Origin of the sequence: [Mycobacterium] stephanolepidis (assembly GCF_002356335.1) — a bacterium.
Classification (GTDB): domain Bacteria; phylum Actinomycetota; class Actinomycetes; order Mycobacteriales; family Mycobacteriaceae; genus Mycobacterium; species Mycobacterium stephanolepidis.
Genome location: NZ_AP018165.1, coordinates 2,346,035 through 2,459,239, shown reverse-complemented (window position 1 = coordinate 2,459,239; position 113,205 = coordinate 2,346,035). Strand labels below are relative to the sequence as shown.

The window sequence follows — 113,205 nt, the reverse complement described above, 5'->3', positions numbered from 1 at the left end:
GAGGTGGTGACTTGCAAATAGTTGGCGCTCAACGCCTTTCGATGAACAGGATTGACAATCGGCCAATGCTGTCGGCGAATACGCGCCACGGCCGGCCGCACGCGGTGAGACGGTCACGGAATGCTCTCAATTAGACGAGTAATCGCTGTACATACCTGTGAGCCGTCAAGACATGCTAGATTTCTGTAACTGCTGGATACGGGTACTGCTAGTTGCGGTTTCTGTCTGGCCCCCCACTATGAGGACGTATCCATGCAGAAGGCTTTCACCGACCTGGAGCTGCTCCATGAGCTTGAGCCCGTGGTCGAGGAGAATGTCCATCGCCACCTCGGCGTCACTAAGGACTGGAACCCGCATGACTATGTCCCCTGGTCAGAGGGCAAGAACTACAAGGCTCTAGGCGGACAGGACTGGGATCCCGAGCAGTCCAAGCTCTCCGAGCTGGCCAAGGTCGCCATGATCACCAACCTGCTGACCGAGGACAACCTGCCCTCGTATCACCGCGAGATCGCCATGAACTTCACCATGGACGGACCCTGGGGTACCTGGGTGAACAGGTGGACCGCCGAGGAGAATCGCCACGGCATCGCCATCCGTGACTACCTCGTGGTGACCCGCTCGGTGGACCCGATCGAACTCGAGAAGCTGCGCATCGCACAGATGACCAGCGGGTTCTCCCCCGGCCAGAACCGCCAGAACATACCGTTCTCCGAGAGCCTGTTCGACTCGGTGGTGTACGTGACGTTCCAGGAGCTGGCCACCCGTGTCTCGCACCGCAACACCGGCAAGGCCTGCGCCGAGCCCATCGCCGATGAGCTGCTCAAGCGCATCTCCACCGATGAGAACCTGCACATGATCTTCTACCGCAACATGGTGACCGCCGGCCTGGAGATCGCCCCGAACCAAGCGGTCAAGGCTGTCCACAAGGTGCTCGACAACTTCACGATGCCCGGCTACACGATCCCCGGCTTCCGCCGTAACGCGGTCACCATCGCCACCGGCGGTGTCTACGACCCGCAATCCCACCTCGATGAGGTGGTGCTGCCGGTGCTGCGCAAGTGGCGCATCTTCGAGCGTGACGACATCAACGGCGAAGCCGAGTGGTACCGCGAGGACCTGGCCCGCATCGTCGGCGATCTCAGGAAGACCTCCGAAGACTTCGAAGAAGTCAAAGCCAAGTACCTGGAGCGCCAGGCCAAACGCGCCGAACGCAACGCCGCCAAAGTGCTCGTATAGACGGGATTACGCGTTCGCCACCGCGCTGCCCTGTGTGGTCGACGGAGCGTTGCGCTTCGGCGCCGTGCGATAGTGCGTCAGATAGATCATTACGCCGGTGAAGAACAGCCCGCCGACCAAATTGCCTAGCGCGGTGGGAAATTCGTTCCACAAGAAGTAGTCTGCCCAGGTGAAATCGGCGCCCAGCAGAATGCCGATCGGAAACAGGAACATGTTCACCACGGAATGCTCGAATCCCATCGCGAAGAACAGCATGATCGGCATCCACATCACCAGAACCTTGCCGACGACGTCCTTGGCCAGCAGCGCGCCCACCACACCCGTGGAGACCATCCAGTTGCACAGCATGCCCCGGACGAAAACGGTGAGCCATCCGGCGACGCCGTGATCGGCATACCCGAGCGTGCGGTCGGATCCTATGTGCGCGAGTTTTTGTCCATACGCGGCGAACTGATTGCCCGCATCATTGATCGACACATCGAAGCCGTACGTGATGTACACCGCCATGAGTACCGCGACCGTCAACGCCCCCGCGAAGTTTCCCAGAAACACCAGCCCCCAGTTCCGCAGAACCCCAACGGTTGTCACGCCCGGCCGCCTGGCAAGGTAGGCCAACGGCGCCAGCACGAACACCCCGGTCAGCAGGTCGTAGCCCAGGAGATACAGCAGACAGAAACCAACCGGGAACAGTGCCGCGCCCAGAATCGGAGACCCGGTGTCGACGGTCACTTTGACCGCGAAGGCAGCGGCGAGTGTGAGCATCGCACCGGCCATGTACGCACGAATCAGCGTGTCCCGGGTCGACATGAAGATCTTCGACTCGCCGGCATCGATAAGCGCTTGGGCCAGCTCGGGCGGTTTCACGTACGTCAACGGTGGCTCCTTCAACTTTGGCGGCAGCGCGAGGCGATCTGAGCACCGTACAAATCCGGTGTTTCATTGACCGGCTCTCACTTGTCGTCGGGATGACAAGGTTCTCTCCGCCGTCTGTATCGTCACCGTGAGAAGTGCTGTATACCTACGATTCTCGGCACGATATGTCAAGTCGCGTCTAGTAGACGTCTCGCAGATACCGCTTACTGGCGACCAGTTCGCGCTTGTAATCGTGAGCACCCTCGGCCGAGAGCCGCCCATGTTTTTCAATGATTGAGGTCAGAGCGGTGTCGACGTCCTTGGCCATCCGGGATGCGTCCCCGCATACGTAGAGGTGGGCACCGTCCTGCAGCCATGCCCATAGCTCGGCACCGTTGTCCATCATCTTGTGCTGCACATAGACCCTGTCCTTCTGGTCACGAGAGAAGGCGACATCAAGCTTGGACAGAAAGCCGTCATCGGCCATGGTGGACAGGTCGTCTCGATAGTAAAAGTGTTGGGCAGCATGCTGATCGCCGAAGAAGAGCCAGTTACGGCCGGTGTGGCCGAGCGCTCGACGCTCGTGTAGGAATCCCCGAAACGGTGCGATTCCGGTTCCCGGGCCAATCATGATCATCGGAGTCCGCGACTCCTCCGGGGGTCGGAAATGCGGGGACTTCTGCAGAAACACGGGAACCGGCGTGTGATCGGCGCGGTCGGCAAGGAATGTCGAGCACACGCCCCCTCGTTCGGCGCCGCCAGTCCCCCGGTATCGGACGACGGAGACCGTCAACTGGACTTCGTGCGGGCTGACCAGCGGGCTGGAGGAAATCGAATAGCAGCGGGGGGTCAACCGCACCAATACGTCCTGCCACTGCTCGGCGGTGGCTCGGACGGGAAATTCTTGCACGGCATCCACGCCGTTGCGGCCAATCACCCATGATGCAAGGTTCTTTCGTGCCTCATGGAGGTCCTTGGCCGCTGCCGTGTTGGTGGTGTTGTCGGCGAGGAAGCTCAGCAGATTCGGGGTTATCCGCCCGATGTCGTAGGAGTAGGTGAGCGCATCGCGCAGGGTCCGTTCTGCACCGTCGACCTCGACGATTTCGTCGGCACGCAGCCCCGTGCCGGAGAGCCAGGCGTCCACGGCGCTGTCGCAGTTGGTCGGGCAGACCCCGAGTGCATCGCCAACACTGTAGGCGACGCCATGCTCGGAGATGTCAAACCCGAAATGTCGCACCTCTTTTGAGGAGGAACGCGGTGTCAGCACAGTGTTACGAGTCAAACGGGCCGCGACGGGACTGTTGCGGGTGAACGGTTCGGGTGCGCCTGTGCTCGAAGGTCGGGGGCTTGCGGCGGGGACCGCCACCGGGGCGACCGGCTCCTCCTGGGTCGTGATCAGATCCGTCACCTGACGTGCCCATTGCGCCAGGGGCTCGTCATCGTAGATCTCGCAATCGAGCCGGTCCATCAAACGGACCGCGCCCAGACTTGCCAATCGTTCATCGATGGATTTGGCGTGCCCGCAGAAGTTCTCGTAGGCACGATCACCAATTCCCAAGACCGCAAAACGGATCCCGGTCAACTGCGTATCCGATGCATGCAGGCGGTCCCAGAAGTCGGCACCGTTATCAGGAGGGCCGCCGTCTCCGAACGTGCTCGTGACGACCAGGACGTCGGTGGCGGAGGCGAGATCGGCTATCCCGCAGTCATCCATGTTGACGATCCGCGGCGGCGCACCCGTGGAACTCAGCTGTGCCGCAAGGTTGGTGGCGTAGTCCTCGGCATTGCCCGTCTGGGATGCCCACAGCACCAATGGCGTCGGCCGTGAGGCGGGTAGCGGTGCGCCGACCGGCCGTGGCGCCGAATCGCCGGTGCGGGAGTACATGCCCGCCAACGCTCCGTCGACCCAGAGCCGGACCAGATCACTAACGGGCGCCCCCGCGGGCAAGACGGGAACTCCCTCCCCTCCCCGCTCCAGAGTGGTGAAAAACCCAGCCAGGTAGACCTGTTCGCTCTCGACCAGATTGGGCACGGGCTGCGATGCCAGGCCGAGCGCTTCTGCGACGGGGTGCATGGATGTTGCCTCCGGTCGATCGGGTTGCTGGACGACCGCGATGGGTCGCATCCTGACCGCACACACTTTCAGCTCGGGCTGCAGCGAGTCGGGGTCCACGGCATCGCTCGTGAGTGCGTTGATAGCGAGGTACTCGCCGTGCTCATCGTTCCAATGAAAGGGCACAAAGCAGTTGCCCGGCCGCACACGGTCCGTGACGAGCGCGGGCAGCACAGCGCGCCCGCGCCGCGAGTGCAATTCGACCGGTTGTCCGTCGGCGATGCCCATTTCGGCGGCGTCTTCGGGATGGATTTCGACGAAGGGGTCACTGTTGAGCTTGTTGAGCTTGGCCACCTGCCCCGTTTTGGTCATGGTGTGCCATTGATGTTGCAGGCGGCCCGTGTTCAAGATGAACGGGTAGTCGTCGTCGGGCAGCTCGCGCGCATCCATGTGCGGGCGTGGGTGAAAGACCGCACGGCGCGACGGGGTCGCGAACGCCAACCGCGGTTGATGCCCGGCAGCGTCGACGAAAAGACTCTGGCTGACGCCGTCGTTCAGGTAGCGAATCGGGTGGCGATCGTTCGCATCGTCTGGAGGACACGGCCACTGCAACGGAGTGTCGCGCAGGCGCTCGTAGCTGGCGCCGCGAAGGTCGTAGCCCGTCTTCGGATTCCAAAACCGGCGAATCTCGTCGAACACCTCCTCACTGGACGAATAGCTGAACTGCTCACCAAATCCCATCGCGGTGGCGACTTGGCAGATCAACTGCCAATCGGGTCGGGATTCACCGATCGGGGCGATGGACTGCTGGAGCAAGGTGAGGTTGCGCTCCGAATTGATCATCACCGCGTCGGCTTCTGCCCACAAAGTGGCAGGCAGGACGATGTCCGCGTAGCGGTTCGTGGCGGTGGCCGCGTAGGTGTCCTGGGTAATGACCAGTTCCGCGGTCTCCAGCCCGGTGATCGTGGTGCCCCGATTCGCCACTGTGGCAACAGGATTAGTGCAGATGACCCAGCACGCCTTGATATTGCCCGCCGCCATGCTGTCGAACATCGCGATGGTTCCCGGGCCCACCTCGGTTCGGATGGTCTGTGGCGCCAGGCTCCACTCCTGTTCCACAAACACTCGGTCATCGGCGCTGACCACGGATCGCTGGCCGGGCAGGCCCGGACCCATGTAGCCCATCTCCCGTCCACCCATGGCGTTGGGTTGACCGGTCAGTGACATGGGGCCGCTACCGGTACGGCAAATCGCACCGGTGGCGAGATGAAGATTGCAAATCGCGTTGGTGTTCCAGGTGCCATGCGTGCTCTGGTTCAATCCCATGGTCCAGCACGTCATCCACTCGCCGGCCTGTCCGATCATGGTGGCGGCGGCGCGGATATCGGCTTCGGGGATACCGGTGATTTCGGCTACCACCTCGGGCGGATAGTCGGCCAGGAACTCGGGCATCGCCGCCCAGCCCTCGGTGTGCTCGGCGATGAACTCCTCGTCGATATCGCCGGACTTCACCAGAAGATGAAGCAACCCATTGAGAAGCGCCAGATCGGTGCCCGGGTTGATCTGTAGAAACAAGTCGGCTTTGTCGGCGGTCGCGGTACGCCTCGGGTCCACGACGATGAGTTTCGCGCCGGCCTTCAACCGGTCCGCCATCCGGAGAAACAGAATGGGGTGACAATCAGCCATGTTTGCGCCGATGACGAAGAACACATCAGCGCTATCGAAGTCCGTGTACGAACCCGGTGGGCCGTCTGCCCCGAGCGACTGTTTGTATCCGGTCCCGGCGCTGGCCATGCAAAGTCGTGAATTGGACTCGATGTGTACGGTGCGGATGAATCCCTTGGCCAGCTTGTTGGCCAGGTACTGCGCTTCGATCGACATCTGACCCGATACGTACAGCGCGATCGCATCGGGCCCGTGCTCATCGAGTATCGAACGCAGCCTCTGCCCGGCCTCGGTCACTGCGACATCCACGGGCGTCTCGACAAGCTCCGCACCACGAGAGGGCCGGACCAGCGCGGTCTTCAGACGGCCGTCGACGGCCTCCATCAACTCGGCGTGGGTGGCCCCCTTGGTGCACAGGCGGCCGAAATTGGTCGGGTGAAGCTTGTCGCCCGATACCCGTGCGATAACCGGGCCCCTAGGGCCGGGCTTCGTCTGGACCTCGATACCGCAGCCCACACCGCAGTACGAGCACGCGGTGCGCGTCGACGTACTCATCTCGCCTGGTGCGGCCATGTCACCACAGTGACCGGGATGTGTTTCCCCATCGTTTCCGTGGACATTATGGAAAAGAAAAACCCACCTCACAGTGCGGCCAGCGCTCCTGTAAGCCCCGGCCGACTGCATGTGCCCGCTCGCGCCGGGTGCGATCGACCGCCGTCTGCGACAGAATCGGGATGAACCGGCCGATGAGAGGACAACGAATGACGGATTGGGATGTGGTCGGCCGGGCGAACTACGTGTCGTTGACGAGCTACCGAAAAGACGGTGCGGCGGTATCCACGCCGGTCTGGATTGCTCCCGCCGATGGCAAGCTCTACTTCTTCTCAGAAGTCGCGGCGTACAAGATCAGACGCGTTCGGCGCAACTCATCGGTGACGTTGCAGCCCTGCGGTGTTCGCGGTCAGCTCATCCCCGGAGCACCGGTAGTGACCGGCACCGCGCGGGTCCTGGACTTCGATGACACTCCCAAGGTCCGCAAGATCGTCAACCAGAAGTACTGGCTGTTGGGGCCGTTGAGTGAATTTGGGGTCTGGATTACCCGTCGTCAGCAGGCCTCGGTGGCCATCGAGATCTCTCCTGGCCCCGCGGCGTCGTAACCGAACTGCCCGTTTATCTGAACTTCGGTTTGTCCGCAGCGTGCGGATAAGCAACGTGGAGCAGCTTCTCCACGCAAATCTGTTTCGCGAATAACTATTGCCACGGTCCCCGCTCGCAAGCAAATTCAGTCGCCGCGGCGTATCACTGGCGTCCCGGTCTTCCGGACACTGCTTTACAGCAGCACAGCAGCAATGAATCAATGAGTGCCGCGAAATTCTTCCCGCCTGCTTTCACCCTTGTGAACCCAACCGGGCATATCTGCTGTCCATGGCTGTGACCTTTACTTATACGTCACTACCGGCCATAGTCGACCTCCGCGGGCGGAAGCGGGTAAAGCGCGACGTGGAACCAACAGAATTCGCTCGTTCGACCTCAGAGAAGCTCGAGCAATTCGCAAATAACTTGAGCACTTGAGGTCTGAAGATTCCTCAAGCGAGGTAGGTCGGGTGCAGGTGGGGATTGTGCAGTATGTTCATTCGCAAGAGTAAACACACAGCATCGGCGCCTCGGGGAATTATGAAGCTTGAGCAGGTATTTGATCGACAGCACAATGCGCTGACTCTGTGGCGTCTCATTCTTGCGATCGGCGTGGTCTTCTATCATTCATGGCCCCTTACCGGCCGCGAGATTGGCTACGAACCAATCGTGCGGCTGCTCAGCAATATTTTTGCCGACGGATTCTTCGCCATCTCAGGTTTCCTCATCACTGCCGCGTGGATGCGTCGCCCGTACCTTAAGGAGTATTGGGCCTCGCGAGTTTTGCGTATTTTCCCGGCACTATGGGTGTGTTTGCTTGTGATCGCCTTCGTGATCGCTCCGATCACAGCCAAGGTCCAGAACACGCCGATTTCGTTATCGGCAGAGCTCGGATATGTGATCAACAACGCCCTACTCAACGTGGCCTACATCGGCATCGACGGCACTCCCGCCGATGTGCCGTTTCCGGGGGTGTGGAACGGATCTATCTGGACCCTTTTCTTCGTTCTGCTCTGTGACGTCATGGTCTCCGTCCTTGGCGTCTTAGGACTTCTGAAGCGCCGCTGGGTTATTCCAGCTCTGTTCGTCTTGGCGACAATCTGGGCGGCTTACGTCTCCTACACCCCACCGATGTTCAGCTGGCCACAGATGCTGGCCCGGTTCTTCGTCGTGTTCCTCGCGGGTGCAATGTTCTATCAGTACCAAGACCGGATACCGGCCCGCTGGTCGTTGGTCATGCTCAGCGCCGCCATTGTGATGGCGTCCGGATTCACCCAAAACTACCGAGTCATAGGTGCGCTGCCCCTGGCCTACGCCATCATCGTTTCGGGCGCCCTGGTCCGTAGAGCGCGGCTGCGCAACGATCTTTCGTACGGCGTGTACATCTACGCATTCCCTATCCAACAGATGCTTGCCACCTTCTGGCTTGTCCGGTTGAATCCCGTGTTGTTCTTCGCCATCGCCACGGCGGCCACCTTGCCGGTAGCCGCATCGAGTTGGTTCGTGGTGGAAAAGCGGGCAACCGAGCTCAAAACCCGGATCTTCCGGAGGTCTACTACGCCGGCTGCGGTACGACGGCCGGCCACGCCGTAACAGCGCGGCCAGTTGCATTGGGGTTCAATGGCGTTGCCAGCCGGATCGAAGTGTTCATGTGAATGGCAGACCACCGCGCGATCTTGGTGCTAGCTTCTGCTCTTGTGTCCCCCTTCGCGCCTCGCCTGATCGTCGAGCCGGACGACGGCCTGGAACCGGTTCGTCAGTTCATTGAGAGCGCAGAAACATCGCTTCTCATCAAACAATTCACCTTCACCGAGGAAGGCTTGATCGACGCGGTCATCGCGCGCCGCAAGGCTGGTGTCGACATTCGAGTGATGCTCAACCCGCAGCGGTCCGGAGGCAATCGCGCCAACGACGACACCTTCGAGAGGCTCACCACTGCCGGGGTGAACGTCGCTTGGTCTAGTCCGAAATTCTATGTGACGCATGAGAAATCGATAGTCGTCGACGGCAAGGCCGCATTGGTGGCGACCTTCAACCTCTGCGAGAAGTACTTCACGCGAACACGTGACTATGGCGTCGTCACGGTCGTGCCCAGTCATGTCAAGCAGATCGTCGAAGTATTCGAGGCCGACTGGGAGCACCGTGACTGGGCACCTTCACTCTTCGACGGCCTGTTATGGAGCAATGCGAACTCCCGCTATCACATGGCGGAGTTCATCGACGCGGCTGAGCAGCGGCTCGACATTCAACATCCGAAGTATGTGGATGCTGTCATCTTGGACCGTGTCGCCGCGGCAGTGGACCGCGGTGTCAGGGTGCGTGTGCTGTGCGGGGGCAGGCACGGCATCAGTGAATGGGACATTCTGGACACGTTCGCGTCGCTACGGACATTGCGTCGCATTGGAGTGAAGGTGCACAAGCAGAAGAACCTCAGGGTGCACGCCAAGTTACTCATCATCGACAACTCCCAGGCGCTGGTGGGCTCGATGAACATCGATCGCAGCGCCTTCGACCTGCGTCGCGAACTTGGGATCACCATCACCGACCCCCTTGTGGTTGCCCGCTTGAAAGACGTCTTCGACACCGACTGGGATCTTTCCCATCAGTACGATCCGCCCGATCCGCTGGATTCACGTCAACACTATGAGGACGACTTCCCACACGATCCGGAACTCATGCATGAGTAGCGGTGACAGCGATCCCCCACTGCCGCGAGTGTCCCTGTTTCGCTTGGCGTGGACGTTCAACCACATCGCACTGGCCTCATTCGGGGGTGGCTTGTCGGCATGGTCGCGCGAGGTGCTCGTCGTCGAGAGGAAGTGGCTCGGCGAGGAGGAATTCCTATCCGCGATGACGATGTGCCGGATTCTGCCGGGGGCCAATCAGATCAACATGGCCGTCTTCGTCGGCACCAAGATGCGCGGTGTCCTGGGCGCCATCGCGGCCGTCGTCGGTCTCTGCCTGATACCGCTGGTTCTGGTGTTGGCGGTGTCGTACTTCTACTTTCGCTTCAAAGAAGTACCCGCCGTCAAGGGCGTATTGCACGGCGCTTCCGCGGCCGCCGTGGCGCTCACGCTGGCGATGGTGATCAAGACCGGACAGAAGTGCCTCACCAGCCTGATCCCGGTGCTCTTGTTCGCCGCCAGCTTCGCGCTCAACGGGTTGATGCGCTGGCCCCTACTGGCGACGCTGGCGCTCCTCGCCCCGTTGGCGCTCTTCTGGGCGTGGCCCAGGAAGGTGTCCACGTGAGCACCTATTGGCAGCTGGTGGTGTTGTTCGGATCACTGTCGCTGATGTCCATCGGCGGTGGCAATGCGGTGCTACCGGAGATGCACCTTCGATCAGTGCGCGACGAACACTGGTTGACCAATTCGCAATTCGCCGACATCTTTTCGATCTCCCAGACCACGCCGGGTCCCAGCATTCTGATCGTGGCGATGGTCGGATATGCCGCAGGCCTTCCCGTCGGTGGCGTCGCGGGGGGAATCCTCGGCGGAGTCATCGCGACGGTCGCCATGGTGTTTCCCGCCGCGTCCCTGGTGTATGCGGTAACCCGATTCTGGCAGCGGGCGCAGAAATCGAAATGGCGCATCGCGGTCGAGAGAGGTTTGGCACCGCTGACGGTCGGGCTCATCCTGGCAACCTCCCTGGTGATGAGCCGAGCCGCCGACCACGATTGGCGCGCATACGCCGTCACCGGCGTATGCACCCTGATCTTCGTCTTTACGAAGGTGAATCCCCTGATCGTGGTCGCCACGGCGGGAGTCTTCGGCTATTTAGGTTTTGTCTAGTACCAGATCAGCGCCAGCCGTACCCGGGTCCGCCAAAACCGACTCCGAATCCGTCGTCGCCCGGCCACATCCACGGGGATGTGAGGTCATCGTCATCGGTGCTCTGTGTGCAAGCGGCATCAGGGCCCAGGCCGCCGGAGAACTGGCAATCAGGCTCACCTCGAGCCGGCGTGGCAAGAATCAGCATGGCCGCCAATACTGCTGTGGCACACGCGCTGTAACGCATTTCCATCCCCCTCCTTCGTCGCAATAACGTGCCGGGTTGGCATGAGATTAGCACCGCATTCGCAGATCAGAGGGTGGTCGAGTCAGGTATTCGCGTGCCCTGATCTGTAACGCCACCGTCGCTTGCGACAATGGCTGCATGGTTGAGCAGAGCCTCTGGATGCAGAAAGTCGCGGCCAATCCGAACCATTCGCATTGGTACATCGAGCGCTTTCGCGCTATGGCGCGTGAGGGTGCGGATTTGGCGGGTGAAGCTCGCTTTGTGGACGCGATGGTTCCTCGTGGCGCCCGCATCCTCGATGCCGGGTGTGGCTCCGGCCGAGTGGGCGGATTTCTGGCGGACGCCGGTCACCACGTGGTCGGCGTCGACGTCGACCCGGTGCTCATCGCGGCAGCCGAGCAGGACCATCCCGGGTCACGGTGGATTGTCAGCGATCTCGCCGACCTCGACCTGCCCTCGGCCGGTGTCGCCGAACCCTTTGACCTCATCGTGTCAGCGGGCAATGTGATGGCGTTTCTCGCTCCGAGCACCCGAATTCAGGTGTTGAGGCGCCTACGCGGACACCTCGCGGAAGACGGCCGCGCGGTGATCGGCTTTGGCGCCGGCCGTGACTACGAGTTCGCTCGATTCCTTGACGACGCCGCCGAGGCCGGCCTCACCCCGGACCTCCTACTGTCCACCTGGGACCTACGCCCCTTCGCCGATGACTCGGACTTTCTCGTCGCGCTGTTGCGAAGGGACAACAGCCCTCATGAGCTCTGAGGCCATCGTCCGAGGCAAGTCACAATCGTTGGTGCTCGTCGGCGTCGCCTATGTCATCGCCGTAGGCGTAGCCGCCGGTTGGCTTGTCTGGGGTCCGGGTACCGGCCGGATGTGGCTGGATACTTTGATCGCCGATGTGCTGGCCACGGTGGTGATATTCGTGTTCAGCAGGATGTACCGCAATTCGAGTTTCTACGACGCCTATTGGAGTGTGATACCCCCGCTGCTGCTGCTCTACTGGTGGAGTCAGTCCGGGGTACATGAGCTGCGTTGTTGGCTCATCGCAATAGTGGTCGTGCTATGGGCAGTGCGCCTCACCGCCAACTGGGTGTATTCGTTTCCTGGTCTGCACCATGAGGATTGGCGCTACCCGATGCTGCGCGCCAGTGCCGGCCGATGGAGCTTCCTGGCCGATCTGGTCGCCATCCATCTCATCCCCACACTGCTGGTCTTTCTCGGGATGGTGCCGGTGTATGTCGCTGTAACGCGCCCCGGGGGCGACTTGGGCTGGCTGACGGCGATCGCGTGTCTTGTCGGCCTCGCGGCGGTAGCTCTGGAGCTGGTCGCCGATGGGCAGATGCACCGCTTCACCGGCAACCGTCGCCCCGGTGAGGTGATGGACCGCGGACTGTGGTCATGGTCTCGGCATCCAAACTATTTCGGAGAGTTCAGTTTCTGGCTCTCCCTGGCGCTCTTCGGTGTTGCGGTCTCCCCCGCGGATGCGTGGTGGCTGTGCCTCGGCGCCGCGGGCATGTTGGGGATGTTCCTGGGCTCGAGCATCCCGATGATGGAGCAGCGCAGCCTGCAGCGGCGGCCCGAGTATCGAGAGGTCATCGCACGGGTCTCCCGATTTGTGCCGCGCCCGCCACGGAAATCGGCGTGAGCCGCAGACGGGTCGTTATCGCCGGGCTCGGCGACAGCGGCCTGCTCACGGCGATTCGCCTCGCCCGTCACAGCGATGTCGTCGGAATCTCCGCCAAACCCGGGTTGCTCAGTGGCCAAGAGTTAGGGGCACGGCTCTCGCGACCCGACGAATGGGCACGGAACTACTGGGTGCCATTTGACCGGTTTCACAGGCTGGACCGCGTGCGTACCGTGCATGCCCGGCTCACCGGCGTCGACTTGAGCACCCGAACTGTTTTCACCCAGAACAGCGACGGAGTATCGCTTGCGGAACCATACGACACGCTGATCATCTCGACTGGTGTCAGTAACGGCTTCTGGCGACAGCCGACACTGCAATTCAACGTGGAGGTCGCCGCAGAGCTGCGTGCGGCGCACCTGCGACTGGCCTCGGCAGGCACGGTAATCGTCATCGGTGGAGGGGCAGCCGCCGTAAGTAGTGCGGCCAACATCGCGATGACATGGCCCAACCTGCGTGTCGATCTGTATTTCCCCGGCGAGCGTGCGCTGACACAGCACTCGCCACGAGTGTGGCATCGGATTCGACAGCGGCTCAACGAACTCCGTGTTGGGTTGCACCCCGGGCACCGTGCACTCATCCCCGACGGATTCACCGGTAACCGAATCACCAGCGAGCCGGTTGAATGGAGTTCCGGGCAGCCGCCGGTCTTCTCCGATGCTGTGCTGTGGGCTATCGGTCGCGTCCAGCCCAATACGGACTGGCTGCCCGCCGAGATACTCGACCACCATGGATTTGTCCGTGTGACATCACAACTGCAGGTTCCCGGTTACCCCGACGTCTTCGCCGTCGGAGACGTCGCGGCCACCGATGCACTGCGCACCTCGGCCCGCAATCGAGCCGACCGGCTTGTGGCTCAAAATGTTCGCGCCGGAGTATCCGGGCGGCCTTTGCGTACCTACCACCCACCCAGGTACCGATGGGGCTCGGTTCTCGGTGTACAGCCCGATGGGCTGGAAGTCTTCGCGCCCTCCGGCCACGCGTTCCGCTTCCCAGCGTGGTCGATCGACCGCGTACTGCAACCCTGGATCATCAAACGCGGTATCTACCACGGCATCCGGGACAACGCGGCGCCTCCGTCCGGTATCGACACTCTCAAACCTCCACGGAAGGACTGACCGCATGAACATCGGCAGCAAGATCGTGCTGGGCGCATGTGCCGGACTGGCAACACTTGCCGCGGCGTGCGGGTCATCTCCCCCTGTGTCCGAACGTGAGCCGGTGAGCCGCACAGACTTACAGCGCCATGATCTGAGCATCCCGGGCCGCGAGGCACTGCAGACACGTGTCGATTTTCGGCCGGGAGCCACCGCTGCCCGCCACAAACATCCCGGCGAGGAGATCATCTACGTGCTCAAGGGCACGCTGGTCTATGACATCGACGGTCAGGGCTCACAGAGTGTCACCGCCGGAGACGTCCTGTTCGTCCCCGCCGAGACTTTCCATTCCGTCCGCAATATCGGTGATGACGAGGGTTCGGAACTGGCAACCTACGTCGTCGACAAGGACAAGCCGCTCGTGGTGTTGGCCAAGTAACCCGGTCAACGCGTGATCTCGTGACGGATCTGACCGTTCATCATCGTCATCGTGACCGCCGCCTCGTGGATATCGTGTGGGTCGCCCTCAAGGATGTTGCGGTCGAGCACGATGAGATCGGCGAGCTTTCCGACCTCCACCGAGCCGACCTTGTTCTCCATCCGGATCTGGTGCGCGGCACCCAGCGTGTTGGCGTGCACCGCCTGCGCCGCCGACAACTTCTGGGCAGTTGGGCCGAGCACCTCGACATTCGGGTCACCGACCAGCTGGCGGGTAACACCGATCTGGATCGATTCGAGTGGCTTGTAGGTGGAGAAGTAGCCCGCCGCAGGCCAATCCGTTCCCAGCGACACTCTCCCACCGGCACGCAGTATGTCCTGGATCCGGTAGAAGTTGTCCTTCCGAGGCGCGCCATATCGGGTCGCCAGGTTGACCACGGTGTCTGGATCGGCGGAGAACCAGTTCGCGGAGAACTGGGCGCCGACCCCAAGCCTTGCGAACCGCGCGTTGTCCGCGTCATCGACATAAATCAAGTGCGCGATCGAGTGCCGGCGATCACGGGCGGGGTTCTTGGCGATCGCCGCCTCAAACGCATCCAGCGCCACCCGAACCGTGCGCTCCCCGCACGCGTGCACATGCATGTCTATACCGGCGGAATCAATCTGGCCGACCAGCTGCCCCCACTGCTGCTCTGTGAACGGTGACGTGCCGATCGAATCGGGTTTGTCCGCATAGGGATCGAGCAGCCAGGCGGTATAACCGCCCTGGGTGCCGTCGCCCATGATCTTGATCATCCCCACCTGAACGAGGTCGCTCGCGATCTCGTCACGAGTCTGGGTGAACATCGCCACCGCATCATCGACCGGGGGCGCCTTCACAACATAGGACGCCACCACGCGGAACGGCAGCGCGCCCCTGCGCTCAATGTCGTTGTACAGCCCAAGCAGTGCAGCCTGAATCCCTACCGGAGGAACACCGGCGTCGAACACCGACGTAATGCCGGCCGCGGCCGCTTTGGGCAACCAGTCTTCAAGCGCACGCTGCATGCTCTCGGCGGTAACCGGTTCGATGGCATCGATCAGGTCGAGCATCGCGCTGATCTCCAAGATGTACCCGCTTGGCTCACCCTTGCTGTCTTTTGCGTAGTAGCTGAAGCCGGGGACTGGGTCGGGCGTATCTCGATGTACTCCAGCGAGTTCCAGGGCTTTACTGTTGGCCCACATACTGTGCGCGTCGACGGCGAAGAAGAACCCGGGCCGATCCTTCAGCACGCTGTCCAACTCCTGACGAGTCGGCCCCTCCGGCCCGAACATGTCGATACGCCAACCAAATCCGCGTATCGGCCCATCCGGATTCTCCTTGGCGTACTTGGCAATAGCTGCCAGCGCCTCTTGCTTGGTCGAAACTTGTAGATTCACGCCACTGCTGAGGAAGGCACCGAAGAACGGATGGATATGCCCTTCCACAAATCCGGGCATGAGCAGCTTGCCACCCAAATCGATGACGCGGGTGCTCGGGCCCACCATTGCCATCGCACCCGCCTCGCCACCGACATGTCTGATGGTATTGCCTTTCACGGCAACCGCTTCGGCCCATTCCTGATGCTCGGACACTGTGTAGACGCGACCATTTCGGAAAACGAAATCCGCCTCGATACTGTCCGAGTTGGCACCACCTGTCGCGGACGACGAATCAGTGCCGGTAGAGCATGCGGCGACGGCGCCCGCCCCGAGCGCCACCGCGGCCGCGGCGCGCAGCGCCGTCCGACGCGTGGCCTTGGTACTCAACGACGAGAAATGCGGGGCCCACTCGCACGCGATGCACATATCTGCACAATACCAGTCTTGACTGAATTTTCAGTTTGTTCTACCGTCCTGTTATCCACCCAGGAGGTACGCAATGCCCGAATCGGGATTCATCGTCACAACTGCGCTCACACCGCCACCCTCACCGGCCCGGGTACACACCCCCCAGCGCGCGCCGTTACGCGTGGCTCTGGTGCAGCACCGTTGGCTCAGCGATCCAGACCACCTGCGCGATCATCTCTTCAGGGGTATTCACTTGGCCGCCGCACAGGGCGCGAAGGCGGTGTTCCTGCCGGAGCTGACACTGTCGCGCTACCCCGCGGACGTACGGGCAGACGCGAACCCCGGCGCCAACGCCGAGGAACTGCTGTCCGGGCCGACATTCTCCTTCGCCACACAGGCCGCCAAGGAGAACGGCGTGCTGGTGCACGCGTCCTTGTACGAACGCGCCGATGCGGCCGACGGGCTCGGATACAACACCGCCATCTTGGTATCCCCTGGCGGTGAACTCGTCGGGCGCACTCGGAAACTCCATATACCCATCACCGAGGGTTACTACGAGGACACGTACTTTCGAACTGGCCCTGCGGAAGACGCGTATCCGCTGTACCGCGTGGCCGAACTCGATAATGCCGCCGTCGGCATGCCCACCTGCTGGGACGAATGGTTCCCGGAGGTCTCGCGGATGTACTCGCTGGCCGGTGCGGAGATCCTGGTCTATCCCACGGCGATCGGTTCCGAACCGGCGTTCCCGGCCTTTGATACCCAGCCGCTCTGGCAGCACGTGATTGTGGGAAACGGCATTACCGCAGGGACATTCATGGTGGTGCCCAACCGTTTCGGAAATGAGGGAGGCGTCAACTTCTATGGTTCCTCGTTCATTTCCGATCCATATGGCCGAATTCTGGTGCAGGCCCCTCGTGATGCGGCAGCGGTGTTGGTGGCGGATATCGATCTTCAGCAGCGCCAGGATTGGCTGGATCTGTTCCCGTTCAACACAACCCGCCGGCCCGACACCTATGGCCGCCTCACCGCACCTGTCGACACGGCCAGCCCCTACGGGTCGCAGGCGTCATGACCTGGCTCATGCCGCCGGAATCGGCACCGCAGCAGCGCGTCTGGATGGCATTTCCGCCACGTGGGGCCGCCGTCTTCGAGAACGCGGAATCCGCGCACGAGGCACGCACCGCCTGGGCCGCGGTCGCGCACGCCATCCTCGACTTCGCGCCGGTCTCGATGATTGTTGACCCCGCCGATCGCTCTGCGGCGCGCACATATCTATCCCAGGAAATCGAGACATTCGAGGCGCCGCTCGATGACGCCTGGATGAGAGATATCGGCCCCACCTTTGTGCACTCCGCGGATGGGCGCCAAGGTGCGGTGGACTGGGTGTTCAACGGATGGGGCGGCGCCGGCGATTGGGCGCGCTGGGACAACGACGCGCGTATCGGCGAAATTGTCGGCGGGCTCGCCGGGGCGGAGGTCATCTCCTCCCCCTTGGTCAATGAGGGCGGCGGCATCCAGGTCGACGGCGAGGGCACAGTGCTAGTCACCGATACTGTGCAGCTCGATCCCGCCCGCAATCCGGGGCTGGACAAGGCCGCGGTCGAAGCCGAGTTGGCGCGCACGATCGGCGCTCGTCATGTGATCTGGCTGCCGCGTGGCCTGACTCGCGACTATGAACGCTTCGGCACACGCGGCCACGTCGACATGGTGGCCACGATTCCGTCTCCGGGACGGCTGCTGGTACACGCACAGAACGATGCCGCGCACCCCGATTACGACGTCACCCGGGCGATCGCCGACCTGCTGGCACAGAGTCACGATGCCCAGGGAAAGCCTTGGGAGATAACGCATGTTCCTGCACCGCAGGTGCTTCGTGACAGCGAAGGCTGGGTGGACTACAGCTACATCAACCATCTGGTCGTCAATGATGGCGTGATCGCCTGCCAGTTCGGTGATTCAGCCGACGATACCGCTGAAGCCATTCTTGCCGAGGAGTATCCGGGCCGCCGGGTGGTAACCGTCGATGCGCGCGAGATCTTCGCGCGTGGCGGTGGTATCCACTGCATCACCCAACAACAGCCCGCCCTGTCCTTCCCTAACATGTAGCGAGCTGTCCGCCGCGGAAGGGAGTGTGTCAGGTGACCAGTCGACAGGATGCGATCCTGCAGGCCAGCGCCGCCGCTATCGCCGAGAACGGCGTCCGCGGCCTGCGCGTCAGCGACGTCGCGCAAGTGGCTGGGGTGTCATCAGGCCTGCTCTACTACCACTTCAAAGACCGTGACGGTCTGCTCGCGGCAGCTCTCACCTACATCAACGACCAGGCGCGCGCATATCGGCAGGCCGCCAGCGGCTCCGGAGTGTCGCGAGCCCAGCTCATCGAGCATCTCCTCGCCGAAATCCAAGACTCCCCGGAGGTGGTGGAGAACTCTCTGGTTTGGAACGAGTTGCGCGCATCCGCCGTCTACGAGGAACCGATACGCGCACCTCTGGCACGAACGTCCCACGAGTGGACGCGCGAAACCGCTGCCGCCATCCGTGCCACTCAGGAGATCGGTGAGGTGTCCGAAACCGTCGACGCCGACCGCGTCGCCTTGCTCCTCAACGCGCTCACCGAGGGCCTGGCCTCCCGGTGGCTTTCCCACGAACTCAGTGCTGCCGAGGCCCGTGCCCATCTGCGCGCCAGTGCCGAGCTGATGCTTCCCGCCCATGACACGCGCTCGAAGCGAGCAGCCAAGGTCGCGAAGTAGCGGTGCACATCGCGGGCTATCCCCGCGTGGGATTGGAGTAGACGCGGCCGGGTGCGATCAGAACTGCGGCGCGTCGTTCCTCGGCCATCACCCTGTCGTAGGTGTCCCAGTCATCATGGGTACCGCCGGCCGCCTGGAAGATGTTGCGCAACAAAAGTCTTAACGTTTCCTCGTCGACACCGGCTTGTTGGTCGTCCGGGCCGATGATCTCCGCGGTTCCCTCCACGGTCACCCACTGCCATCCGGCGCGCACCACGATGGTGGCGCGCGGGTCTGCCCGCAGATGTTCGAGCTTCCGGGTGCCCCCAGCGGCCACCAGTGCAACCACCGGCTCACCGGTTCGCGGGTGGCGCATCACGCCGGCATTGATCACCGATGACTGGACGCTGCCGTCGCGTCGAATCGTGCTGAGCACGCACAGCCCATGCTCACGATCGACTAGCTCGGCGAATGCGGATATGTCTGTCACGACGGGAATCCCTTCCGTGTGCTTGCCACGAGCGGCGCAATCCCAACTGTGCGCCGATCGTGCCGAGGCCGCGAAATATTTGAATCTGATTCAGAAAGATCTTGACGCACACCTCCTCAATCGTTATTTTCTGAATCAGATTCAAATACCGGAGGTGAGATGGTCGGCAACAAACGTGGTGTCGCGTCACGCGCCGCCCTGCTGGAGGCCGGCCGCGCCGCCTTCAGCACGCAGCGGTACGACGAGGTCTCGATCGTGGACCTTGCTCGCACCCTTGGCGTGGCCGCGGGGTCGATCAGTTATCACTTCGGTGGTAAGCGAGGCTTCTACCTGGCGGTAGTCGAGCAGGCCGCCGATGAATTCTGGGGCGAACTCGTCCAGATGCGCGGTCCGGCGCTGGAGCGACTGTCCGAGGGTGTCGGCAAGTTTCTGGATCGGGCACAGCAGGAGCCCGGCGCCTTCGAAGCGCTCCTGGCCGACGTCTCCGATGCCGAGGTGCGGCGTGTTCGTGAACAGCATCGCCAACGTCTGGCGCACGCGTTGGCCGTGGAGATCACCGGAACCGAATCGACGCCGGTGCTGCGCGCAGCGATCAGTGGCTGCCTCTCATTCATCGAGGGCATCGTGCTGCATTGGATGCATACCGACGAGATCTCCCGCGATGCGGTACGCGATCTGATCATGGCCAACTTCTTCGGCACTGTCCTGAGCGCGGTGCAATCGGACCCCGATATCGAACTCAGCCAACGTGTGGTCGAGGCAGTGGTGTCCGATGCGCAGCTACGAACGGTGCTCACCGGTCTCGCCTCGATAAGTCCTTCAACTGACAACACCAAGTAGCCGAAAGCGCCGAGATGTCAATGATTCTGCCCACTGGGCCCTCCCCCGTCGTGCACCATCCGATCGCACGCGCGGCCGCTTATCTGATCGGCCCGCGCGGTTTACGGGACATCGATCGTCTCCGCAGCGAGGTTGCGGGAAAGGTCGTCGTCATCACCGGTGCCTCGTACGGGCTCGGCGCCGCCACCGCTGAAGTCTTCGCGCAGGCCGGCGCCCGCGTGGTGCTGGCCGCACGGTCCATGGATCAGCTCCGGCAGGTTGCCTCCGGTATCGCCGAAAGTGGCGGCGATGCAGCGGTTTACCCGCTCGACTTAACATCCGAGACCTCGATCACGGAGTTCGCCGAGGCTGTTCTCCATGATTTCGGTGCGGTCGACTATCTCATCCACAACGCCGGTAAATCGCTACGCCGGTCGATACACCTCTCCTACGACAGGCCCAAAGACGTCAACGCGACATCGGGGGCCAACTACGTGGGTCCCATGAGACTCACCCTGGCACTGCTACCCGCTATGCGTGCCCGGGGAACCGGCCACATCGTCAACGTGTCAACGGTGGGCGTGATGTTCGGGGTGGTACCCAAGTGGGGCTTCTACCTGTCGTCCAAGGCCGCGTTCGATATCTGGATGCGGGCTGTCGGAATGGAAGCCCGTGGCGATGGGGTGACCCTGACAACTTTTTACGCGGGTCTGATGCACACCCGGATGAGCGCACCGAGCCGGTGGATGCGGCTGCTTCCGGGACAGACCCCACTCGACGCGGCGCGTGTGATTGCCCGCGCCGTCGTGGACAAGCCCAGAACGCTGACCCCGGTGTATGGGCATCCTTTCGCGATATTGGCTCCGGTGCTGCGCTTTCCGATGGATCAGCGGCGAACCGAGCGCCGCGTGCGCCTGCTGGACGCATCGTTGGAAGTTGTGGGCTCACAGGGCTACAACAGCCTCTCGGTCTCGGGTTTGTGCCAGGCCACGGGGCTGAATGACCGGTACTTCTATGAGCACTTCGAGAATCGCCACGCGATCTTCGTGGCGCTGGTCGATGAACTGGCGACGCAGACATTGACGGCCATGACCGATGCCATCGCCGCATCCGGGACCGATGAGCGTCAGGTCGTGCGTGCCGGGTTGGGCGCCTGTATTGATCTGCTCACCGGGGATCGGCGCAAGGCGCGCGTGGTTTTTGTCGAAGCCCCGGCGCACAGCTCACACCAACACCGCACCCAGGTACGCGACATGTTCATCGCGTTGATGCGTGCCCAGGCGAGCCGCATGTCTGCCGGCGTCCTATCACAGGATTTGGACCATAGAGTCACCCTGGCAGGCGTCCAGTTGTTCGGCGCGCTCATGGAGAGCGTGACGAGTTGGCTTGCCGGTGATCTTGCCATCGGTAAGGAGCAGCTGATCGATCTCAGTGCGGATCTCCTGCTCACGGTCGCCAATCACGCGCTGGCCGTTGACAACATCTGACGTTGCCGCGGCTACTTGCCCGTGCGCTCGCGGTGCTTGCACCCGGGCCAGCAGCAGGGCCGCCGCTTTCCTTCTTCAAGTTCTTCCTGGGTACGCCGTATGCGACGTTCCCGGGTGGCTTCCTGCTTGGCATCCTCGACCCAGCAGATGAACTCATTGCGCCCCAGCGGGGTGATGTCCTGCCATAGCGCCAGGGCCGTGGGATTCCCGATCAGTGCGGTGCGTAAGTCTGCGGGCAGCGTATGCACGACCCCACCGGGCACCTGCTTACTCACGGCGTAGGGCTGCCCTGGGCAGGAGCCGCGGGTTCATAGCCGGGCGGCGCAGGATCCTTCAGCGACGTATATCCGGGTGGCAGCGGTGGACCCGAGGGTGCCGGCGCATAGGGGTCCCTGATCCTTCCGGGATTCGAGGACTCCGGAGCGTTCGTCGAGATGTATCCCGGCGGCAGCTGCGGAGCGGGTCCCGCACCGGCAGGCCGGCCGGTGACACCTTCGGGCGTATCGAGTGGACCGTCGTGGGCCTGATGCCAAAGGTCGCGGATGGTCCCCAACGGGCCGCTCGAGCCCGAGCCGTACGTGGGGTTCGCGATCTCGGGAACCGCGGGCTGAGCTGGTGGCGGAGGCGGTGGGCCCAGGGGTCCGATGGCAGGTGCGGCCGCGTCCGGAGTCGAGGGTCCCGGCGCAGGTCCGGGCACCCCGGGCTCCGCCCAGGCCGGGAGCGACAGGGATAGCGAGGCACCGGCGACGAGTGCGCCAGCGACAAACAGCTTGGCTGCGTCCATCGGCTCATCGTCGCATAGTCGTTCTGCAGCCGCTGGTCGGTGATGCCGGATGATTAGGCTCCCCGACATGATCAGCAGACGCGGATTTTCCACAGTGGTGCTCGCTGCGGCGGTCGGTGCTACCACCCTCGGGGCGTGCTCGAACGGTGCCCGTGTCGACGTGGCGCGTCCGCGTACACAGTTCCCTCCGGTCAAACAGGTCGACGCGGGTCTGCTCGACGTCGGGTATGTCGATGAGGGCCCACTCGATGGACCACCGGTGATTCTGCTGCATGGGTGGCCCTATGACATTCACAGTTATCTGGACGTGGTGCCGCTTCTGACCGCCAGGGGGTTTCGAGTTCTGGTGCCCTATCTGCGTGGATACGGCAGTACCCGATTCAGGTCCGCGGACACCTTTCGCAACGGTCAACAAGCCGCGCTTGCCGGCGATGTCATCGACTTCATGGACGCGCTGAAGATCCCGTCGGCCATTCTCGGCGGGTTCGACTGGGGCGCCCGCAACGCCGACATTGTGGCCGCGATCTGGCCCGAGCGTGTCAAAGCGCTTGCGGCGGTCAGCGGTTACATCATCGTGAACCTAGAAGCCAACCAGCAGCCGCTGTCACCACAAGCGGAACTGGGCTGGTGGTACCAGTACTACTTCTCCACCGACCGTGGGTTACGGGGATACCGGCAAAATACCCACGACTTCAACAAGCTCATCTGGCACAACGCCTCACCGACGTGGACCTTCGACGACACCACCTATGACCGATCGGCCGGCGCCTTCGACAACCCCGACCATGTCGACATCGTGATACACAACTATCGGTGGCGGCTCGGGCTGGCCAAGGGCGAGCCGCGCTACGACGCCGTCGAGGCCAAGTTGGCGACCAAGCCAACCATCAGCGTGCCAACCATCACGATCGGTAGCGATTTCGACGGGCCGGCCAAGGACGGGGCTACCTATCGGAAGATGTTCACGGGCAAGTACTCCCACCGAATCCTCGACGGTGTCGGACACAACGTCCCGCAGGAGGCGCCCAAGGAGTTCGCCTCCGCGATTATCGATGCGAACGCCCTTTAGGTCCTCCCTTAAGGTCACCCACCTAGAATCACAATCGAACAGGCGAACAGGTAGGGAATGAACTCACTCGGAATGTCGATCGGGGCTACACAGCTGGTCGCCACCGACGGCAACCCTGACGGCGTTCCCGTCGTGCGGACGTCGATGCTCACCCTGCATGACGATCGGCCCTCGGAGGTCGGCATCCCGAAGGAGCCTGGTCTGGGCCTCACCGGATTTGTCGATCGCGTCGGAGATCCCGTCGGAATCGTAGGAGCCGACGGATCGGTGCACAGCGCCGATTGGGTCATGGCAGAAGCCATCCGGGTCATGGTCGCCGACGCGGCGGTTGTGGCGAGTCTCCAGACTCCTCCGGCACTCGCGGCTGCCATACCCGCCCACTGGAGCGCGCAGTCCATCACCGCGTTGCGCGCCGCCATCGACAAAGTGCCCGCCCTGGCGCCCGGCGGAAAGCCGATGAAGCTGGTGCCCGACGCACGCGCGGCATTGGTGAGCGTGCGCGATCGCCTCCCCGATCACGGAGTCGTCGTCGTCTGCGATCTCGGCGGAACCGGCACAAGCATCACGTTGGCCCATGCCGCAACCAATTTCGAGCCCATCGGCGAGACTGTTCGCCATCGCGACTTCTCCGGGCAACGCATTGACCAGGAACTGTTGACGCAGGTCCTCACCGGCCTCGACCAGGATCCGGACGGCACAGCATCCTTGGGGGCGTTGACGCGCCTGCGTGATCGGTGCCGCGCGGCCAAGGAACATCTGTCGACCGACACGACGACCGTGGTTCCGGTCGAGCTGCCCGGCATCACCGCCGATGTGCGGCTCACCCGAAGCGAGCTGGAAGACCGGATCCGAGGCCCGCTTGCCGCGTTGATCACAACCATCCAAGAAACCCTGGAACGCAACAACATTCCTTCCGCTGGCGTCAGCGCTGTCCTCACCATCGGAGGCGGCGCCGCCATTCCTCTTGTGACCCAGCAGCTTTCCGAACGATTGCGATGCCCGATCATCGCCGCACCACAGCCCCAGCTCGCCGCCGCATTCGGGGCCGCCGTCATGGCCGGTCAACCAGACGAGACACCATCGCTCGAAGCGACCATGATGCGGCCGGTGCCGACGGGCGAGGAAACCGCCAAAAGCCCGGCATCCAAGCCCATCGACACCGTCGAATCCGATAGCTTTGCCTGGTCCCAAGCCGATACTTCCCCGGAACTGCAGGAGTATCAGGACTACTCGACGCCGGTCACGGCCGCTCGCCCGGAGGTGACCTTCAGCCCCGGACCGGGCGACTACCATGACACCGACCGGATGCGCTGGTTCCAGCGACCGTTCCTGTGGTTTCTTGCCGCAGCGGTGTTCTCGGCGGCCATATTCACTGCACTATTCATCGCGTGGCAGGACCGCGACGATGCTCCGTCGCCAAGTAATCGCACGTCGACCACGACGACGGCGACCAGCACACCCCATCCCTAGCGGCGAATGTTGGCTTAGGCCAGGCGGTCGAGCTAGACGATACGAGCGGGAGGGTCCATGACCGGCACCAGACGATTCTGGATCGCACTCGTGGTGGGGTTGGCGGCCGGCATCCTGACGTGGACGCTGTTGCAGCGCTGGCAGGTTGCCCTGCTCGCGGTGGTAATCGTCGCCGCGGCCATCAGTGTCGTATGGGCGCTGATTGTCTTGTGGCCAATGGATCCGGACCAGACACGTGCCCGCGCGAGCAGCGAGGACATGGACGACGAGCTCGGCGATGTGGCAATGCTGCTGGTCCTGGTCGCCAGCCTGTCCGCGATCGGAATACTTCTGATCTCCGCCAATGACGAGGACAAGGGTATTTACGCGGGCCTGTGCATCGGAGCGATCCTGACCGTGTGGGCGATGCTGCACACGATTTACGCCGCTCGATACGCGCGGATCTATTACCAGGACATCCCCGGTGGAATCGACTTCAATTCCACCGTGCCGCCGCGCTACGTCGACTTCTACTACTTCTCCTTCAATCTCGGCATGACGTACCAGGTGTCTGACACCGCCGTCACCGAGTCGCATATCCGCGATGTGGTCTTGAAACACTGTCTATTCAGCTACGTCTACGGCACCGTGATCATTGCGTGCACGATCAATCTGGTGATCAATCTCGTCGGATAGATCTAGTCGCGCGCGTGCTGATACCGCGTGGTGTGGAAGTCTCGGTTCCCGAATTCCGACTCAATCACGGTGAGACGCTTGAAGTAATGTCCGATGGCGAGCTCCTCGGTCATGCCCATGCCGCCGTGCAACTGAACGGCCTCCTGCCCCACCAGCCTGGCCGCACGCGCGATAGTCGCCTTGGCGGCCGACACCGCCCGGGTGCGGCGCGCGCCGTCGAGATTGAGCGAGGCCAGATAGGAGGCCGCGACCGCCTGCTCGACCTCGATATGCATATTCACCATGCGGTGTTGCAGCGCTTGGAAATTGGAGATGGCTACGCCAAACTGTTGACGCTGCTTGGTGTATTCCACCGTGTCGGCTAGGACCTTGCGCAACATCCCCACCGCCTCGGCCACGGTGGCGGCTGTGGCCTCGTCGAGTGCGGCATCGATCAGCGGCCACGCCTCGTCCACCTCCGAGATACGCGCCGAATCCGGCACGCGCAGGCCGGCTATCACCAGATCGCTGGCGTGATGGTCATCGATCGTCCGGTAGTGGTGTGCGTCTACCCCCGGCGGCGGATCAACGGGATCGAACGGTATCGCGAATAGCGTGAGACCCGCGGTGTCTGCGTCAGCACCGGAGGTCCGTGCGGTGATAATCAGATGGGTGGCGAGCGGTGCGTCACTGACCACGATCTTCTCGCCGTCGAGTACCCAGTCCTGTCCTTCACGGCGCGCGGTGGTCCGCACGGAATGAAACGACTGGCCGGAAGTCGGCTCCAGGGCCGCAAATCCGGTGACAACATCGCCGGCCGCAATACCGCCGACGAGTTCTGCGGCAAGGTCGCTGCTCGAGCGCCGTAGCAGCCCGCCGCCGAGAACCACGGTGCCGATGAATGGCTCGACCACCAGATGCTGCCCGAGCACTTCGGCGATGACAAGAACTTCCTCTGCGCCCCCACCCAGACCACCGCGGTCCTCGGGCAGTGGTGCGCCGAGAATGCCGAGCTCCTCGGCGAAGGATTTCCATACCTGCGGCTGCCAGCCGACACTCGAGCGCGCCGCGCGTCGACTGGTATCCAGGGCGTAGCGGTGAGACAGGAAGTCCGAGACAGAATTCTTGAGGAGTTGCTGTTCGTCGGTGAGGTTGAAATCCATGGTGATATTCGCTCTTGTCTGTCAGAGACCCAGTTGGGCCTTGGCGAGGATGTTGCGTTGAATCTCGTTGGAACCGGCGTAAATTGATCCAGCTCGATCGTTGAAGTAATGCAGCGGTGCCACCGCCTGCCACAACTCACCGCTGTGGTAACCGTCGGCGGGCGGGGTGTACTCGACCACCGGACCACCCGGCTTCGTGACATGGGGCTGATACACACGACCGCGCGGACCGGCGGCCTCCAGCGTGAGCGTGGTCAATGCTTGAGAAAGTTCGGTGCCAAGGATTTTCAGCATCGAGGATGCGGTGCCGGGGTTACCGCCACCGGCAACAACCGCCAGCACTCGATGCTCAAGAACTTCCAACACGTCGACACGAATCGCGAGATCGGCGAGCTTGGCGCGGAACAGGGGATCTGCTGCCAGGGTGCCATTTTCGGTGGGTACTGATTGGGCTGCGGTGCTCAACTGATCGAGACCCACCTGCAGCATGGGCGCCACTGCCCCACCGCCACGCTCGAACTCGAGAAGGTACTTCGCGACAGTCCACCCCTCGTCGACCTCACCGAGGACATTCGCTTTGGGCACTCGCACGTTGTCGAAGAAGACGACGTTCTGCACCTCCTCTCCCGAGCTCATCACCAGTGGCTTCACATCGATTCCGGGCGAGGTGAAGTCGATGAGGATGAAGGTGATACCGAGCTGCTTCTTCAGGCCCTTGGTGGTACGAACGAGGGCGAACATCCAATTCGCTTCGCGGGCATGGGTTGTCCAGATCTTAGAACCATTGAGAATGAAGTCATCGCCGTCGGCGACCGCCGACATCTGCAATGACGCCAGGTCGGAGCCGGATTCCGGTTCGCTGTATCCCTGGCAGAAAAACACCTCGCCGGTCAGGATGCGGGGCAGGAAGAAGTCTTTCTGCTCCTGGGTGCCGAACTTGACGATAGCGTGCGCAACCATCCGAATACCCATGGGCGACAGGGCGGGCGCCCCGGCAATCATGGACTCGACCGCGAAGATGTAGTGCTGCGCGACAGTCCAGGGCTGCCCACCGTACTTCACCGGCCACGCCGGCGCGGCCCATCCCTTCTCATGCAGGATCGCCTGCCATTGCAGGCTCGCCTCATGGTCGCTGTACACACTCGTTTGCAGACGCCCGGCCGAACGCAGGTCCTCCGTGAGGTTCTCTTCCAGGAACTCCCGAACCTCCGTGCGGAATTGTTCTTCCTCTGCCGAGAAGGCCAGGTCCATGTGCACTCCGTTGCGTCGAGTCGGTGATGTGAAGGTGATGAATCGCATTAATCTGGATGCAAGCGCATTCAGATTAATGCCCGTTCGATTCCCGGGCAACACCGGCTCCTGCAAGACTGATCGGGTGCCATCCCCCGCCGGTCGCTCCTACAGCGGCCTTCCTGCAGACGAACGCCTGGCCCGGCGTCGACGGCAGCTACTGGAGGTCGGGTTGGACATCCTCGGCGCCCCGGACGGACCCGGCGACCTCACCCTGCGCGCCGTCTGTCAGCGCTCTGGCCTGGCGCAACGTTATTTCTACGAAAGCTTTGCCGACAAGGACGACTTCGCCGTCGCGATCTTCGATTGGGCAGTTGAGGGGCTTGCTTCGACCGTCGAGGCCGAGGTGGCCGCGGCACCACCCCGCCTGCAGGTGCGAGCCGGTATCACCAGCGTGGTGCGCGTCATCAACGCCGACCGGCGCATCGGACAGCTGCTGTACAGCCCCAGCCAGGTCAACCCGGTGCTGGTCCGCAAGAGATTCGAAGCCACCGCGATGTTCGTCTCGCTGTTCGCCCAGCACCTGCGCGACTGGTTCCGGCGGGACGATCAGGGCAATCTGCCCGTACTGGCCCATTTCATCATCGGGGGCGTGGGCCAGGCCGTCGCGGCGTGGCTGCACCAGGACGTAGCAGTCGGCGAGGACGAGTTGATCGAGCAGCTCGTCGAGATGCTGCTCGCCCATGGGCCCGAACGCTCTGCGCAACTCTGAAAGCCAGGCACATCTGCCCAATACCCATACCCGGCGCAGGTATTCTGAGTATTAACTGAAATCTCCATGAGAGCTTCCTGATTTCCCTCATGCCGATCTAGACATACGCCTTGAAAATCATATATGCATAGATAGACATGAATTGTGGCGGTCGCGAAGCGCGGCACAATCAGTTAGCTGAGTTTCAAAGTGCAGAGAGGCGTGGACATGCGCGTATTGACGGCAGTGAGTTCGGCAATGGCCCTCGGAATAGTGACACTGATTGGGGCGCCGGTCGCGGCGGCGGCACCGGAACCCCCACCGGTGTGTTACGCCAACCAGCCCAGTGTCAACGCCACCGAGTTTGACCCGTGCCTGGCGCCGGGTGACGTCGAGTACCAGCAAGGTGCCCATCAGCCGACCTACGACGGCGCCAACCCGTTGACACCGCCCGGGGTCAACCCGTTCGTGCCGGACGGCACCAACAAGAACAACGCCGGCTAGCGGGCTACCCGACGCGCCGGACACACCTGCCAGACACGCGGAAAAGCTCTTGAGAACAGCGGCTCCGCCAGCCAAGGATGTAGGCGTGAATTACGGTGAGGTGCTTGAGAAGTTGGTCGCATGGGCCGCTGAGACAGACGCCGTCCGGGCAGTCATTGTCACCGGATCCGCTGCCAACGGGGATGATCATCCACTATCAGATCGGGATATCGAGCTCTACGCGCCCGATCCCGATGACCTGGCGGACGACGATTCCTGGTGGTCAGACCTGGGTGAGGTCCTTGTGGTCGAGCGTCTGGAAGACGAAGACACCGGGTATCCCACCCGGCTGATCTACTACGCGGGCGGCAAGCTCGACTTCACCCTGGTACCTGCCGAAGACCTGGCCACCGCGCAGCACGATAGACCCTTTCTGGTCCTCCTCGACAAAGACGATCTCGCGCCCGCCCCAGAGTCGGTGGGTGCGCCCGAGGGTGAGCTACCGGACGAGGAGGAGTTCGAGGAGTGTCTGCACTGGGGTTACGCCGCGGCGTTGATGTGTGCGAAATCGGTGGTACGCGAGGAACTCTGGTCGGCCAAGCTACGTGACCAGGACCTCAAGGAAGAACTGCTGCGAGTCATCGAGTGGGACCACACCGTGCGGCATGGCATCGCCCATGACACCAGATACCTGGGCTCCCGGATGAACAGCTGGATGGACTCGGACATTCGCGAACAACTCAACGGATGCTGGGGTCATTTCGACGCCGTCGACACCGTCAACGCACTGCGACAGACCGTGGACCTGTTCGCGCGCCTGTCCGCACGGACCGCCGCCGCCCTCGACTTCCCACCGTTTCGTCACGAACGGCTGCAGCGCGAGATCGAGCAGATCCTGTCGCTGCGCGACCAGGAGGTTCTGGAAGTTTGACGCCCGGACACTTCATGATGGAGGACATGGAGTCGTCACGCGTCGATCGGTGGCTATGGGCGGTCCGGTTGACAAAAACCCGGCCGGACGCCGCCGCCGCATGCCGAGGCGGACATGTTCGAATCAACGATCGACCGGCGAAGCCGTCGACGACCGTGTCCCCCGGCGACGAGGTTCGCGCTCGGGTCGGTGACACCACGCGGATCGTGAAGGTGGTACGGGTGATCCAGAAACGGGTTGGTGCTGCCGATGCCGTGACCTGTTATCTCGATCGAACACCTGCGCAGCCCGCCCTTCCCCCGGTCCTGGTGGCAGCGCGTGATCGTGGTGCCGGTCGACCGACCAAACGAGACCGGCGAGTGCTGGACAAGTGGCTCGCGGGTCGGGAATGAACCGTCAGTAGACGTCGCGCACGTATCGATGGCTTTTGATGAGATCGTTGACGTACGCATGGGCACCAGCGGCGTCCATGCCGCCGTAGCGAGCAACGATCTCGTGCAAGGTGGCGTCTACGTCCTTGGCCATGTGGTCGGCGTCGCCGCAAACGTACACGTACGCACCGTCCTGTAACCAGGCGAACAACTCCGCCGCGTTCTCCGACATACGGTGCTGGACATACTGTTTCGGTTCGCTTTCAGCCCCGTCGCGGGAGAACGCGAGATCGAGCCGGGTCAGGACGCCCGAATCAACGAAACCCTGTAGCTCCTCCCCGTAGAGGAAGCTCGTCGCACGCCGCCGGTCCCCGAAGAACAGCCACGAACGTCCCGGAGCACCCGTGGCCTGACGCTCCTGCAGGAAACCGCGGAACGGAGCGATACCGGTTCCCGGCCCGATCATGATGATGGGTACGTCGGCCGCCGGAAGCCGGAAGGTGTGGTTGGGCCGCAGATGCACGCGCATCGTCTGTCCACGATCTGCCAGGAAGGTCGATGCCACCCCGCCATAGGTACGTTCGGCATCGGCGTACCGGATGGTCGCCACGGTCAGGTGCACAGTGTCGGGATGGACGACCGGACTCGATGCGATGGAGTAGTCGCGGAACTGCAGCGGTCGAAGATTGTCCACCAGCTCGTCAACGGTCAGCTCCCCCAACCTGATCAGGTCGAGGACATCCTTCCCGTACAACCAGGAACCCGGCGCGGGCACGACATCGCCACCCAACGCGGCGACCGCGTCCGTGTCGTCCGTTCGGGTAGCCACCACACTGCGAAGAGTGCGCGAGGGGGTACGGATCTCCAGGTGATCGGAGAGCAGTTCACCAAGGGGCTCATCGTGACCGGCCACCCGATGATCGGCGCCCACGCCCAGCTCGGCAAGTATCGCCGCGACAAGGGCGGGGTCGTTGCTCGCGTGCACTGCGATCGAATCACCTGCCTCATAGGTGATTCCGGAGTCGGTGAGGTCCACTTCATAGTGGCGCACTTCTTTATCGGATTCAGCGGTGGTGAGCAATCGGTTGACGAGCAATCGTGCCTCGACAGGTTCGTTGCGGTCGCGTTTGGGCTGTACGGGGGCCTCAGTCACGACTATCGGTGCCGAGACATTGGCCTGACCCGCGGACAAGCGCTTGACGAGGTCGGTGGTCCATTCCTTCGAAAGCTGCAGATACGGCCCATCCACATCGACGCGGTCGGCGAGCTTGACCGCGCCGAGGGCCTCCAGCCGTTGATCGAGGAGCAGACCCGCGTTGCAAAAGAACTCGTAACTACTGTCACCCAGTGCCAGTACCGCGTAACTCAGATTCTCCAGGCGGTCGGCCGCCTCGGAACTGATCGCCTCCCAGAACAGCAGCGCGTTGTCGGTGAACTCACCGTCGCCGAATGTCGAGACGACCGCAACGAAGTGCGAGGCCGACTGCAGGTCCGCCACATCAATCTGGTTGAGCTCGATCGCCTCGGATTTGATCCCGGTGGCCTCTTCCAGGGCCTCGCAGAACGACATCGCAGCGTCCTCGGCATTGCCCATATCGGTGCCATAGCCGACGATCAACGAAAAATCCGGCTGGGCGGTCACAGCACTCCCTCACTCGCGCGCGCGGGGCTGCTCCCAGCGCTGGGTGAGGGCGACCTTACTTTGACACGCAACGCCGTGGGGATCTCCCCCCTCTCTTTCCCTGTACCGCCCCTCTGACCGGCTAACATCCGAAGGTGGCCTGGCTAGATACCTGGTGGCAGTACGACGTGGTGGACGGCTACAAAGGTCCCCTACTACTCGGCTTCGTCGCATTCGTGGTGACCTTCGTGGTGACGCGCACCATCACCCGGCTCATTCGCGACGGACGGGGCCCGTTTCACAACATCTCCGGCGGTGGCGTTCACATCCACCATTCCGTGCCGGGCGTGATCCTGTTGATCGTCGGAGGGTTCACAGCGCTCGGCTCTCCACCGTTATCGGTGTGGACGTATCTCGCGGGCCTACTCGTGGGGATCGGCGCATCGCTGGTGCTCGACGAGTTCGCGATGATCTTCCATCTGGAGGACGTCTACTGGTCCAACGAAGGACAGCTGTCGGTCGATATGGTCACGCTTGCCAGCGCCTGCATAGGTCTGGCAGCGGTCGGCATCTCGCCGCTGAACGTGGATGGGCTGACCGGCGTCATCGCCATCGCTCGCGGAGTCGCGGTGATGCTGCTGCTGGTGCACCTCGGGCTGGTCGCGATCACCGCGCTCAAAGGCAAGTACCCCACCGCGATGATCGGGATTTTCATTGCCCCCATCGCCTGGTGGGCTGCGGTTCGACTGGCTCGCCCGACATCCCCCTGGGCGCGGTGGCGCTACTCGCCGGAGACGCTCGAACGAGCGCGGCAGCGGGCCCTGATGTTTGACCGTCGGTGGGGTCCGGTGCGTCGACGATGGCTCGACGCGATCGGTGGAACACCAACCCCCGAGCTCCCTCACGCACCTACGGAGTCGCGAACTCGCTGAGCGACCTCCGCGAGTGTTGATTCCGTATGCACCGGTGTGCCCCATCGCGGATCGACCTCCAGTTGCACCCAGCTGGTACAGCCGACGTGTCCGTCACCGCGCAGGATTCTCACGGGCGTGACCAACGGGTACGCACGTACCACCAACACCGTCAGTCGGTGCTTGGGCCGAAAATCCACGCGGTCCTCACGAATTGATTCGGTTGTCCAGATATGCAGCGCCGCAATCTCTTCGAGCGCCTCGGGCCGATTCACTTCGATTGCGGCGACGACCTCTGCCCCGGCCCGCACCACAACCTCGGTTTCGGTGCTATCGGCGGCGGCACGCTCGAGTAAATCGTGGTGTTCCGGTCGCACTCGTTCGGCATGGCCGTGCACGATTGTCGGGAAGAGCAGGAACCTGGAATCGGCAAGCGTGAAACGCTTCTCGTGAATTCCGCCCTTACGCAGGAGAACCTGCTGTCGGCCGTCGAGCAGAGCATGTACCGCTGCGCTCCATTCCTTCAGCGCGGTGCTCACATATCGAGACTACGGCCGCGGTGTCACCAGCACCGGGCAAGCAGCCTTGTGAATCAGCGCATGGCTGGTGGATCCGAGGAAGAATCCCGCGACGTCACCCCGGCCGCGGCTTCCCGTGACAATCAACTGCGCGCCCTCGGATGCGCGGAGCAGGACATCGGCGGGATGCCCGATCGCCAGAACGCGCCGAACCGGTACCTCCGGATGCTTCTCCTGCCATCCGGATAGACGCTCGGCAAGAATCTGTTCCTGACGGCGTTCCTCCGTGGTCGAATCGACGGCGCTCCACGCGGTGTAGGCGTAGACGTACCCCGGCGGAATGTTGTTCCAGACATGAACCGCCACCAGCTCGGCATGTCGCATCGAGGCCTCCTCGAACGCCCATGCAAGCGCGCCGTCGCTGGAATCGGAGTCGGCCACTCCCACGACAACCGGCCCTGCCGGCCCAGCCGCTTCCCTCACCACGACAACCGGACCGTGCCCCTTCGCGGTCAGCGATACCGATACCGAGCCGGCCATCATGCCGGTGAATCCGCCGAGCCCGCTGGATCCGAGCACCGTCATGACGGCATTTCGGGACAACTCGACGAGGATCGCGACGGGCTTACCCGCCGCCTTGACCGTGGACACTTCGACATTCGGGAACAGTGCGTAGACGTGGTCCTTGGCCTGACTGAGGAACTCGGCGCCGTCGGTGTCCAGGTGATCGAAGAAGCTCGCCGACGCTCCCAGGTTGTAACCCTGTCCGAAGCTGCTGTGATCGACGGCGTGAACCAACGTCAGCGACAGATTACGCCGCTGGGCCTCGGCGCCGGCCCACGTCAGGGCGTGGAGCGCCGACGTCGATCCGTCGACACCGACAAGAATGTGGGGGCTTGGTGTCGTGGTGGTCATGGCTCCTCCGATGCGATAGGGCGGCTCTGCTCCTCCTCCCCGACACTATTGACCGTCGGTCGCGGTGGCCATGGGCCAAAATCCCCACTGTCAGTGACTTTCGCCCGTACAGAAGTGTGCTTCATCACGTAATCGACGTGTCATTCGTGTTGGTAGAGCTTCCATTTGGAGCTCACCTGCCAGTAGATAGCATGACTAAGGACTCTGACGATCCTGCTAGCGTTGTGCGTAACGGAATCTCGCCGACTGTCGATATGGACGTCGGGGGAACTGGTGGAAGGTAGACGAGAATGTCCTTGACGGCGAAGTTGATTGTTGGTTCTGGCGCAATGGCATTGTCGCTGGTTGTAGGCGGTGGAATCGCATCCGCCGACCCGGATGTGACGGCCATCGTCAACACCACATGCACGTACCCGCAGATCATGGCGGCGCTGAACCAGCAGTCCCCCGCCGCAGCACAGCAGGTGAACGCGAATCCGATCGCCGGTGCCTGGCTGCAGCAGTTCGTGGCATCGCCGAAGGTGAAGCGCCAGCAGATGGTCAATGAGGTGCGGGGCATGCCCGCCGTTCAGGAGTACACCGTGCTGATCAACCAGGTCGCCAGCTCCTGCAATAACTACTGACCGGCGATTTTCGCGCCCCTGCCCCATAATGGGATGGGGCGGCCGGTCCATCGAAGCGTCGGCACGCTTGCTAAGTCTGATTCTCAGTGTGACGTATATCCCGCTGACTATCAGACCACACCGACTTAGGCTAGGCTTGGTTTAACTGACCCCAGGAAGCCGGGTTACCGGCGTCCGCCAGGTCGCGACCATGCGGAGCGCTGGTCAGGGCGGGTTCGCTCAACGAACGAGAAACCCAACGTCACACGCTGGATACGCCGTGCGCGGCGCTGGGTGAGGAGAATCGGCTGAACGGGCTGTATGACCAGAGCCAGGAGAAAAATAGCTGCGGTGTTGGCTTCCTGACCCGCAAGGACGGCATCCAGACACACGATGTCGTGCGCAAGCTCCACGAAGCGCTCTGCGCCGTGCCGCACCGAGGAGGAATGTCTTCCGAGGGCGTCGGTGACGGCGCCGGCGTAAACATGGACCTGTCCTTCCGTTTCTTCTCCGAGCTGACCGGCGATCCTGACTTGCAGCCGGGCAAGTTCGGGGTGGGTAACTTCTTCCTACCCACCGATCCGGCATTCCATCCCGAGGCCGAGGCGGTCATCGAACAGGCACTGCGGGCACAGGGATTCACGATCCTGCTCACCCGAGATGTGCCGGTGGACAACGAGGCGGTTCGCCCTGCCGCCGTGAAGTACCAGCTGCCGATTCGGCAATGGGTGTTCCGCTCCGATTCCGAACGCAAGACCCATGAGGCGCTCATGGCGATCGAGGCCGTGGCCTACACGCGCCCGGAACTGCTTGGGCTCTACCCACTCTCGCTCAGTACACACACGCAAGTCCTCAAGGGACGCCTGAACTCCAACGAGGTGGTGCCGTACTTCAGCGACTTGTCCGATCCTCGGATGGAAGTGCACTCGATGTTCTTCCACACCAGGTTCTCCACCAACACCGCACCGAATGCCACCATGGCCCAGCCGTTCCGGCTGATGGCGCACAACGGCGAACTCAATACGGACAAGAAGAATCGCTTGTCCGAGAACGCGATTGCGCTGGCCCGTAACCGGGCCATCATTCGCCCGGTGGGACAATCGGACAGTTGTCGACTTGATCAGACCCTGCAGAGCCGGGTGCTAGAGGATGATCTCGACCTCGTCACCGCCGTCGTCGCGATGATGCCGCCCGCATGGGAGAACGACACAACACTCTCGCCCGGGGTGACGGCGATGCTCGAATACTTCAGCCTCTACGAGGAGAAGAATGACGGCCCGGCCGCATTGATCTTCGGGGACGGCAACATCATCGGCGCGCGCCTGGACCGGCTTGGCCTCAGGCCACTACGCACCGTCGAGACCGCCGAGTACCTCGGAGTGATGTCCGAGGCCGGACAGATCTACTTCGACCCCGACACGGTGATCGAGCGAGGCCGCATCGAGGCCGGCGGCATGCGCTACTACGACCACGCCGAAGGCCGTTCCTACGGAACCATCGAGGCACTCGAAAAGCTTGCCGCGCGCCATGATTACCCCTCCATGCTGGCGCAGGCCCGCGTGAACATCGCGGACCTGCCCCATGTGCCCCCCGCAGGACAGGGCTCGCCGGCACGATACGACGGCGACCTCGACCGTCACCAGCGGTACGTGGCGTACTCACTCAACCAGGAAAGTTTCAAGTTCCTGATGGACCCGATGCTCGCGACCGGCCAGGAGAAGATCTCCGCGATGGGCTACGGCGCGGCCATCAACGCCCTCTCCAATCAGGAAGGCGGCGTTGCGAAATACTTCTCGCAGCGGTTCGCCCAGGTGACCAACCCACCGCTGGATTCCATCCGCGAGGCGGATGGCATGACCCTGCGTGTTGCGCTCGGCGCAAAGCCCAACAGCGGGGCACAGCCCGCACCTCAGATCGTGGTGCCCTCCCCCATCCTGACCCATCTCGACATGCTCAAGATCCGCGAGCAGCAGGGCACCCCGGTCCGACGTTTCGGGATGCGCTATCGCATCGAGCTCACCGACCCGGCATCCAACGCCGATCGAATCGTGCGGGCCATAGATGAACTATGCGATGCGGTGGAGCAATTCGCGCGGGAGTCCGGCGGCATTGCGGTGATCTCCGATCGCCACGTCTCCAGTGACCGTGCCGCAATGCCTCTCATCATCGTCATCTCCGCCATAAACCAGCGGCTGATCGAAGAGGGCCTACGGCTGCGCGTTTCGTTGATCGCCGAGAGTGGACAACTGTGTTCCTCGCACCACGTGGCCGCCGTGCTGGGATTCGGCGCGTCGGCGGTCTACCCGTTGGCGGTGCAGATGCGGGCCGAGGAGAAGTACGGGGCCGATGCCGACAAGGCGTTCAAACATTTCGCCAAGGCGGCCGAGAAGTCACTGATGAAGACGATGGGCCGCGTGGGCCTGTGTACCGTCGAGAGTTACATCGGCGGCGAGTTCTTCGAGCCGAACTACCTCGATACCTCTGATCCTGTGTTGCACAGGTACTTCCCCAATGTCGTGTCGCCGGTCGCCGGTGTCGGTTTCTCCACTCTCGCGACCGCGGTCGCCGACTGGCACGCGCGTGCGCTGGCGGTGAACGGCGAGAAAGACGTTCCGCTGCTGGGCCTGTTCAAGGAGCGAGCCGAGGGCGCGGGCCACTCGTATGGCACAACGGCGGTACGCGGGTTCGTCGACATGACCGAGGAAGCCATCTCGTTCGGCGACGAAGCGCGCCCGGAAAACCCTGATATGGCCGACCCGACCTACCTCAGGCTGCTGCCACTACACCAACTCGAGGGTGCGTTCGGGCTGGACGACGGCGCCTACCGCAACAACAGCTTCGATGAGCTGCCCACACGTGCAGTCGATAGTTTCGACATCACCCCGGGCTATCGCAGTTTTGTCCGGGCGATGAACACGGAACGCACGCGGCGCCCGGCGGCGCTTCGGGACGTGCTGGCACTGCCCGCCGATGTCAATTTCGTGCGTACCGCCAACGAGTTCCGCAGGGAAATGGGGCAATTCGCACGATTCGGGAACAACGACTTTCAGGTACGTGGCCTGTCCTGCCGAGAAGCCGACGGCGGGTTCGTGCTGCGGCTCTCGCACACCCACGAGCGGCTCGCGGCGCTGGCGGCCTCGCTTCGGGTTCGGTTCGGCGCTGATATCACCAGCCAGGAGATCGTCGGCGACGAGCTGCATCTGAGGGCGACCGGCCAAGCGGCGAGCTACCTGACGAAGATCAGGACCGCTCCGGATTCGATCCCACTGTCCGCCGTACAGCCGGCCAGTGAAATCACCCCCTCGCTGACATCGGGGGCGATGAGCCACGGCGCGTTGGTGGCCCCCGCACACGAGGCGGTGGCCCATGGAACCAACTTGGTCGGTGGACTCTCCAACTGTGGCGAGGGCGGCGAACACATCAGCCGTTACGGCACCATTCGCGGCTCCCGCATCAAGCAGTTCGCCTCCGGGCGGTTCGGGGTGTGGGCGGGGTACCTTGCCGACCCGATGCTGCAGGAGCTGGAGATCAAGATCGGGCAGGGAGCCAAACCCGGTGAAGGCGGTCAGCTTCCAGCGCCGAAGGTAACCGTCCAAATCGCCGCGGCACGCGGGGGCACCCCGGGTGTCGAACTCGTGTCTCCTCCGCCCCACCACGACACGTACTCCATCGAGGACCTCGCGCAGCTGATCCATGATTGCAAGGCAGCGCGTGTCCGGGTGATCGTGAAACTGGTTTCGTCGGAAGGCATTGGCACCATTGCCGTGGGCGTCGCCAAGGCCGGCGCCGACGTCATCAACGTCGCAGGCAACACCGGGGGCACCGGTGCGGCGGCCGTGACAAGCCTCAAGTATGCGGGCCGCTCGGCGGAAATCGGCGTGGCCGAGGTGCATCAGGCCCTGTGCGCCAACGGAATCCGACAGAAGGTTGTGCTTCGCTGCTCGGGTGCGCATCAGACCGCCAGCGACGTCATCAAGTCAGCGCTGTTGGGGGCGGACAGTTTCGAGTTCGGGACCACCGCCCTGATGATGCTCAAGTGTGTCATGGCCAAGAACTGCAACATCAAGTGTCCCGCCGGGCTCACAACCAACGCAGAGGTTTTCGAGGGTGACCCTCGGGCACTTGCCCAGTATCTACTGAACATCGCGCACGAAGTTCGGGAGCTTCTTGCGACGCTCGGCCTGCGGACGCTGCGTGACGCTCGCGGACGCAGCGACCTGCTACATCTGCTGGATCACCCGTCGAGCATCGGCACCCTCGATCTGCGCCGCATGCTCGCGGTGGCAGAGGAATTCGTAGTCCAGAATCCGGTCTACATGGAAAAGGACTACTCGGTGGACGATGCGTTCACCGAGCAGCTCGACCTCGACGGCACGGTACTGCCGCCCAGACAGCTGACCAACCAGAACAAGAGCGTCGGCGGTCAGCTCGCGATCGATATCGAGCGGATGCTGAACTATCGGGGGGCAGACGGATCGGCGGTCGCCGCCGACGAGCGCGGCCGTCGTTACCTGTTGCCCGAGAGCGTCTCGATCACCACAACGGGTTCGGCAGGCCAGAGCTACGGCGTGTTCTGCAACGACGGAATGATGCTGATGCACACGGGCACCTGCAACGACGGTGTCGGTAAGAGCGCCTGCGGCGGCACGATCACCGTGCGCTCGCCCGGCGGCGGATCGGAGGCGCCGGGCGGCAACGTCCTCATCGGCAACTTTGCCCTTTTCGGCGCTTCGGGCGGACGGCTGTTCGTGGAAGGCCAGGCCGGGGACCGATTCGCGGTTCGGAACTCGGGTGCAACGGCCGTGGTCGAGGGCGTCGGCGAATTCCTTTGTGAGTACATGACCAATGGCGCCGTGCTTAACATCGGTGGATTCGGCAAGGGCGTAGCGAACGGGATGAGCGGAGGCTTCCTGTATCAATACGACCCGCACGGCCAGCTGCCGTCGAAGGTCAGTAGCGACTCGGTGCTGGTACTGCCCGTGACCGATGCCCCATTCCACGAGGCCGCAGCGCGCATCCTGCTGCAATGGCATGTGGCGGCTACTGGGTCAGTCAGAGGCCAAGCCCTGCTTGATGATTGGCAGACAACCCGAGAGCACCTGGTCTACACGATGTCGCGGGCGCTGTTGCAGTACCAGGATTCCGACGCCATTCTGCATGGCAAGACACGCAAGGAACTGCTGGACGAACTCGCCGCCGCCCTGGCCGGCTATCAAGTACACAAGTTCAAGCTGTCCTACCGCAGCCAGCGCGATGTCCTCGAAGGATCGGTGCCCGCATATGGCGACACCGACACCGAGGGGATGTACGCGTTGCTGAACACCTACACGGTGCTGAACATGGCCCAGCAGCTCGCGCTATCCAGGATGCCGAACATCAACGACGTCACCGACCCCCGGATCGGCAAGGCGGTGCGCAATCTCGTACTCACCGAAGACTTCTTCTTGATCCAGAAGCTGCAGAAGTATGCACGGGAGGCGATAGACGGACATAGCGATGAGGACCTGGCCGTGCTCATCGCGGACAAGCGCCTCAACGATTACAAGGAGGCGCTGAGCCAACGCAACGTCTTGTCGGTGGACAGCCCGGGAACCTACGGCTGGATCCTGTACCAGAGCAACAAAAACCGAGACAAGATCGGCCGTCTGCCTTCCTTCGAAGAGCTGTTCGCACATCAGGCGTTACCTGTTGTCGCCCTGTCCGGACCGTCCCTCCAGACCACGTGAAGAAGCCATGAAGATCGCCTACATTCCCGAAGACGCCCCATTCAACGAGGACCAGCGCGCCTGGCTCTCCGGCTTCCTGGCGGGACTGCACTCCCGTCTCGCCATGAACCTGGCAGCGCCACCACCGGCGGCCTCCACGGACGTGGCGGCTCCCCGCCCGCCACTGCGCATCCTGTACGGCACCCAGACCGGCAATGCCGAGATCGTGGCAGGTGACGCTGCGGCCGCGGCCAAGGCTCAGGGGTTCGACGTGACGGTCAGCGGCCTCGAGGAGATAGCGCTCGATCAGTTCGCCGGGCTGAAATACGTCCTTATCGTCACCTCCACCTACGGCGAGGGCGAGATGCCCGATAACGCCGAACTGTTCTGGGAAGCACTGTCTTCAACACTGGCGCCCCGTCTCGAAGGGGTGTCCTACGGTGTGCTCGCCCTCGGCGACACCAGTTACGACGGCTTCTGCCAAGCAGGCAAGCTCATCGACACCCGGCTTGAACAACTCGGTGCGAGTCGCGTGGTCGGTCGTGCGGACTGCGACATCGACTATGAGGCGCAGGCCGCGGAATGGGTCCAGGGCGCGGTCGCGAGCCTGGTCACGCTGGCCGGGGCCAGCGGCACCCCCGGAACTCCCCCGCCGAGCACCGTGGTGCGCTCCGGATGGACGCGCAAGAATCCGTTCCCCGCAGAGGTACGCGTCAACCGGCTGCTCTCACGTGCGGGCTCCGACAAGGAGATTCGGCACTTCGAGTTCGCGCTCGCGGACAGTGGGATCACCTACGAGGCGGGCGACGCGCTCGCGGTCATCGCAGAGAACGATCCGACACTGGTAGCGGCGATCGCGGATCATTTCCGTGTCTCTACAGAGACCCTGGTCGACGGCGAGCCACTGGGCGAACTGCTGGGCACGCGCTACGAGATCAGTGCCCCATCGCGAGACTTGTTGAGCGAGGTGGAAAGCCGCGCGGAGAGCGAGGAGTTCTCGCATGCACTGCGGGGCGGGGTCAAGGAGGTGCTGGATGCCTGGCTGTACGGCAAGGACATTCTCGATATCCTGCGCATCGGCGGGGATGCGCTGAGCCTGGAGGAGTTCATGGGGCTGCTCAAACCGCTGCAGCACCGCGCCTACTCGATCTCTTCCAGCTCACTGGCTCACCCCGAGCGCATCCACTTGACCGTCGCCGGTGTGCGGTACCAAAGCTTGGGCCGTGAACGTGGCGGGGTGTGTTCCACCTTCTTGGCAGACCGTGGAAATAATGCCCGAATCTTCCTGCAGCCCAACAAGTCCTTCCGGGTTCCGAGTGATGACGATGCGCCGATGATCATGGTCGGCCCCGGCACCGGTGTGGCGCCGTTCCGGGCGTTCCTGCAGGAACGTGAGCAGCGCGGTGCCGGCGGCCGCAACTGGTTGTTCTTCGGTGACCAGCATCGGGAACACGACTACATCTACGAGCACGAGCTCGACGGCTGGCACACCTCCGGCCTTCTCGACCGACTCGATCTGGCCTTCTCGCGTGATCAGGCAGAGAAGATCTACGTGCAGACGCGGATGCGTGAGCACGGCCGGGATCTGTTCGCATGGCTCCAAGATGGCGGGCACTTCTATGTGTGTGGCGATGCCACGCGCATGGCCAAGGATGTGGACAAGGCACTGCACGAGATCGTTGGTGAGCACGGCGGATTCAGCCCCGATGAGGCATCCGAATACGTCAACACCCTCAAGCGGGAAAAGCGGTACGTCCGCGATGTGTACTGACGGCCAGCGCTGCGAACACTGCCCTGCACGACGAATCGTGGCGGGGCCCAATGCCATTGCCGAGGCACTCCCCGCCCTTGGCACGGTGGTGGCCGTGACCGCCAACGATGCCGCTCTGATCAGCCACACCGGCGAGTACCTGGAACCCGCCTTCCCCGGTGAGGCACTGTGCTGCGACGACGAGTACATCGCTCTGCGGCTCAACCCTGCGCTTGTCCGCGACGCCTTCCTGGCACCACGAGCACTGACGATGGTCGCCGAGACCGGCACACACCGCGCCTACCTGACCCCGCTTTCGGATCGCCTGACGATCAGCGCCCTAGAGCTGGCGCCGGCGGCGGCCCCCGAAGCGTTCCCCGTCACCGATTGGTCCGACGTCGATTGGCATGACACCGATCAGCTCACCCACCTCGACGCGCTCACCCCCGGGCGTTATCGGGTGCTCCCATTCACCGGCGCCCGCAAGATCGATTCGCAGGTCATCCCCCATCTGCTGGCTCACATCGTGGACGTGGACATGCCTTTCACGATCGCGGTCCCCGGCGGCGGCTGCGTGCAGCTGCACCGCGGCCACGCGGCAATGGTAGAACAGGCGGGCGCACATATAGCCGTCATCTTCGGGGCCTCGCGATACGCCATGGATCCGGTGTTCATCGCGGAGTCCTGGGTGACACATGCGCACGGCACCCAGGGCCTGACATCGTCGGTCGAGCTCTACGACCATAGCCATCGGTGCGTCACCACCATCACGCAAACCGGCCCGATCACGGCCCGGCTTCACCAGGCGTGGGAACACATGGTTGCTTCGTTGCCGGACGCCGCCTGACCTTCCCCCGGCGCGTGGTTTGGTACCCATCTCACAGTGGGCGGCCGGCGAAGTGTGAACAGATTGAGATGTCCCGGTGAATTGGGGGCAGCGTCTGGGAAATTGTGCGGCCCTAGCGTGTGCGCATGAAAGCGACACCTGGAGGGCAACATGGGCGGTGAACCGTGAGCAGCCTGATCAAGATCGTCGATCCGATCCTTCCGGGTCGGAGCGCGGATCTGCGTCAGGCGCAGTACTACCAGGATGTCCTCGGCGAGCTACGTGCGGTGGCTCTGCGGGAACTCGACGACCATGTGGCTTCCCTGGAGCGCAGAAGACAGAGCGGCAAGCCATCGAGCCTCTCGCGCCTGCACCGGCTCGTCGGTGCCAAACGCGCCGAGTTGGCCGCACTGGACCAGTTGCTTGTGGCGCTTAGTGATCGATTCGGAGATCACTCCACCTTGTCAGCCGGGTAGCTCTGCTCGACGATACGACCGGCCCGGATGTCCGTCAGACAGATAGGGCCCGCGGCCACCGAGATGCTCACGCAGGCTGAGCCTTTCCCGCTCATGTGGCACCCGGCCACGGCGGCGAAGCTCGGGCACCACGAAACGGGCGAAATCGACGAAGGTTCCCGGTGTCGTCACGTACGCGACGTTGAACCCGTCGACATCGGCGTCATCGACCCAGCGTTCCAGTTCGTCAGCGATGTCCGCGGCAGAACCGACGAGAACCGGCCCACGTCCGCCTATCCCGATCTCCTGCGCCAGCTCACCCACCGTCCAGGTCCGGCTCGGATCCTTCGTAAACGAGGCGAGCGCGGAACGGTTGGCGTCGGTCTGGACATGCCGCAGCGCCTCGTCCGCCCCGAGCCCGGCCAGATCGACACCCGTCCAGCCACCAAATAGTGCCAATGCACCTGCGGGGCTGACATATTGGCGATATTCATGCAGCTTGGCGACCGCCAGATCCCGCGTCTCGGCGACGATTGGCGTCACCATGGTGAAGACTTTGATGGATCGCGGGTCACGGCCGAACGCCGCTGCGGCCTCGCGCAGTGCCCGCACCGGTTCGCGCACGACCTGCGGAGTCGGACCCGATACGAACACCGCTTCGGCATGAGCGGCCGCGAATCGAACTCCCCTCGCCGACGCACCCGCCTGGAACAGCACCGGTGTGCGCTGTGGGGAGGGTTCGCACAGAAATGGCCCGGGAACGGTGAAATACCTTCCCTGGTGTGCGATGTCATGGACCTTGGCCGGGTCGGTGAAGACGCCCCGCGCCCTGTCGTGCACCACGGCGCCGTCCTCCCATGAACCTTCCCAGAGCTTGTAACAGACCTGGAGGTACTCGTCGGCGATGTCGTAGCGCCGGTCATGCGGTATTTGGGAGTCCAGACCCAAATTTATTGCCGCACTGTCCAAATAGGACGTGACAATGTTCCATGCCACTCGCCCCTCGGTGAGGTGATCAAGTGTCGAGAGGCGACGCGCCAAGGCATACGGCTGCTCATAGGTGAGTGAGAACGTGATCCCGAATCCCAATGTCTCTGTCACCGCCGCCATTGCCGATACGGCCAACGACGGGTCATTCACCGGGAATTGCGCCGCATCGAGCACAGCCGCATCGCGCGAAGCTCCGTACACGTCATACGCACCCAGCACATCGGCGAGGAACAACAGGTCAAAACCGCCGGTTTCAAGCGACCGGGCGAGTTCGGTCCAATAGCTCAGGGTCCGGTATCGGTGTCCCTGATCCTCGGGATGTCGCCACAAGCCCGGTGATTGATGGCCGACACATGCCATATCGAAGGCATTGAGGTAGATCCGGCTCATCGAGAGGCCCCGATCTTGTCGCGATAGGTCTCACGGGCGGCATGTGCGGAAGCGAAGGTGAGTGCGGCCAGCACCAGGTAGTAGACGACGATGAGCCATGGGTTGCCATGGTTGACAGCCAGCAGGGCCGCGGCGATCAGCGGGGCGAATCCACCGGATAGCACCGCACCGATCTGATAGCCCAGAGACGCCCCGCTGTATCGGACCCGGGTGTCGAACAGCTCGGCGAACCACGCGGCCTGAGGACCATACATGGCGTCGTGAACAATGTTGATCCCGAAGATAATTGAGAGCACCACAAGGACCGTTGACCCGCTTCCGGCGGCCAGGAAGAACAGCGTCAATGCCACCGGTCCGGCCGCCGCCCCGAACAGGTAAAGCGGACGTCGGCCGATCCTGTCCGAGAGTGCGGACCACGCCGGCGTACTCACGATGCCGATCGCCGAAGCGATCAACACGGCAGTCAACCCGACTTGGCTGTCCTTACCGAACACGTCTTGCAGGTAGGTCAGCGAGTACGTGGTAAGCAGTACGAACAAGGCGATCTGGGACAGCCGTAAGCCGGTGGTCAACAGCACATTACGGGGCTGCGCGCGCACGACTTCCACGATAGGCAGTCGCGCCAGCTCGCCTCGTTCACGTAGCCGCCGGAAGTCCGCCGAGTCACTCAGCCGCAATCTGATCGCCAGGCCGACGGCCACCAAGATGACGCTGCTCAAGAACGGGATGCGCCAGCCCCAAGCAAGAAACACGTCCGGCCCGGTGAGCATTCGAGTGAGACCGAATACCCCGGTAGCCAAGAGCATTCCCGCCGGCGAGCCCAACTGGGTGAAGCTGCCGAACAGACCTCGATGGCCGGGCGGGGCGTGTTCAACCGACAGCAGGGCGGCTCCGCCCCATTCCGCACCGGCGGCAAGGCCTTGCAACACGCGCAGCGTCGCCAGTGCGCTCGGTGCGAGGACGCCGGCCTCGGCATAGGTCGGCAGGGCGCCGATCAGTGCGGTGGCAATGCCCATGAGGAGCAGCGCCCCAACGAGAACAGCCTTGCGCCCGAGCCGGTCTCCCAAGTGTCCGGCGATAACGGCTCCCACTGGGCGCGCACCGAACCCAGCCGCGTAGGTGGCGAACGAGGCCAACGTGCCTGCCGTCGAGGAGACTGTCGGGAAGAACAAGGGCTTAAGGACAAGTGCCGCAGCCGTCGCGTAGAGGTAGAAGTCATACCACTCGATGGTGGTACCGACCATGCAGCTCAGCGCAACGGTGCGAGCCGTGGGACCGCCGCCCTGCGTCGGTCCACCCGCGTGGACGGCAGGCGCCGCGCTGGTGGTAGTCACGTGACACCACGGTGCATTACCGGATGGCTGGTGGGAACCTTTGCGCTCGGCGGGATTTCAGCCGTACGGTTAGTGGCTCCCGGACCGCATATCGGGCTGTGAATCCTCTAGCGGGGTAAGGATCGTCGCGAGCCAGGTGACCGTCAACGAGGCGGAGGCGAGCGCGGCGAGCAGCGTCCACATCAACGGATCGGACCCATCCGCCGTCTGATGCCACCACAGCGCGGCCAGACTTGTCACCGCGCTCAGCGCCGCGGTGTACGCCGCCGCGCAACACCACCGGAAGTGCCTCCGGCGCAGAGCTACGAGCGAAACAACGCATGCCACCAGAAACATGATGGACGTCCCCGGCACCACGGCGTCGACATGCAGCGACGGGCTGGCCTGTGCCCCGAGGTTTGACCAGCGACTTCCCGCGGCCACGCCCAGGACGATGGCCGCCACTAGCACGGTCCAGCGTCGCGGCCTGCTCATCCAGACGTCTTCAAGCACACCGCGCTCGATCGCGCGCAGCGTGTCCTCAAGCCCAACGTCGTCGTGGCGCTGCGTCCTCACTCAATGCCTCCCAAATTCGAACATCTCTGAGACTAGAGGTCGGATGCGGTGGCGCGGGAGTTCCGTACCACTTGTCGTGCTGCTACTTTCCGGCGGTGGACCTCTTCACCCACACCTGGGCGGCTCTGCGTGCCGCTGTCGCCGATCTGCCGGACCAGGCATTTACCCAACCGTCCGGCTGCGCGGGCTGGCTCGTGTGTCATCTGATCATCGATGCCCAGGACGTGCTGATAACCCTGGCAACCCCTAGTGAGGAACCACCGACGCGCGATGCGCTGATCTATTGGGAGGTCCTCGGTGCGCCCCCTGCCGGTGACGACGCTCGTGATGCGTTGATCGTCCGGCTGGCCGCTGCCTACCGGGAACCGGGCCTGCTCACCTTTCACCTGGATGACCTGGGCGCCGCGGCGGGACGCGCCGCGGTCCTCGCCCATCGCGATCAGTGCATCGCCACCAAGGGACAGGTTCTCACCGTGGGCGATTAACTGGATGCCTACGTACTGGAATGGACGTTGCATCATCTCGACCTTGTCGCGTATCTGCCCGACGTGGCAGATCCACCGGCCGCCGGGCTCTCGCGCGCGCGTCAGATGGTGGAGCAGATCGCCGAGTACAAGATTCCTGCGGCACTATCGGATACCGATGCCCTGTTGATCGGAACGGGGCGCCGCTCCCCAACCGCTGCGCAGGCCGCCGTATTGGGAGCCGACGGGAACAGAATTCCCATCTTTCTCGGCTGAGTCACGACCGTGCTTCGCTTACGCGCAGTTCAGCGTGACATAGGCGATCTTGTAGTCAGGGGCATCCTGATCGCGGGCGGGCGCCGGCCTGATATCGCTCGTGTGCTGGTGCTGCACCGGCGTTTGCGTCAGGATCGAGCGAACCGTGCAGTCCTCGACGTCCCGCCCGGTCCCGCCCGCCCATCTTCGTGACGATGACGCGGTACCCCTCGGAGGTCAGCATGTCGATGACCCCCTGGGCGCCACCGACGGCAGCTGGGCCTGCGGTGGCAAGCGCAGATTCCGTAAGGGTTACCGCCGTAATCACCGCCGCAGCGATGAGCCCGGTCGAGGACACCACCCGAACGAGCATTCTGGCCCTTTGAACTGTGCATGCGGTGATCATGTTGTGGTGCTCCTCTCACGCTGAGTCCACTGTAGGACACTCTGTGTCACTAAGTACACATCGTTTCATATGGCGTGGAGCACATCTAGACAGCCGGACCATTTCCCAGGCGTCGCGGCTAGCATTGGGACATGACAACGCAGTTTGACGCCGTCATCGTCGGAGCCGGCTTCGGCGGGATGGGCGCGGCGATCCAGCTCAAGGAGCTGGGCCTGACCAACCTCGCGATCCTGGATCGCGAGGACGATTTGGGCGGTACCTGGCACGTCAACCATTACCCCGGTCTGGCCGTCGACATCCCCTCGGCGACCTACTCGTACTCCTTCGAGCCGAATCCCTACTGGTCGCGGTTGTTCGCGCCGGGCTCCGAACTCAAGCAATACGCCGCCCACGTCGCCCACAAGCACGATCTGCGCAAGTACATGCGTTTCAACACCCCGGTATCGGGTGCACGCTGGGACGAAGAGGGACAACACTGGGTTGTGGCCACCGAGTCGGGCGAGACCCTCACCGGCAAGTACCTACTGACGGCCACCGGCTACCTGTCTCAGCCCAAGATGCCCGATATCGCCGGTATCGAGTCCTTCGCCGGCAAGGTCATCCACACCACCAAGTGGGACAACAGTTATCGCGCCGCAGGGCACAAGATCGGCCTGATCGGCACCGGCGCCACCGCCGTTCAGCTCATCCCTGAGCTGGCCAAGGATGCGCAGCACTTGACCGTGTACCAACGCACGCCGATCTGGGTAGTGCCCAAGGCCGACGCGAAGGTCCCCGGTGTGATCAAGAAGCTTTTCGCGAAGGTGCCACGTACCCAAAAGATCGCTCGCACGGTGGGTTCGGCAATCCTTGAGGTGATCATGGTGGGCGGAGTGCTGCATTTCCGCCAGTTCCGGCAGGCCAACAACGGTGCCGCGATGCTCGCCAAGGCGCATCTGTTCGCACAGGTGCGCGATCGCGAGCTGCGCCGCAAGCTGACACCCGATTACGACTTCGGCTGCAAGCGGCCGACATTCTCGAACACATACTTCCGAGCCTTCAGCAAGAAGAACGTCAGCCTTGAGACGGCATCGATCGAGCGGATCGAGCCCGACGGCATCGTCACTGCAGACGGTCGCAAGACAGTCATCGACACCCTGGTCCTGGCCACCGGTTTCAATCTGTGGGAATCAGCCTTTCCCGCGTTCGAGGTGGTCGGCCGCGAGGACTACAACCTCGGAAAGTTCTGGCGAGACAATCGTTTCCAGGCATTCGAGGGTATCGCGGTGCCCAAGTTCCCGAATCTGCTGACGCTCAACGGGCCCTACTCCTACAGCGGGTTGTCCTACTTCGACACCATCGAGTCCCAGATGCGGCATATCAAGCGGCTCTTCGGCGAGATGGCACGCACCGGCACCGAAACCTTCGAGGTCACCGACGAGGCCAACACCGAGTTCCTGAATCGCATGGTCGGCAACCTCAACAATTCGGTGTTCTATCTCGGCAGCTGCCAAACGGCACGAAGCTACTACTTCAACCAGCACGGTGAGGCCGCGCTGCTGCGTCCGACATCCACGGCCAGCGCGTACAAGGAGCAGGAGTCTTTCCCGCTGGAGGCCTATCAGTTGGCCTAGCCGTTTCTGTGTGGGTTAGCCGAGTACACAGTCACCGCATACCGCGGAACGGTCGTCGGTGAGCTGATAGATGAGACAGCAGCTGCGCCTCCGAAAGTCAGGTCCCGCGTGCAGGATGCCATCGTCGATGCGGGGGTCGCGCAGGTAGGTATCGGCGACTTCGCGGGCGGCATCGGCCAGCTCGGGTCGCGACGAAGCGATGAGACGCGCGGCACTGTTCACCGCCGACCCGACGTTTCCCCACAGGACGCGGTCGCTTACCCCGGCGTGTTCCATGACGCCCTCGGTGATCGATTCCACGGCCGACCCGGTGATGGCGTAGTCCTCCCCCGCCCGTGTGACCACGGAAAGCGGAAACGGGCCGCCGAGTTCGTCCTGCCACCACAGCTCGTGCGGCTGCTGCGAGATCCGCGGTTCATCGCATGCCACCGCGGCGACGGTTGGCGCCAGGATGCGGGCGACCAAACCGAGATGAGCAACCGAGCCTGCTACCCGCAGGTCGATGTCGGCGGGGCTCACCGCTATCCGCGCGGCGAGATTGCTTCGGACGCGCTCAACCCGACTCGCCAACGCCGGTGATCCGTCGGTCAACTCCGTCAAAGGCCGCCACGGTGACGTCGGCATATCGCCGGTGGCATGTGTCGCGACGGCGAAGAAGGGCCCAAAAGCCGACACCTCAACCGCGCTCACACGCCGATGATGCCATCAGCGCGATCAAGATCACGCGCGGGCGAGGCGTTGGGTTTAGGTTACTTGCGTCCGGTACATCCAGGGGCAGTGCGCACGGAAGGTGTCGTCGGTGGCTGAGCAGGTCGGGGACCTCACTACTGTCAATTTCGAATACCACTAAGTGTATCCGGCCCACCAGGTGTGGTCGATTCTTATTTCGCCCCAGTTGTTCGGGCAGTGGGTCAAAGATTTCGAGCCGACCAAGTACGAGACGGGGCTCGCATTCTCGTTTAGCGTCTTCCCGTTCGTGGGAAGCGGATTCGTCGGAGAGATCGACGGCCGATTCACCGATGTTGTCGACGACGAGCTGTTGGCCTACCGAATGACTACCCGCGACGGCTCGATCGCCATCGACTCACGCTGGACCCTGAACCCGGATGCAGACGGAACCCGACTATCGGTCGAAGCTACCGGATTCAACCCGAATGACCAGGATCAGATGCGGTTCAGACAGCTGTGTCTGGTGGGCTGGCCCGCTGTGCTCGAACGGATTGAGGACTTTCTGCGCGAGCGGTGATCGCACATAAAGCCGCTCCGTCGACGTGGCTACTCGATCACCCGAACCAGGTAGGGAGCCATGTCGTTGAAACGTACCTGCGACACCTGAACCGCGGGTTCGGATGCTTCCAGCATGAGGTTGTTCCCCAGGAACATCGTCACGCTCTGGCTGCCGTTGGGGCCGTAGAAGATGAGATCCCCCGGAAGTGCCTGGGACGGAGCGATTTTCCGGCCGACGTTGTACTGATCACCGGACCGGCGTGGAAGCTTGATGCCTGCGGCGGCATAGGAGTACACCATCAGTCCCGAGGCGTCGAAGCCGGGAACCTTGGGCGTGGGCGCTGCGACGGGAGCCGGAATCAATCCCAGCAGACTCGTGGTCGCCTCGGGTGCGGCGGGCGTGGTGTCGGTGCTGGTGGTCGGACCGTCGGCGTTACCGCCCCCATACGTGAACGGCACGCCGCGCTGCGACAGACCCCTGGCGATCGCCGCATTGACGAGCTTCTGGGCGTCGGCGGGACTTCTGTGAACGTCGGCCGAGGCCAAGCCCGGGGTGGCGAAGAGCAGGGCGATGCCGAGCATGACGGCGTATGTGCGTTTCATTCGATTGTCGCTTCTCTCCGGCCGCGAATTCTCCACGCGCGGGTGGTTCCCTCCGGCCGGCGATGACCACCAAGATCCTTTCTACCGCTACCACCCTGCCTAATCCCAATTAGGTTCTGCGACATGGCCAATGAGTTGTCGTAACGTGACCGAACGGTGATACAGGGCGGGGCTTGGGCGCACGTCAACCCTTAGAGCGTGTCTTGTGTGGTTTGTGGGGTGGTTGGGGCATGATGTGCTGGTGTGAAAGAGCTTTCGTTGAGGTTGGTTCCGGACGAGTTGTGGGCGTTGGTGGAGCCGTTGTTGCCGGTGCAGCGGGTGCGTCCCCAGGGCGGCGGGACGGCGTATGCCGATGAGCGTGCGGTATTCACCGCGGTGGTGTTTGTGCTGGTCAGTGGGTGTGCCTGGCGGCATTTGCCACCATGTTTCGCAGTGACGGTCCCTACCGCGCATCGCCGGTTCGCCGAGTGGACCGCCGTCGGGGTATGGCGGCGTCTACAAGAAGCGGTACTCGATCGGCTCGGTGCCGATGGGGCATTGGATTGGTCACGGGCCGTGGTGGATTCGGCGTACGTGCGGGCTAAAAAAGGGGCGCCATGACCGGGCCGAGCCCGGTAGACCGGGGCAAAGCGGGTACCAAGATTCACGTGCTCACCGACGCGACCGGTCTGCCGTTGCAGACCGCGGTCACCGCCGCCAACACCTGGGACGGGCATGCGGTCCCGCCGCTGGTACGGGCACTGCCCGCCATCAAATCCCCGCGCGGGCCACGCAGGCGGCGACCGGCAAAACTGCACGCAGACAAGGCATACGACGCGAACCAGCTGCGGCAATGGCTCACCAATCGACACATCACACCCCGGATCGCCCGCCGCGGAACCGAATCCGGCGACCGGCTCGGCACCAAACGCTGGAAAGTCGAACGCACCATGTCCTGGCTCTTCACCTACCGCCGCCTGGGCACCCGCTGGGAACGCCACGACCATCTCTACGCCGCATTCCTCACACTCGCCGCCACCCTGGTCTGCTTCAGAAAACTATCCACATGAGACACGCTCTTACGCTCAACGTTTCTTGAGCGCGGTTGGCCCGCCGGTCGTAGGCTGGCGCCATGACCGACCACGACCGCCTTGCCACCCGCCGCGAAATCGCCGACGCACTGACCAGTGCGTTCGAACGGCGTCACGAAGTGCTTGACCTGATTGTGGAAGCCGATGACCGAAAGAGCGCGATCGACGCGATAGCCGCATTGTTGGGAACCTCGCATCTGGGCGGCGAGGCGGTCATGGGGATGTCGTTCGATCATCTGACCAAGGATGAGCGCCGCAAGAACGCTGCCGAGCTCGAGGATCTCAACAGCCAGCTCACCTTCACACTCACGGAGCGCCCCGCGAGCTCGGGAGACAGCCTCGAGCTGCGCCCGTTCTCCGGGAACAACGATGCGGATATCTTCGCCGTACGTACTGAAGAGATCGGCCAGGCCGGCGATGGGTCCGGAGCACCGGCCGCAGGGGTCGACGATGAATTGAGGGCAGCGCTCGCGCGCATCGACGATGAGGAGGCGGCCTGGTTCGTCGCCGTCGAAGGCCCCAGCAAGGTGGGCATCGTCTTTGGTGAGCTGGTGGACGGTGAGGTGAACGTGCGTATCTGGGTCCATCCCGACCACCGCAAGAAGGGTTACGGCACGGCGGCTTTGCGAAAGTCCCGATCGGTGATGGCCGCCTACTTCCCCGCCGTGCCCATGGTGGTACGTGCGCCGGGCGCCTCCGCGTGATCGCGATGGGCGCCCGTCAGATTTAATGCTCATCAAGAGCATTGATCAATGTGCTTGATGCACTGATGAATTGGCGCGGATTTACCGGACGACACGCCGCCTGTCGGACCTCTACGGGCGGTTGAAAATTGGCGGAGTCCGCTAGTCTTAGCGCGGTATGAGCACACACGAGGAATCTCCGATGGGCATTCTGGTGTCTCAGATCTACCGTGTGCTGTGGTCACGCGCCTCGGTGATCGTGCGCGACTTCGGCGTCACTGTTCCGCAGATGGAATGCCTGGCCGTGCTTTCCGCGCAGCCGGGGATATCCAATGTCGAGATCGCCGCAGAGCTTCGGATCACGCCCCAAGCGGTAAGCCTGGTCCAGCGGTCGCTGGAGGAGGCAGGCCTGGTTCATCGTTCGCGACGACAGGCAGACGCCAGGGTGCTGACCACCGAGTTGACCGCCAAGGGACGAAAGCTCTTCGAGCGCGCCGACGCCACGCTGCGCGAGGATGACGACGAGATTCTGGCCAACATGACGGACAAGGATCGTGCCCAGCTTCGTAGGCTGCTCGGCGGAGTGATTGAGACGATGTCGGCGCGGTAGTTCGCCCGCCTCCGAATGCAAAAGTACTCAGTGTCAACACCATTGACGACGTTTGACCATCATTGATGGGGCGTTTGCGCTGGTTGAACGGGCTCTGAACTCTTTCCAACTCTTTTCCGGATTTCTTGGACTCATTCCAGATAATTCGGGCATACTGCCGTTGTGGCGTTCACACCAGACGAGTACGCGGCGCTGCTGCGGACCGCTGATCTGCGCGTGACCCGGCCCCGAGTCGCCGTGCTCGAGGCTGTCGAAGCGAATCCCCACGCCGATACCGAGACTGTCTTCAGCGCGGTGAGGGCGGGTCTGCCCGAGGTATCCCGACAGGCCGTTTACGACGTCTTGGCGGCGCTGACGTCAGCCGGCCTGGTGCGCAAGATTCAGCCTTCCGGCTCCGTGGCACGGTACGAATCTCGGGTCGGCGACAACCACCACCACGCCGTATGCCGCTCCTGCGGTGTCATCGCGGACATCGACTGCGCCATCGGTGCCGCACCCTGTCTCACCCCGTCCGACTACAACGGATTCGTCCTCGAGGAGGCCGAGGTCATCTATTGGGGTCTATGCCCCGACTGTGCAGCACACGCTGCGTCCGCCCAAATTTCGGGATCACACACGTGATCACAGCCCATATCACCCCCTCCCGAAAGGATCGCTGTGCCTGAAGAACACCCGCCCATCGCTGAGGCGAACAATCAGCCCTCGAACGGCTGCCCCGTTGCAGGTGGTCGCCTGAACTACCCCGTAGAGGGTGGTAACGCCAACCGCGAATGGTGGCCAACCCAGCTCAACCTGGGCATTCTCAAGAAGAATCCGCCCGCCGCGAACCCCCTTGGTGAGAGTTTCGATTACGCCAAGGCCGTACAGACAATTGATGTCGACGAGCTGAAAAAGGATGTCGAGACGGTCCTGACCGACTCGCAGGACTGGTGGCCGGCCGACTTCGGCAATTACGGTCCGATGTTCATCCGTATGGCGTGGCACGCCGCGGGCACCTACCGGGTGGGCGATGGCCGTGGCGGTGCGGGTGCCGGCATGCAGCGGTTCGCCCCGCTGAACAGCTGGCCCGACAACGTGCTGCTCGATCGTGCCCGTCGGCTGCTGTGGCCCGTGAAGAAGAAGTACGGGAACACGCTGTCGTGGGCAGACCTCATCGTCTTCGCGGGCAACCATGCCATGGACACCATGGGGTTCAAGACCTTTGGCTTCGCCTTTGGGCGCGAGGACCGCTGGGAGCCCGAGCAGGACGTCTATTGGGGTCCCGAGCACACCTGGCTCGGCGATGAGCGCTACACCGGAGACCGCGACCTGGAGAACCCGCTTGCCGCCGTGCAGATGGGTTTGATCTACGTCAATCCCGAAGGTCCCAACGGCAATCCGGATCCCCTGGCCGCGGCGATCGACATCCGTGAGACGTTCGGCCGGATGGCGATGAACGACGAGGAGACGGCCGCGCTCATTGTGGGTGGCCACACGTTCGGCAAGACGCACGGTGCCGGCGACGCCGGGCTGGTCGGACCCGATCCCGAAGATGCACCACTTGAGCAGATGGGCATCGGTTGGAAGAGCGCGTTCGGCTCCGGAAAGGGAAATGACGCGATCGGTAGTGGGTTGGAGGTCATCTGGACCCATACCCCGACCAAGTGGGACAACAGCTTCCTGGAGATTCTCTACGGCAACGACTGGGAGCTGACCAAGAGCCCGGCGGGCGCGCATCAGTGGAAGCCCAAGGACGGCGGCTGGGCCAACTCGGTACCCATGGCGCAGGGCGCGGGTAAGACGCATCCATCGATGCTCACCACCGATCTGTCGATGCGCTTCGATCCGATCTATGAGGCGATCACCAGGCGCTGGCTCGATCACCCCGAGGAACTGGCCGATGCCTACGCAAAGGCCTGGTACAAGCTGATCCACCGGGATCTCGGGCCGCTGTCCCGCTACCTCGGGCCGCTGGTGCCGAAGCAGACCCTGCTCTGGCAGGACGTCATCCCGGCCTCGGACACCAACATCGGTGACGCCGACATCGCCGAGCTGAAGGCGCAGCTTCTCGCCTCCGGCCTCACTGTGCCGCAGCTGGTGTCGACCGCGTGGAAGGCCGCGGCGTCGTATCGCAACAGCGATAAGCGCGGCGGCGCCAACGGTGGACGTATCCGGTTGCAACCGCAGGCCGGCTGGGAGTCCAACGAGCCCGACGAACTCGCCCAGGTGATCCGCACGCTGGAAGGCATCCAGGAGTCGTTCAACGCCGGCGGTAAGAAGGTCTCGTTCGCCGACCTCGTCGTGCTCGGCGGAGCTGCCGCTGTCGAGAAGGCGGCCAAGGACGCCGGATTCAACATCACCGTGCCGTTCACGCCCGGGCGTGGCGATGCGACTCAGGAACAGACCGACGTCGATTCGTTCTCCTACCTGGAGCCGACAGCCGATGGGTTCCGCAACTACCTGGGCAAGGGTGCGCAGATTCCGGCCGAGTACAAGCTGATCGACAAGGCCAACCTGCTGGCGCTGTCCCCGCCCGAACTGGCAGTCCTGGTGGGTGGCTTGCGCGTGCTGGGTGCGAACTACCAAGGTTCCGAACTCGGTGTGCTCACCGACAAGCCCGGGACATTGACCAATGACTTCTTTGTCAACCTGGTCGATATGGGAACCGAGTGGACGCCGTCATCGGCCGACGACGGCACATATGTGGGGACCGATCGCGGCACAGGTGCGGCGAAGTGGACTGCCAGCCGGGTGGATCTGGTGTTCGGCGCGAACTCCGAACTACGAGCTCTCGCAGAGGTTTACGCACAGGACGACGCCAAGGAGAAGTTCGTCAAGGACTTCGTCGCGGCATGGGTCAAGGTGTCGAACGCGGACCGCTTCGACGTCCGCTGATACTCGCCACACGTGGATGGCCGGCTCCTTCGGGGGCCGGCCATCGCGTTATCGCCGGAACTAGTCGGCGTCTTTCGTTCGCTTGGTCAGCGGCACGCCGGCTTCCTCGAAGATCTCCTCGATGGCGTCCCAATCCTTCTTCCCCACCGCGGACTTGATGCGTGTCGCGTCCTGCAGAACGAACCGGAACGGCTCGTCGTCAGGCGTGCCGAATCCACCCCGAAGGCAATCGACGAGAGCATCGAGATTGCTGCCGAAGTAGCCGCCCGGCCCATTCACCGCGCGCCCGAGTTCGGTGAAAAAATCCGCCCGGGAGCGGACGTGGGAGCCTTCGACGACATAGGTCTTCATGCGCCTTCAACCTCACAGAATGACTGGTAGTGATCGCCCGTGTAATAGACGTGTGGAGGATCGGTCAGTGGATTGCCGCCGGTGATGATGCGCCGAGTCCCACGCGTCTTGCTACCCGGGGTCCGGACCGTGTACTCGTGGTAGTACCCACGTGGCTCCGAGGGCAGAACCCTCTCGCGGTTCTGGAACACGACACCGTCATTACGGGGATACGGGAACGGTCCGCCGGCATGGATCAGGCCCACCGTTCCGGCAGCCTCAGACGGTAGTTCGGACAGGTTGCACTCGGCGATGGTGGCACGCGCCGGCGAAGGCTCAGTACAACCCATGAGCGCCAGCGCGAGGACCGCGGCACCCACGACACGCAAACGCGGCGACATGCTTCGACGGTACTGCATGCCCCGGCCGGAACTGCGGTCGACGACTCGGTTACCGCGATCTTCCGCGGAGCACCGCTAATTCGGCACGCGCCGATGCGTGTTCGGCCTCCATCAGAGCGGCTTGTTCGTCGGCGGGGTCGGCGAACAGGAACGAGCCGGTGCCGGGTGCTCCGGCCGATCCGAGCTTGTTCATGCGCTGTGGCTCCGCCGCACCCTGGTATTCCAGCGGGATGGCGTGGCCGTGCTCGTCGACACCGGCCAGTGGCTGGTGCAGCTCGATGTATTCACCGTGCGGCAGTCGCTTGATGATGCCGGTCTCGATGCCGTGTTCGAGTACGGCGCGGTCGCTGCGTTGCAGGCCGATGGCCCAGCGGTAGGCCAGGTAGTACACGACGATCGGCAAGATGACCATGCCGATACGGCCGATCCACGTCGTCGCGTTCAGCGAGATATGGAACTTCAACGCGATGATGTCGTTGATACATGACAGGGTGAGCAAGATGTAGAGCGAAAAGCCAGCTGCCCCAATGGCGGTGCGGACCGGTGCATCACGCGGACGCTGCAGCAGGTTGTGATGCGCATCGTCGCCGGTGAAGCGCCTCTCGATCCATGGCCAGGCCACGATCACCACGAACGCGAGCATGATGCCCAACACTCCCCACAGCACCGCGGGCACGGTATGGCCGAAGATGTACAGCTCCCAATCCGGGACGAGCCGCAGCAGACCGTCCGTCCACATCAGGTAGATGTCGGGCGGTGATCCGGCCGCCACCTGCGATGGCTTGTATGGGCCCAGCAGCCATACCGGGTTGATCTGCAGTAGGCCGCCCATGAGCGCGAGAACCGCCGTCACGATGGCGAAGAACGCGCAAGATTTCAAGGCGAACACCGGAACGATCCTTACCCCAACAACATTGGCCTCAGTGCGCCGCGGGCCCGGAAATTGCGTGTGCTTCTGGTACCACACAAGTGCCAGGTGCACACCGATAAGCGCGATCATGATGGCGGGAACAAGCAGCACATGCAGAACGTAAAGCCTTGGCAGCACGATGTTTCCGGGGAAGTCGCCACCGAACAACGCCCAATGCATCCAGGTACCGACGATCGGAAGCGACATCATGCCCTGCGTGACCACACGAAGTCCTGTGCCGGACAACAGATCATCGGGCAGCGAATAGCCCGCGAACCCCTCGGCCATGGCCAGGATCAACAGTAGTGAACCGATGACCCAGTTGGCCTCACGCGGGCGGCGGAATGCGCCCGTGAAGAAGATGCGGGCCAGGTGTACGACGATCGAGGCCGCGAACATCAAAGCCGCCCAATGATGGATCTGGCGCACGAACAGGCCGCCTCGAACCTCGAAGCTCAGATTCAACGAGCTTTCATAGGCCTTGGACATCTGCATTCCGCGTAGCGGTTGGTAGACGCCGTTGTAGGTGACCTCGGCCATCGATGGGTCGAAGAACAGCGCCAGGTAGATGCCCGAAATCAGGAGCACCACAAAGCTGTACAGCGCGATCTCCCCCAGCAGGAATGACCAGTGCGTCGGGATGACCTTGTTCATCTGTCTTCGTAGGCCCGGTGACGCGTGATAGCGCGAGTCGATCGCCTTGGCAAGCTCCGTTGCTTGACCCATAGCTGCTCCCTCGGGAAGAGACTTTGTGCCTACTACGGAGGGTAGTACGTAGTTACTACTTACGGTAGTACTTGAGCTGCATTCGTGGCGTGGGCACGTTCTTCTCGCGCCGCCCGGTGCCGGACGTACCACCCCGGAAGCGCCCCGTACCACAAGCTCCAGACCAGCATCGGCCCGCCGATTGCGATCGCCCCGTTGGCGGCATTCAGAGGACCGGAAACCGTGAACAGTCCCCCGATCGCACCGAGGTTCCCCACCACCGCCGCCGCGGCGATGACGACCAGGTAGGTGGGAAACATCGAGGTGGCGCGCTGCAGCGCAATGATGGCCACGAAGTAGGCCATCCCCGCGAACGCCACTGGCGCCGCGATCACGAACCCTGCCACATGAAGCACGTACAGCGCCTCATCACCGATCCGGTCGGCCAGTAGATGCGCGGTGGCCCAGACACCGATCTCCACATTGAAGACCGTCATGAACATCAGCTCTGCGCCGAAGGTGATCCATGTGTACGGCCCGATCCCCTCGACCCGCCGTATGGCCGCCGTCAGCCAGCCGAGGGACCAGATTTGCCCGAAGAAGAACACCGTCAACGCGACGAGACCGAACAACACCCACGCCGACCAATGGTTGTAGAAGTCGCGGACCGGATTGCGGGCGGAGGCGTCGGGAAAGACTGACAGTGCCAGGAGCGTCGCCACGATGACCATCGCAGCTCCTGCAACACCCATCGCATCGGCAAGCCTGGAGTTCCTCTGCAGGAGTCCGATAAGGCGACTGGACACTTTTATCCCTTCGTGCGGGTAGATGACTTCTGTTCCGGATGGTTTGGAATGGCGATGGCACGCACAACCTCGGTGAGATCTGAAGTGAGCATGGGTAATTCGCTGGGATCATGGTCCGCGAGAAATTCGGTGATGAGCTCAATACATGCCGCGACGATGAGGTGAGAGAGCCTGCGTCCGAGTGGCGGCAGGGTCGGGTCGGCGGAGCGGCGCAGCTCTTGCATGCCTGGAGCGATCGCAGCTGCGAACTCATCGATAGCGTCGTTACGTCGCGCTCGCACCCGCGGACCCGCGCCCAACGCCTCCAGGTAGAACATGCGGGTGGCGGCGCCGTTGGCCGCCATGGTCTCCAAGAGCGCCGCAATCGAAAGAGAAACCTGTTCAAGGCTTCCGGCGGGCGGCCGCTCTGCCGGGGTGTTCAATCCCAACTTTTTCAACAGCGCACCAAGTGTCTGGTAAGTGTCGAGGAAGACCGCCTCCTTGCTCGGATAAAGCTCATAGAACGTCTTGCGTGAGACTCCGGCCTTCTGCGCAACATGCAGAACCGTGGTTGCGGCATAACCGGCATCCGCGAACAGTTCCATTGCCGCCACTGAGATCCGGGCACGCTGCGCTTGCAGTACGTCGTCCCGGGACAGTTGATGGCGGTGCCGCGGTAAATGCTGCGGCGCCCCTCCCGCCAGGAGATCCAACACCTGCGCCGACGCATCCGGAATCATCTCGCCCATCTCGATGACATTAGATGGCCGACGGTCTTTCATCACGTGTCGAAGGATGGAAGTAGACCCGTGCCCCGCGACGCGGCACGAGCACCACAGAACGACGAACCGGCCTCTCCGGCCTCTTACTCACGGCCCGAAACATGCCGCCACGCAACATCGTATGCAGTACGGTCTGCAGTTCGAGCATGGAGAAGCTCGCACCAAGGCAACGTTTGATACCACCCCCGAACGGCAGCCAGGCATATGTCTGAGGTCTTGTGTCCAAGAATCGCTCGGGTCGGAATTGCCACGGATCACCATAGGTGCCGGGATCGTGGTTAATAGCGTTGATATGCACGATGATCCGGGTGCCGCGCGGCACGATGTAGTCACCGACACGGAACGGAGCCGCGGCATATCGGCCAGTGAATGGCACCGGGGGACGTAGCCGCAATGTCTCGTTGAGGACCGCTGTCGTGTATGTGGATTCGCCGGCCATCGCTTCAGCACGCACGCGCGCCAGGGATTCGGGATGCTGCAGCAGCAGGTCCATCACCCAGGCAAGGGTGGTCGCCGTCGTTTCGTGTCCAGCGAGCATGAGCGTGATCAAGTCATCGCGAATCTCGCTGTCGGACAATCCTCTCCCCTGCTCATCGACTGCCCGCATCAACACCGAGAGCATGTCGTGCTGTTGGTCCAGCTGCGGATCCATCCGGCGCCTGGCGATCAGTGAGCGCACCGTGCAATCGATATCGGCATTCACACGGGCCAGCTGTGGCCACCGGCGCAGGGCACCGGCCCTACGCAACGCGTATCGAATCGTCACCTGCTCCGATACCCCGAGGTCCAAAAGCTGCTCGAACGGAGCGCCCAGGCGACGGACGTCCTCGGGGGCCGAGACACCGAAAACAACTTTGACGATGACATCCAGCATCAAATGCCTTGCCGCGTCCAAGATCCGGAACGGCCGGTCCGTCGGCCACGACGCGATGGCGGCCTCTGCCGCGCGTTCGATCACCGGCGCGTATCCCGCCAGCGCCTGCCCATGTAGTGGCGGTGTGAGCAACTTGCGTCGCCGAAGATGTTCAGGTTCTTCTTGAACAAACATCGAACCCGTTCCGTATATGGCCGCGGCGGGCCCTACGCCTTCACCGCCCAACAGGATGTCCGGTGGCGCAGTGAGGACTTGCTTGGCCAGGACCGGGTCGGACACAACCGCTAAGTCTCCAAATCCCAGCATGGTCGCCCGCATAACCGGTCCGAAATGCCGGAGGGTCGGCAGGAGCAGCCGCTCCCCGCCCAGGAGATAACCCAACCCGTACAGCCCACCGCACGCGGCGCCACGCACTCCCCCCGGGGCCGGCAGGCCCGGCATCCGAAGCGACGCGTCCGATGCGGCGCCGTTCTGCATGCCTACCGTCACTGAACCCTCCTCACGTGGGCAAATAATGAGAAACAACCTGTTTCTCATCAAGAGAGTACATGGTGGTTCTCTCTTTGCAAGACCGCTTCCTGTAATAGAGCAATTGCTCTGTTACTGTCGGCGGTGTGCCACGTCCGCGTATTCACTCCGTCGACGATCTGCTCGATGCGACCGAGCGAATCGCGGTCGACGAGGGACCGGCAGCCGTGACGGTCCGGGCGGTGTCGCTCGCTACCGGCACCTCCAATGGCGCCATCTACCACGCCTTCGGGTCACGCGGCGCGATGGTCGGCCAGGCCTGGCTGCGCGCCGCGGAGCGGTTCCTCGACATGCAGCGCCATGCCGTCGATCACGCGTTGTCGGCGGGTGAACCCATGCACATCGCCACGGTGAACGCGGTCGTCGCGGCGGCCGACACCCCTGCCGCCTTCGCGGAACGCTTCCCGGCGTCCTCGAGGCTCGTGCTTAGCGTGCGGCGCGAGGATCTACTGGGCTCCGACGTACCCGCGGATGTCGCAGACACCATGACACGCGTGGACTCCACGCTCGTCGCGCTGTTCATTCGATTGGCGCGCACTCTATGGGACCGGGAGGACGGCCGCGCGGTTCAGGTCATCGAGGACTGCATCGTGGGACTACCGACCGGCCTTCTGCTGCGAGGGCGCCGTATGCCCGACGCTGCCACGCGCTCGCGGCTCGAGGCCGCCGTGCGCGCCATTCTTGCCCTCGATCCACCTCCAGCGCACCCAAAAGCGAAGGGCACCAATATGAAAGGAAAAACACAATGACCCCCACCCTGGAACTTCAGGATACCGTCGCGGTTCTGAACCTAGGCCCGGACGAGAACCGGTTCTCCCCCGATTGGCTCGATACCGTCAACGGGCTCCTCGATGACGCGCTGGAGCATGCCAAGCCGTTGATCACCGTGGGTACCGGAAAGTTCTATTCGAATGGGCTTGACCTGGATTGGCTGATGTCCCACGGCGATCAGAGCGACTGGTACGTCGGTCGTGTCCACGCGTTGTTCAGTCGAGTCCTCACCCTCCCACTGCCAACCGTCGCAGCGGTCAACGGTCACGCGTTTGGAGCAGGGGCGATGCTTGCCGTGGCCCACGACTACCGAGTGATGCGAGCCGACCGTGGATACCTGTGCTTCCCCGAGGTCGATATCAACATCCCATTCACCCCCGGTATGGCGAGCCTCATTCAGGCCAAGGTGACCCCGCAGACAGCGGTCACCGCGATGACCACCGGGCACCGATACGGCGGAGAAGCGGCCGTCGCCGCGGGTCTTGCCGACCAGGCCGTGGCCGAGGACCAAGTACTCAGCGCCGCAGTCGATCTTATGAAACCCTTGGTGGGCAAGAACAGTGGGACGCTGGGTGCCATCAAGGCGACAATGTTTGCCACGACCACCGCTGCCCTGACGGCGTGACTCGTTCCTACTGAGGAGGAATGACCGGTGGGCGACACACGTTGCCCACCGGGTCCCACCACCAACCGTTGTCACAGCTCAACGGGGTTGTGGCTATCGCCGGGCGGCAAGTGTTGGCCACCGGATCCCACCATCCGTCGGGGCAGTTGGGCACGATGGGATCTGCCGAGCCGATGGGTACGATGCCGGCCACCGCGGCCAGTGGAAGTAGCGTTCCAGCGGCGACGATCGTTAGTCGACGAACGAGCATGTTCATGTTGACCACCTCTGGGTAGTACGGCTCGTGAGAGCCTACCCGGCGCGCGACGCGCGAAACCTCGGTGCCAGTACCCGTCGAGCCAGCAGGTCCAGAGCGTATCCGAGCACACCGATCACGAGGATGACCGCCATCACCTGATCGTAGGCCAGTTGATCGCGTGCGTTGAGGATCTGATAGCCCAAACCCGATCGCACGCCTAACATTTCGGCTGGCACAAGCACTACCCATGCGATACCGAGCGCGACCCGCGCACCGGTCTGAATGTTGCCCCGCACGGCCGGAAGTATCACCGTGGTGAGGAGCTCGATGCGGGTGGCATGAAACGACCGCGCCACGTCCAGATACCCGGGTGCGATGCCGTGCACACCGGCCGTGGTGTTGATGAGGATCGGCCAGACAGCCGCCGCGGCGATGAGAAAGATGACCGGTTGACTGCCGATACCGAACACGGCCACGGCGATGGGCGTCCACGACAACGGTGAGATCATCCGCAGAAACTGGATCACCGGACGCGTGGCACGTTCGGCGGTACTGCTCACGCCGAGCAGCAGGCCCGCCGGGATGCCGATCACGGCGGCAAGGCTGAGTCCGATGAGCAATCGCCACAGGCTGATTCCGATATCCGGCAGTAAGACTCCGCGGTTCAGCAGTTCGATGGCCGCGGGCAGCGCTTTGTCCGGGGCCGTCTGCCGGAGCAGCGAATGGGGTTGACTGAGAATCGAACTGGCGACCCACCACAGGACAACACTCGCCGCAACGGCCAGCGCCGGAGGCCAGACCTTGGTGAACAGTCGCGCTTTCCGCGGCGCCTCTGCGCTATCGCGGACAATCGAGGAAGTGTGCTCAAGGGTGCTCACGATGCCTGTACCTGTTCTGTGCGAGTGAAGTCGGCAGTGATTCCGAAGGCTTCGGGCCCCCCATGGGTCGCGATCGCCGCACGCACGGACGTGTCGTCCACCAGATCCTCGTGGACCCGCGCGGGGTCCAGTCGGTTGAGGAAACCACGGTCGCCATCGACGACTGTGTCGTGCATCGACTCGACCAAACGCTGCGTGAAGCTTCGGCAGGGAAACGGCTGGAAACCCAGGCGTTGCGGCTGCCAATCCGGATGCTTCAGCGGATACGGCGGATTCGGATAGGTCAATGCCGTCTGCACCGCGGGGACGGGCTGCGGAAGGTACTTCCCCCCACCGAGGGCGCCTGCCGCCGCCTTTCTGTCGGCATCGATCCGCAGCTGGGCGGCCACCACCGCGTCCGTGACACCCTGCACCGCGGACGCGCGGCCCGCGATCACATCATCACGCGTGACGAGGACACAGCAGGCGTGGTCGCGCCAGACATCGCCGAGAAACGTATGAATCCGTCCGATCTTCTTGATCTGTGCGATGGCGTTGAACGGATCGGCGACCACGTATCCCCCGATGGATCGATTGGCCAGCGCCGGCACCATATCGGACGGACTCATCACGACGAGCTCGACGGTGCGTCGGGACCGGGATGCGGCGCTTCGGACCACCGGCCGTAACCCCTGGCCACGCAACAGCTCTTGCAGCACGATGTTGTGGATCGACCACCAGAATGGAATGGCGACCTGGGTGCCCGCGAGATCCTCCAGATGTTCGATGTCCGGCGCCACCGTGAGTGCCGAACCGTTGGTGTGATTCCACCCGAGCACTCGTACTCCGTGCCCTAGCACCTGACGGAGCTGGATCGCGATGGGCATCAATAGATGCGCAACGTCGATCTGCCGCGCCATGAAGGCCTCCGCCAACGCGGCCCAGCTGCGAAAGAGCACCGGCTTGGCCGCGCTGACCGCGCCGTCCGGATACATCCCCGCGGAGTGGGCCAGCAGTAACGGCGCCGCGTCCGTAATCGGTAGATATCCGATGCGCAATTGGCCGCCGACGTTCGCGGCGTCTGACGCCGCGGCGCGAATCAACCCGGCGCCTCCGAAAAGTCCTGCTGCGGTGGTTATTCCGGCTGCTCCCGTCAGAACGGCGCGGCGCGAGACGATACTACTCACTCAGATCCCGTCTCTGCCGGTTGGTACTGGACAAGGATTTCGCGGCGTATCCGGTCACGCTCCCCCGTAGCGCGATCGTCCAGCGACCAGTGCTGACGTATCCGCCCGTTGTCACCCAGAAGAATCACCCGGTGCGCGAGTGCCAATGCTTCATCGATGTCATGGGTGACCAGGATGACGGTGACGGCCAACTCGGACGCCAGCACCCGCAGCCACGACTGCAGGTCCGCCCGCGTCACTGGGTCAAGTGCGCTGAAGGGTTCGTCCAGGAGCAACAACTTCGGCCGGGTGGCCACCGCACACAGAAGCGACACACGTTGGGCCTGACCCCCGGACAGTTGATCGGGGTAGCGGTCCGAGAGCCCTCGGAGCCCGAAATGGTCGACCAGGGCCTGCACGTAGGCATCGTCGAACCCGCTGCGGTGCCGCGCGAATCGCTTGGAGAAGACGATGTTCTCGGCGACGGTCAACCAGGGCATCAGCAAGGCATCTTGGAAGACCACACCCGTCCGGGGACGGCGTTCACCGTCAGATGTCCAGACGATGGTCCCAGCACTGAGGTCTTCCAGACCCGCCAGCACCCGCAGCAGGGTGGACTTACCACTTCCACTGGGACCCAGCACGGCCAGGAACTCACCGGAAGCCACGTGGACATCGACCTCGCGGAAGGCCACCGCTGTCCCGAAATACTTGGTGCCATTCGTTATTCGTACTGCGTCAATTCCCACCGTAGCTGTCCTTCCGAGGGCGATTGAATAGGCAGGAATGCGGCCTCGCGGAACCGCCGGTTCGCCGAGGTTCCCAGCGCGTATCCGGCGCCACCGGCCATGGTGACCTCCAGCCGAGACGCCTGACCGGCAAGACCGGCGGCGTCGAGCCGCAACCGGAGAAGCTCGGCGGTGCTCGGTTCAGATGGTGCTGCCGCAAAAGCGTAGAGACGATCGCGCAGAACGTGATTCCGCTGTGTGAGCTCAATGATCTCGGTGGCGAACTGTCCGGCGAGCTCGCCACGCGCGGATTCTGCGCCGCGAATCGCGGCACTGCAGACCCCGGCACAGAAGGCGGTCTGGAGCAGGAGAAAAGCTGGGCGGATTCGGGCGACAAAGCCCCGCAAGTCGGTGCTGATCACGTTCTCGGTGGGAACGTGAAGATCATCGAGCTGCAGGGATGTCGACGCGGTGGCCGTCAATGCCATCAGATTCGGCGGCCGATCGATGCGTATTCCGTCCGCGTTGACGTCGACCGCCACCACGAAGGTGGCGCCGTCGGCCCCACGGGCGGGTAGCACCATCAGTGCGTCGGGGAATACGTTGGAAGCCCATCGAATCGGGCCGGTGATGCGTAGTCCGTCCGGGTGCACGGTGGCACGCAACGGCACCTCCCCCAACCCCGCAACCTGTTTCAAGCCGGCAGCCATCGCGGTGACACCTGGGCGGCGCCCCGCGCTCAGGTCGGGCAGGTGCTCAGCGCGCAGAGCCTCCGGAGCCAGGCTCACATACTCGATGGTCATGCGATGTGCCCACGCCGAGAAGCCCACGGCCAGACTGCTCGTGGCAACCCGTTCGATCACCCGTACCATAGGTGCCAGGTCTGCGCCGGCCAGACCCGCATCGAACAGGCCCTCCGCACCCAGGGCGGAAATGTCTGTTCGGACATCGGTCTCATTGGAGTCCAGAGCTGATGCTCGGGCTGACACCGCATCGCCGACGCGTTCCAACACCGCCTCGACATCCCTGGCCACGGCGGCCGTCATAGCGAGATATCTCCCAGTCCGTGCAGTCTGTCGACGGGGGTGTCAACGGCCTTGCGTGCGCGAAGCACCGCCTCGTCATCGGGAGCGTCGTAGAAGCACAGGCACTTGTCCATGTCTTCACGGACATAGGTGCGCAGAAAGCTCACTTCGGGCACGTCGGCGTACTTGGGCGCCTTGGCCTTCTTGCGCTCCAGGTACGTCTGCATGTCCAGGTCTGCAGGCAGATCCCATTCCACGAGATATCCGGCTACCGGCCGCACGGACTTCAGCTGGTCAAGATCGGCGCCGACCAGCCGAACCGAGTGCGGTCCGGAGACCGAGTCGACGAGCAGCGTGTCGGAGTCCAACCGCGAGGCGTCACCATGGAACTCGGCGATGACGAAGATGCGGCGGGCCTCACGTGTCACCTGAGCTTCGATCAATTCACCGCCGTCGCGATGCACCCGCCCGTCGATCTCCTTGAGCAGTTGTGCGGCATCGGTGTTATCGGCAGGGTCAAGGGCGATTTCGTAGAGATGCAGCGTCACGTCACTGTTCCTAACTTCGGTGGACGACTTCGATGTGCGACACCGCGACCGTTCCATGAACAGACCGGTCTGTCTATGAAGACTCGTTGCGTTACCCTACGAACTTCCGCAGGGCCGGTGGGAAGAGCTCATCACGCAGGCACGGCAGAGCGTACGGCGCGACTAAGGGCGCACCGCCTGGGCGAACCCGAAGACTCCGTCCGGATCGTAGGTTGCGGCGATCTGCCGCAGTCGCGGCAGGTTGTCTCCGTAATAGGCTGCGGCCCAATCGGGTAAACGCGGATCGAGGTAGTTCACGTACGCGGCGGTGCCGCAGATCTCGCCGAGCCGATCCCGCGCCTCGTCCACACGGCGATACGCGACCGAGGGTTCGGCGCCGACACCGTGGTAGATCTGGAGGGACGCGACCGCCGCTCGATGCGGGAAGGCGGTGGCGGCAGCGGAAATTCGACTGACCGCACCGCCCAGGCTATCAAGGATGAATGTCAGTCCGGGCTTGCCCACGAGGAGCATCTCGATCGCGGCGCTGTCGACCGCAGCGTGCGGGATCATCCGAGATGATGCCACAAACGCCTCGCGCTGCAGTTGGCCTGCCCCTGCCCCATCCCACGACGGATGGCACTGGGCCACAGTCAATGTGGAGCATCCACCCATGAACTTCATGGCGTCGATAAAGGTCATGTCGGCGACGAATCGGTCGGATGGATTGATGCCGATCGCGGCGCGGAGGCCGTCTACGAGCGCCCGTGGATTGTCCGTTTTGGCGACACACCCCACGATCCGGCCATGAGGCGTAGCACCGCCCACGGCGTGCAGGGTTGTCCACAATTCGTCCGGCGCACCATCCATGAACGTCAGCCACCGTCGCATGATCGTGGCCAGCTCCCCCGGCGCGTAATCGAGTGTGAACACCGTGAGCTCGCTAGCTTCGGCGGTGTCAAAAGTGAACTCCGTTGCGATGCAGAAATTTCCGCCACCAACCCCGCGGATGGCCCAGAACAGGTCGGACTCGGAGTCCGCCGACATGACTCGGATCGCACCATCCGCGGTTACCCCCCTGGCGGATACCAGTTGGTCGCAGGTGAGCCCAAACCTACGAGTGAGAACCCCTACCCCGCCGCCGAGGGTCAATCCCGCGATACCCACGGTCGGACAGGAACCGCCGGCGAGCATCCGTCCGGACCCGGAGACAGCGGCATAGACATCTATCAGACGCGCCCCCGACCCGATCCTTGCCCGTGTCCCGGTCACCGACACCGTCGCCATGCGCCCAAGATCGACCACCAGTCCGTCATTCGGAACGCAATAGCCGGCAAAGCTGTGACCACCGCTGCGTGCCGCGATCGGTATCCCGGAACCCGATGCGAACTGCACGCAGCACGCCACATCCTGCTCGGAAGCACAGAAGGCCACCGCGGCAGGATGATTCACGTCGAAAAGAGGATTGAACGTCCGCGCCGCCGCATCCAACCCGGCCTCACCACGCACCGTGAGTGTTCCGGATATACTGCGGCGCAGGTCTTCCCATCCAGAAGCCGAGGGTCGATCCTCAGGGTCCGCCGGTGAGCATCCGGGGATTGACGCGGCGCCGAGCGCCACGATCGCCCCTGCGGACAGCACTGCACGCCTAGAGACCAGCGCAGGGGTCTGCGTGCGATGCGGTTGGGGGTCCAACACTGCTCCTGTCGGTCACGATCGGGTGGATACCCCATCTTGTCGCCTACGGCGGGTACGCGTGCCGCACAACGGTAGATTGACCCACATGACGGTGAGTTCGGCACCCGACCCGGTCGCCGATATAGCGTTGCGCCCCGCAGGACCGCAGGTAGGAGCCTTCTTCGACCTGGACGGCACCCTGGTGGCCGGATTCACCCCGACGGCTCACGCCCGTGATCGGATGCGGCGTGGCCAGGCGAGTGTCGGTGAGGTTCTCGGAGTTCTGGAGGCCACCTTCCGGTACAAGCTGGGCCGCATGGAATTCGAGCGTTTGGTGGTGCGCGCCGCCGGATACCTGCGCGGCGACTCGCTGGCCGAACTCGAAGCCGTCGGCGAACGAATCTTCCACCAACACAATGCCTCGATGATTTATCCACAGATGCGTGAGCGCGTGCGGGCACATCAGGAGCAGGGCCACACCGTGGTGCTGAGTTCCTCGGCGCTGACCATCCATGCCGAACCGGTGGCGCGCCACCTCGGAATAACTCATGTGCTGTGCAACCACTTCGACCTGGACAACAACGGACTGCTCACCGGCGGCATCCGCAAGCCCATCGTGTGGGGTCGCAACAAGGCAACCGCGGTCGCACGCTTCTGCGAGTCCAATGATGTTGATTTGCAACGCAGTTACTTCTATGCCGACGGAGAGGAAGACATTGATCTGATGTCTCTCGTCGGCGAGCCCTGCCCGGTCAACCCGCGTGGCCGGCTTGCCACCATGGCGGCCCAGCGGGGTTGGCCGGTCTTGCGGTTGGACGACCCGAGACCACATGGGGTGAGCTCATCGCTGCGCAGAATCGGCCGGCTGGCTCGCCGATAGGCTTGGTCCATGGCAGGACGTTATGTGGCATTGGGAAGTTCTATGGCGTCGGGGCCGGGCATCCCGCCGCGTGTTCCGGGCTCGCCCCGACTTGCCGGGCGTTCGGCACGCAACTATCCGCACCAAATCGCCGAACGCAAGGGATATCAGCTGGTCGACGTCACCTATTCGGGGGCGACCACGGCGCACATCCTGACCGATGCACAGCACGCCGCTGCACCCCAGATCGGGGTACTCGATGGCACCGAGGAGTTGGTGACGGTCACGATCGGCGGCAATGACGTCGGTTACGTGCCGTTTCTGATCGCCGCGCGTCTACCGCGCATCCTGCGCGCCCTGCCGGTGATCGGAAACGGCGTGGTCGACATGCTCGACACCGACAAGCAAGACACGGCGCTGGCGGTCGTGGGTGAATCCCTGCGCGCGGTGGGTGAACAGGTACGCACTCGCGCACCGCACGCACGCGTGATCTTCATCGACTATCTGACACTGTTGCCGCCCGAAGGGCAGGCAGCGCCGCCGTACACCCAGTCCGAGGCTGACAACGGGCGCCGCATCGCCGCGGAACTGACGGCGGCCACCGCGCACGCGGCTCATGCCGCCGGCTGCGACATCATCCGCGCATCGGCAGCCAGCGCCGGACATCACGCATGGTCACCGCAGCCCTGGACGAACCGCCCCGGATTCCCGTGGCCGGGGCGTCCGGCACCGCTTCACCCCAACGAGGACGGTATGACCGCCGTGGCCGATCTGGTCGTGGCGCTATTGGACGGCGCGTCTAATCACTGAGGTTGCCGTGTGAGCGGTCCATCGCATTGCGATACTTAACCCGTGCGCACACCTTCCCTGCTGATGATCCCCGTCGTCGCCATGGCGATCGGTGTCGGATTCGCCGGCCCGGCCTCGGCCGTGGCGCCTCCGGCGGATGGGACCTACCGAATGATCGAGGAAGGTGCCGGCGAGGTCTCCTGGACGATGTCCGCGGTGTGTGTGCAGGCATCCGGCACCCGCATCCAGTCCGACTACACCGACCCCACCATCCAGGCCGACGGCTGCACCCTCACCGTCACCAGCGCGACACCCGACATCCTCAAACACAACGACCGACTCCAGAACTACTCCATCCCGGCCAAGCTGGTCGATGACCAATGGACATTCCTGCACGCCCGGCCGCAAGGTATGACCTGCCCCGATGGAACCTTCGCGCCCACTCAGGAGAAGTACGTCTTCAACGACGAAACCCTGACCGGAGTGCACACCAGCATCCACAGCGCCGTGTGCGGTGGCCAGCCCGGGATGACCAAGAAGCCCTTCAGCCTGCAGTTCGTCAAACCGCTCGACGTACCCGTGGACCGGTTCCCGCAGTACTGCGATGGGTTCGCGCACTGCTGGTGATCGGTTAGGGCAGCAGCGGCACCCGCCAGAGCGGCACGCCTGGGTCAATGACCAGCAGGCGGGTCATCGTCAATCGCGTGATGAGCAACGCACCCCGGATCATCACCGCGGCCACCGGCAACTCGGCCAGAGTCGCTGTCAGGATCGCCCACCACACCTCGTTCGGTCCGGCCGTCATCACGTCGAACCAGGCGTCGCAGATCAAGAGCACACCGGTGGTGAATGCCGTCAGCACAAGTAATTGACGGCGCAGCAGGCCAAGTACCGCGGTGGCCAGCATGAACGTCACCAGCAGGATGTCGAAACCCACCCATGTCGCCGTCCATCGCTGTGCCACATAGTTTTCCGGCAGCGTGAACGCAAGGTAGGTGATCCAGGGAATCAGCGCGATCGCGCCGCCGATCATCAAACCGAGTCGCAGTGCGCGAAACCTGGCCAGGTTCGGCGGCGCCACCTCGCTGAGCGGGCGTTCCAGCCGCTGAATGAGGTCCCTGCGCTCGGCTGTCGACAGCGCCGCGATCGTCTCGTCCGACAGATAACTCTGGGTCATGTCCAGCTTCCTCCCAGGAAACCTCATCACAATGTCAGCGTGCCACCGACTACGCCGACGCCCGCTCCGGCGCCGACCCCTGTCCCACAGTTGCCCGCCAACGATTTCCACCAGTACAGCCATGGGGTTTCCGCTCTCGGCGGCTGGTTTCCGATCGTGGTTCAGGTGCTGGCGGTCGTGGTCTTGGTGGTGGTCATCGGGTGGCGCACCCGCCGGTGGCGCCTCCTCTGGGTGCCCGTGAGCGTAGCGGTCGGAGCGTTGGGCGCCGTGGCGGCGTGGATTTACATGAACTCCGAAGGGTTGGCGTCCGATCCGGCGCCTTTCAGACTATGGATTTGGATCGGTGTCTTCGTCACCTCGGTCGCGATCGCCGTGATCGGCTTCCCCAGTGCGCAATGGTGGCGCCGTGGCGTATCGCTGGTGGCCATTCCGGTGACGCTGCTCGCGGCACTCGTCGCACTCAACACCTGGGTGGGCTACTACCCCACTGTGCAGGCAGCCTGGGGTGCGGTGTCCGCGGGCCCGCTTCCCAACGAGATCGATATGAGTGAACTTGCGGGTCTGCGTAACTCGAAGCCCGACACCGGCAAGCTCGTACAAGTGGACATTCCCGGAGATGCCAGCGGGTTCAAACACCGGGGTGAGTACGTCTATCTTCCGCCGGCCTGGTTCGCCGGCGATACCCCGCCGCGGTTGCCGGTCGTGATGATGATTGCCGGCGAGTTCAACACTCCCGCCGACTGGATTCGCACGGGGAACGCCACCCAGATGATCGACGAATACGCCAAGACACACGGCGGACAAGCGCCGATATTCGTCTTTGTGGACGTCGCGGGAAGTTTCAACAACGACACCGAATGCGTCAACGGTCCGCGTGGCAACGCCGCCGACCATCTGACCGAAGATGTTCGGCCCTACGTGGTTTCTGAATTCGACGGCTCGCCTGACCCGTCGAACTGGGCCGTGGTCGGCTGGTCGATGGGCGGCACCTGCGCTATCGACCTGACGGTCATGCACCCGGACTTGTTCTCCACGTTCGTCGACATCGCCGGCGACCACGGCCCCACCGCCGGAACCAAGCAGCAGACCATTGAGCGGCTGTACGGTGGCGACGCCTCCCGATGGGATGCCTTCGACCCGCGCACCGTCATGGCAAAACACGGGCCGTACACCGGTGTGACCGGATGGTTCGAGGACGCGATACCACCTGCGGATAGCAAGAAGCCAAGTGGCGCAAAGAGACCCACAGCCGACACGCCCACGGGTATTGGTGGGCATGATGACGTGACCGATGATGACCGAGACGGCGCCGCCGCAGATCTGTGCGCAGCGGCTCAGCAGGTACAGATCTCCTGCACCATCCACCAGATGATCAGCGGACACACCTGGCAGTTCGCCAGCCGAACATTCTCCGATGCACTGCCGTGGCTGGCGGCGCAGCTGCACACCCCGGGAAGCTCCTGAAGCTCTACGACGCACCGAGCTGGGCTCGCAGTGATTCCAGAAGGTCCTGCCACCACTCGCCGTGGCGCCGCAGGAAAAGCCCATCGGGAAACGTGTGGCGTGCAACGTGATCCTGCGGCACCGACTCCCAGCCGAGATGCTCCACCGTCACCCGAGTCTCGTTGTCAACCGGCTCGAATCTCACCTCGACCGTCGTCATCTGATCCCCGGCGAAACTGTCCTGGCGCCAGGTGAATCCCAGCCTGCTACCCGGTTCCCATGTGGTGACCCTGCCGATTTCGAACTCGGTGCCGTCCGGGTATGACTCGACGAAGCGGCCCCCGAGCGTCGGTTCGATAGCGAGAGTTCCCCGCCGTTGCCCGGTGAATCGGAACAAGGTATTGGGCCGCCACCACATTCCGATGTCATCGACGAACACCTCGAATGCACGTATCGGCGTGGCGCCCACGCGTAGCGACACCAGTACGCGTGACGTCATCGGCCCGGCTCGCGTTCGATGTGCTCCTTGAAAGCCAAAAGCTGGGTAGCCCAGAGCTTCTCGATCTCGTCGAGCCAACCCTTCAGTTCTGCCATGGGCGCGGGCCGCAGTGTGTAGATGCGTACACGCGCGTCGAATTCCGGGTGTGACTCCTCGACCAGCTCACTGGCCTTGAGGGTCCGCAGGTGCCTGCTGAGGGCTGCGGGACTCAGGCCAACGGCTTGCGCTATCTCCCCCGCACGACGCGGTTGATCGCGCAGTACCTCAACGATTCTTCGCCGATTGGGATCGGCAAGTGCGGTCAGCGTGCGATCTATGCTCGCGAGTTGTGGCGAGGGCCGGGTCAAACCCAGCCCTCGATGTTCAGACCGCTGGCCTTTTCGGCGTCCTCACGCGATACCGCCCGCACCGACTGGCCGAAAGTCCAGACGTGCCCCTCGGGATCCTGAGCGCGGTACACCCGATCGCCATAGAACTGGTCGGCCGGGCGCATGAGAATTTTCGCGCCGGCAGCCTCCGCCCGCTCGCAGTGCGTGTCGATATTGCTGTCGATCTGCACATGGATGGTCTGGGTACACCTACCGCCCACACTCTTTGGGCTGGCGACGCTGGCATCCCACTCGGATCCCACCATGAGGCAACCGTCCCCGAAGCGCATCTCGGAATGCTCAATCGTGCCGTCGTTGTCGGTGATGACCATGGACCGTTCAAAACCGAAGGCCTTCTCCAACCAGTCGAGCGCTGCCGACGGGTCTTGATAGACGACCGCCGAGGCCAAGCTAGGGCGTGTGCTCATGGTTGATATTTAATGCTTGCGTTGAATATCTGTCAACGGCCGTCTGCAGCACCGAACGCTTTCCGTGAGCTGGGGTAGCCCAGCTCACGGAAAGGGACCGCTAGGGGTTGACCTTGGAGACGACGTGCTCGGCGAAGCCCTCCAGGTTCCTGATCTTCGCCTCCAGCGGCTCGGTATCCGGCCCGACGATGTAGGGAATGCGGAAGCCGACGATGACATCGGTGACGCCCTTGTCCTCCAGACGTTTCACCCCGTCCACGGTGAACCCGTCGACGGAGATGACGTGGACCTCAAAGGGCTTGTCGGCCGTCCCCTCTTCTTCACGGAATTTGTTGAGCTTGACCAACAGCTCGTCTAGGTCCTCGGTGCCACCGCCGTGCATCCAGCCATCGCACCGCGCAGCACGGCGCAGTGCGGCGTCGGCATGTCCACCGATGAGGATCGGGATGGGCTGCGTCGGCGCGGGACACATCTTGGTCTTGGGAATGTCGTAGAACTCGCCGTGGAACTCGAAGTAGTCACCGGTGGTCAGCCCCCGGATGATCTCGATGCATTCGTCCATGCGCTTACCGCGTTTGGCGAAGGGCACGTTCATGAGTTCGTAGTCCTCGGGCCACGGACTGGTACCGACGCCGAGCCCGAGACGGTTACCCGTCAGTGCCGCGATGGACGAGGCCTGCTTGGCCACCAGGGCGGGCGGGCGGATCGGCAGTTTGAGCACGAAGATGTTGAACCGCAACGTCGAGGTCACCGCGCCGAGCGCCGCCGTGAGCGTCAACGCCTCGATGAACGGTTTGTCCTCCAGGAATTCGCGGTTCCCATCAGGCGTGTACGGATACTTCGCATCCGACGCGTAGGGATACGCCAGGCTGTCGGCGATGGTCATACCGTGGTAGCCGGCCGCTTCGGCCGCCTGGGCCAAGGGGACGTAGTACGACGGATCGGTCATGGCCTCGGCGAAGGTGAACCGCATAGCTTCCTCCTAGAGTGCTTGAGAAACACATTGTGCTGTCGGTACTACGCACTCTAGCGGTTGCGAAATCTGAACTCGCATATTGATTTTACGAAGTCAACGAACCTTCTCGCCTGCGCCCGCGATCACGAAAAACAGTGCGGGAATGAGGATTTCGACGGCAAGCATGACAATCCAAAATGGATGGGGCTGTCCGGAGTCGATCAGTGATGCTACCCGGCCAAGCCCGCCCACCAGCAGACCCGCGGCAAGGAACCTGACGGCAGTGCCGGGAATGGGCGATCGGCGCGCCACCCAGATCCACGCCGCACCGTAGACGGCGAACAACCCCGAGAAGAAGCGCTCCTGGCTGTCGGTGCTCGCGGTGACAGCTCCCCCGCCGATGACGGTTCCCGTCCCCCCAATGAGGTGATAGAGGCCGATGGCCAGGCAGATCACGCCGGTCAGGATCGCCAGATACTTCAGCACTTTGTCCATCTCCACGTCCTCCGCCTCGGCCGCACTTGATAGAACGTTCTAGTAAGGACCGTACAATGCGATGCAATCGGATACAAGACTCCCCGAAGGACTCGCCATGCCCGCCGACACACGCGACCGCATCGTCGCCTCCACATGCGAGTTGTTCCGACGGCAGGGCATGACGGGCACCGGCCTCAAGCAGATCGCGCAGCGCGCCGGCGCACCGTTCGGGTCGATCTACCACTTCTTCCCCGGAGGCAAGGTGCAACTGGCGGACGAGGCCATTCGAACCGCCGGGGCCATGTACCGGGATCTGGTACTGGCGATCTTCGATGACGGTGGTCCGGACCTGCCGACCACCGTTCGGATCGCATTCGCGGCCGCAGCCGACAATCTCGTCGCAACCGACTACGCCGACGCTTGCCCCATCGCCACCATCGCCCTCGAAGTGGCGAGCACCGACGAGGCGCTCCGCCGCGCCACCGCCGATGTCTTCACGGACTGGATAGACCAGGGGGCCGAACGGATCGCCGGATCGGGCCTGGCGCCCGAGATGTGTCGACGCCTCATGCTGGGCTTCATCACCAGCCTGGAAGGAGCGTTCGTGCTGAGCCGGGCGCTGCGCAGCACCGAGCCCCTGTTAGCCGCCGGTGAGACGGTGGCGGCGGCGGTATCGACCGCCCTCGCCGCCGGAAGCAGACTTCCGGAATAAAGCGGACCACAGTCCGGTTAAGTAGGCATAGGAACTCTCACCAGGAGGTTTGCATGCCAGCTATCACTGTGTCGGCCACGGACGCCCTGACTCTGCCGCGCATCCCCGCTCCCGAGCCTGCCGATACCGAACGGCCGGTCCGGTCCATCACCAGCGGGCCGCGCGGGTACGAGGGCGAAGGCTTTCCCGTCGTGCGTGCGTTCGCCGGAGTCCCGTCAGCCGAGTTGGATCCGTTCATCCACATGGATCAGATGGGCGAAGTCGAGTATGAGCCCGGCGAGCCGCGCGGGACGGATTGGCACCCGCATCGCGGCTTCGAGACCGTCACATACATGATCGACGGCAGGTTCGCCCATCAAGACTCCCATGGTGGAGGCGGGCTCATCCACGACGGGGCCACCCAGTGGATGACGGCGGGATCGGGAATCCTGCATATCGAAACTCCCCCAGCAGAATTGGTAGAGAGTGGCGGGCTATTCCATGGCATCCAGCTCTGGGTCAATCTGCCGGCGCGGGACAAGTTCCTGACGCCCGCCTACCAGGCCATCGAGGGGGCGCAAACCACACTGGTGAGCTCCCCAGACGGCGGTGCGCTGGTACGCATCATCGCCGGAGACGTCGGGCCCCATCACGGCCCGGGCAGCACACACACGCCAATCACATTGGCACATGCGACGATCCAGCCGGGCGCGCAGTTGAATGTGCCCTGGAATCGGGAGTTCAACGCCCTCGTCTACGTTCTCTCCGGACGTGGCACGGTGGGCGCACTAGGGCACCCCATCGAACAGGGGCAGCTCGCGGTGCTGGGCCCCGGTGACCGGATCACGGTGCAGGCCGATGCGGAACAAGACTCGAACCGCCCGGCGTTGGAGGTGTTACTGCTGGGCGGGCGGCCCATCCGTGAGCGCGTCGTGGCCTACGGACCGTTCGTGATGAACACCAAGGCGGAGCTGATCCAGGCCGTGGAGGACTATCAGGCCGGTCGCTTCGGTGCCATTCCGCCCGATGCCCTGATGCCGCACGTCGTGCGCTGACCGTGATCGCCTACCGCCGGAATGCCCGGCGGTAGGCACTCGGTGTTGTTGCGGTGACCCTGCGCAGGTGTGTCCGCATGGCGGTGACGCTGCCGAACCCGCACTGTGCGGCAATGGATTCCACAGTCAGATCAGTGTTCTCGAGCAATTCGCGGGCACGGGTGGCGCGTTGTACGTCGAGCCACCGTTTGGGAGTCGTACCGACTTCCTCGCCGAACCGCCGGTTGAATGTGCGCAGACTCAAGTGTGCGTGCCGTGCCAGCGCCGATACATCGTCGATCTCGGCGAGACACTCCGATGCCCAGCTCAAGGTCGGACCGAGCCCAGCCGAATCATGAGAATTCCTTGGGGGCGGGATGAATTGGGCCTGACCACCATCGCGGTGCGGAGCCATGACATTCCACCGCGCCATCTCCGACGCCGCGGCGGCTCCCAATTCTCGTCGCAGCACGTGCAGACACAGGTCCATCCCCGCGGAAAGCCCCGCCGAGGTAAGGATGTCCCCGTCGTCGACGTACAGCGCATCGGGCCGCAGATCGACCTGTGGGTACAACATGCGCATGTCCTGGCAGTACTCCCAATGCGTGGTGGCGGGGCGTCCATCCAGCAACCCGGTTGCTGCCAGGACAAACGCACCTAGGCAGATACTGAAGATCACCGCGCCGCGTTCGTGCGCGGTCACCAGTGCGCTCAAGACGTCATCAGGTGGCGGATAGTCGTGTGGGGCACGCGCGGGAACGACGACGATATCGGCGGTTTCCAGCGCATCGATACCGTGTTCCACTTCGAGATTGAAACTGTCCGGTGTCCACACGCTACCCGCGCGATAGCCACAGGTCACCAGGTCGAAACCGTCCGGCTGACCGGCACGCCCAGGCCCCCGGCGAAACATCTGCACGGCACATGCCAGGTCGTAGGTGATGACGCCATCGAGCGCCAGTGCCGCCACCGTCTTGGTGCCCATGGCTCACTATGGCATGAATCGGAGTATCTATGGCATTCATGCCACTGGCCCATGGGGGCATACCCGCCTTGACTGAAGCCCATGACGACCGAATTGGATTGGCAATGGGCCACTCAGACCGGCGGCGAGATCTCGTCGGCGCAGCGGCGGGCATTGTTGGGACGCCTGTTTCGTGCGTTGCCCGCGATGATCGGCGATGCCATCAAGACGCGCACCGGCCGCCGTGGACAGGGGCGAGTGGAATTCGGATCGATAGCAGTGCCCGATTCCGCGCTTGCCCTTGCCGCCGAGCAGGAGGCACGCGATTCGGTGACCCCGCACGTGCTCGAACACTCCTACCGCACCTACTTCTTCGGGAAGGCACTGGCCGCGCTCGATGGCGTAGCGGTCGATGACGAGCTCGTGTACGTGGCGAGTCTGTTGCACGATCTACAACTCGAACACCCCACGCCCGGCCGGTGCTTCGCCGTCGTAGGTGGCGAGCGTGCCGTGCGGTTCGTCCGGGATCAGGGCGTACCTGAAGCCCGCGCGGAGGCGGTCGGCGCAGCGATCGCCGCACACATCACTCTCGGTGCCAGCGAGAACCTCGCAGATCCGGGCGGATTCGTCTCTGCCGGCGCAGGAACAGACGTCTTCGGTCTACGGCTCTCCGACCTCGACACCGCGTGGGTGGACGGGCTGCTGCAACGGCACCCTCGGCTTCACTTCAAGCGGCACATGCGCGCGGCCTGGGCCGCCGAGGGCGCCGCGGTGCCGGCGGGCCGTGCGGCTTGGTTGACTCGCTATGCGGCGTTTCCACTACTGATCAGGGCGGCTCCCTTCAGCGAGTAGCGCTAGCGCTGCAACAACCGACGCAACAAATGCAGGGCGACAGTGGTTGCACGCTCACGAATCTGGTTGCGATTTCCCGGGATAACGACGCGAAGGTCGGCCTTCTCCCCCGCCGAGGTCTTGACACAGAAACACACGGTGCCCACCGGCTTCTCCGCCGTACCACCGCCCGGGCCTGCCACACCCGTCGTCGACACCGCGATATCAGCATCCAGCGCCTTCAGCGCGCCCTCCGCCATGGCCTCGGCGACCTCGGGTGACACTGCGCCGTGATCTGCCAGTAGCTGCGGATCCACCTGTAGCTGACCGATTTTGACGTCATTGGCATAGCTGATGACCCCACCCAGGAAGTATTCAGAAGAGCCCGGGATGTCGGCGATGCGAGCGCCCAACAGTCCCGCCGTGCATGACTCCGCCACCGCCAGGCGCCTCCCGTTCAGCAGCCGGGCCACCACGTCATCAACGGTCGAGCCATCCGCAGAGAACAGTGCCGCTCCATGCCGGATCTGGATGAACTCGTGCAGGCGCGTCCACAATGGGTGCGCATCGGCCTCGAAGCGAGTCACCACCTCGACCTCGCTGCGCCGCAGGCAGGTGGTGATCTCCAGCGCGGCAAGGCTTCCCAACTCGCCCTCAGCAAGGCGCAATGTCTCGGCGATATCCGGCTCGGTGATTCCGTAGAGACGCAGCGTGGTCTGCTCGATGGCCGTGACATCCTCACCGAGGAGCGCCCGCATAGGCGCGGCGTCGATCGCCGACGGCCACATCCGTTGAAGCTCATGCGGCGGCCCGGGCAGCACCACGATGATAACGCCGTCTGCGCTCATGATCGCCCCCGGCGCGGTGCCCACCGGGTCAAGCACCTCGCCCAGAGCCGGGACAAGCGCCTGCTTGGCGATGCCGACGCACAGTGCTTCCCAATCGACGTTCTCCCAGCGGTCCGCCATCGGCCGTAGCCGATTCATGATGGCCGCTTCCAGAACTGCATCGAAAATGAGTGTGGTACCGGAGAATTCAGCCACTGTCGGCAGCGTCATGTCGTCGGCCGTCGGACCCAAGCCGCCGGATGTGACGATGAGGTCCACACCCTGATCGGCGAGAAACCGCAGCTGCGCCGTCAGGTCCTCTCTGCGGTCTCCGCACACGCAGATATGCGCCACATCCACGCCCACTTCCCGCAGATGTTCGGAAAGCCATGGGCCGTTTGCGTCGGCGACCCGCCCGGTGAGGACCTCCGTACCTGTGACGACGATTCCCGCTCGCAGCATGTGAGCAGCCTAGGCCGGTAGGTTCGATGTCATGGATGAGGGCGCCATCATCGAATACATCGTCACGACCTTTCCGGATCTGCAGCACGAGGTTGTGCGGGGCAATTGGTTCTTCTTCCCAGGCCCCGAACGTCAACTGCCGGTTATCACGCTGATGTCGAACGAGGCATTCGATACGTACTCCGATCTCGGACGACCGCACGTCTACCGGCTCAACATCGGCATCAGCGGTGACACCTTCGTCAAGGTTGTGCCCGGTCAGGACGAGCCGATCGAGCCCGATTACACCGAGTTCGACCGGGTACTTCCGCATCCCGAATACGGCGGCGCCAAGTGGGTGTGTGTGGTCAATCCGGGTGAGGACACGTTCGCCGAGGTGCTGCGGCCGCTGCTGGCCGAGGCGTACGCACGCGGTCGCGACGACTAGTTGTCGGTGACGCCGGCCCACAACCGACGGTTTGTGGATGCATCGCCCAGGGTGGGCAGGGTGCGCCCCTCATTGCGGAAACCGTGCCCGGCGAGAGCGTCGGTCAAACGCCGATCCTCCTCGCGCACCGCGACGACGATCCGCCTCGTGGGTGAAGGAGCGCCCATCAAGCGTCCCGCAAGATCTGCGATGGTCGAGGTGAGCTCATCCTCGGATACATCGCGACGCGGCCTGCCAATGAGCTCCGTGGTGGAGCTGCCCGGGTCGACAGCGATCTCGACAGATCCCAGAGACGTCCCCGAAACCGTCACCGCGACTGAACTATTCGCATCGCTAGCGACGCACCGTCCGCAGTTGCGCAGTTCGTAGCGCCCGCGCGCCAGCAGATCGCTCCAGGAAACCGCCGCGCGGCGCCCCGACATCCAGCCGGTGAGGTTGCCCGAGAAGGCGTCTCGCGCGCGGCGTAATGCGGCCAGGTTCTCGACTGTGTTGCCCTGAAACCAGATCTGATGATCGGTGGGCTTTCCGTCGTACACGCGCAGTCTGCGACATGTCTGCAGCTTCGACCACCCCACCGACTGGGCAAGTCGCTGCACCGCGATGTTCTCCACCGCAAGCGGTGCCACTGCGTGCGGAACGTGGGGATCGGCCTCGAATCCCGCGATGATGAGCGATGCCTGAGCCCACCTGGTGACGCTGTGTGGAACTCCGGCGGTCCATGTCGACACCTCGGTGCCCCCCGTGCGCGGATGCGGCCCTGCCATGGCCAAGTGGCCGACGACGTGTTCCCGGCCTCCATCGAGGTGCACAAGCAGATACGAGACCCAGCCACGCGCGGCATCGGAGAGTGCCTGCTTCCAGGTGTGAATCCACATGTAGGGCGAATGCGCTGTCGACCATGGCATGTCCGGATGGCCAAACGCCGGTGCCAATCGCTTTTCGTAACGCAGGTTGGTTTCCCGCCACGATGAGCCATCGGAGAGCCGCGGAGTGCGCAGCATGACCGTCATACCATCGATTTCGACCGGCCCCAGGGATGCCGGAGTGGGTCGATCGCTTGCGAGCACCCCGGCAGGGTAGCGTACCCCGGCGCAGGCGTATGGCGATTAATCGGCTACTGCGAGAAGACTATTGCCGAGTACACCGTGTCTATTTAGGAAGCGGGCTTGCCAGCAGAGTCCACATACGCCGCGTGGCGCCATCGTCCCCCAGCGTCGCCGGCGCCTCACCCTCATCGATAAATCCACAGCGGGCAAGCTGGTCGGCAAGTGTGCTATCCGCGCCACTGACCGCAACGACCGTCCGGCGCGATCCGTCAGGGCGAGCGGCGACATGGCGTGCGAGTGCGGACAGCGCGCATGCGCCGGCATCGCGGGGCAGCCACGGCTCGAATCGTGGCACCAATTCCGTTGTGGACGTGCCGATATCGGTATAGACGTCAATCGAACCGGCGGTGCGCTCAGCCACCGCCACCCGGAAGCGCCCGCGACCGGCCGGTGCGATATGCACCACTTCCCCATGGGTGGTGAAGGTTTCGAGTGAGGACTCTGTAGGCGCCGGCCGCAGTGTGGCGCTGATCCGCTGACGGACGCGAATCGCCGCGAATCGGGCCCACGCCGCGAGGTATCCAGCGTCCGGCCTGCGGGTCGCGGAGGGCGCGAGATATGTTCTCGTGAAAGGAATTTCCGCGAGGCGCTGCCTTACCGAATCTCGGTACCGGACCGTATTGGCGAGCACCCACATATGGTGGTCTGCAATCTGCCCATCGTATTTACGCAGAGCACGACGTGTCTGTAGCTGAGTCCAGCCCATGGATTCGTAGAATCTGTTTGCGCGCACGTTCGCTACCGCGACGGGGGCCAACGCGTGTGGAATGGCAGGGTTTCCCTCGAAGGCAGAGAGCACCGTGACCAGCTGCGCCCACCCGCTCACGGCCGAGGGCACGTCCACCGCCCAGCTGGAGATCTCGGCACCCCCGGTTCGTGGATCCGTACCGGTCATCGAGAAGTGCCCAACGACCCGCTCGATGCCGTCATCGATCCGCACCAGCAGATATGAGACTCCGCCGGCCCGCGCATCGGTGAGCGCCGAACGCCAGGTGTCCACCCAGATTACCGGTGAATGGGCGCTCTCCCAGTCCATATCGTCACGATTGAACGCCGGTGACAGCCGCTCGGTGAATGCCAGCGCGGTCTCCCGCCAGGATGGCCCGTCTGCGAGCCGGGGTGGCCGCAGCAGTACCGTCACCCCGTCGATCGTGGTCGGCCCAAGGCCTACCGCGGATCGGATTCCGGATTTGCTAGACACCGCGTCAGGCTACAGGAGAAAAGTTCGCTCCGTGAAAGTCCTCAGGTGGCGGGGACGAGAACGAGCGGAACCCTCTTCGCACCGATGAGGCCATGCGACACCGACTGCCCGAGCAACGCATCCAGTGCGGACGCCGGCCCTCCCCGCGGACTACCCACAATGATCATCATCGCCTCATACTGCTGCGCCACACCCAGAAGGGCGGCGGCCGCAGGTCCCTGCGCGCGGTGGTACTTCCAGGCCAGTTCCTGACCCGCAAGCTGTTCGACAGCCTCGGCCTCCGTAGCGGTAACAGCGTTGCCTGCCTGAGCTTCCCAGCTATCGGTGTCGATGTCCATCGGCTCGTCGTCCATATCGAGAATGTGGACCACATGCACGCAGGCACCCAGTCGCCGGGCTATATCGATCCCGAAGCGCAGCGCGGCAGTGCTCGGCGGATGTCTGTCCCATCCGACGACCACGTGCACACCGGGCGATTCGGTCATAGTGACATCCTCACGCCATCGACCGCGCGAGCGCTAGTCCCGCGACACAGGCCCCGACGGTGCCCACCAGCGTGCCGAACGTGTTGTACAGGGCAAGTGACCATTCGCGCCGCTCGAGAAGCCTGACCGATTCCACGCTCGCGGTGCTGAAAGTCGTATAGCCACCGCAGAACCCGGTTCCCACGACAGCCAGCAGAGCCGACGACGAATGGTGGAAGATCACGGCGCCCGCCACCATGCCGATGAGGGCCGACCCGCTGAGGTTGATGAGGAGCGTTGCCCACGGGAAGCGGAAGGTACGGCGATGTTTGATGAGGGAATCGACGACGAAGCGCGCTACCGCACCCAAAGCCCCGGCGAGGATCACTGCGATAACCGTCACGCGGAACCTCCCGAGTACCGCCCCAGGACCGTGGCGGCGGCAGCTATCCCGGCCATGGCGGCGGCCAGACCGGCCGCGATGCTGACCAGCGCATACCCGACGCCCAGACCCGCAAATCCGTTGCGGGCGAGAGTGCTGATCTCCAGGGCGAATGCGCTGTAGGTGGTGAAGGCGCCGCAGATACCCGTACCGACAAACAACCGGGCACGTTGGCGCCAACCGCCGTCCGGGCCCAGCAGTGTGAGGGTTTCCAACAGCGCCCCGAGGATGAACGCTCCGGTCAGGTTCACCGCGAAGGTCCCCCAGGGCCAGGACCCGCCCGTAGCCGGCCACATCTTCTCGAACCAATACCGCAAGGCGGTTCCGCACACACCGCCGAGAAAAACCCACAGCAGTGCATACGGTCGCAGATGTAGGGGTCGGGCGAACTCTTCGCGCTGTGCACCCGTCACATTCGGTCCCATCGTGTTACGACTCATCAACACAGGAACTATCAGCCATCGGTGGCGGTTCGGGACAGGCCCCGGCGAGATCCATCGCGCGTGACGAATATAGCGCGAGACGGGTCAGTACACGTCGCGGACGTACCGTTTACCGGCGACGAGCTCCTTACGGAACTCAAGAGCCTCTTCGGCCGACATCCGCCCGTGCTTCTGGGCGATGGCCAGTAATGCGCTGTCCACGTCCTTGGCCATCCGGCTGGCGTCTCCACACACGTAGAGATGCGCACCGTCGGCGAGCCACCTCCACATCTGTGCCCCCTGCTCCATCATGCGGTGCTGGACATAGATGCGTTTTTGTTGGTCGCGCGAGAACGCGAGATCGAGTCGGCGCAGGGAGCCATCGCGCAGGAAGCCGTCGAGTTCCTCGCGGTAGTAGAAGTGCTGGGTGCGGTGCTGGTCGCCGAAGAACAACCAATTGGGTCCGGAATGGCCCAGGGCACGGCGTTCCTGCAGGAACCCGCGGAATGGGGCGATACCGGTTCCGGGACCGACCATGATCATCGGCGTATCCGAGGAATCGGGTGGGCGGAAATGCGGCGATTTCTGCAGGAAGATCGGGACGGGCAGCCGCTGTGCGCGGTCGGCCAGGAAGGTCGACCCCACACCTCCGCGGGCCGAACCGTCGGGCCCCTGGAACCGGACGATGGACACCGTCAACGCGATGGATTTCGGACTGACCAAGGGGCTCGAGGAGATCGAGTACTGGCGTGGGGTGAGTCGGATCAGAACCTGTTGCCACTCATCGATACCGGCACGGACCGGAAACTCGCGAAGCACGTCGAGGGCATTGCGACCCTGCAGCCACCGCTCGCGCGTCGCGGTGTCGGGGCCGCGTAACAGCTTGGTGGCCGGTTTGTCGCCACGCCGCTCTGCGACGAAACGCAGCAGGTCGTCGGTGACGCGACAGATGTCGTAGTGGCCGGCGAGCGCGGTAGCCAGCGGCAGCTCGCCCCCGTCGATTGCGATCGGCAGCTCCGCATCGAAACCTGTTGCAGTGAGCCAGCGTTGGACATCTTCCTCACGGTTCGTCGGATAGACGCCAAGAGCATCGCCCACCGAGTAGTCCACATCGTGGCCGGTCAGGTCGAACTCGATGCGCCGTACCTCCTTGCCGGAGCCAGGCGCTGAGAGGACCTCGTTATGCGACAACGCCGCCAGAATGGGCGCGTCGCGGGTGAAACGGTCCGGCGCGACCGCTGGCAGCCCCTCGCTGCGCAATCGTCTGACCGCCTCGGTGCCGGCGTCGGCGCCAGCCCCGATTGCCTCCAGCAGGTCCGCGGTCCAGGCCGCGAGTAGCCCTCGGTCATTGGCCTCACCGTCTACCCGCGCCAGCACCGGGATGGCGCCGAGCTGGTGCAGCCGGGCGTCGAGCGCCTTGGCATGTCCACAGAAATCCGCGTACGCCCGGTCACCGAACCCCAGCACCGCATAACGCATGTGGTTCAAGGGCTTGGTCTCTCCGGACAGCGCGGACCAGAATTGCGCACCGTTATCGGGTGGGCCGCCCTCGCCGAAGCTGCTGGCGATGAGCACGGCCGTTCGAACCTCGCCGAGATCTTCGGGGGCGCAGTCGTCCATCGCGGTGAGTGTGGCGGAGATTCCCGCTGCCGTGAGCATGCTGTGCACCGAGGTGGCTGCGGTCTCGGCGTTGCCGGTCTGCGATGTCCACAGAATTGCTATGTCGCCCAATGCTTGTGCCGTCCTATCGGGCACCTCGTGGACAACAGTTCGTCCCGTGGGACGCAGCATCACCGCGCTGACCTTGAACTCGGGCTGTAGCGAATCGGGGTCGACGGCGTCGTTGGTCACCGCGTTGATCGCCAGTCCGGGACCCTGAACGTCGTTCCAGTGAAAGGGCGCAAAGCAGCTGCCGGGTTTGACTCTGTCGCTGATGATCGCCGGGAGTTCGGCGGTCCCGCGCCGCGAGGCGATATCGACGATATCGCCCTCGACGATGCCGAGGGTCACGGCGTCGCGAGGGTGGATCTCCACAAAGGGGGACGGATGGAGCCGCTCGAGTGTCTTGATGCGACCGGTTTTGGTCAGGGTATGCCAATGATGTTGCAAACGACCGGTGTTGAGGACCATGGGGTACCCGTCACCGGGAGTTTCCGCGGGGTCCCGGTGGGCACGGGCGTGGAACACCGCCCGCCGCGACGGGGTCGGGAACGCCAGCCGCGGAATGGTGCCGTCCTCGCCGACATGCAGACCCTGGCTGACTCCGTCGTTGAGATAGCGAATCGGATTCCGCTCCCCCGAATCTTCGGGTGGACAAGGCCATTGCACGGGGCCCTGCCGCAGCCGCGCATAGCTCGCCCCACGCATGTCGTATCCGGTCCGTGGATTCCAGAATCCTCGGATCTCCTCGAAAATCTCCTCGCTTGACGAGTAGTCGAAACCGTCGCCGAACCCCATCGCGATGGCGACATCGCATATCAGGCGCCAGTCGGGCTGCGCATCCCCCGGCGGGTCGGCGGCCCGGTTGGTCAGCGTTACCGTGCGCTCCGAGTTGACCGATACGCCATCTGCTTCGGCCCACAGCGCGGCGGGCAGGAGCACATCGGCGTAATCATTGGTGGCCGTCGTAAAGAAGGCATCCTGGCTGATCACCAGCTCCGCCCGGCGCAGTCCGTCGATCACATTCTGCCGATTAGCCACCGAGGCAACCGGATTGGTGCAGATGATCCAGCATGCCTTGATATCACCGGCCGCCATCTGGGTGAACATGTCCACGGTGCCGGTGCCGAACTCCTCGCGGATGGAACCGGGCGCCAGCCGCCAGTGCCGCTCGACGAATTCTCGATCGGCGACGGACTTCACCGAGCGCTGTCCCGGCAACCCCGGGCCCATGTAACCCATTTCCCTGCCGCCCATCGCATTCGGTTGGCCGGTCAGCGAGAACGGTCCACTACCGGAGCGGCAGATGGCACCGGTGGCCAGATGCAGATTGCAGATCGCGTTGGTGTTCCAGGTCCCATGAGTGCTCTGGTTGAGGCCCATCGTCCACAACGTCATCCATTCGCGCGCCTCCCCGATCCACCGGGCAGCGGTGCGGATATCGTCCTCGGCCAGGCCCGTGATAGCCGCGACGGCCGAGGGCGGGTAACCGTCGAGGAACTCCGGCATCCCCGCCCAGCCCTCGGTGTGCTCGGCGATGAATCCGGAGTCGATATCCCCGTTCTCCACCAGCAGATGCAGCAGTCCGTTGAGCAGCGCCAGGTCGGTGCCGGGGGTGATCTGCAGGAACAGGTCGGCGCGTTCGGCCGTGGCGTTGCGGCGGGGATCGACCACGATCAGCCGCGCTCCGCTACCAAGCCGATCGGCCATGCGCAGGAACAGAATCGGATGGCAGTCGGCCATGTTCGCACCCATGACCAGGAACAGATCGCTCTGCTCGATATCGGAATACGACCCGGGGGGCCCGTCGGCTCCCAATGATTGGGTGTATCCGGTTCCCGCACTGGCCATGCAGAGTCGCGAGTTTGATTCGATCTGTGTGGTCCGGATATAGCCCTTGGCGAGCTTATTGGCGAGATACTGCGCCTCCAGGCTCATCTGGCCGGATACGTACAGGGCGATCGCATCGGGTCCATGGGTGTCGAGGATGTGGCGTAATCGCCTGCCCGCCTCGGCGGTCGTCGCAGCTAGGGGGGCCGGAACCGGCTCCTGCCCGCGTGCGGGGCGGATATGCGCCGTCGTCATGCGTCCGTCGGCGGCCATCAGCTGGGCGTGCGTGGCACCTTTGGTGCACAGGCGTCCTTGATTGCTTGGGTGCAGGGCATCGCCCTCGACGGTTGCGATGGTGACCGGACCCGCCGAACTCGTCTCGGCCCGCACCACCACACCGCAGCCGACACCGCAATACGAGCAGGCGGCACGGCGCGCGGTGGGCGACACGCTGAGTTCGGTCACCCCGTCATGGTGAGCGAGTCAGATTCCCGAATTCTTCCGCCGAGGTTATCCGGCTGTCACGGCGTCCTCACCGCACCGATCCGCGGAGCGTGAGAACGACATCTCCCTGCAACGCGCCGTTAGAGGGCCGACGGACGAAGTGTTCCACTAGCATCAGCAGCGGGTCGACGCTCGTTTCCTCAGTACGCATCCTCGAAGGAGCTAGACATGGTGTTGAACATCATTTGGATGATCATTCTTGGCCTGATCGTCGGCTGGATCGCCCGGTTGATCGTGCCTGGCAAGGAGAACTTCGGCTGGATAGTGACAGCGTTGCTGGGCATTGTCGGTGGTTACGTCGGCGGCACCCTGGGAAGTCTGGTGTTCGCCCCTCACAAATTCACGGTTACCCCGCCGATCAATCACGCCTTCCTCGGAGCACTGGTCGGCGCGGTAATTCTGCTGGTCGTCTACAAGTTCATTGCCGGAAAAACCAAGAGCTAGGCGCCGCCCGTAAGCGGCACTTTCCCGGCGAACACAATGCGTCGATTGGGTGCGCCCACGCTGATCGCGTGGGCGCACCCAATCAAATCTTCACCGACACACACCGTCAACGCTCACCGCGAAATGGGTGAGCAGAACTCGCCAAGAGCTAGACGGGGACCCCGGGTGCTGCCGGCGCCGCGGGAGGCGGCGGTGGCACGGGCTGCCCCGGAGCGGCAGGTTCGGGTGCCGGTGCCGCGGGAGCCGCCGGAGCCGGTGGCTGGTTGGGATCGGCGGGCGCAGGCGCGGGCTGATTCGGGTCGGCCGGCGCGGGCGGCGGCTGGTTGGGATCAGCGGGCTGTCCGGCGGGCGGCGTCGGTGGGGTCCACGGACGAACCGAATCGGTGAGAGCCTTCGCCACTCCCTTGTCCACCGGCGAGGCCGCGGTACCGAGCCACACGATAAACCAACGATCCTTGCCCTTGCCCACGGCTGCGGCCCAGATCTGACCGGGCTCCTTGGCGGCATCGTCGAACTTCACCTCGTAGTACGAGGACGCCGCGGGCATACCCGCCACCTCGAAGCTCTGATCTTCCTGGTTGACGCGGTTGCCCGGATACGGCATGAAGAACTCACCCATATCCGAAGCGAGCCTGCGCGCGGCCTTCTGGTTGTCGGGCTCGGCACCCGCGAAGAGCTTCAGATCAAGGCGACCCAGCAAGATGCTGCCGTTTGGTGCCGCCGGGTTGGTCAGCAGCGCCGAACCGTATGTCAGTCTGCGCGCATCCGATGGCGCCCAGCCTTGCGGCACAACATAACTGAATCCACCCTGGTCATTGTTGACGCGCCCGGCATCTGCCGGCGCTCCGGGTGCGGGCGGTGTGCTGGGCGCGGCAGTACCGGGCGGAGGTGACGCCGGAGGTGTCGTCACGGTCGTCGGAGTCTCCGGATTGGGTGCCGGTTGGCCAGGGGCGGGCGTTGCCGGTGGCGGCGGCGCATCGGTGGTCACCAGATTGATATCCGCCGTGCGTACCGACGTCGGCGACTGATCAACCGGCCCGGCGACAAGCGTTATCGCCCCTGCCCCCGACAGCGAGGCCACGGCGACGGCAGCTGCCATCACCCGCGCCCGTTGTACCCGCTTGGCGGCCAAAGTTGCCCGTGGTTGCTGCATGCCAATGAACGTACCGTTTTGTCCTGCACGTGCAAGCGTATCCGGCAATCGGCGCGCCCGATTTACGGACAGTTGCCGTCGACACCACTTTGCGATCATTCGATGCGGTGGCAAGGGGTTTGGCTGACCAGAAGCAAACATAGGTTTCCTCTCAAAGGCGACCGAAATCCCCGTCCCCAGCTATTGCGCCGCCTGAATGACGACCTCATGAGCCTTCACGGCAAAGTATGCCGACTTCTCGGGTGCCAGCTTTAGCTCTGCCGCGGCGGCCGCGGTGATGTGTGCCGTGAATATCGCGGGCCCCGCGGTTGCCGTTACAACCACGCTGTCGCCATGAGCGCTCAGGGTCGAGACGGATACCGCGATGACGTTGCGCGGACTGCCGCCCGGCGGAGACAGATGCACGCCCACCGCACGTGGTCCGAACACCGCGACGGCATGCTGCCCCGGCGCGGGACTGCCGGCGCCGGACCATACGCCGTGGATGACGATGCCGTCCGCGTGCAGGGCGCCGTCCGAGCCCACGGCGCCGGCGACCAGGTTCACGCCGGCGAACCGGGCACCAAACTTGCTGGTCGGGCGGGCCAATACGGTCGCGGTCTCCCCCTGCTCGGCGATGCGGCCGCCGTCCAGAACCATCACCCGGTCGGCGATGGCGACGGCATCCATGATGTCGTGCGTAACGATCAGGGCGCTCTGGCCGCCGCCGCCCAGCACTCGGCCCAGCAATGCCCGGATGTCCGGCGCGCTTGCGGCATCGAGGCCTGCGAGAGGTTCGTCGAGCAGCACCAGGTCGGGTTCGGTGGCCAAGGCGCGGGCGATCGCCACCCGCTGCGCCTGTCCCCCGGACAGTTCACCGGGCCGGCGTCGGGCAAGATCGCGTGCGCCGACCGACTCGAGCCAGCGATCGCGCAGGGCAGGCACCTCGTCTCGATGCCGGGCGCGCATCCCGAACTGGACGTTGCTCGCGACGGTCAGGTGCGGGAACAACAAGGCTTCCTGCAGCAGAAGCGCCGTGCGTCGCCGGTGGGTCGGGACGAAAGTGCCGGTGGCACAGTTCGTCAGCACGTGATCGCCGAGGCGGATTTCACCGGAGTCGGGTCGCAGCAGTCCCGCGATGAGCCCGAGCAATGTGGACTTACCGGCGCCATTGGGGCCGACGATCGCCAAGGTCTCCCCGGGCGCCACGGTGAATGCGGCGTGTACACCCCGACCGGAATGTCCGGCGTCGAATCGCAATTCACTCATCGCCGCCACCCATCGCGGCGCCAGGCCCGGGCCCCCACCACGGCCAGCACCACCGCCGCCACCGCCACCAGCAGCAGTGAGAGCGCCACGGCCGATTGCGCATCGGATTCGCGCTGCAGATAGATCTCCAGCGGCAGCGTGCGAGTGACCCCCTGCCGCGAGCCCGCGAAGGTCAGGGTGGCCCCGAATTCACCCAGTGAACGTGCGAAGGCCAACACCGTGCCCGAGACCAGCGCCGGCATCACCAGCGGCAGCGACACCCGCCGCAGCACGGTGGTCGGTGGTGCGCCCAGACTTGCCGCCACATGGTCATAGCGCTCCCCCGTCGTCGCCAGTGCGCCCTCAAGGCTTATGACCAGAAACGGCAAGGACACGAAGGTCTGCGCCAGCACCACGGCGGTAGTGGAAAACGCTATGCGGATTCCTGCGGCATCCAGGTAGTGGCCGAGTAGGCCGAGCTTGCCGAAGGCGTAGAGCAGCGCGATGCCGCCGACCACCGGCGGCAGCACCAGAGGCAACAGAATCAACGGGCGCAGCAGCCGAGTGAGCCAGGCCGGTCCACGGGCCAGCACGATGGCCAGTGGGACACCCAGCAGCAGGCACAACGCCGTGCTGGCCACGCACGTCCTGACGCTGAGCAGCAGCGCTGCCTGCGAGGCCGGGCTGCTGATCAACGCGGGGAACTGAGGCCAGTCGGCCTTCACCACGAGTGCCAGCAGCGGCAGCACGATGAGCACTGCCCCCATGGCCGCCGGCAGATACACCCAGCGCGGCAGACCGGGTGCCGGCGTCACGGCGCAGAGAACCCGGCCGCCGCCAGAATCTTGTGTCCGGCATCCCCGGTGACCGTCTCGATGAACTGGTTCGCGCGTTCGGGATTGCGCGAGTTAGCAGTCACCGCAATGGGATAGGTGTTCACGATCGACCGTGCCTCGGGGAATGCGACGGCGGTGACTTTGTCGCCGGCGGATTTGGCGTCGGTGACGTAGACCAGACCCGCGTCGGCCTGCCCCGCGATCACTTTGTTCAGCACATCGGTCACCGAGGATTCTTCACTGACCGGATTTAGTTGCACCCCAGTCTCTTTGGATGCGGTCGCGGTGGCCGACCCGCACGGAACCTGCGGTGCGCACACCACCACGTCCAGCCCCGGACGCGCTAGGTCTCCAAAGGTCGCGATGCCCTTCGGATTACCCGGGGCGACGACGATCGTGAGCGTGTTGGCCGCGAAGTCGACGGGATTGACAACCGAGTGCGCCTTCCACGCCTTGTCCATGTTGGCCGAGTCGGCGGTGGCAAGCACGTCGGCCTGGGCGCCCTGAGTGAGCTGAGTGACCAGATCCGAGGAACCCGCAAAGGTGAACTCGACGGTTGTGCCCGCGTGGGTGGATTCGAAAGACTTCCCGATTTCGGTGAAGGCCTTGCGCAGCGACGCCGCGGCCAGCACGTGCAACTGGACGGGAGCGGGGCCCGAACCAGTCGACGGGGCCGCTGTGCTGCCATCGGACGTCGTTCGCGAACCACAACCGGACATGGTCAGCGAACCCGTAAGGAGTGCTGCGGCGAGAATTTTCCACCCTCTGCTGGTCACCGGCACAACCCTAGCCCCAGCCGAGGCGATACGTGGTGGTCGTGGGTATTGCTACCGTCCAGTAATATTGGCGCTCAAACCCGTGCGAACCGGCCACGAAATCCGGGGTATGAGGTCCGGGTTGTGTCACGATCAAGCTGATCAGGCCTGGCAACGGGAGCGGATCGGTAAGGGTTGCAGGAAGGTAAGGAAGGTACCGCCATGGACGTACTGGTAACCGGAGCGGTTAACGAGGTCGGCCGGGCGGTGGCTGCGGAATTCCGCAACGCCGGCCATCGGGTGGTCATCACCGGCCCCAATGCCGACGAGCTGGAAATCGCTGCCAAGGAGCTCGAGGTCGACGCCATCGTGTGCGACAACTCCGACCCGGACAGCCTGGAAGAGAACGTCGAACTGTTCCCGCAGCACCTCGACGCCATCGTGAACATCCCGAACCCCGTCTGGAGCGAGCCCGGCCCGCATCTGGGCACCCTCACCGATACCGGCGAAGCGTGGCTGTCACGCTACGAGTCCAGCGTGCTGACCGCCGTGCTGACGGTGCAGGCCATCGGCGACCATCTGCGTTCCGGCGCGGCCATCATCAATCTGTGCACGTTGGGCACCAGGGACCGGTCGGGAGCGACGACTGCCGCCAAGGCCGCACTGTCGGCCTGGACCGCCGAGCAGGCCGAGCGAATGGGCACCCGCGGGATCACCATCAACACCATCGCTCCCGGGCAGTCGGCTGACGCCAACTACGACGGCCTTGACAGCACTGAGGACGCCCAAGAGCTGGTCAGCGCCGAGATCGCACGGTTGGCGTTGTTCCTCACCAGCCCGCAGGCGCGCCACATCACCGGCCAAACGCTGCATGTCAGCCGCGGAGTTCCCGCAGGCGTCAGCTGACACAGCTGGAGTGCACTCCAGCTGTAGATCGTCGAATTGCATTGCGAGGCAAGACCGTACGTAGTGCCGTGGCAGCAGTTCGAGCGTAGGCTCGATCGGGTGACCATTCGGCTTGGCTATCAGATCCCCAATTTCTCCTACGGCACCGGTATCGCCGAACTCTTTCCCACCGTCGTCAGACAGGCGCGCGAGGCGGAGGCGTCGGGTTTCGACACGGTGTTCCTGATGGATCACTTCTATCAGCTGCCCATGATCGGCACCCCCGATCAGCCGATGCTCGAGGCCTATACGGCCCTGGGCGCATTGGCCAGTGCCACCAGCACCATTCAGCTCTCCACGCTGGTCACCGGCAACACCTACCGAAACCCAACCCTGCTCGCGAAGGCCGTGACGACGCTCGACGTCGTCAGCGGCGGCCGCGCCATCCTGGGCATCGGCGCGGGATGGTTCGAACTGGAACACCAGCAGCTCGGGTTCGAGTTCGGCACGTTCACCGACCGTTTCGAGCGGCTGAGCGAGGCCTTGGAGATCATCGCCCCGATGTTGCGCGGTGAACGACCCACCTTCGAGGGCAAGTACTACCGCACCGAGACAGCCATGAACGAGCCCAGGATCCGGCCGAACATTCCGATCATGATCGGCGGCAGCGGCGAGAAGAAGACCTTTGGACTGGCCGTGAAGTATGCCGATCATCTGAACCTGCTCAGCTCGCTGGACGAGATCCCGCACAAGCTGTCGGTGCTGCGGCAGCGCTGCGAGGAAGCAGGGCGTGACCCATCCACTCTGGAGACCTCGGCGTTCTTCTCGGTGTTCATCGACGACGACTCGGCAACGGCCTGGAAACTCGCTGGTGAGCAACTACGCAAGAACGGCATTGACCTGGAAACCCTCCCTGAGGAGGCCCGTGCGCAGGTTCTGGGACGCACCCTCGTGGGCAGCCCCGACGAGATCGCCGAACAGGTGCAGACCCGAGTTCTCGATCAGGGAATCGACGCTGTCACTCTCAACGCGACCGCCAACGGGCATGTGCCCGGCGTGGTGGAGCTGATCGGCAACACTCTTCGCCCGCTGTTCAAGGACTAGTCGGCCGGATTCGTCCTCTATCGCGCAATCCTTCGGCAGGATGTGCGATATGGGCGCACCGTTCAGCTTGCAACCCGCCGCCGCGGCCGTGGTGGCGCTTCTGCCGGGGGTGTCGGACGAGGTGCTGGACGGCTCGACTCCGTGTGCCGAGCTCACGGTGCGTGCCCTGCTGAATCACCTGATGGGTTTGTCGGTGGCCTTCCAGTATGTCGTCCGCCCCGAGGAGGCGGCGGCTCTCGGCATCGACCTTTCGGGCCCGTCGTTCACCGAGGATCTCGATCCGCAGTGGCGGACGTTGCTCCCGCAGCGGCTCGCGGATCTCGTGGCTACCTGGGCGCAGTCCCGGTCATGGGTCGGCGAGTCGACGATCGCAGGCTCTGTCATGCCCAATGACCAGGTAGCGATGGTGGTCCTGGACGAGTTGGTGCTGCACGGATGGGATTTGGCGGCGGCCACCGGGCAGCCGTTTGACCTACCCGAGGGCACCGATCCGGGTTTGTATGGATTCATCAGGGCGCTGGCCTCCGACGACGGAATTCCCGGTTTGTTCGGCCCGCAGCAGCCGGTTCCCACGAGTGCCCCACGGTTCGATCACATGCTCGCCATGTCGGGACGTGATCCAGGCTGGCGCCCGCAGGGTGTGTGAGATATTTCGCTAAACTAACTGACGCGACGTACAGGGAAATCCCGACTACGGTTGGGGTGTTGCACCAAGTGTCAGACAAGGTGAATAACCCCAGTTGAGACACCATTTGATGAGGAGTGATCGATGAGCACGACATCAGACGCCGCCACCGGCGCGGCGCCTGTCGAGGCCAATCCGAAGCCCAAGATCAAGGACGCGTTGACGCCCAAGCACCGAGTCGTGATCATCGGGTCGGGGTTCGGCGGTCTGACGGCCGCCAAGACGCTCAAGCGCGCCAACGTCGATGTCACGCTGATCGCGCGCACCACTCATCACTTGTTCCAGCCGCTGCTGTACCAAGTGGCTACCGGGATCATCTCCGAAGGGGAGATCGCTCCCCCGACGCGGCAGATCTTGAAGGACCAGGACAATGCACAGGTCGTTCTCGGCGATGTGACGAGCATCGACCTGGAGAATCAGGTGGTCCACTCCTCGCTGCTGGGGCATGACTACTCCACGCCGTACGACAGCCTGATCGTCGCCGCCGGTGCGGGTCAGTCGTACTTCGGAAACGACCACTTCGCCGAGTGGGCCCCGGGCATGAAGTCCATTGACGACGCTCTGGAGCTGCGCGGACGCATTCTGGGTGCCTTCGAACAGGCCGAGCGCTCCAGCGATCCCGTCCGGCGCCGCAAGCTGATGACCTTCACCGTGGTGGGCGCCGGTCCGACCGGCGTCGAAATGGCCGGGCAGATCGCCGAACTGGCCAACGAGACCCTCAAGGGCACCTTCCGCCACATCGACCCGACCGATGCGCGGGTCATCCTGCTCGACGCCGCGACAGCTGTGCTGCCGCCCTTCGGTCCGAAACTGGGAGAGAAGGCACGCAAGCGCCTGGAGAAACTCGGCGTCGAAATCCAGTTGGGCGCCATGGTCACCGACGTGGACCGCAATGGCCTGACCGTGAAGCATTCCGATGGCACCGTGGAACGCATCGAGTCCTGGTGCAAGGTGTGGTCTGCAGGTGTGTCCGCCAGCCCGCTGGGCAAGAACCTGGCCGAACAGTCCGGTGTCGAACTGGATCGTGCCGGACGTGTGAAGGTCGGCCCGGACCTGTCGATTCCGGGCCACCCGAACGTCTTTGTGGTCGGAGACATGATGGCGGTCGACGGCGTACCCGGTGTCGCCCAGGGCGCCATCCAGGGTGGGCGCTACGCCGCCAAGCAGATCAAGGCCGAGCTGAATGGGCGTAGCTCCGAGGAACGGCCCGCATTCAAGTACTTCGACAAGGGCTCGATGGCCACGGTGTCGCGGTACAACGCGGTGGTCAAGATCGGCAAGCTCGAGTTCAGTGGATTCATCGCATGGCTCAGCTGGCTGGCGCTGCACCTGGTCTATCTGGTCGGGTTCAAAAATCGTCTGGTGACCCTGATCCTGTGGTCCATCGCGTTCGTGACGCGCTCGCGCGGCCAGATGGCGATCACCGAGCAGCAGGCCTGGGCGCGAACACGTCTGGATCAACTTGAAGAACTCGTCGCCGAGAAAAACGGCGACGACGAACAAGTTGCCGAACCTGAAGAGGAAAAGGCGGCCAGCTAGTTCCGATCAGTCGGACGGTAGACGCCGCCCCTGCCACGTCAGCAGGGTGGCGTCGCCGGCGAGGCGCAGCACAGTGGCGTCGACGGGGCTCGTCGGCATGGAATCCGTTGCGGGGTAGTGCAATTCGCTGATCAGGGCCAGCGAGCGACCCAATTCGTCATCGGTTACCGATCCCGCTCCGAGTTCGATGCGGTGGCGCAGCAGAGGGCGATCGTCGATATCCGCGTCGAGCTCACCGCTCCAGAATCCGGATGACTCCCCCGCCCTGCCGATCTGCACACGTTCCCGCAGCCGCACGCTCGCACCGTCCGATGCGCGGACGGTGACATGAGAATGGTGGACGGCGTTGGCCGCCACGATGGTGGGCGCCGGGTCGAGGTCAAGCTCGCCTGCCACGGAGCAACTCCACGCAGTCGAGGACCGCAGAGTGTCACGACCGGGCAGGGCCACTGCTGCCGCCACCGATCGCACGCGTAACAGCACGCCGTCGCCGACCTCGATACGCACCGAGATCTCGTCGCCGCCCAGGGGGCTGGCGGCCACTCCGATGAGATGCACGGTATCGGCATCGGTGAGCCTGCCCTGCAGGCTGCCCGAGCAGCGTATCCGCGGGAGGCGGCCCTTCTCCGCAATGATCTGGACGTCAGTGCGCATGGTCCAGATGGCTCCGGACCCACGCCAACACCTCGGTGGCCGTCGGGTCCTCGGTCAACGAGATCATCGCGGTTGGCCGTCCTTCCCGTACGGCTGCCGCGTCTCGGGCCATCACACCCAGATCGGCGCCCACCATGGGAGCGAGGTCGGTCTTGTTGATGACCAACAGGTCCGAGAAGGTCACGCCGGGACCACCTTTGCGTGGCACCTTGTCACCGCCGGCGACGTCGACCACGAAGATCTGCACGTCGATCAGACCTGAGGAGAAGGTCGCGGTGAGATTGTCGCCACCCGACTCGACGAGGATGAGGTCAAGTGGATCATTGGTGGCGATGAGATCTTCGATGGCGTCCAGGTTCGCGGTGATGTCGTCGCGGATGGCGGTGTGCGGGCAGCCACCGGTTTGCACCGCGGTGATGCGCTCGTCGGGAAGCACCGCATGGCGACGCAGGAAGTCGGCGTCCTCCGTGGTGTAGATGTCGTTGGTGAGCACCGCCACCGAAATCTCGTCGCGCAGTGTGCGGCACAGCGCGGCGACCAACGCGGTCTTGCCCGACCCCACGGGTCCGCCGATCCCGATGCGCAGCGGCTCACCCGGCTGACGCACCCGGCGGGGCCTGTCGACGTGTTGATGGGGCTGACCGTCGAGGAGATGTGGTGGCATGTTGATCCAATCGTGGTTGTGCGTGAAAAACCTAGAACCCTAAAACTACGAAACAAAAAGCGGACGTTCACGTGTGAGATGGCGCTCGGCGAGCACATCCAGCAGTGGGTCGGACAGGCATGCCAGATCGGCGGCGGCCAAAGTCGCGGTCTCCTCGCACAGGCCCGCCATGGCCAGGGTGCCCACCGCCACCTCTGTGGGATCAAGCGCCAACAGCCGCTGGCCCGCGGTGGCGGACCCGGTCAACGTGGTGTACACGACGACAAGTGCGATATCGCGGCCCGACAAACCTGTTGCCGCGCCGATGATGCCGTAGACCACGGCCAGATGCGGCGCGCGACCGTGTGCATGCCAGTCGATGTGCGGCCACGCGCTCCCGGCCAGACGCTTGAGCCCCCGACCCTGCGCGCGGGAAGCGTCTCGCGCCGCCTGCGAAGGCGTCCGCGCGTCCGTTTCCGCATCCGCCCGCATCGGATCCAGCCTCTCCGAGGCGATGGCGGCGGCAATGGACGCCGCGACCAGGCCATGAGTCCGAATACGCCGCCGCAGATAGGCATTCAGAGTCGCACCGTCTCGCACCAGACCCTGGGCTATGGCCTCCTCCACCCCACCGGAGTGCACATGCGAACCGGTGGGCAACCGCGAATCGGCTAGCGACAGCAGTAACGCCGTCGTCGCGGAAGTATCGATGGCACCCATCAGAACAGAAAATATCGTTGCGCCATAGGCAGTTCGGTGGCCGGCTGTTCCTGCCAGACCTCACCGTCAATACGTACGGTGAAGGTATCGGGATCGACTCGGATATCCGGCATCGCGTCATTCAACGGCAGGTCGGCCTTGCCGCGATGGCGCACGTCGCGGGTGGGAACCAGCCTGCGCCGCAACGCGAGCCGGGCCGCCAGATCGTCCTCGATGGCCGTCGGCGAGACAAAGTGCACGGCCAAACCGGGTGCCACGTTGGGCATGGCGCCGAACATGGGGCGCGGCAGCACGGGTTGCGGGGTGGGAATGGAGGCGTTGGCATCACCCATGGCAGCCCAGGCGATGGCTCCGCCCTTGATGACGACATGTGGCCGGACCCCGAAGAAGGCCGGTTCCCACAGCACCAGATCGGCCAGCTTGCCGACCTCCACCGAACCCAGCTCGTGATCGATGCCGTGCGTGATGGCCGGGCAGATCGTGTATTTCGCGACATACCGGCGGACGCGGTTGTTGTCGTTGCCTCTGGCCCCGGAGGGGTCTCCCTCCAACGCACCCCGGCGCTTCTTCATGACGTGCGCGGTCTGCCAGGTGCGCATCACCACTTCGCCGATGCGCCCCATGGCCTGACTGTCACTGCCGATCATCGAGATGGCACCGATATCGTGCAGCAGATCCTCGGCCGCGATGGTCGACGGACGAATCCGGCTCTCGGCGAAGGCAAGATCCTCCGGGACCGCGGCGTTGAGATGGTGGCAGACCATGAGCATGTCGAGATGCTCGTCCAGGGTGTTGACGGTGTGTGGGCGCGTGGGATTGGTGGAGCTCGGCATCACGTTCGGGTGACTGGCCACGGTGATGATGTCGGGCGCATGGCCGCCCCCGGCGCCCTCGGTGTGGTAGGCGTGTATCGCGCGTCCGGCGATCGCCTCCAGAGTGCCTTCGACAAAACCTGTTTCGTTGAGGGTGTCCGAATGCAAAGCGACCTGCACGTCCGCCTCGTCGGCGACGCGCAGGCAGGCATCGATCACCGCGGGTGTGGTGCCCCAGTCCTCATGCAGTTTGAAACCCGCTGCACCACCGCGTAATTGCTCCCACATCGACTCGGGGTTGACGGTGTTGCCCTTGCCCAGCAGCAGCACGTTGACCGGCCACCTGTCGAGCGCCTGCAGCATGCGGCCCAGGTGCCACGCTCCGGGCGTGACCGTGGTGGCCTTGCTGCCCTCGGCGGGGCCGGTGCCACCGCCGATCATGGTGGTGATACCGCCGCCGATGGCCTCGTCAACCAGCTGGGGACAGATGAAGTGGACGTGGCAGTCGATACCGCCCGCCGTGACGATCCGATCATTGCCGGCGATGATCTCAGTGGACGGGCCGACGATCAGTTGGGGGTGGACCCCGTCCATGATGTCCGGGTTGCCCGCCTTGCCGATTCCGACAATGCGTCCGTCCCGAATACCGATGTCGGCCTTGATGATTCCCCAGTGATCGATGATGACGGCACCGGTAATGACCGTGTCCGGCGCTCCGCCGGCGCGGGTGAGGCGGCTCTGCCCCATCGACTCGCGCAGCACCTTGCCACCGCCGAAAACTGCCTCCTCGCCGGCCAAACCGGGCCCACCACATCGATCTTCGGTGATCTCGATAAGCAGATCGGTATCGGCCAAACGGATGCGGTCACCCGTTGTCGGCCCGTACAGCTTGGCGTAGTGCTCCCGTGAGAGCCGGGTCATGCGGGGTCACCGCCATCCAGCTGTCCCGGAGCGTCGAGCGTCAGTCCGTGCACTTCTCGGCGGCCACGTAGGGGAACCAGACGCACCTTCTGCGCCACACCGGGTTCGAAGCGCACTGCGGTACCCGCGGGAATGTGCAGGCGGTGTCCGTGCGCGGCCTCACGATCGAAGTCAAGCGCCGGGTTCGACTGGGGGAAATGTACGTGACTGCCCACCTGTACGGGGCGGTCACCGGTATTGACGACGTCGAGCTCGATGACGGTCGCTCCCGCGTTGAGTTCAATATCGTCTGGTGCGAACAGGTATTCGCCAGGAATCATGTGGCTCATCCGATCGGGTGGTGCACGGTAACGAGCTTGGTGCCGTCCGGAAAGGTTGCCTCTACCTGGACGTCCGGGATCATCTCGGGCACGCCGTCCATCACATCGTCGCGCCCCAGCACCTCGCGGCCGCTGGCCATCAATTCCGAGACGGTGCGACCATCACGCGCACCTTCCAGGAGATGATCGGTGATGATGGCGATTGCCTCGGGGTGGTTGAGGCGCAGCCCTCGGGATTGGCGTCGTCGCGCCAATTCCGCCGCATAGGAAATGAGCAGCCGTTCCTGCTCGTGCGGGGTCAATCGCATAAGGGGCGATCCTGCCATGATCCGGGCTGCCTGGCACTTTCACGGCCCTTATACGGACAGCGGACAGTTTTGCCCTGCGGTCGAGATGGTGAGTGCGAGAATCCACGGAGCTTGTGGGGTGTGGAGTCGATCAGGAGGGTGCGCAATGCGTTACGGGATGACGTTGTGGTGTGTGGTGTCGGCCGGAGTGCTGATATCGGGGTGCAGTCAACCCAGCGAGGGGATAAAGCCGGTGTCGGCGCCGACCACCACCACCGCGAATATGCCGATGACTGCGGGCACCTCAGCCCCCGAATCCATCCCCACGACCACAAAAGCACCTCCACCACCGCCTCTGGTCGTCACCCCGGAGAAGATCGACTCAATCCTGGGCTCGCGTTCGGATGTCGGGAAGATTCTGGGAACCACGCTCGAGTACGACGACAACACATCGACACCGCCGACCGATGCGGTGGGTGGTGCACGGGATTGTGCGAACCTGGACAACCCGCGGGCCGACCAATTGGGATCCGAATGGACGACGTACCGCTGGAACTATTACCGCGAGACCAAGGACACCACCGCATACATCGTGAGCCAGGTGGCAGTCCTGTATCCGTCCCGCACGGAGGCCGCCGCGGCTTTCACGCAGGCATTTCCCAAGTCCGCGGCCAGAACATGCGCCAACGCGGAGATCTCCAAACAGGACCAGAAGTGGAAGATCACGAACATCGCGGAAATCAGTGATAGCGCGGCGAAATGGACACAACTGCAGATCACACAGACCGCGACGTGGCACTGCTTCTTCGACTTCCGCAACAAGAACAACGTGCTCTTCGGGACGTACCTATGCCAATACGGTGACGGCGTACCCGGCGTGACGACCATTACCGACCGGATCGCGGCGTGGATCCCGCAGTGAAAGGAACGGCTGTGACCAGCAAATCGGTGTACCGAAAGACTGCCGTCGCGGTGTGCGCCGCCGTTGTCCTGACGGGATGCTCATTGTTCGGAGATGACCAGCAGCACCCTGCGACGTCCGGGCCGTCGGCGACACCCGGTGCATCGAAGACATCGACAACGTCAGCGGCGGATGCGATCAGTCCGGACAGGGCCAACTCGATCATCGTCTCCAAAAAAGACGTGTCCGAGCTGATCGGCTCCACCCTCGAATACGAGGGCAAGTCCTCCAATCCGCGATCGTCGCCGATTGACGGCAAGCAACGTGCCAGGCGCTGATGGTGCCACTGACGGTCGACGTCGGCGACAAATGGACGACCTATCGTGACGTCTGGTATCGGGAGGACAAGGACACGTTCACGCACTCAGTCACTCAGCGAGTGTTGCTCTACTCGTCGAAAGATGATGCGCGGGAGAACTATTCAAAGGAGTTTCCCGCCGACGTCCGCAGCTGTTCGGGTGAGGAGCTGAAAGTCGATACGGCGACCTGGCGCGTGTCTGTCCGCGAGGCATCCGACGACCGTGCCCAGTGGGTGCTCGATGAGATCACCGACGGGCGCCCGTCAGGATGGCGTTGCATGTTAGAGGCACGCATCATCGAGAATCTGCTGCTCTCGGCGACGGTCTGTCAGGTGGCCAACGGCGGCCCGGCGCTGCGCGCGATCGTGGACAAGATGGCTGCCGCCGCCCAGCCGAAGTAGGAAATCGCTCGTGGCGCTCGTGTAACACTGGGCGCCGGCGATCCGATGTAGCCATGATTTGGGTCGATACGGGTCTGGATATCGGCAGGGAGGGACTTGGATGCGTCACGTATTGGCTGTCGGATGGCTTGGCCTGGCAGCGATGCTCGCGGTGAGTTGTGGGACGGAGACCGGCGGCATCAAGCCGATACCAGTCGGTGCCACCGAGACATCGGCACCGGCCGATCATGGACAGGACGGGGCGATCGCGAGCCCCAAGTCCAGTGCTCCACCGGTCACCACCTCGCTTGAACCACCGACACCGGTGACAGTCACGCCCGACAAGGCGGAGTCAATCATCATCTCCGCCGACGATGTGGGCAGGCTGGTCGGATCACCGCTGACGTACGAGTTGAAGTCCACTCGACCCAGCGATGCCTCCGCGACCGGCAAGTGCCAGGTCCTCACCGGGCTGCGCAGCGAGAGCCTTGGTGATGAGTGGACCACCTACCGAGGCTCGCGTCTGCAGGAAACACAGGACCGGTACGACCACATCGTGTGGCAAGCGGTCGTGCTGTTCCCCGATGCGAAGGCCGCGGCGAACCAGCTTCAGACTGCGTATCCCCCGTCGCTGGCTTCGTGCCAGGACTCGCGCCAGACCGAGGGCGACATCGAATGGCGGATCGGTCAGTTCTCGAGCGATGGCACCAGCGCGAGGTGGGTGCGACAGGAGCTCAGGGACGGAAAACCCGCGGGGTGGCGGTGTTTCTACGACTACCGGGCCAAGAACAACGCGCTCTTCGGGAGCCTGTTGTGCCAGAACGGCAACGGCACTCCGATAGTGACCGCGATCGTCGACCGCATGGCCGAATGGATTCCGGCATAACCACGACGAAGAAGACGGTAGGGGGCCCGATGACAGGCGCAAGGGTGCGGACGGTGCTGTGCGCGATGGCGATCGCCGCGCTGGCACTGTCCGGGTGTACCGGCCGGCAGGACGCCGCCGGAACGTCGACGGCCGCCACCACGACGGTCTCGCGGCCGGTAAACGCACCGGCTTCGGCTCCCGTGAGCAGCGGGCCGGCGGGGCTCACGGGGTGGCCCGGGCAGGACAAGATCACCGAGGAAGCCATGGTGTCGGCGTTGTTCACCAACGAGGAGATTTCCACGGTGTTCGACACGGAAGTCGCCAAGGCCAACAAACGGGAGAAGCCCTTCACGGCCACGGAGTCTGATGACGCGGGGTGCAATGTGACGCAGGGGCTCACCGTGGAATCGGTGGGCAAGGAGTACGAGACGTTCCGAGGAACCGAGATGTTGCTCGGAGACGCCACGAACCCGGATGCGCAGGTCTATCAGGCAATCGCGGCGTACAAGGACAAGGACTCCGCCCAGGAGCAGTTCTCGACGGCAGCCGACGAGATCAAGGAATGCGACGGAAAGACGTACAACTTCACCGATCCCGGCGGGCGCAAGGTGCCTGTGGCGGTGTCTGTCTCGTTGTCGAACGCCAAGAAGGTGAATTGGGCCCTCACGTACGGGCCCAGTAAGTATCGCTGCTTCGTGTCCTACAACGGCGTCGCCAATGTGATTGTGCAGACGCAGGTCTGCGCACGAAGCAATTCAAAGCAGCTGGTGCAGAAGATGGCCGACAGGATTGTCGACAAACTGCAGCTGAGCTGACGAGCTACCCGGATCCAGTGGGGACTGGGCCCGGGCGGGGGACGAGAGTGGCGGCCCGACCATCGGGGGGCCGGCCGACATCTCTCGAAAATGAGCTCGGGTGGGCGTACGGGGGTTGCGCCCACCCGAGTCTCACAGATTCTGTAGGCGAACCTGCCCGCGTGCGATTGTGCGGTTCTGATCATCGGCGATGGTGACGAGCCACAGCTGCTGACGACGGCCCCGATGTATCGGCGTCGATGTCGCGGTGAGCGTGCCGGTTGAGATGGCGCGCAGGAAATCGGTGTTGTTGTTGACGCCGACCACCGCACTCTCCTCCCCCAATACGTTGGCACGCCAGATGTAGGCGGACACGCTGGCGACGCTTTCGACCACCGAGCAGTAGACGCCACCGTGCACGATCCCGTTGGGTTGCAACAGGTTTTCGGTGACGGTCAGGGTGGCCGACACTCCCTCGGGTGTCAGCGAGGTGTATTCGAGCCCCACGAGCTTGTCGAAGGGCGCGGTGGGCATCTGGCTGAGGTGCTCCGGCGTGTCTGGCATTCGACGTTCATATCAGTGCGGCACCCGGTAACGAAGAAGTGCCCCACCTGCCGAGGCAGGTGGGGCACTTCCTTCGAGTGGACCGGGGGTCTCTGCAGCCCTCAGGACTCCGGCGCGGTCCGGGTGTCTGGTCGCGCTGTAGCGCGTTCGACGTTTCTAAGGATAGGCAAGGCTGCCCTAAATTGCAAGGGCCTTGTGGCGGACCGGCAATCCGAGTGTCATGAAGCGGTCCAGGATCGCCTGTCCGCGCCGCATCCCATCGGTCTCACTGGAGCGGGCCAGCAGCGGAACATGGGTCGCCGCACCCACCACGGTCGAGCCCACGAGTTGCCACATCTGGCCGATTTCCATTGTTCCGGAACTGATCTGCGACAGGCGTGTGAACAACGGAGCCAAGGCGCGATGGCACCGGTGCGCCGTCCACGCGGCCAGTGCGTCCTCGCCGGGGAACACCACAACCTGCTCGCGGTCCCGATCCGGATCGTTGGGCAACACCCGCAGCGTCGGGTCCACGACGCCCGCCCAGTCGATGCAGCCCTCGGAATCGAAATAGACCCATAAGTTGCCCAGGCCCGGATCCCAGGCGCGCCCCTCCAGGACGACCAGGGCAACCAATCGACCGACCACGGTGTGCACGAGCGCGTCCGCGAGCTGATGAACGGCGACCGCATCGCTACCGGTCTCTTCGATGGCGCGGGCGTACATCCGCTCCAGGCGGTCGGTGTTCAGGGCGCGTGCCAGCGGCCACCATCGGCGCCGGCCGACATCGGACATGACGGCGACACCATAGGCCCGAGGGCACTCGGGATACAGCTCGCGAAGCCGGGCGCTCGATTCGTGCAGCGGCAGTGATTGGCGAATAGACATCCCGGCGATCAGCGGATCGTCGGCGATAAGGCTCCTCGTCGAAGAGCATCGATCAATGGCCAGTGTCACAGTTGGCAGCCTCCCTTCACGTAGACAAGATAGGTAAGCCTAACCACATGTAGGATGACATCGCCAGGTGCGGGTGTTGTGACTGCCCTCACCAAAGCTCCTGATCATCGGGCAGTGTTGACGAATTCCGCCCACATGGTGAGACCGGATCGAGCGCTGGAACAAAGACCGAGTTCTAGATCGTTGGCTGTCAGAAGTAGTACGACTGGATGTAGTACGGCATTGCGTCGGAGGTGAACGTAGAATGTTCGGAATGGCACGCCTGGGCGAACTTGAACGCGCGGTGATGGACCATCTCTGGTCGTCCCCCGAGCCCCAGACTGTGCGTCAGGTCCACGAGGCATTGTCGGCGCGGCGTGACCTCGCCTATACGACCGTGATGACCGTGTTGCAACGTCTCGCGAAAAAAGATCTGGTGGTGCAGCACCGCGATGATCGCGCGCACCGCTATGCGCCCGTGCACGGCCGGGACGAGCTGGTCGCGGGCCTGATGGTGGATGCGTTGGCGCAGGCCAACAACTCTGGTGCCCGCGAGGCCGCGTTGGTGCACTTCGTGGAGCGTGTCGGCCCCGATGAGGCCGATGCACTGCGCCGCGCACTGGCCGAGCTCGAAGCGAAAGATCCATCTGCTGGCGGTCGCCCCACCGCGTAAGGGACACTAGTTATGTGTCCGCCCTGGCGTTCGCGATACTCGCGCTGCTGCTGACCGGTCCCGTACCGGCGTTGCTTGCGCGTGCGCGCTGGCCATACCGCGCGCCACGTGCCGCGATGGTGCTGTGGCAGGCCATTGCCGCGGCCGCAGTTCTCTCCGCATTCAGTTCAGGGCTGGCGATCGCGAGCAGACTTCTCGTACCTGGCCCGGATGGCCATCCGACCGCCACGATCACCGGTGAAATCGACCGCCTTGGTTGGGGTCTGTGGCTGCTCTACGTCACGGTGTTCGCGATCACGATCCTTATCGGTATCCGGCTCATGGTGTCGGTGATCCGAGTCGGGGTACGCACCCGCCGTCGGCGTGCCCACCACCGCGCCGTCGTCGACCTGCTGGACCACAAGCGGTATTGCGAGAACTGGCGCGGCGGCTACGACATCCATCGTCGCCGCGACCACGACCTGCGGGTATTGGAAGTCGACGAGCCCTTGGCCTATTGCTTACCGGGAGTGCGCAGCCGGGTGGTCGTCAGCGAGGGAACGCTGAGCACGCTGGGGCACAACGAGGTGACCGCGATCGTCGCGCACGAGCGTGCTCATCTACGCGCGCGCCACGACCTGGTGCTGGAAGCCTTCACCGCAGTCCACGACGCCTTCCCGGTCATCGTGCGCAGCAAGAACGCGCTGGAAGCGGTCAAGCTGCTCGTCGAACTGCTTGCCGACGATGCCGCGGTGCGGACGGCCGGGCCGACTCCCCTGGCCCGCGCGCTCGTCGCGTGTGCCGGTGGGCCGACCCCGGTCGGAGCGATGGCCGCCGGCGGGCCGACGACCCTCATCCGGGTCCGCCGTCTGGGCGGGGACGGCAACAGCCTGCTGTTGTCGTGCAGCGCCTATAGCGCCGCTGCCGCCATCCTCGTGGTGCCGACGCTGGCCGTGGTGATCCCGTGGTTCACCGAACTTCAGCGCCTGTTCAGCTAGTAACCCGCGAGTAGGTGACCCGCGCTCGCGGGCCGAAAGCGACTACGCGAGAATCGGCGAAGGGCCGCGTGCATGAAGAGCATTCGGTTCAGATGAGCCGCTTGCGTGAAGAGCGAACGGTTTTGGTGCACAACACGTCAACGAAGGGATGTGCTGGTGACGGCTGCAGACGGCTCGGCGCAGGGTAAAGCTCAGATCGGTGTGACGGGCCTGGCCGTCATGGGATCGAATATCGCGCGGAACTTCGCACGGCACGGATACACGGTCGCCCTGCACAACCGATCGGTCGCTAAGACCGACGCATTGCTCGCCGAGCACGGATCCGAGGGCAGCTTCGTTCGCAGCGAGAGCATCGAGGAGTTCATCGCGGCGCTCGAGCGCCCGCGCCGCGTGCTCATCATGGTCAAGGCCGGTGATCCCACCGACGCGGTCATCAACGAGCTCGCCGACGCCATGGAGCAGGGCGACATCATCATCGACGGCGGCAATTCCCTGTACACCGACACCATCCGCCGGGAGAAGGCGATGGCCGACCGCGGCTTGCACTTCGTCGGTGCGGGTATCTCCGGTGGCGAAGAGGGCGCCCTGAACGGTCCCTCGATCATGCCGGGCGGCCCGAAGAAGTCGTACGAATCCCTCGGCCCGCTGCTGGAGGAGATCTCCGCGCACGTCGACGGTGTGCCCTGCTGTACCCACATCGGCCCCGACGGCTCCGGCCATTTCGTGAAGATGGTGCACAACGGCATCGAATACTCGGACATGCAGCTGATCGGCGAGGCCTACCAGCTGCTGCGCGACAGCCTCGGCATGAGTGCACCGGAGATCGCTGACGTCTTTACCGAATGGAACAAGGGCGAGCTGGAGAGCTATCTGATTGAGATCACCGCAGAGGTGCTCAAGCAGGCTGACGCGAAGACCGGCAAGCCCCTCGTCGATGTCATCGTCGATGCCGCCGAACAGAAGGGCACCGGCCGCTGGACCGTGAAGTCGGCCCTGGACCTCGGCGTGCCCGTCACCGGTATCGCCGAGGCGGTTTTCGCGCGTGCACTGTCCGGTTCGCGCCCCCAGCGCGCCGCCGCGGCCGGGTTCACCTCCGGCGCGTTGGGCGAGAAGCCAAGTGATGCAAAGCAGTTCGTCGAAGATGTACGCCAAGCGCTGTACGCGTCCAAGATCGTGGCGTACGCGCAGGGTTTCAACCAGATTGCCGCAGGTAGCGCCGAGTACGGCTGGAACGTCAACCCCGGTGACCTCGCCACCATTTGGCGGGGTGGCTGCATCATCCGCGCACAGTTCCTCAACCGCGTCAAGGACGCCTTCGCCGACGAGCCCGACCTGGCCACACTGATCGCCGCGCCCTACTTCCGGGCAGCCGTCGAAAACGGCATCGACAGTTGGCGTCGTGTCGTGGTGGCGGCGACGCAGCTGGGAATTCCGGTTCCCGGCTTCGCCTCGTCGCTGTCGTACTACGACGGTCTGCGCACCGATCGTCTGCCCGCCGCCCTCACTCAGGCGCAGCGGGACTTCTTCGGCGCGCACACCTATGAGCGTGTCGACGCCCCCGGCAAGTTCCACACGCTCTGGAGCGGCGACCGCAGCGAGGTAGAAGCCTAAACAGGGCGCAGAAGGAGAGCGATACTGTGCGGTTTCTAGACGGGCAGCGACCACCGTACGACCTCACCTACGACGATGTCTTCGTGGTGCCGAACCACTCGGATGTCACCTCGCGGTTCGATGTCGACCTGACCACCGCCGACGGCACCGGCACCACGATCCCGATCGTGGTGGCCAACATGACGGCGGTGGCGGGGCGGAGGATGGCCGAGACCGTCGCTCGCCGTGGCGGAATCACCGTGCTGCCCCAAGATCTTCCGGTGGAAGCGGTCGCACAGACCGTCGAATTCATCAAGAGCCGTGATCTGGTCTACGACACGCCCGTGACCCTGGCTCCGGACGATTCTGCCGGTGAGGCGGTGGCCCTGATCCACAAGCGCTCGCACGGGGCCGCGGTGGTACTCGAGGACGGCAAGCCGCGAGGACTCGTCACCGAGGCCGCATGTACCGGCATCGACAGGTTCACCCGCGTACGCGACATCGCAACCGCCGACTTCGTCGCGGCCCCGACAGGGACCGATCCGCGGGCGATCTTCGACCGCCTGGCCGAGGCTCACGTACCGGTGGCGGTGCTGACGCGACCGGACGGAACCATGGCGGGAATCCTCACCCGTACCGGGGCGATCCGGGCGGGTTTGTACACGCCGGCCGTAGACGCGAGTGGACGCCTACGGGTCGCCGGTGCCGTCGGCATCAACGGCGATGTCCGCGCCAAGGCGACCGCCCTGGCGCAGGCCGGGGTGGATCTGCTGGTCATCGACACCGCGCATGGACATCAGCAGAAGATGATCGAGGTGCTGACGTCGGTCGCGAAGTTGTCGCTGGGTGTGCCGATCGCGGCGGGCAATGTGGTGTCGGCGCAGGGCACCCGGGATCTGATCGCGGCCGGCGCGGACATCGTGAAGGTGGGCGTGGGCCCGGGCGCCATGTGCACCACCCGGATGATGACCGGAGTGGGTCGCCCGCAGCTGTCGGCAGTCATCGAATGTGCAGCCGCGGCAAGGGAACTCGGCGCCCACGTGTGGGCGGACGGCGGGGTTCGGCACCCGCGGGATGTCGCGCTTGCACTCGCCGCGGGTGCCGCCAACGTGATGATCGGTTCCTGGTTCGCGGGCACTCACGAATCGCCCGGCGATCTGCAGCTCTCGGCCAGTGGCCGGCGCTACAAGGACAGTTTCGGGATGGCGTCCAAACGCGCCGTGGCTGCCCGCACCGCCGGTGACAGCGCCTTTGACCAGGCCCGTAAGAGCCTGTTCGAAGAGGGCATCTCCACGTCACGAATCGAATTGGACCCACAACGGCCCGGTGTCGAGGACCTCATCGACCACATCATCTCCGGCGTGCGCAGCACCTGCACATATGTCGGGGCACGCACGCTGGCCGAGCTGCACGAACGGGTGGTTCTGGGTGTCCAGTCCGCCGCCGGATTTGCCGAGGGACGCCCGCTTCCCGAAGGTTGGTGACCATCCTCCCCGATGGTTGAGTACCTGCGGGCCATCTGCACCGTTACCATGAGCCTCACGATGGTCACACCGTGTGATCACTCAACCTAAGGGGCCAGCCAGCGGTGACGCTCTTATTCACCGGGCTGAGCTTGCTTGCGTTCGTGGCGCTGACCGCGGGGACGGCACTCTTCGTGGCGGCCGAGTTCTCCCTGACCGCATTGGAACGAAGCTCCATCGAGGCACGCGCCAAGACCGGTGACGGCCGAGACAGGTTAGTCAAACGGGCACACAGCACGCTGTCGTTCCAGCTGTCCGGCGCCCAGCTCGGCATCACCATCACCACGCTTGTCACCGGGTATTTGGCCGAACCGGTGATCGCGCGCCTGCTCACGCAGGTGATCGGGTACACCGGGGTGGCCGTCAGCAGCGCCATATCGCTGGCGCTGGCGCTGATCCTCGCCACCTCGATATCGATGATTTTCGGCGAGCTCGTCCCCAAGAACTTCGCGCTGGCACGTCCCATCTGGACCTCACGCGCCACCGCGGGCCCGATGGTGCTGTTCTCGGCAGTATTCGCCTTCGCGATCCGGGCATTGAACGGAATCGCCAACTGGGTGCTGCGACGCATGGGCATCGAACCCGCCGAAGAGCTGCGCTCGGCGCGCTCGCCCCAGGAGTTGGGCTCGTTGGTGCGCACCTCGGCCCGCAGCGGTGCACTGGACGAAACCACCGCGGTACTGGTGGACCGCTCGTTGCGATTCGGGAGCCGTACGGCTGAAGAACTCATGACCCCGCGCACCGAGATCGAATCTCTCGAAGCGACGGACACCGTTGCCGACTTGGTTGCCATCGCCGTGGACACCGGCTTCTCACGGTTCCCGATCACCGAAGGCGACCTGGACGCGACGATCGGCATCGTCCACGTGAAGCAGATCTTCGAGGTGCCACGGGAGCAGCGCGCCACGACCACCCTGGCCAGCCTGGCCCGGCCCGTCGCGGTAGTGCCCTCCACCCTCGACGGCGATGCCGTGATGGAGCAGGTGCGGGCCAACGGCATGCAGACCGCACTGGTGGTTGACGAGTACGGCGGCACCGCCGGGCTGGTGACGGTCGAGGACATGATCGAAGAGATCGTGGGTGATGTCCGAGACG

General features: G+C 63.8%; 114 protein-coding genes, 3 pseudogenes and 1 riboswitch (1 of these 118 running past the window's edge). Of the genes and pseudogenes, 60 read left to right on the top strand and 57 right to left on the bottom strand.

Features of this window, described 5'->3' with window-relative positions:
- Positions 1-252: 252 nt before the first annotated feature.
- Positions 253-1,236, top strand: a complete 984-nt coding sequence (locus MSTE_RS12130) for an acyl-ACP desaturase (protein ID WP_096501498.1) — start codon at positions 253-255, stop codon at positions 1,234-1,236.
- 6 nt (positions 1,237-1,242) lie between these two features.
- Here MSTE_RS12130 and MSTE_RS12125 read toward each other — a convergent pair whose 3' ends face one another.
- Together MSTE_RS12125 and MSTE_RS12120 are read right to left on the bottom strand one after the other, a co-directional pair.
- Entirely contained in the window at positions 1,243-2,109 is an 867-nt protein-coding gene (locus MSTE_RS12125; RefSeq protein ID WP_096501496.1) for a formate/nitrite transporter family protein, read from the bottom strand.
- A 178-nt stretch (positions 2,110-2,287) separates the two neighbouring features.
- Complete coding sequence (locus MSTE_RS12120) at positions 2,288-6,379, bottom strand: bifunctional nitrate reductase/sulfite reductase flavoprotein subunit alpha (protein ID WP_096501494.1); 4,092 nt, start codon at positions 6,377-6,379, stop codon at positions 2,288-2,290.
- Positions 6,380-6,567: 188 nt separating this feature from the next.
- Between MSTE_RS12120 and MSTE_RS12115 the strand changes: the two genes are divergently transcribed.
- From MSTE_RS12115 to MSTE_RS12095, 5 genes are all read left to right on the top strand, one after another.
- Complete coding sequence (locus MSTE_RS12115) at positions 6,568-6,963, top strand: PPOX class F420-dependent oxidoreductase (RefSeq protein WP_096501492.1); 396 nt, start codon at positions 6,568-6,570, stop codon at positions 6,961-6,963.
- 517 nt (positions 6,964-7,480) lie between these two features.
- On the top strand, positions 7,481-8,533 hold the full coding sequence (locus MSTE_RS12110) for an acyltransferase family protein (protein ID WP_096501490.1): 1,053 nt from the start codon (positions 7,481-7,483) through the stop codon (positions 8,531-8,533).
- A 104-nt stretch (positions 8,534-8,637) separates the two neighbouring features.
- Complete coding sequence (locus tag MSTE_RS12105; RefSeq protein WP_096505788.1) at positions 8,638-9,627, top strand: phospholipase D-like domain-containing protein; 990 nt, start codon at positions 8,638-8,640, stop codon at positions 9,625-9,627.
- Positions 9,620-10,189 carry a chromate transporter gene (locus MSTE_RS12100; protein WP_096501489.1) on the top strand — a complete coding sequence of 190 codons (570 nt, stop codon included), beginning with the start codon at positions 9,620-9,622 and terminating at the stop codon, positions 10,187-10,189. The genes MSTE_RS12105 and MSTE_RS12100 overlap by 8 nt, the downstream gene beginning before the upstream one ends.
- Complete coding sequence (locus MSTE_RS12095; protein WP_096501487.1) at positions 10,186-10,731, top strand: chromate transporter; 546 nt, start codon at positions 10,186-10,188, stop codon at positions 10,729-10,731. Before MSTE_RS12100 ends, MSTE_RS12095 begins: the two co-directional genes overlap by 4 nt.
- Positions 10,732-10,738: 7 nt before the next feature.
- Here the strand turns inward: MSTE_RS12095 and MSTE_RS12090 are convergent, their stop codons facing one another.
- On the bottom strand, positions 10,739-10,957 hold the full coding sequence (locus tag MSTE_RS12090) for a hypothetical protein (RefSeq protein ID WP_096505786.1): 219 nt from the start codon (positions 10,955-10,957) through the stop codon (positions 10,739-10,741).
- 138 nt (positions 10,958-11,095) lie between these two features.
- On the opposite strand from MSTE_RS12090, the gene MSTE_RS12085 reads away from it, so the two are divergent.
- The 4 genes from MSTE_RS12085 to MSTE_RS12070 are packed head-to-tail and all read left to right on the top strand — an operon-like array spanning position 11,096 to position 14,177.
- The gene (locus tag MSTE_RS12085; RefSeq protein ID WP_096501485.1) at positions 11,096-11,719 is read left to right on the top strand and encodes a class I SAM-dependent methyltransferase; all 624 of its coding nucleotides are present in this window, start codon (positions 11,096-11,098) and stop codon (positions 11,717-11,719) included.
- Positions 11,709-12,602 (top strand): DUF1295 domain-containing protein, encoded by an 894-nt coding sequence (locus tag MSTE_RS12080; RefSeq protein WP_096501483.1) that lies wholly within the window; start codon positions 11,709-11,711, stop codon positions 12,600-12,602. The genes MSTE_RS12085 and MSTE_RS12080 overlap by 11 nt, the downstream gene beginning before the upstream one ends.
- Positions 12,599-13,759 carry an FAD-dependent oxidoreductase gene (locus MSTE_RS12075; protein WP_096501481.1) on the top strand — a complete coding sequence of 387 codons (1,161 nt, stop codon included), beginning with the start codon at positions 12,599-12,601 and terminating at the stop codon, positions 13,757-13,759. The genes MSTE_RS12080 and MSTE_RS12075 overlap by 4 nt, the downstream gene beginning before the upstream one ends.
- A 4-nt stretch (positions 13,760-13,763) precedes the next feature.
- Positions 13,764-14,177 (top strand): cupin domain-containing protein, encoded by a 414-nt coding sequence (locus MSTE_RS12070; RefSeq protein WP_162291414.1) that lies wholly within the window; start codon positions 13,764-13,766, stop codon positions 14,175-14,177.
- Between the two features lie 5 nt (positions 14,178-14,182).
- On the opposite strand, the gene MSTE_RS12065 is transcribed toward MSTE_RS12070, so the two are convergent.
- The gene (locus tag MSTE_RS12065) at positions 14,183-16,003 is read right to left on the bottom strand and encodes an amidohydrolase (protein ID WP_096501479.1); all 1,821 of its coding nucleotides are present in this window, start codon (positions 16,001-16,003) and stop codon (positions 14,183-14,185) included.
- Positions 16,004-16,076: 73 nt separating this feature from the next.
- Here MSTE_RS12065 and MSTE_RS12060 point away from each other — a divergent pair, with 73 nt between their 5' ends.
- From MSTE_RS12060 to MSTE_RS12050, 3 genes are read left to right on the top strand one after another with little or no spacing between them, the layout of a single operon-like run.
- A complete protein-coding gene (locus MSTE_RS12060; protein ID WP_096501477.1) occupies positions 16,077-17,060 on the top strand; it encodes a nitrilase-related carbon-nitrogen hydrolase in 984 nt (327 codons plus the stop codon).
- Positions 17,057-18,094, top strand: a complete 1,038-nt coding sequence (locus MSTE_RS12055) for an agmatine deiminase family protein (protein WP_096501475.1) — start codon at positions 17,057-17,059, stop codon at positions 18,092-18,094. The genes MSTE_RS12060 and MSTE_RS12055 overlap by 4 nt, the downstream gene beginning before the upstream one ends.
- Positions 18,095-18,126: 32 nt before the next feature.
- Positions 18,127-18,735 (top strand): TetR/AcrR family transcriptional regulator, encoded by a 609-nt coding sequence (locus MSTE_RS12050; protein ID WP_096501473.1) that lies wholly within the window; start codon positions 18,127-18,129, stop codon positions 18,733-18,735.
- Between the two features lie 16 nt (positions 18,736-18,751).
- Here the strand turns inward: MSTE_RS12050 and MSTE_RS12045 are convergent, their stop codons facing one another.
- Positions 18,752-19,204, bottom strand: a complete 453-nt coding sequence (locus tag MSTE_RS12045; RefSeq protein ID WP_096501471.1) for a TIGR03618 family F420-dependent PPOX class oxidoreductase — start codon at positions 19,202-19,204, stop codon at positions 18,752-18,754.
- A gap of 159 nt (positions 19,205-19,363) precedes the next feature.
- On the opposite strand from MSTE_RS12045, the gene MSTE_RS12040 reads away from it, so the two are divergent.
- Positions 19,364-20,044: a TetR/AcrR family transcriptional regulator gene (locus MSTE_RS12040; RefSeq protein WP_096501469.1), complete on the top strand. Its 681-nt coding sequence runs from the start codon at positions 19,364-19,366 to the stop codon at positions 20,042-20,044.
- Between the two features lie 14 nt (positions 20,045-20,058).
- Positions 20,059-21,510, top strand: coding sequence for an SDR family NAD(P)-dependent oxidoreductase (locus MSTE_RS25870; RefSeq protein WP_096501467.1), 1,452 nt, complete (start codon positions 20,059-20,061; stop codon positions 21,508-21,510).
- 11 nt (positions 21,511-21,521) lie between these two features.
- Here the strand turns inward: MSTE_RS25870 and MSTE_RS12030 are convergent, their stop codons facing one another.
- Together MSTE_RS12030 and MSTE_RS12025 are read right to left on the bottom strand one after the other, a co-directional pair.
- Positions 21,522-21,758, bottom strand: coding sequence for a YdeI/OmpD-associated family protein (locus tag MSTE_RS12030; RefSeq protein ID WP_191985270.1), 237 nt, complete (start codon positions 21,756-21,758; stop codon positions 21,522-21,524).
- A gap of 23 nt (positions 21,759-21,781) precedes the next feature.
- Entirely contained in the window at positions 21,782-22,294 is a 513-nt protein-coding gene (locus MSTE_RS12025) for a hypothetical protein (RefSeq protein ID WP_096501463.1), read from the bottom strand.
- A 67-nt stretch (positions 22,295-22,361) separates the two neighbouring features.
- Here MSTE_RS12025 and MSTE_RS12020 point away from each other — a divergent pair, with 67 nt between their 5' ends.
- Genes MSTE_RS12020 through MSTE_RS12010 form a run of 3 tightly spaced genes read left to right on the top strand, consistent with a single transcriptional unit; the run spans position 22,362 to position 25,508 of the window.
- Entirely contained in the window at positions 22,362-23,363 is a 1,002-nt protein-coding gene (locus tag MSTE_RS12020) for an alpha/beta fold hydrolase (protein ID WP_096501461.1), read from the top strand.
- 57 nt (positions 23,364-23,420) lie between these two features.
- Positions 23,421-24,833 (top strand): Hsp70 family protein, encoded by a 1,413-nt coding sequence (locus MSTE_RS12015; RefSeq protein ID WP_096501459.1) that lies wholly within the window; start codon positions 23,421-23,423, stop codon positions 24,831-24,833.
- Positions 24,834-24,890: 57 nt separating this feature from the next.
- Positions 24,891-25,508, top strand: coding sequence for a DUF1345 domain-containing protein (locus MSTE_RS12010; protein ID WP_096501457.1), 618 nt, complete (start codon positions 24,891-24,893; stop codon positions 25,506-25,508).
- A gap of 2 nt (positions 25,509-25,510) precedes the next feature.
- On the opposite strand, the gene MSTE_RS12005 is transcribed toward MSTE_RS12010, so the two are convergent.
- Both MSTE_RS12005 and MSTE_RS12000 read right to left on the bottom strand, forming a co-directional pair.
- Positions 25,511-26,650 carry an acyl-CoA dehydrogenase family protein gene (locus tag MSTE_RS12005; RefSeq protein WP_096501455.1) on the bottom strand — a complete coding sequence of 380 codons (1,140 nt, stop codon included), beginning with the start codon at positions 26,648-26,650 and terminating at the stop codon, positions 25,511-25,513.
- A 21-nt stretch (positions 26,651-26,671) separates the two neighbouring features.
- Positions 26,672-27,901 (bottom strand): acyl-CoA dehydrogenase family protein, encoded by a 1,230-nt coding sequence (locus MSTE_RS12000; RefSeq protein WP_096501453.1) that lies wholly within the window; start codon positions 27,899-27,901, stop codon positions 26,672-26,674.
- Positions 27,902-28,025: 124 nt separating this feature from the next.
- Between MSTE_RS12000 and MSTE_RS11995 the strand changes: the two genes are divergently transcribed.
- The 4 genes from MSTE_RS11995 to MSTE_RS11980 all read left to right on the top strand — a co-directional run bounded on the left by MSTE_RS11995 (position 28,026) and on the right by MSTE_RS11980 (position 30,437).
- Positions 28,026-28,652 carry a TetR/AcrR family transcriptional regulator gene (locus tag MSTE_RS11995; RefSeq protein ID WP_096505782.1) on the top strand — a complete coding sequence of 209 codons (627 nt, stop codon included), beginning with the start codon at positions 28,026-28,028 and terminating at the stop codon, positions 28,650-28,652.
- Positions 28,653-28,889: 237 nt separating this feature from the next.
- Positions 28,890-29,135: a hypothetical protein gene (locus MSTE_RS11990; RefSeq protein WP_231897056.1), complete on the top strand. Its 246-nt coding sequence runs from the start codon at positions 28,890-28,892 to the stop codon at positions 29,133-29,135.
- Between the two features lie 85 nt (positions 29,136-29,220).
- A complete protein-coding gene (locus MSTE_RS11985; RefSeq protein WP_096501451.1) occupies positions 29,221-30,045 on the top strand; it encodes an aminoglycoside 6-adenylyltransferase in 825 nt (274 codons plus the stop codon).
- A 26-nt stretch (positions 30,046-30,071) separates the two neighbouring features.
- Positions 30,072-30,437: an RNA-binding S4 domain-containing protein gene (locus MSTE_RS11980; RefSeq protein ID WP_096505778.1), complete on the top strand. Its 366-nt coding sequence runs from the start codon at positions 30,072-30,074 to the stop codon at positions 30,435-30,437.
- 4 nt (positions 30,438-30,441) lie between these two features.
- On the opposite strand, the gene MSTE_RS11975 is transcribed toward MSTE_RS11980, so the two are convergent.
- Positions 30,442-32,058, bottom strand: a complete 1,617-nt coding sequence (locus MSTE_RS11975; RefSeq protein ID WP_096501449.1) for a diflavin oxidoreductase — start codon at positions 32,056-32,058, stop codon at positions 30,442-30,444.
- 134 nt (positions 32,059-32,192) lie between these two features.
- Here MSTE_RS11975 and MSTE_RS11970 point away from each other — a divergent pair, with 134 nt between their 5' ends.
- Positions 32,193-32,969 carry a hypothetical protein gene (locus MSTE_RS11970; RefSeq protein WP_096501447.1) on the top strand — a complete coding sequence of 259 codons (777 nt, stop codon included), beginning with the start codon at positions 32,193-32,195 and terminating at the stop codon, positions 32,967-32,969.
- On the opposite strand, the gene MSTE_RS11965 is transcribed toward MSTE_RS11970, so the two are convergent.
- Together MSTE_RS11965 and MSTE_RS11960 are read right to left on the bottom strand one after the other, a co-directional pair.
- Positions 32,939-33,487, bottom strand: a complete 549-nt coding sequence (locus MSTE_RS11965; RefSeq protein WP_096501445.1) for a DUF1802 family protein — start codon at positions 33,485-33,487, stop codon at positions 32,939-32,941. The genes MSTE_RS11970 and MSTE_RS11965 overlap by 31 nt on opposite strands.
- A 9-nt stretch (positions 33,488-33,496) precedes the next feature.
- The gene (locus tag MSTE_RS11960) at positions 33,497-34,381 is read right to left on the bottom strand and encodes a universal stress protein (protein ID WP_096501443.1); all 885 of its coding nucleotides are present in this window, start codon (positions 34,379-34,381) and stop codon (positions 33,497-33,499) included.
- A gap of 290 nt (positions 34,382-34,671) precedes the next feature.
- On the opposite strand from MSTE_RS11960, the gene MSTE_RS11955 reads away from it, so the two are divergent.
- The 5 genes from MSTE_RS11955 (at position 34,672) to MSTE_RS11930 (ending at position 43,740) form a co-directional block, all read left to right on the top strand.
- On the top strand, positions 34,672-35,004 hold the full coding sequence (locus MSTE_RS11955) for a hemophore-related protein (protein WP_096501441.1): 333 nt from the start codon (positions 34,672-34,674) through the stop codon (positions 35,002-35,004).
- Positions 35,005-35,291: 287 nt separating this feature from the next.
- Complete coding sequence (locus MSTE_RS11945; RefSeq protein ID WP_096501437.1) at positions 35,292-40,709, top strand: glutamate synthase-related protein; 5,418 nt, start codon at positions 35,292-35,294, stop codon at positions 40,707-40,709.
- Positions 40,710-40,716: 7 nt separating this feature from the next.
- Positions 40,717-42,459, top strand: a complete 1,743-nt coding sequence (locus tag MSTE_RS11940; RefSeq protein WP_096501435.1) for a diflavin oxidoreductase — start codon at positions 40,717-40,719, stop codon at positions 42,457-42,459.
- Positions 42,449-43,285: a ChuX/HutX family heme-like substrate-binding protein gene (locus MSTE_RS11935; protein ID WP_096501433.1), complete on the top strand. Its 837-nt coding sequence runs from the start codon at positions 42,449-42,451 to the stop codon at positions 43,283-43,285. Before MSTE_RS11940 ends, MSTE_RS11935 begins: the two co-directional genes overlap by 11 nt.
- A 164-nt stretch (positions 43,286-43,449) precedes the next feature.
- Positions 43,450-43,740, top strand: a complete 291-nt coding sequence (locus MSTE_RS11930) for a hypothetical protein (protein WP_096501431.1) — start codon at positions 43,450-43,452, stop codon at positions 43,738-43,740.
- On the opposite strand, the gene MSTE_RS11925 is transcribed toward MSTE_RS11930, so the two are convergent.
- The 3 genes from MSTE_RS11925 to MSTE_RS11915 all read right to left on the bottom strand — a co-directional run bounded on the left by MSTE_RS11925 (position 43,729) and on the right by MSTE_RS11915 (position 46,988).
- A complete protein-coding gene (locus MSTE_RS11925; RefSeq protein WP_096501429.1) occupies positions 43,729-45,099 on the bottom strand; it encodes an LLM class flavin-dependent oxidoreductase in 1,371 nt (456 codons plus the stop codon). The genes MSTE_RS11930 and MSTE_RS11925 overlap by 12 nt on opposite strands.
- A complete protein-coding gene (locus MSTE_RS11920) occupies positions 45,096-46,343 on the bottom strand; it encodes an MFS transporter (RefSeq protein ID WP_162291632.1) in 1,248 nt (415 codons plus the stop codon). The genes MSTE_RS11925 and MSTE_RS11920 overlap by 4 nt, the downstream gene beginning before the upstream one ends.
- A gap of 159 nt (positions 46,344-46,502) precedes the next feature.
- Complete coding sequence (locus MSTE_RS11915; protein WP_096501425.1) at positions 46,503-46,988, bottom strand: hypothetical protein; 486 nt, start codon at positions 46,986-46,988, stop codon at positions 46,503-46,505.
- 95 nt (positions 46,989-47,083) lie between these two features.
- On the opposite strand from MSTE_RS11915, the pseudogene MSTE_RS11910 reads away from it, so the two are divergent.
- Positions 47,084-47,728: pseudogene (locus tag MSTE_RS11910) on the top strand (maleylpyruvate isomerase N-terminal domain-containing protein).
- 55 nt (positions 47,729-47,783) lie between these two features.
- On the opposite strand, the gene MSTE_RS24960 reads toward MSTE_RS11910, so the two are convergent.
- Complete coding sequence (locus MSTE_RS24960; RefSeq protein ID WP_157997679.1) at positions 47,784-48,080, bottom strand: hypothetical protein; 297 nt, start codon at positions 48,078-48,080, stop codon at positions 47,784-47,786.
- A 164-nt stretch (positions 48,081-48,244) separates the two neighbouring features.
- On the opposite strand from MSTE_RS24960, the gene MSTE_RS11905 reads away from it, so the two are divergent.
- Positions 48,245-49,726: a flavin-containing monooxygenase gene (locus tag MSTE_RS11905; protein ID WP_096501423.1), complete on the top strand. Its 1,482-nt coding sequence runs from the start codon at positions 48,245-48,247 to the stop codon at positions 49,724-49,726.
- A gap of 15 nt (positions 49,727-49,741) precedes the next feature.
- Here the strand turns inward: MSTE_RS11905 and MSTE_RS11900 are convergent, their stop codons facing one another.
- Positions 49,742-50,416 carry a (2Fe-2S)-binding protein gene (locus MSTE_RS11900; protein ID WP_096501421.1) on the bottom strand — a complete coding sequence of 225 codons (675 nt, stop codon included), beginning with the start codon at positions 50,414-50,416 and terminating at the stop codon, positions 49,742-49,744.
- Between the two features lie 160 nt (positions 50,417-50,576).
- Here MSTE_RS11900 and MSTE_RS11895 point away from each other — a divergent pair, with 160 nt between their 5' ends.
- On the top strand, positions 50,577-50,972 hold the full coding sequence (locus MSTE_RS11895) for an SRPBCC family protein (protein ID WP_231897055.1): 396 nt from the start codon (positions 50,577-50,579) through the stop codon (positions 50,970-50,972).
- A gap of 29 nt (positions 50,973-51,001) precedes the next feature.
- Here the strand turns inward: MSTE_RS11895 and ripD are convergent, their stop codons facing one another.
- Positions 51,002-51,556: an NlpC/P60 family peptidoglycan-binding protein RipD gene (gene ripD, locus MSTE_RS11890; protein WP_096501419.1), complete on the bottom strand. Its 555-nt coding sequence runs from the start codon at positions 51,554-51,556 to the stop codon at positions 51,002-51,004.
- Between the two features lie 243 nt (positions 51,557-51,799).
- Between ripD and MSTE_RS11885 the strand changes: the two genes are divergently transcribed.
- From MSTE_RS11885 to katG, 5 genes are all read left to right on the top strand, one after another.
- Positions 51,800-52,605, top strand: a protein-coding gene (locus tag MSTE_RS11885) for an IS5 family transposase (RefSeq protein ID WP_231896907.1) whose coding sequence is annotated in 2 segments (ribosomal slippage) — positions 51,800-52,144 and positions 52,147-52,605 — 804 coding nt in all. Because the reading frame shifts where the segments join, the coding sequence is not laid out codon by codon here.
- Between the two features lie 62 nt (positions 52,606-52,667).
- The gene (locus MSTE_RS11880; protein ID WP_096501417.1) at positions 52,668-53,330 is read left to right on the top strand and encodes a GNAT family N-acetyltransferase; all 663 of its coding nucleotides are present in this window, start codon (positions 52,668-52,670) and stop codon (positions 53,328-53,330) included.
- A 181-nt stretch (positions 53,331-53,511) separates the two neighbouring features.
- On the top strand, positions 53,512-53,919 hold the full coding sequence (locus tag MSTE_RS11875; RefSeq protein ID WP_030097898.1) for a MarR family winged helix-turn-helix transcriptional regulator: 408 nt from the start codon (positions 53,512-53,514) through the stop codon (positions 53,917-53,919).
- Positions 53,920-54,081: 162 nt separating this feature from the next.
- Positions 54,082-54,540: a Fur family transcriptional regulator gene (locus tag MSTE_RS11870; protein WP_096501415.1), complete on the top strand. Its 459-nt coding sequence runs from the start codon at positions 54,082-54,084 to the stop codon at positions 54,538-54,540.
- A 36-nt stretch (positions 54,541-54,576) separates the two neighbouring features.
- Positions 54,577-56,793: a catalase/peroxidase HPI gene (katG, locus tag MSTE_RS11865; RefSeq protein WP_096501413.1), complete on the top strand. Its 2,217-nt coding sequence runs from the start codon at positions 54,577-54,579 to the stop codon at positions 56,791-56,793.
- 60 nt (positions 56,794-56,853) lie between these two features.
- On the opposite strand, the gene MSTE_RS11860 is transcribed toward katG, so the two are convergent.
- The 6 genes from MSTE_RS11860 to MSTE_RS11835 are packed head-to-tail and all read right to left on the bottom strand — an operon-like array spanning position 56,854 to position 62,057.
- Positions 56,854-57,144, bottom strand: coding sequence for a barstar family protein (locus tag MSTE_RS11860; RefSeq protein ID WP_096501411.1), 291 nt, complete (start codon positions 57,142-57,144; stop codon positions 56,854-56,856).
- Positions 57,141-57,542, bottom strand: a complete 402-nt coding sequence (locus tag MSTE_RS11855) for a guanyl-specific ribonuclease (protein WP_096501409.1) — start codon at positions 57,540-57,542, stop codon at positions 57,141-57,143. Before MSTE_RS11855 ends, MSTE_RS11860 begins: the two co-directional genes overlap by 4 nt.
- Before the next feature lie 31 nt (positions 57,543-57,573).
- Complete coding sequence (gene qcrB, locus MSTE_RS11850) at positions 57,574-59,160, bottom strand: cytochrome bc1 complex cytochrome b subunit (RefSeq protein ID WP_096501407.1); 1,587 nt, start codon at positions 59,158-59,160, stop codon at positions 57,574-57,576.
- A gap of 59 nt (positions 59,161-59,219) precedes the next feature.
- On the bottom strand, positions 59,220-59,945 hold the full coding sequence (locus MSTE_RS11845) for a hypothetical protein (RefSeq protein ID WP_231897054.1): 726 nt from the start codon (positions 59,943-59,945) through the stop codon (positions 59,220-59,222).
- A 2-nt stretch (positions 59,946-59,947) separates the two neighbouring features.
- Positions 59,948-60,673, bottom strand: coding sequence for a TetR/AcrR family transcriptional regulator (locus MSTE_RS11840; protein WP_231897053.1), 726 nt, complete (start codon positions 60,671-60,673; stop codon positions 59,948-59,950).
- Positions 60,674-60,683: 10 nt separating this feature from the next.
- On the bottom strand, positions 60,684-62,057 hold the full coding sequence (locus MSTE_RS11835) for a cytochrome P450 (protein WP_096501403.1): 1,374 nt from the start codon (positions 62,055-62,057) through the stop codon (positions 60,684-60,686).
- 137 nt (positions 62,058-62,194) lie between these two features.
- On the opposite strand from MSTE_RS11835, the gene MSTE_RS11830 reads away from it, so the two are divergent.
- On the top strand, positions 62,195-62,857 hold the full coding sequence (locus MSTE_RS11830) for a TetR/AcrR family transcriptional regulator (RefSeq protein WP_096501401.1): 663 nt from the start codon (positions 62,195-62,197) through the stop codon (positions 62,855-62,857).
- Positions 62,854-63,504, top strand: a complete 651-nt coding sequence (locus MSTE_RS11825) for an enoyl-CoA hydratase-related protein (protein ID WP_096501399.1) — start codon at positions 62,854-62,856, stop codon at positions 63,502-63,504. The genes MSTE_RS11830 and MSTE_RS11825 overlap by 4 nt, the downstream gene beginning before the upstream one ends.
- 7 nt (positions 63,505-63,511) lie before the next feature.
- Here the strand turns inward: MSTE_RS11825 and MSTE_RS11820 are convergent, their stop codons facing one another.
- The 7 genes from MSTE_RS11820 to MSTE_RS11790 form a co-directional block, all read right to left on the bottom strand.
- Positions 63,512-63,760, bottom strand: a complete 249-nt coding sequence (locus MSTE_RS11820) for a hypothetical protein (protein WP_096505774.1) — start codon at positions 63,758-63,760, stop codon at positions 63,512-63,514.
- Positions 63,761-63,795: 35 nt separating this feature from the next.
- Complete coding sequence (locus tag MSTE_RS11815) at positions 63,796-64,593, bottom strand: ABC transporter permease (protein WP_162291631.1); 798 nt, start codon at positions 64,591-64,593, stop codon at positions 63,796-63,798.
- A 23-nt stretch (positions 64,594-64,616) separates the two neighbouring features.
- Complete coding sequence (locus tag MSTE_RS11810; protein WP_096501395.1) at positions 64,617-65,786, bottom strand: ABC transporter substrate-binding protein; 1,170 nt, start codon at positions 65,784-65,786, stop codon at positions 64,617-64,619.
- Positions 65,783-66,514, bottom strand: coding sequence for an ABC transporter ATP-binding protein (locus MSTE_RS11805; RefSeq protein WP_096505772.1), 732 nt, complete (start codon positions 66,512-66,514; stop codon positions 65,783-65,785). Before MSTE_RS11805 ends, MSTE_RS11810 begins: the two co-directional genes overlap by 4 nt.
- The gene (locus tag MSTE_RS11800; protein ID WP_096501393.1) at positions 66,490-67,539 is read right to left on the bottom strand and encodes an acyl-CoA dehydrogenase family protein; all 1,050 of its coding nucleotides are present in this window, start codon (positions 67,537-67,539) and stop codon (positions 66,490-66,492) included. The genes MSTE_RS11805 and MSTE_RS11800 overlap by 25 nt, the downstream gene beginning before the upstream one ends.
- On the bottom strand, positions 67,536-68,066 hold the full coding sequence (locus tag MSTE_RS11795) for a DUF4242 domain-containing protein (RefSeq protein ID WP_096501391.1): 531 nt from the start codon (positions 68,064-68,066) through the stop codon (positions 67,536-67,538). The genes MSTE_RS11800 and MSTE_RS11795 overlap by 4 nt, the downstream gene beginning before the upstream one ends.
- A gap of 162 nt (positions 68,067-68,228) precedes the next feature.
- On the bottom strand, positions 68,229-69,740 hold the full coding sequence (locus MSTE_RS11790) for an FAD-binding oxidoreductase (protein WP_231897052.1): 1,512 nt from the start codon (positions 69,738-69,740) through the stop codon (positions 68,229-68,231).
- Between the two features lie 88 nt (positions 69,741-69,828).
- Here MSTE_RS11790 and MSTE_RS11785 point away from each other — a divergent pair, with 88 nt between their 5' ends.
- From MSTE_RS11785 to MSTE_RS11775, 3 genes are read left to right on the top strand one after another with little or no spacing between them, the layout of a single operon-like run.
- Positions 69,829-70,602, top strand: coding sequence for an HAD family hydrolase (locus tag MSTE_RS11785; protein WP_096501389.1), 774 nt, complete (start codon positions 69,829-69,831; stop codon positions 70,600-70,602).
- A 9-nt stretch (positions 70,603-70,611) separates the two neighbouring features.
- A complete protein-coding gene (locus tag MSTE_RS11780) occupies positions 70,612-71,391 on the top strand; it encodes an SGNH/GDSL hydrolase family protein (protein WP_096501387.1) in 780 nt (259 codons plus the stop codon).
- A 42-nt stretch (positions 71,392-71,433) separates the two neighbouring features.
- Positions 71,434-71,997, top strand: a complete 564-nt coding sequence (locus MSTE_RS11775; protein WP_096501385.1) for a hypothetical protein — start codon at positions 71,434-71,436, stop codon at positions 71,995-71,997.
- 4 nt (positions 71,998-72,001) lie between these two features.
- Here the strand turns inward: MSTE_RS11775 and MSTE_RS11770 are convergent, their stop codons facing one another.
- Positions 72,002-72,547 carry a hypothetical protein gene (locus tag MSTE_RS11770; RefSeq protein ID WP_096501383.1) on the bottom strand — a complete coding sequence of 182 codons (546 nt, stop codon included), beginning with the start codon at positions 72,545-72,547 and terminating at the stop codon, positions 72,002-72,004.
- A gap of 39 nt (positions 72,548-72,586) precedes the next feature.
- Here MSTE_RS11770 and MSTE_RS11765 point away from each other — a divergent pair, with 39 nt between their 5' ends.
- Positions 72,587-74,011 carry an alpha/beta hydrolase gene (locus MSTE_RS11765; RefSeq protein WP_096501381.1) on the top strand — a complete coding sequence of 475 codons (1,425 nt, stop codon included), beginning with the start codon at positions 72,587-72,589 and terminating at the stop codon, positions 74,009-74,011.
- A 4-nt stretch (positions 74,012-74,015) separates the two neighbouring features.
- On the opposite strand, the gene MSTE_RS11760 is transcribed toward MSTE_RS11765, so the two are convergent.
- From MSTE_RS11760 to MSTE_RS11740, 5 genes are all read right to left on the bottom strand, one after another.
- On the bottom strand, positions 74,016-74,489 hold the full coding sequence (locus MSTE_RS11760) for an SRPBCC domain-containing protein (RefSeq protein ID WP_096501379.1): 474 nt from the start codon (positions 74,487-74,489) through the stop codon (positions 74,016-74,018).
- Positions 74,486-74,836, bottom strand: coding sequence for an ArsR/SmtB family transcription factor (locus MSTE_RS11755; RefSeq protein ID WP_096501377.1), 351 nt, complete (start codon positions 74,834-74,836; stop codon positions 74,486-74,488). Before MSTE_RS11755 ends, MSTE_RS11760 begins: the two co-directional genes overlap by 4 nt.
- A complete protein-coding gene (locus tag MSTE_RS11750; protein WP_096501375.1) occupies positions 74,833-75,285 on the bottom strand; it encodes a VOC family protein in 453 nt (150 codons plus the stop codon). Before MSTE_RS11750 ends, MSTE_RS11755 begins: the two co-directional genes overlap by 4 nt.
- Positions 75,286-75,385: 100 nt before the next feature.
- Complete coding sequence (locus MSTE_RS11745; RefSeq protein ID WP_096501373.1) at positions 75,386-76,258, bottom strand: LLM class flavin-dependent oxidoreductase; 873 nt, start codon at positions 76,256-76,258, stop codon at positions 75,386-75,388.
- Positions 76,259-76,354: 96 nt separating this feature from the next.
- A complete protein-coding gene (locus MSTE_RS11740) occupies positions 76,355-76,735 on the bottom strand; it encodes a DUF4345 domain-containing protein (protein WP_096501371.1) in 381 nt (126 codons plus the stop codon).
- A gap of 97 nt (positions 76,736-76,832) precedes the next feature.
- Here MSTE_RS11740 and MSTE_RS11735 point away from each other — a divergent pair, with 97 nt between their 5' ends.
- Positions 76,833-77,429: a TetR/AcrR family transcriptional regulator gene (locus tag MSTE_RS11735; protein ID WP_096505768.1), complete on the top strand. Its 597-nt coding sequence runs from the start codon at positions 76,833-76,835 to the stop codon at positions 77,427-77,429.
- A gap of 53 nt (positions 77,430-77,482) precedes the next feature.
- Entirely contained in the window at positions 77,483-78,463 is a 981-nt protein-coding gene (locus MSTE_RS11730; protein ID WP_096501369.1) for a pirin family protein, read from the top strand.
- 10 nt (positions 78,464-78,473) lie between these two features.
- Here the strand turns inward: MSTE_RS11730 and MSTE_RS11725 are convergent, their stop codons facing one another.
- On the bottom strand, positions 78,474-79,427 hold the full coding sequence (locus MSTE_RS11725; RefSeq protein ID WP_096501367.1) for a GlxA family transcriptional regulator: 954 nt from the start codon (positions 79,425-79,427) through the stop codon (positions 78,474-78,476).
- A 29-nt stretch (positions 79,428-79,456) separates the two neighbouring features.
- Between MSTE_RS11725 and MSTE_RS11720 the strand changes: the two are divergent.
- Positions 79,457-80,258 (top strand): annotated as a pseudogene (locus MSTE_RS11720) (HD domain-containing protein).
- Between the two features lie 2 nt (positions 80,259-80,260).
- Here MSTE_RS11720 and MSTE_RS11715 read toward each other — a convergent pair.
- The gene (locus tag MSTE_RS11715; RefSeq protein WP_096501363.1) at positions 80,261-81,526 is read right to left on the bottom strand and encodes a competence/damage-inducible protein A; all 1,266 of its coding nucleotides are present in this window, start codon (positions 81,524-81,526) and stop codon (positions 80,261-80,263) included.
- A 31-nt stretch (positions 81,527-81,557) separates the two neighbouring features.
- Between MSTE_RS11715 and MSTE_RS11710 the strand changes: the two genes are divergently transcribed.
- The gene (locus MSTE_RS11710; RefSeq protein ID WP_096501361.1) at positions 81,558-81,953 is read left to right on the top strand and encodes a DUF6194 family protein; all 396 of its coding nucleotides are present in this window, start codon (positions 81,558-81,560) and stop codon (positions 81,951-81,953) included.
- Here the strand turns inward: MSTE_RS11710 and MSTE_RS11705 are convergent.
- The 6 genes from MSTE_RS11705 to MSTE_RS11680 form a co-directional block, all read right to left on the bottom strand.
- Positions 81,950-83,020: a GNAT family N-acetyltransferase gene (locus tag MSTE_RS11705; protein WP_157997678.1), complete on the bottom strand. Its 1,071-nt coding sequence runs from the start codon at positions 83,018-83,020 to the stop codon at positions 81,950-81,952. The two genes, MSTE_RS11710 and MSTE_RS11705, sit on opposite strands and share 4 nt — an antisense overlap.
- A gap of 82 nt (positions 83,021-83,102) precedes the next feature.
- Positions 83,103-84,260 (bottom strand): GNAT family N-acetyltransferase, encoded by a 1,158-nt coding sequence (locus tag MSTE_RS11700; RefSeq protein WP_096501357.1) that lies wholly within the window; start codon positions 84,258-84,260, stop codon positions 83,103-83,105.
- A gap of 41 nt (positions 84,261-84,301) precedes the next feature.
- Positions 84,302-84,745 (bottom strand): universal stress protein, encoded by a 444-nt coding sequence (locus MSTE_RS11695; RefSeq protein ID WP_096501355.1) that lies wholly within the window; start codon positions 84,743-84,745, stop codon positions 84,302-84,304.
- A 10-nt stretch (positions 84,746-84,755) separates the two neighbouring features.
- Positions 84,756-85,127, bottom strand: coding sequence for a fluoride efflux transporter CrcB (gene crcB / locus MSTE_RS11690; protein WP_096501353.1), 372 nt, complete (start codon positions 85,125-85,127; stop codon positions 84,756-84,758).
- Positions 85,124-85,591, bottom strand: coding sequence for a fluoride efflux transporter CrcB (gene crcB, locus MSTE_RS11685; RefSeq protein WP_096501351.1), 468 nt, complete (start codon positions 85,589-85,591; stop codon positions 85,124-85,126). The genes crcB (MSTE_RS11690) and crcB (MSTE_RS11685) overlap by 4 nt, the downstream gene beginning before the upstream one ends.
- 13 nt (positions 85,592-85,604) lie before the next feature.
- Positions 85,605-85,677: riboswitch (Fluoride riboswitch) on the bottom strand.
- A 16-nt stretch (positions 85,678-85,693) separates the two neighbouring features.
- The gene (locus MSTE_RS11680) at positions 85,694-89,542 is read right to left on the bottom strand and encodes a bifunctional nitrate reductase/sulfite reductase flavoprotein subunit alpha (protein ID WP_162291413.1); all 3,849 of its coding nucleotides are present in this window, start codon (positions 89,540-89,542) and stop codon (positions 85,694-85,696) included.
- A gap of 207 nt (positions 89,543-89,749) precedes the next feature.
- On the opposite strand from MSTE_RS11680, the gene MSTE_RS11675 reads away from it, so the two are divergent.
- Entirely contained in the window at positions 89,750-90,025 is a 276-nt protein-coding gene (locus MSTE_RS11675; RefSeq protein ID WP_030097937.1) for a GlsB/YeaQ/YmgE family stress response membrane protein, read from the top strand.
- Positions 90,026-90,173: 148 nt separating this feature from the next.
- Here MSTE_RS11675 and MSTE_RS11670 read toward each other — a convergent pair whose 3' ends face one another.
- The 4 genes from MSTE_RS11670 to modA all read right to left on the bottom strand — a co-directional run bounded on the left by MSTE_RS11670 (position 90,174) and on the right by modA (position 93,960).
- Complete coding sequence (locus tag MSTE_RS11670; RefSeq protein WP_096501349.1) at positions 90,174-91,178, bottom strand: APA family fibronectin-binding glycoprotein; 1,005 nt, start codon at positions 91,176-91,178, stop codon at positions 90,174-90,176.
- Between the two features lie 180 nt (positions 91,179-91,358).
- On the bottom strand, positions 91,359-92,426 hold the full coding sequence (locus tag MSTE_RS11665) for a sulfate/molybdate ABC transporter ATP-binding protein (RefSeq protein ID WP_096505764.1): 1,068 nt from the start codon (positions 92,424-92,426) through the stop codon (positions 91,359-91,361).
- Positions 92,423-93,220: an ABC transporter permease gene (locus MSTE_RS11660; RefSeq protein WP_096501347.1), complete on the bottom strand. Its 798-nt coding sequence runs from the start codon at positions 93,218-93,220 to the stop codon at positions 92,423-92,425. Before MSTE_RS11660 ends, MSTE_RS11665 begins: the two co-directional genes overlap by 4 nt.
- Positions 93,217-93,960 carry a molybdate ABC transporter substrate-binding protein gene (gene modA, locus MSTE_RS11655; RefSeq protein ID WP_197704801.1) on the bottom strand — a complete coding sequence of 248 codons (744 nt, stop codon included), beginning with the start codon at positions 93,958-93,960 and terminating at the stop codon, positions 93,217-93,219. The genes MSTE_RS11660 and modA overlap by 4 nt, the downstream gene beginning before the upstream one ends.
- 258 nt (positions 93,961-94,218) lie before the next feature.
- On the opposite strand from modA, the gene MSTE_RS11650 reads away from it, so the two are divergent.
- The 4 genes from MSTE_RS11650 (at position 94,219) to MSTE_RS11635 (ending at position 98,209) form a co-directional block, all read left to right on the top strand.
- A complete protein-coding gene (locus MSTE_RS11650; RefSeq protein ID WP_096501343.1) occupies positions 94,219-94,902 on the top strand; it encodes an SDR family oxidoreductase in 684 nt (227 codons plus the stop codon).
- A 99-nt stretch (positions 94,903-95,001) separates the two neighbouring features.
- Positions 95,002-95,985, top strand: a complete 984-nt coding sequence (locus MSTE_RS11645) for an LLM class F420-dependent oxidoreductase (RefSeq protein ID WP_096505762.1) — start codon at positions 95,002-95,004, stop codon at positions 95,983-95,985.
- A gap of 49 nt (positions 95,986-96,034) precedes the next feature.
- A complete protein-coding gene (locus MSTE_RS11640; protein ID WP_096501341.1) occupies positions 96,035-96,631 on the top strand; it encodes a TIGR03086 family metal-binding protein in 597 nt (198 codons plus the stop codon).
- Positions 96,632-96,754: 123 nt separating this feature from the next.
- Entirely contained in the window at positions 96,755-98,209 is a 1,455-nt protein-coding gene (locus MSTE_RS11635; RefSeq protein WP_096501339.1) for an NAD(P)/FAD-dependent oxidoreductase, read from the top strand.
- Between the two features lie 6 nt (positions 98,210-98,215).
- Here MSTE_RS11635 and MSTE_RS11630 read toward each other — a convergent pair whose 3' ends face one another.
- Genes MSTE_RS11630 through MSTE_RS11605 form a run of 6 tightly spaced genes read right to left on the bottom strand, consistent with a single transcriptional unit; the run spans position 98,216 to position 102,587 of the window.
- Positions 98,216-98,863 carry an urease accessory protein UreD gene (locus tag MSTE_RS11630; RefSeq protein WP_096501337.1) on the bottom strand — a complete coding sequence of 216 codons (648 nt, stop codon included), beginning with the start codon at positions 98,861-98,863 and terminating at the stop codon, positions 98,216-98,218.
- Positions 98,853-99,527 (bottom strand): urease accessory protein UreG, encoded by a 675-nt coding sequence (gene ureG / locus MSTE_RS11625; RefSeq protein WP_096501335.1) that lies wholly within the window; start codon positions 99,525-99,527, stop codon positions 98,853-98,855. Before ureG ends, MSTE_RS11630 begins: the two co-directional genes overlap by 11 nt.
- 45 nt (positions 99,528-99,572) lie before the next feature.
- Positions 99,573-100,217 carry an urease accessory protein UreF gene (locus MSTE_RS11620; RefSeq protein WP_096505760.1) on the bottom strand — a complete coding sequence of 215 codons (645 nt, stop codon included), beginning with the start codon at positions 100,215-100,217 and terminating at the stop codon, positions 99,573-99,575.
- 8 nt (positions 100,218-100,225) lie between these two features.
- Positions 100,226-101,959, bottom strand: coding sequence for an urease subunit alpha (locus tag MSTE_RS11615; RefSeq protein WP_096501333.1), 1,734 nt, complete (start codon positions 101,957-101,959; stop codon positions 100,226-100,228).
- The gene (locus MSTE_RS11610) at positions 101,956-102,279 is read right to left on the bottom strand and encodes an urease subunit beta (RefSeq protein WP_162291412.1); all 324 of its coding nucleotides are present in this window, start codon (positions 102,277-102,279) and stop codon (positions 101,956-101,958) included. Before MSTE_RS11610 ends, MSTE_RS11615 begins: the two co-directional genes overlap by 4 nt.
- Positions 102,280-102,284: 5 nt before the next feature.
- The gene (locus MSTE_RS11605) at positions 102,285-102,587 is read right to left on the bottom strand and encodes an urease subunit gamma (RefSeq protein WP_030097951.1); all 303 of its coding nucleotides are present in this window, start codon (positions 102,585-102,587) and stop codon (positions 102,285-102,287) included.
- 145 nt (positions 102,588-102,732) lie between these two features.
- Here MSTE_RS11605 and MSTE_RS11600 point away from each other — a divergent pair, with 145 nt between their 5' ends.
- The 4 genes and pseudogenes from MSTE_RS11600 (at position 102,733) to MSTE_RS11585 (ending at position 105,889) form a co-directional block, all read left to right on the top strand.
- Positions 102,733-103,488, top strand: coding sequence for a sensor domain-containing protein (locus MSTE_RS11600; RefSeq protein WP_096501329.1), 756 nt, complete (start codon positions 102,733-102,735; stop codon positions 103,486-103,488).
- Positions 103,489-103,499: 11 nt separating this feature from the next.
- Positions 103,500-104,227: pseudogene (locus MSTE_RS11595) on the top strand (sensor domain-containing protein).
- Between the two features lie 100 nt (positions 104,228-104,327).
- Complete coding sequence (locus MSTE_RS11590; RefSeq protein ID WP_096501327.1) at positions 104,328-105,092, top strand: sensor domain-containing protein; 765 nt, start codon at positions 104,328-104,330, stop codon at positions 105,090-105,092.
- A 29-nt stretch (positions 105,093-105,121) separates the two neighbouring features.
- Positions 105,122-105,889 (top strand): sensor domain-containing protein, encoded by a 768-nt coding sequence (locus MSTE_RS11585; RefSeq protein ID WP_408645891.1) that lies wholly within the window; start codon positions 105,122-105,124, stop codon positions 105,887-105,889.
- A 132-nt stretch (positions 105,890-106,021) separates the two neighbouring features.
- Here the strand turns inward: MSTE_RS11585 and MSTE_RS11580 are convergent, their stop codons facing one another.
- The gene (locus MSTE_RS11580) at positions 106,022-106,432 is read right to left on the bottom strand and encodes a PaaI family thioesterase (protein WP_096501323.1); all 411 of its coding nucleotides are present in this window, start codon (positions 106,430-106,432) and stop codon (positions 106,022-106,024) included.
- Positions 106,433-106,609: 177 nt separating this feature from the next.
- Positions 106,610-107,368: a hypothetical protein gene (locus MSTE_RS11575; protein ID WP_057968267.1), complete on the bottom strand. Its 759-nt coding sequence runs from the start codon at positions 107,366-107,368 to the stop codon at positions 106,610-106,612.
- A gap of 244 nt (positions 107,369-107,612) precedes the next feature.
- Here MSTE_RS11575 and MSTE_RS11565 point away from each other — a divergent pair, with 244 nt between their 5' ends.
- The 5 genes from MSTE_RS11565 to MSTE_RS11545 all read left to right on the top strand — a co-directional run.
- Positions 107,613-108,020, top strand: a complete 408-nt coding sequence (locus tag MSTE_RS11565; protein WP_030097958.1) for a BlaI/MecI/CopY family transcriptional regulator — start codon at positions 107,613-107,615, stop codon at positions 108,018-108,020.
- Positions 108,021-108,034: 14 nt separating this feature from the next.
- A complete protein-coding gene (locus MSTE_RS11560; protein WP_096501321.1) occupies positions 108,035-108,997 on the top strand; it encodes a M56 family metallopeptidase in 963 nt (320 codons plus the stop codon).
- A 156-nt stretch (positions 108,998-109,153) separates the two neighbouring features.
- Entirely contained in the window at positions 109,154-110,608 is a 1,455-nt protein-coding gene (gene gndA / locus MSTE_RS11555) for an NADP-dependent phosphogluconate dehydrogenase (RefSeq protein WP_096505758.1), read from the top strand.
- 26 nt (positions 110,609-110,634) lie between these two features.
- Positions 110,635-112,071, top strand: coding sequence for a GuaB1 family IMP dehydrogenase-related protein (locus MSTE_RS11550; RefSeq protein WP_096501319.1), 1,437 nt, complete (start codon positions 110,635-110,637; stop codon positions 112,069-112,071).
- 104 nt (positions 112,072-112,175) lie between these two features.
- Positions 112,176-113,205: the 5' portion of a hemolysin family protein gene (locus MSTE_RS11545; RefSeq protein WP_057963447.1), read on the top strand. It continues 320 nt past the right edge of the window; 1,030 of the gene's 1,350 nt are visible here — the first part of the coding sequence; its start codon is at positions 112,176-112,178; the stop codon falls past the right edge of the window.

Excerpts from the sequence above, each read along its gene's own strand:
- MSTE_RS11665 (WP_096505764.1), bottom strand. The coding sequence starts at position 92,426 with ATGAGTGAATTGCGATTCGACGCCGGACATTCCGGTCGGGGTGTACAC.
- MSTE_RS11610 (WP_162291412.1), bottom strand. The coding sequence starts at position 102,279 with ATGATTCCTGGCGAATACCTGTTCGCACCAGACGATATTGAACTCAAC.
- MSTE_RS11740 (WP_096501371.1), bottom strand. The coding sequence starts at position 76,735 with ATGGACAAAGTGCTGAAGTATCTGGCGATCCTGACCGGCGTGATCTGC.
- ureG (WP_096501335.1), bottom strand. The coding sequence starts at position 99,527 with ATGCCACCACATCTCCTCGACGGTCAGCCCCATCAACACGTCGACAGG.
- MSTE_RS11875 (WP_030097898.1), top strand. The coding sequence starts at position 53,512 with ATGGGCATTCTGGTGTCTCAGATCTACCGTGTGCTGTGGTCACGCGCC.
- MSTE_RS12065 (WP_096501479.1), bottom strand. The coding sequence starts at position 16,003 with ATGTGCATCGCGTGCGAGTGGGCCCCGCATTTCTCGTCGTTGAGTACC.
- MSTE_RS12130 (WP_096501498.1), top strand. The coding sequence starts at position 253 with ATGCAGAAGGCTTTCACCGACCTGGAGCTGCTCCATGAGCTTGAGCCC.
- MSTE_RS11565 (WP_030097958.1), top strand. The coding sequence starts at position 107,613 with ATGTTCGGAATGGCACGCCTGGGCGAACTTGAACGCGCGGTGATGGAC.
- MSTE_RS12055 (WP_096501475.1), top strand. The coding sequence starts at position 17,057 with ATGACCTGGCTCATGCCGCCGGAATCGGCACCGCAGCAGCGCGTCTGG.
- MSTE_RS11605 (WP_030097951.1), bottom strand. The coding sequence starts at position 102,587 with ATGCGATTGACCCCGCACGAGCAGGAACGGCTGCTCATTTCCTATGCG.
- MSTE_RS12100 (WP_096501489.1), top strand. The coding sequence starts at position 9,620 with ATGAGTAGCGGTGACAGCGATCCCCCACTGCCGCGAGTGTCCCTGTTT.
- MSTE_RS11925 (WP_096501429.1), bottom strand. The coding sequence starts at position 45,099 with ATGAGCCGGATCTACCTCAATGCCTTCGATATGGCATGTGTCGGCCAT.
- MSTE_RS11940 (WP_096501435.1), top strand. The coding sequence starts at position 40,717 with ATGAAGATCGCCTACATTCCCGAAGACGCCCCATTCAACGAGGACCAG.
- MSTE_RS12070 (WP_162291414.1), top strand. The coding sequence starts at position 13,764 with ATGAACATCGGCAGCAAGATCGTGCTGGGCGCATGTGCCGGACTGGCA.
- MSTE_RS11780 (WP_096501387.1), top strand. The coding sequence starts at position 70,612 with ATGGCAGGACGTTATGTGGCATTGGGAAGTTCTATGGCGTCGGGGCCG.
- MSTE_RS11710 (WP_096501361.1), top strand. The coding sequence starts at position 81,558 with ATGGATGAGGGCGCCATCATCGAATACATCGTCACGACCTTTCCGGAT.
- MSTE_RS12110 (WP_096501490.1), top strand. The coding sequence starts at position 7,481 with ATGAAGCTTGAGCAGGTATTTGATCGACAGCACAATGCGCTGACTCTG.
- MSTE_RS11880 (WP_096501417.1), top strand. The coding sequence starts at position 52,668 with ATGACCGACCACGACCGCCTTGCCACCCGCCGCGAAATCGCCGACGCA.
- MSTE_RS12015 (WP_096501459.1), top strand. The coding sequence starts at position 23,421 with ATGAACTCACTCGGAATGTCGATCGGGGCTACACAGCTGGTCGCCACC.
- MSTE_RS11735 (WP_096505768.1), top strand. The coding sequence starts at position 76,833 with ATGCCCGCCGACACACGCGACCGCATCGTCGCCTCCACATGCGAGTTG.
- MSTE_RS11745 (WP_096501373.1), bottom strand. The coding sequence starts at position 76,258 with ATGCGGTTCACCTTCGCCGAGGCCATGACCGATCCGTCGTACTACGTC.
- MSTE_RS11760 (WP_096501379.1), bottom strand. The coding sequence starts at position 74,489 with ATGACGTCACGCGTACTGGTGTCGCTACGCGTGGGCGCCACGCCGATA.
- MSTE_RS11835 (WP_096501403.1), bottom strand. The coding sequence starts at position 62,057 with ATGCAGAACGGCGCCGCATCGGACGCGTCGCTTCGGATGCCGGGCCTG.
- MSTE_RS11920 (WP_162291632.1), bottom strand. The coding sequence starts at position 46,343 with ATGGTCGGTACCACCATCGAGTGGTATGACTTCTACCTCTACGCGACG.
- MSTE_RS11955 (WP_096501441.1), top strand. The coding sequence starts at position 34,672 with ATGTCCTTGACGGCGAAGTTGATTGTTGGTTCTGGCGCAATGGCATTG.
- modA (WP_197704801.1), bottom strand. The coding sequence starts at position 93,960 with ATGTCCGGTTGTGGTTCGCGAACGACGTCCGATGGCAGCACAGCGGCC.
- MSTE_RS12025 (WP_096501463.1), bottom strand. The coding sequence starts at position 22,294 with ATGGACGCAGCCAAGCTGTTTGTCGCTGGCGCACTCGTCGCCGGTGCC.
- MSTE_RS12115 (WP_096501492.1), top strand. The coding sequence starts at position 6,568 with ATGACGGATTGGGATGTGGTCGGCCGGGCGAACTACGTGTCGTTGACG.
- MSTE_RS11600 (WP_096501329.1), top strand. The coding sequence starts at position 102,733 with ATGCGTTACGGGATGACGTTGTGGTGTGTGGTGTCGGCCGGAGTGCTG.
- MSTE_RS11855 (WP_096501409.1), bottom strand. The coding sequence starts at position 57,542 with ATGCAGTACCGTCGAAGCATGTCGCCGCGTTTGCGTGTCGTGGGTGCC.
- MSTE_RS12060 (WP_096501477.1), top strand. The coding sequence starts at position 16,077 with ATGCCCGAATCGGGATTCATCGTCACAACTGCGCTCACACCGCCACCC.
- qcrB (WP_096501407.1), bottom strand. The coding sequence starts at position 59,160 with ATGGGTCAAGCAACGGAGCTTGCCAAGGCGATCGACTCGCGCTATCAC.
- MSTE_RS11750 (WP_096501375.1), bottom strand. The coding sequence starts at position 75,285 with ATGAGCACACGCCCTAGCTTGGCCTCGGCGGTCGTCTATCAAGACCCG.
- MSTE_RS12000 (WP_096501453.1), bottom strand. The coding sequence starts at position 27,901 with ATGGACCTGGCCTTCTCGGCAGAGGAAGAACAATTCCGCACGGAGGTT.
- MSTE_RS11905 (WP_096501423.1), top strand. The coding sequence starts at position 48,245 with ATGACAACGCAGTTTGACGCCGTCATCGTCGGAGCCGGCTTCGGCGGG.
- MSTE_RS11675 (WP_030097937.1), top strand. The coding sequence starts at position 89,750 with ATGGTGTTGAACATCATTTGGATGATCATTCTTGGCCTGATCGTCGGC.
- MSTE_RS11990 (WP_231897056.1), top strand. The coding sequence starts at position 28,890 with ATGGCCCTCGGAATAGTGACACTGATTGGGGCGCCGGTCGCGGCGGCG.
- MSTE_RS11785 (WP_096501389.1), top strand. The coding sequence starts at position 69,829 with ATGACGGTGAGTTCGGCACCCGACCCGGTCGCCGATATAGCGTTGCGC.
- MSTE_RS12010 (WP_096501457.1), top strand. The coding sequence starts at position 24,891 with ATGACCGGCACCAGACGATTCTGGATCGCACTCGTGGTGGGGTTGGCG.
- MSTE_RS12090 (WP_096505786.1), bottom strand. The coding sequence starts at position 10,957 with ATGCGTTACAGCGCGTGTGCCACAGCAGTATTGGCGGCCATGCTGATT.
- MSTE_RS11840 (WP_231897053.1), bottom strand. The coding sequence starts at position 60,673 with ATGGGCGAGATGATTCCGGATGCGTCGGCGCAGGTGTTGGATCTCCTG.
- MSTE_RS11635 (WP_096501339.1), top strand. The coding sequence starts at position 96,755 with ATGAGCACGACATCAGACGCCGCCACCGGCGCGGCGCCTGTCGAGGCC.
- ripD (WP_096501419.1), bottom strand. The coding sequence starts at position 51,556 with ATGAAACGCACATACGCCGTCATGCTCGGCATCGCCCTGCTCTTCGCC.
- MSTE_RS11935 (WP_096501433.1), top strand. The coding sequence starts at position 42,449 with ATGTGTACTGACGGCCAGCGCTGCGAACACTGCCCTGCACGACGAATC.
- MSTE_RS11980 (WP_096505778.1), top strand. The coding sequence starts at position 30,072 with ATGGAGTCGTCACGCGTCGATCGGTGGCTATGGGCGGTCCGGTTGACA.
- MSTE_RS12005 (WP_096501455.1), bottom strand. The coding sequence starts at position 26,650 with ATGGATTTCAACCTCACCGACGAACAGCAACTCCTCAAGAATTCTGTC.
- MSTE_RS11825 (WP_096501399.1), top strand. The coding sequence starts at position 62,854 with ATGACCCCCACCCTGGAACTTCAGGATACCGTCGCGGTTCTGAACCTA.
- MSTE_RS11725 (WP_096501367.1), bottom strand. The coding sequence starts at position 79,427 with ATGGGCACCAAGACGGTGGCGGCACTGGCGCTCGATGGCGTCATCACC.
- MSTE_RS11590 (WP_096501327.1), top strand. The coding sequence starts at position 104,328 with ATGCGTCACGTATTGGCTGTCGGATGGCTTGGCCTGGCAGCGATGCTC.
- MSTE_RS11615 (WP_096501333.1), bottom strand. The coding sequence starts at position 101,959 with ATGACCCGGCTCTCACGGGAGCACTACGCCAAGCTGTACGGGCCGACA.
- MSTE_RS11640 (WP_096501341.1), top strand. The coding sequence starts at position 96,035 with ATGGGCGCACCGTTCAGCTTGCAACCCGCCGCCGCGGCCGTGGTGGCG.
- MSTE_RS12020 (WP_096501461.1), top strand. The coding sequence starts at position 22,362 with ATGATCAGCAGACGCGGATTTTCCACAGTGGTGCTCGCTGCGGCGGTC.
- MSTE_RS11695 (WP_096501355.1), bottom strand. The coding sequence starts at position 84,745 with ATGACCGAATCGCCCGGTGTGCACGTGGTCGTCGGATGGGACAGACAT.
- MSTE_RS12080 (WP_096501483.1), top strand. The coding sequence starts at position 11,709 with ATGAGCTCTGAGGCCATCGTCCGAGGCAAGTCACAATCGTTGGTGCTC.
- MSTE_RS12040 (WP_096501469.1), top strand. The coding sequence starts at position 19,364 with ATGGTCGGCAACAAACGTGGTGTCGCGTCACGCGCCGCCCTGCTGGAG.
- MSTE_RS11820 (WP_096505774.1), bottom strand. The coding sequence starts at position 63,760 with ATGAACATGCTCGTTCGTCGACTAACGATCGTCGCCGCTGGAACGCTA.
- MSTE_RS11580 (WP_096501323.1), bottom strand. The coding sequence starts at position 106,432 with ATGCCAGACACGCCGGAGCACCTCAGCCAGATGCCCACCGCGCCCTTC.
- MSTE_RS25870 (WP_096501467.1), top strand. The coding sequence starts at position 20,059 with ATGTCAATGATTCTGCCCACTGGGCCCTCCCCCGTCGTGCACCATCCG.
- MSTE_RS12120 (WP_096501494.1), bottom strand. The coding sequence starts at position 6,379 with ATGGCCGCACCAGGCGAGATGAGTACGTCGACGCGCACCGCGTGCTCG.
- MSTE_RS11960 (WP_096501443.1), bottom strand. The coding sequence starts at position 34,381 with ATGACCACCACGACACCAAGCCCCCACATTCTTGTCGGTGTCGACGGA.
- MSTE_RS11770 (WP_096501383.1), bottom strand. The coding sequence starts at position 72,547 with ATGACCCAGAGTTATCTGTCGGACGAGACGATCGCGGCGCTGTCGACA.
- MSTE_RS11730 (WP_096501369.1), top strand. The coding sequence starts at position 77,483 with ATGCCAGCTATCACTGTGTCGGCCACGGACGCCCTGACTCTGCCGCGC.
- MSTE_RS11860 (WP_096501411.1), bottom strand. The coding sequence starts at position 57,144 with ATGAAGACCTATGTCGTCGAAGGCTCCCACGTCCGCTCCCGGGCGGAT.
- MSTE_RS11670 (WP_096501349.1), bottom strand. The coding sequence starts at position 91,178 with ATGCAGCAACCACGGGCAACTTTGGCCGCCAAGCGGGTACAACGGGCG.
- crcB (WP_096501351.1), bottom strand. The coding sequence starts at position 85,591 with ATGGGACCGAATGTGACGGGTGCACAGCGCGAAGAGTTCGCCCGACCC.
- MSTE_RS11800 (WP_096501393.1), bottom strand. The coding sequence starts at position 67,539 with ATGACGGCCGCCGTGGCCAGGGATGTCGAGGCGGTGTTGGAACGCGTC.
- MSTE_RS11585 (WP_408645891.1), top strand. The coding sequence starts at position 105,122 with ATGACAGGCGCAAGGGTGCGGACGGTGCTGTGCGCGATGGCGATCGCC.
- MSTE_RS11650 (WP_096501343.1), top strand. The coding sequence starts at position 94,219 with ATGGACGTACTGGTAACCGGAGCGGTTAACGAGGTCGGCCGGGCGGTG.
- MSTE_RS11715 (WP_096501363.1), bottom strand. The coding sequence starts at position 81,526 with ATGCTGCGAGCGGGAATCGTCGTCACAGGTACGGAGGTCCTCACCGGG.
- MSTE_RS12085 (WP_096501485.1), top strand. The coding sequence starts at position 11,096 with ATGGTTGAGCAGAGCCTCTGGATGCAGAAAGTCGCGGCCAATCCGAAC.
- MSTE_RS24960 (WP_157997679.1), bottom strand. The coding sequence starts at position 48,080 with ATGCTCGTTCGGGTGGTGTCCTCGACCGGGCTCATCGCTGCGGCGGTG.
- MSTE_RS11630 (WP_096501337.1), bottom strand. The coding sequence starts at position 98,863 with ATGCGCACTGACGTCCAGATCATTGCGGAGAAGGGCCGCCTCCCGCGG.